The organism is Flavobacterium frigoris (assembly GCF_900111075.1).
Taxonomy (GTDB): domain Bacteria; phylum Bacteroidota; class Bacteroidia; order Flavobacteriales; family Flavobacteriaceae; genus Flavobacterium; species Flavobacterium frigoris.
The window spans coordinates 461,372-576,714 of sequence record NZ_FOFZ01000001.1 but is presented as its reverse complement, the minus strand read 5'-3'; the positions used below and the strand labels follow the sequence as shown (position 1 = coordinate 576,714).

General features: G+C 35.1%; 101 protein-coding genes, 2 tRNA genes and 1 pseudogene (1 of these 104 cut by a window edge). 57 read left to right on the top strand and 47 right to left on the bottom strand.

The annotated features are described in order from the left end of the window. The first annotated feature begins 245 nt into the window (after nt 1-245). From BMW63_RS02440 to BMW63_RS02405, 8 genes are all read left to right on the top strand, one after another. Nucleotides 246-1,775, top strand: a complete 1,530-nt coding sequence (locus BMW63_RS02440) for an MFS transporter (protein WP_074720857.1) — start codon at nt 246-248, stop codon at nt 1,773-1,775. After that, complete coding sequence (pgmB, locus tag BMW63_RS02435) at nt 1,768-2,424, top strand: beta-phosphoglucomutase (protein ID WP_074720855.1); 657 nt, start codon at nt 1,768-1,770, stop codon at nt 2,422-2,424. Before BMW63_RS02440 ends, pgmB begins: the two co-directional genes overlap by 8 nt. Nucleotides 2,425-2,504: 80 nt before the next feature. Next, complete coding sequence (locus BMW63_RS02430; RefSeq protein WP_074720853.1) at nt 2,505-4,820, top strand: glycoside hydrolase family 65 protein; 2,316 nt, start codon at nt 2,505-2,507, stop codon at nt 4,818-4,820. 214 nt (nt 4,821-5,034) lie between these two features. After that, entirely contained in the window at nt 5,035-6,912 is a 1,878-nt protein-coding gene (locus BMW63_RS02425; RefSeq protein ID WP_074720851.1) for a glycoside hydrolase family 13 protein, read from the top strand. 53 nt (nt 6,913-6,965) lie between these two features. Then, on the top strand, nt 6,966-8,630 hold the full coding sequence (locus tag BMW63_RS02420; protein WP_074720849.1) for an alpha-amylase family glycosyl hydrolase: 1,665 nt from the start codon (nt 6,966-6,968) through the stop codon (nt 8,628-8,630). A gap of 82 nt (nt 8,631-8,712) precedes the next feature. Further along, entirely contained in the window at nt 8,713-9,390 is a 678-nt protein-coding gene (locus tag BMW63_RS02415; RefSeq protein ID WP_074720847.1) for a glycerophosphodiester phosphodiesterase, read from the top strand. After that, nucleotides 9,387-10,595, top strand: a complete 1,209-nt coding sequence (locus tag BMW63_RS02410) for a BaiN/RdsA family NAD(P)/FAD-dependent oxidoreductase (protein ID WP_074720845.1) — start codon at nt 9,387-9,389, stop codon at nt 10,593-10,595. The genes BMW63_RS02415 and BMW63_RS02410 overlap by 4 nt, the downstream gene beginning before the upstream one ends. Nucleotides 10,596-10,783: 188 nt before the next feature. Continuing rightward, a complete protein-coding gene (locus tag BMW63_RS02405) occupies nt 10,784-11,527 on the top strand; it encodes a peptidase associated/transthyretin-like domain-containing protein (protein ID WP_074720843.1) in 744 nt (247 codons plus the stop codon). Nucleotides 11,528-11,564: 37 nt separating this feature from the next. Here BMW63_RS02405 and BMW63_RS02400 read toward each other — a convergent pair whose 3' ends face one another. Beyond that, nucleotides 11,565-12,041: a TspO/MBR family protein gene (locus BMW63_RS02400; RefSeq protein ID WP_074720841.1), complete on the bottom strand. Its 477-nt coding sequence runs from the start codon at nt 12,039-12,041 to the stop codon at nt 11,565-11,567. 110 nt (nt 12,042-12,151) lie between these two features. On the opposite strand from BMW63_RS02400, the gene BMW63_RS02395 reads away from it, so the two are divergent. The 13 genes from BMW63_RS02395 (at nt 12,152) to BMW63_RS02335 (ending at nt 27,213) form a co-directional block, all read left to right on the top strand. Continuing rightward, complete coding sequence (locus tag BMW63_RS02395) at nt 12,152-13,255, top strand: diphosphomevalonate decarboxylase (protein WP_074720839.1); 1,104 nt, start codon at nt 12,152-12,154, stop codon at nt 13,253-13,255. A 42-nt stretch (nt 13,256-13,297) separates the two neighbouring features. Continuing rightward, nucleotides 13,298-13,492, top strand: a complete 195-nt coding sequence (locus BMW63_RS02390) for a hypothetical protein (protein WP_074720837.1) — start codon at nt 13,298-13,300, stop codon at nt 13,490-13,492. Nucleotides 13,493-13,543: 51 nt separating this feature from the next. Continuing rightward, nucleotides 13,544-14,482, top strand: coding sequence for a mevalonate kinase family protein (locus tag BMW63_RS02385; protein ID WP_074720835.1), 939 nt, complete (start codon nt 13,544-13,546; stop codon nt 14,480-14,482). Nucleotides 14,483-14,554: 72 nt separating this feature from the next. After that, complete coding sequence (locus BMW63_RS02380; protein ID WP_074720833.1) at nt 14,555-15,511, top strand: geranylgeranylglycerol-phosphate geranylgeranyltransferase; 957 nt, start codon at nt 14,555-14,557, stop codon at nt 15,509-15,511. Between the two features lie 249 nt (nt 15,512-15,760). Beyond that, nucleotides 15,761-16,669 carry a pseudouridine synthase gene (locus BMW63_RS02375; protein WP_074720831.1) on the top strand — a complete coding sequence of 303 codons (909 nt, stop codon included), beginning with the start codon at nt 15,761-15,763 and terminating at the stop codon, nt 16,667-16,669. Between the two features lie 80 nt (nt 16,670-16,749). Beyond that, the gene (locus BMW63_RS02370; protein ID WP_074720829.1) at nt 16,750-17,112 is read left to right on the top strand and encodes a nuclear transport factor 2 family protein; all 363 of its coding nucleotides are present in this window, start codon (nt 16,750-16,752) and stop codon (nt 17,110-17,112) included. Between the two features lie 319 nt (nt 17,113-17,431). Beyond that, entirely contained in the window at nt 17,432-19,699 is a 2,268-nt protein-coding gene (locus tag BMW63_RS02365; protein ID WP_074720827.1) for a glycoside hydrolase family 3 N-terminal domain-containing protein, read from the top strand. 158 nt (nt 19,700-19,857) lie between these two features. Further along, nucleotides 19,858-20,721, top strand: coding sequence for a c-type cytochrome (locus BMW63_RS02360; RefSeq protein ID WP_245744841.1), 864 nt, complete (start codon nt 19,858-19,860; stop codon nt 20,719-20,721). A gap of 360 nt (nt 20,722-21,081) precedes the next feature. Further along, nucleotides 21,082-21,246: a fibronectin type III-like domain-contianing protein gene (locus tag BMW63_RS18315; RefSeq protein ID WP_245744839.1), complete on the top strand. Its 165-nt coding sequence runs from the start codon at nt 21,082-21,084 to the stop codon at nt 21,244-21,246. Between the two features lie 330 nt (nt 21,247-21,576). Continuing rightward, the gene (locus BMW63_RS02350) at nt 21,577-24,336 is read left to right on the top strand and encodes a TonB-dependent receptor (protein WP_074720825.1); all 2,760 of its coding nucleotides are present in this window, start codon (nt 21,577-21,579) and stop codon (nt 24,334-24,336) included. Between the two features lie 208 nt (nt 24,337-24,544). Next, a complete protein-coding gene (locus BMW63_RS02345; RefSeq protein ID WP_074720823.1) occupies nt 24,545-25,666 on the top strand; it encodes a hypothetical protein in 1,122 nt (373 codons plus the stop codon). A gap of 103 nt (nt 25,667-25,769) precedes the next feature. Beyond that, complete coding sequence (locus BMW63_RS02340; protein WP_074720821.1) at nt 25,770-26,108, top strand: T9SS type A sorting domain-containing protein; 339 nt, start codon at nt 25,770-25,772, stop codon at nt 26,106-26,108. Between the two features lie 124 nt (nt 26,109-26,232). After that, a complete protein-coding gene (locus BMW63_RS02335) occupies nt 26,233-27,213 on the top strand; it encodes a LuxE/PaaK family acyltransferase (RefSeq protein WP_074720819.1) in 981 nt (326 codons plus the stop codon). A 44-nt stretch (nt 27,214-27,257) separates the two neighbouring features. On the opposite strand, the gene tyrS is transcribed toward BMW63_RS02335, so the two are convergent. Continuing rightward, a complete protein-coding gene (gene tyrS, locus BMW63_RS02330) occupies nt 27,258-28,556 on the bottom strand; it encodes a tyrosine--tRNA ligase (RefSeq protein WP_074720817.1) in 1,299 nt (432 codons plus the stop codon). Nucleotides 28,557-28,649: 93 nt separating this feature from the next. Here tyrS and BMW63_RS02325 point away from each other — a divergent pair, with 93 nt between their 5' ends. Continuing rightward, nucleotides 28,650-29,651: an NAD-dependent epimerase/dehydratase family protein gene (locus BMW63_RS02325; protein ID WP_074720815.1), complete on the top strand. Its 1,002-nt coding sequence runs from the start codon at nt 28,650-28,652 to the stop codon at nt 29,649-29,651. A 10-nt stretch (nt 29,652-29,661) separates the two neighbouring features. Here the strand turns inward: BMW63_RS02325 and BMW63_RS02320 are convergent, their stop codons facing one another. The 3 genes from BMW63_RS02320 to BMW63_RS02310 are packed head-to-tail and all read right to left on the bottom strand — an operon-like array spanning nt 29,662 to nt 32,234. After that, nucleotides 29,662-30,144, bottom strand: coding sequence for a DUF4296 domain-containing protein (locus tag BMW63_RS02320; protein ID WP_074720813.1), 483 nt, complete (start codon nt 30,142-30,144; stop codon nt 29,662-29,664). Nucleotides 30,145-30,156: 12 nt separating this feature from the next. Then, entirely contained in the window at nt 30,157-31,497 is a 1,341-nt protein-coding gene (locus BMW63_RS02315; RefSeq protein WP_074720811.1) for a dihydroorotase, read from the bottom strand. 11 nt (nt 31,498-31,508) lie between these two features. Then, nucleotides 31,509-32,234, bottom strand: a complete 726-nt coding sequence (locus BMW63_RS02310) for a polyprenol monophosphomannose synthase (protein WP_074720809.1) — start codon at nt 32,232-32,234, stop codon at nt 31,509-31,511. A 104-nt stretch (nt 32,235-32,338) separates the two neighbouring features. On the opposite strand from BMW63_RS02310, the gene BMW63_RS02305 reads away from it, so the two are divergent. The 3 genes from BMW63_RS02305 (at nt 32,339) to BMW63_RS02295 (ending at nt 34,611) form a co-directional block, all read left to right on the top strand. Continuing rightward, nucleotides 32,339-33,010 carry a DUF4271 domain-containing protein gene (locus BMW63_RS02305; RefSeq protein ID WP_074720807.1) on the top strand — a complete coding sequence of 224 codons (672 nt, stop codon included), beginning with the start codon at nt 32,339-32,341 and terminating at the stop codon, nt 33,008-33,010. Between the two features lie 13 nt (nt 33,011-33,023). Next, on the top strand, nt 33,024-33,773 hold the full coding sequence (locus BMW63_RS02300; RefSeq protein ID WP_074720805.1) for a uroporphyrinogen-III synthase: 750 nt from the start codon (nt 33,024-33,026) through the stop codon (nt 33,771-33,773). 367 nt (nt 33,774-34,140) lie between these two features. Next, nucleotides 34,141-34,611: an Lrp/AsnC family transcriptional regulator gene (locus tag BMW63_RS02295; protein WP_074720803.1), complete on the top strand. Its 471-nt coding sequence runs from the start codon at nt 34,141-34,143 to the stop codon at nt 34,609-34,611. 72 nt (nt 34,612-34,683) lie between these two features. On the opposite strand, the gene BMW63_RS02290 is transcribed toward BMW63_RS02295, so the two are convergent. Next, nucleotides 34,684-35,376 carry a zinc metallopeptidase gene (locus BMW63_RS02290; RefSeq protein ID WP_139174182.1) on the bottom strand — a complete coding sequence of 231 codons (693 nt, stop codon included), beginning with the start codon at nt 35,374-35,376 and terminating at the stop codon, nt 34,684-34,686. A 364-nt stretch (nt 35,377-35,740) separates the two neighbouring features. After that, entirely contained in the window at nt 35,741-38,809 is a 3,069-nt protein-coding gene (locus tag BMW63_RS02285) for a leucine--tRNA ligase (protein WP_074720801.1), read from the bottom strand. 162 nt (nt 38,810-38,971) lie between these two features. Here BMW63_RS02285 and BMW63_RS02280 point away from each other — a divergent pair, with 162 nt between their 5' ends. From BMW63_RS02280 to BMW63_RS02260, 5 genes are read left to right on the top strand one after another with little or no spacing between them, the layout of a single operon-like run. After that, nucleotides 38,972-39,847, top strand: coding sequence for a cell division protein FtsX (locus BMW63_RS02280; RefSeq protein ID WP_074720799.1), 876 nt, complete (start codon nt 38,972-38,974; stop codon nt 39,845-39,847). A 44-nt stretch (nt 39,848-39,891) separates the two neighbouring features. After that, nucleotides 39,892-40,134 (top strand): DUF3098 domain-containing protein, encoded by a 243-nt coding sequence (locus tag BMW63_RS02275; protein WP_074720797.1) that lies wholly within the window; start codon nt 39,892-39,894, stop codon nt 40,132-40,134. Next, nucleotides 40,135-40,920: an undecaprenyl-diphosphate phosphatase gene (locus tag BMW63_RS02270; RefSeq protein ID WP_074720795.1), complete on the top strand. Its 786-nt coding sequence runs from the start codon at nt 40,135-40,137 to the stop codon at nt 40,918-40,920. Further along, a complete protein-coding gene (gene truB / locus BMW63_RS02265; RefSeq protein WP_074720793.1) occupies nt 40,920-41,615 on the top strand; it encodes a tRNA pseudouridine(55) synthase TruB in 696 nt (231 codons plus the stop codon). The genes BMW63_RS02270 and truB overlap by 1 nt, the downstream gene beginning before the upstream one ends. A 7-nt stretch (nt 41,616-41,622) precedes the next feature. Beyond that, complete coding sequence (locus tag BMW63_RS02260) at nt 41,623-42,153, top strand: hypothetical protein (RefSeq protein WP_074720791.1); 531 nt, start codon at nt 41,623-41,625, stop codon at nt 42,151-42,153. A 6-nt stretch (nt 42,154-42,159) separates the two neighbouring features. Here BMW63_RS02260 and BMW63_RS02255 read toward each other — a convergent pair whose 3' ends face one another. Further along, the gene (locus BMW63_RS02255; RefSeq protein ID WP_074720789.1) at nt 42,160-42,777 is read right to left on the bottom strand and encodes a thioredoxin family protein; all 618 of its coding nucleotides are present in this window, start codon (nt 42,775-42,777) and stop codon (nt 42,160-42,162) included. Between the two features lie 108 nt (nt 42,778-42,885). On the opposite strand from BMW63_RS02255, the gene BMW63_RS02250 reads away from it, so the two are divergent. From BMW63_RS02250 to BMW63_RS02235, 4 genes are all read left to right on the top strand, one after another. Then, nucleotides 42,886-43,665, top strand: a complete 780-nt coding sequence (locus BMW63_RS02250) for a patatin-like phospholipase family protein (RefSeq protein ID WP_074720787.1) — start codon at nt 42,886-42,888, stop codon at nt 43,663-43,665. 68 nt (nt 43,666-43,733) lie between these two features. Beyond that, complete coding sequence (gene pyrH, locus BMW63_RS02245) at nt 43,734-44,441, top strand: UMP kinase (RefSeq protein WP_074720784.1); 708 nt, start codon at nt 43,734-43,736, stop codon at nt 44,439-44,441. Between the two features lie 39 nt (nt 44,442-44,480). Continuing rightward, nucleotides 44,481-45,044, top strand: a complete 564-nt coding sequence (gene frr / locus BMW63_RS02240) for a ribosome recycling factor (protein WP_074720782.1) — start codon at nt 44,481-44,483, stop codon at nt 45,042-45,044. A 119-nt stretch (nt 45,045-45,163) separates the two neighbouring features. Beyond that, on the top strand, nt 45,164-47,662 hold the full coding sequence (locus BMW63_RS02235; protein WP_074720780.1) for a DUF5686 family protein: 2,499 nt from the start codon (nt 45,164-45,166) through the stop codon (nt 47,660-47,662). On the opposite strand, the gene BMW63_RS02230 is transcribed toward BMW63_RS02235, so the two are convergent. Both BMW63_RS02230 and BMW63_RS02225 read right to left on the bottom strand, forming a co-directional pair. Beyond that, complete coding sequence (locus tag BMW63_RS02230) at nt 47,659-47,988, bottom strand: DMT family transporter (RefSeq protein ID WP_074720778.1); 330 nt, start codon at nt 47,986-47,988, stop codon at nt 47,659-47,661. The genes BMW63_RS02235 and BMW63_RS02230 overlap by 4 nt on opposite strands. A 2-nt stretch (nt 47,989-47,990) precedes the next feature. After that, nucleotides 47,991-50,267, bottom strand: coding sequence for a cation:proton antiporter domain-containing protein (locus BMW63_RS02225; RefSeq protein WP_074720776.1), 2,277 nt, complete (start codon nt 50,265-50,267; stop codon nt 47,991-47,993). Between the two features lie 205 nt (nt 50,268-50,472). Between BMW63_RS02225 and BMW63_RS02220 the strand changes: the two genes are divergently transcribed. Both BMW63_RS02220 and BMW63_RS02215 read left to right on the top strand, forming a co-directional pair. Then, complete coding sequence (locus tag BMW63_RS02220) at nt 50,473-52,881, top strand: efflux RND transporter permease subunit (protein ID WP_074720774.1); 2,409 nt, start codon at nt 50,473-50,475, stop codon at nt 52,879-52,881. A gap of 207 nt (nt 52,882-53,088) precedes the next feature. Continuing rightward, nucleotides 53,089-53,604 carry a mechanosensitive ion channel family protein gene (locus BMW63_RS02215; protein ID WP_245744837.1) on the top strand — a complete coding sequence of 172 codons (516 nt, stop codon included), beginning with the start codon at nt 53,089-53,091 and terminating at the stop codon, nt 53,602-53,604. Between the two features lie 92 nt (nt 53,605-53,696). On the opposite strand, the gene BMW63_RS02210 is transcribed toward BMW63_RS02215, so the two are convergent. Further along, the gene (locus BMW63_RS02210; protein ID WP_074720772.1) at nt 53,697-54,473 is read right to left on the bottom strand and encodes a TlpA family protein disulfide reductase; all 777 of its coding nucleotides are present in this window, start codon (nt 54,471-54,473) and stop codon (nt 53,697-53,699) included. A gap of 362 nt (nt 54,474-54,835) precedes the next feature. On the opposite strand from BMW63_RS02210, the gene asnS reads away from it, so the two are divergent. The 3 genes and pseudogenes from asnS (at nt 54,836) to rpoN (ending at nt 58,373) form a co-directional block, all read left to right on the top strand. Then, nucleotides 54,836-56,272, top strand: coding sequence for an asparagine--tRNA ligase (asnS, locus tag BMW63_RS02205; RefSeq protein WP_074720770.1), 1,437 nt, complete (start codon nt 54,836-54,838; stop codon nt 56,270-56,272). Nucleotides 56,273-56,500: 228 nt separating this feature from the next. Continuing rightward, nucleotides 56,501-56,797 (top strand): annotated as a pseudogene (locus tag BMW63_RS02200) (GxxExxY protein); the annotation flags it as partial. 109 nt (nt 56,798-56,906) lie between these two features. Then, nucleotides 56,907-58,373, top strand: a complete 1,467-nt coding sequence (rpoN, locus tag BMW63_RS02195) for an RNA polymerase factor sigma-54 (RefSeq protein WP_074720768.1) — start codon at nt 56,907-56,909, stop codon at nt 58,371-58,373. Nucleotides 58,374-58,618: 245 nt separating this feature from the next. Here the strand turns inward: rpoN and BMW63_RS02190 are convergent, their stop codons facing one another. Next, nucleotides 58,619-59,242, bottom strand: coding sequence for a thymidine kinase (locus BMW63_RS02190; protein WP_074720766.1), 624 nt, complete (start codon nt 59,240-59,242; stop codon nt 58,619-58,621). A gap of 238 nt (nt 59,243-59,480) precedes the next feature. On the opposite strand from BMW63_RS02190, the gene BMW63_RS02185 reads away from it, so the two are divergent. From BMW63_RS02185 to BMW63_RS02160, 6 genes are read left to right on the top strand one after another with little or no spacing between them, the layout of a single operon-like run. Further along, nucleotides 59,481-60,512, top strand: a complete 1,032-nt coding sequence (locus BMW63_RS02185) for a hypothetical protein (RefSeq protein ID WP_074720764.1) — start codon at nt 59,481-59,483, stop codon at nt 60,510-60,512. 41 nt (nt 60,513-60,553) lie between these two features. Beyond that, on the top strand, nt 60,554-61,270 hold the full coding sequence (gene rsmI, locus BMW63_RS02180) for a 16S rRNA (cytidine(1402)-2'-O)-methyltransferase (RefSeq protein WP_074720763.1): 717 nt from the start codon (nt 60,554-60,556) through the stop codon (nt 61,268-61,270). An 11-nt stretch (nt 61,271-61,281) separates the two neighbouring features. Then, entirely contained in the window at nt 61,282-61,626 is a 345-nt protein-coding gene (locus BMW63_RS02175) for a HopJ type III effector protein (RefSeq protein WP_074720762.1), read from the top strand. 46 nt (nt 61,627-61,672) lie between these two features. Beyond that, nucleotides 61,673-63,361 (top strand): single-stranded-DNA-specific exonuclease RecJ, encoded by a 1,689-nt coding sequence (gene recJ / locus BMW63_RS02170; RefSeq protein WP_074720760.1) that lies wholly within the window; start codon nt 61,673-61,675, stop codon nt 63,359-63,361. Then, nucleotides 63,361-64,641 carry an MFS transporter gene (locus BMW63_RS02165; RefSeq protein WP_074720758.1) on the top strand — a complete coding sequence of 427 codons (1,281 nt, stop codon included), beginning with the start codon at nt 63,361-63,363 and terminating at the stop codon, nt 64,639-64,641. Before recJ ends, BMW63_RS02165 begins: the two co-directional genes overlap by 1 nt. 58 nt (nt 64,642-64,699) lie before the next feature. Further along, entirely contained in the window at nt 64,700-65,056 is a 357-nt protein-coding gene (locus tag BMW63_RS02160; RefSeq protein ID WP_074721152.1) for a hypothetical protein, read from the top strand. Here BMW63_RS02160 and BMW63_RS02155 read toward each other — a convergent pair. Genes BMW63_RS02155 through BMW63_RS02145 form a run of 4 tightly spaced genes read right to left on the bottom strand, consistent with a single transcriptional unit; the run spans nt 65,053 to nt 67,264 of the window. Further along, the gene (locus BMW63_RS02155) at nt 65,053-65,805 is read right to left on the bottom strand and encodes a UDP-2,3-diacylglucosamine diphosphatase (RefSeq protein WP_074720756.1); all 753 of its coding nucleotides are present in this window, start codon (nt 65,803-65,805) and stop codon (nt 65,053-65,055) included. The two genes, BMW63_RS02160 and BMW63_RS02155, sit on opposite strands and share 4 nt — an antisense overlap. A 23-nt stretch (nt 65,806-65,828) precedes the next feature. Next, entirely contained in the window at nt 65,829-66,281 is a 453-nt protein-coding gene (locus tag BMW63_RS02150) for a 6-pyruvoyl trahydropterin synthase family protein (RefSeq protein WP_074720754.1), read from the bottom strand. A gap of 35 nt (nt 66,282-66,316) precedes the next feature. After that, the gene (locus BMW63_RS18075) at nt 66,317-66,490 is read right to left on the bottom strand and encodes a hypothetical protein (protein WP_175460250.1); all 174 of its coding nucleotides are present in this window, start codon (nt 66,488-66,490) and stop codon (nt 66,317-66,319) included. Between the two features lie 6 nt (nt 66,491-66,496). Next, nucleotides 66,497-67,264 carry an enoyl-CoA hydratase/isomerase family protein gene (locus BMW63_RS02145; protein WP_074720752.1) on the bottom strand — a complete coding sequence of 256 codons (768 nt, stop codon included), beginning with the start codon at nt 67,262-67,264 and terminating at the stop codon, nt 66,497-66,499. A 119-nt stretch (nt 67,265-67,383) separates the two neighbouring features. Between BMW63_RS02145 and BMW63_RS02140 the strand changes: the two genes are divergently transcribed. Both BMW63_RS02140 and BMW63_RS18650 read left to right on the top strand, forming a co-directional pair. Then, nucleotides 67,384-67,457, top strand: a tRNA-Ala gene (locus BMW63_RS02140). Between the two features lie 49 nt (nt 67,458-67,506). Then, nucleotides 67,507-67,638, top strand: coding sequence for a GIY-YIG nuclease family protein (locus tag BMW63_RS18650; protein WP_083380331.1), 132 nt, complete (start codon nt 67,507-67,509; stop codon nt 67,636-67,638). A gap of 221 nt (nt 67,639-67,859) precedes the next feature. Here BMW63_RS18650 and BMW63_RS02130 read toward each other — a convergent pair whose 3' ends face one another. The 5 genes from BMW63_RS02130 to BMW63_RS02110 form a co-directional block, all read right to left on the bottom strand. Then, nucleotides 67,860-69,362, bottom strand: a complete 1,503-nt coding sequence (locus tag BMW63_RS02130; protein ID WP_074720750.1) for an aldehyde dehydrogenase family protein — start codon at nt 69,360-69,362, stop codon at nt 67,860-67,862. A 211-nt stretch (nt 69,363-69,573) separates the two neighbouring features. Next, nucleotides 69,574-70,413, bottom strand: coding sequence for a helix-turn-helix domain-containing protein (locus BMW63_RS02125; RefSeq protein WP_074720748.1), 840 nt, complete (start codon nt 70,411-70,413; stop codon nt 69,574-69,576). A gap of 93 nt (nt 70,414-70,506) precedes the next feature. After that, nucleotides 70,507-71,430, bottom strand: coding sequence for a lipid A deacylase LpxR family protein (locus tag BMW63_RS02120; RefSeq protein ID WP_083380330.1), 924 nt, complete (start codon nt 71,428-71,430; stop codon nt 70,507-70,509). 24 nt (nt 71,431-71,454) lie between these two features. Further along, a complete protein-coding gene (gene mtgA / locus BMW63_RS02115; RefSeq protein ID WP_074720743.1) occupies nt 71,455-72,198 on the bottom strand; it encodes a monofunctional biosynthetic peptidoglycan transglycosylase in 744 nt (247 codons plus the stop codon). Further along, nucleotides 72,198-73,310: an NAD(P)/FAD-dependent oxidoreductase gene (locus tag BMW63_RS02110; RefSeq protein WP_074721150.1), complete on the bottom strand. Its 1,113-nt coding sequence runs from the start codon at nt 73,308-73,310 to the stop codon at nt 72,198-72,200. The genes mtgA and BMW63_RS02110 overlap by 1 nt, the downstream gene beginning before the upstream one ends. Nucleotides 73,311-73,466: 156 nt before the next feature. Between BMW63_RS02110 and BMW63_RS02105 the strand changes: the two genes are divergently transcribed. From BMW63_RS02105 to BMW63_RS02095, 3 genes are all read left to right on the top strand, one after another. Further along, nucleotides 73,467-75,368, top strand: coding sequence for a S9 family peptidase (locus tag BMW63_RS02105; RefSeq protein WP_074720741.1), 1,902 nt, complete (start codon nt 73,467-73,469; stop codon nt 75,366-75,368). An 84-nt stretch (nt 75,369-75,452) separates the two neighbouring features. Then, nucleotides 75,453-76,649 carry a C1 family peptidase gene (locus tag BMW63_RS02100; RefSeq protein WP_074720739.1) on the top strand — a complete coding sequence of 399 codons (1,197 nt, stop codon included), beginning with the start codon at nt 75,453-75,455 and terminating at the stop codon, nt 76,647-76,649. 180 nt (nt 76,650-76,829) lie between these two features. After that, nucleotides 76,830-79,262 (top strand): ATP-binding response regulator, encoded by a 2,433-nt coding sequence (locus BMW63_RS02095; protein ID WP_074720737.1) that lies wholly within the window; start codon nt 76,830-76,832, stop codon nt 79,260-79,262. On the opposite strand, the gene BMW63_RS02090 is transcribed toward BMW63_RS02095, so the two are convergent. From BMW63_RS02090 to pdxA, 11 genes are all read right to left on the bottom strand, one after another. Continuing rightward, a complete protein-coding gene (locus BMW63_RS02090; protein ID WP_074720735.1) occupies nt 79,255-80,586 on the bottom strand; it encodes a sigma-54-dependent transcriptional regulator in 1,332 nt (443 codons plus the stop codon). The two genes, BMW63_RS02095 and BMW63_RS02090, sit on opposite strands and share 8 nt — an antisense overlap. A 279-nt stretch (nt 80,587-80,865) precedes the next feature. After that, entirely contained in the window at nt 80,866-81,165 is a 300-nt protein-coding gene (locus BMW63_RS02085) for a hypothetical protein (RefSeq protein ID WP_074720733.1), read from the bottom strand. A 45-nt stretch (nt 81,166-81,210) separates the two neighbouring features. Further along, nucleotides 81,211-81,507, bottom strand: coding sequence for a hypothetical protein (locus tag BMW63_RS02080; protein WP_074720731.1), 297 nt, complete (start codon nt 81,505-81,507; stop codon nt 81,211-81,213). A gap of 40 nt (nt 81,508-81,547) precedes the next feature. Then, entirely contained in the window at nt 81,548-81,844 is a 297-nt protein-coding gene (locus tag BMW63_RS02075) for a hypothetical protein (protein WP_074720729.1), read from the bottom strand. A gap of 55 nt (nt 81,845-81,899) precedes the next feature. Then, nucleotides 81,900-82,196 (bottom strand): hypothetical protein, encoded by a 297-nt coding sequence (locus BMW63_RS02070; RefSeq protein ID WP_074720727.1) that lies wholly within the window; start codon nt 82,194-82,196, stop codon nt 81,900-81,902. 259 nt (nt 82,197-82,455) lie between these two features. Beyond that, entirely contained in the window at nt 82,456-83,802 is a 1,347-nt protein-coding gene (gene accC, locus BMW63_RS02065; protein WP_074720725.1) for an acetyl-CoA carboxylase biotin carboxylase subunit, read from the bottom strand. A 90-nt stretch (nt 83,803-83,892) separates the two neighbouring features. After that, nucleotides 83,893-84,372, bottom strand: a complete 480-nt coding sequence (gene accB / locus BMW63_RS02060; RefSeq protein WP_074720723.1) for an acetyl-CoA carboxylase biotin carboxyl carrier protein — start codon at nt 84,370-84,372, stop codon at nt 83,893-83,895. Nucleotides 84,373-84,395: 23 nt separating this feature from the next. After that, on the bottom strand, nt 84,396-85,394 hold the full coding sequence (locus BMW63_RS02055; RefSeq protein ID WP_074720721.1) for a beta-ketoacyl-ACP synthase III: 999 nt from the start codon (nt 85,392-85,394) through the stop codon (nt 84,396-84,398). 176 nt (nt 85,395-85,570) lie between these two features. Continuing rightward, nucleotides 85,571-85,765, bottom strand: a complete 195-nt coding sequence (gene rpmF / locus BMW63_RS02050) for a 50S ribosomal protein L32 (protein WP_007137315.1) — start codon at nt 85,763-85,765, stop codon at nt 85,571-85,573. Nucleotides 85,766-85,774: 9 nt separating this feature from the next. Next, nucleotides 85,775-86,344: a YceD family protein gene (locus BMW63_RS02045; RefSeq protein ID WP_074721148.1), complete on the bottom strand. Its 570-nt coding sequence runs from the start codon at nt 86,342-86,344 to the stop codon at nt 85,775-85,777. 84 nt (nt 86,345-86,428) lie between these two features. Continuing rightward, the gene (gene pdxA / locus BMW63_RS02040; RefSeq protein WP_074720719.1) at nt 86,429-87,478 is read right to left on the bottom strand and encodes a 4-hydroxythreonine-4-phosphate dehydrogenase PdxA; all 1,050 of its coding nucleotides are present in this window, start codon (nt 87,476-87,478) and stop codon (nt 86,429-86,431) included. A 58-nt stretch (nt 87,479-87,536) separates the two neighbouring features. On the opposite strand from pdxA, the gene BMW63_RS02035 reads away from it, so the two are divergent. Then, nucleotides 87,537-88,127 (top strand): riboflavin synthase, encoded by a 591-nt coding sequence (locus BMW63_RS02035; RefSeq protein WP_074720716.1) that lies wholly within the window; start codon nt 87,537-87,539, stop codon nt 88,125-88,127. 457 nt (nt 88,128-88,584) lie between these two features. Here the strand turns inward: BMW63_RS02035 and BMW63_RS02025 are convergent. Together BMW63_RS02025 and mce are read right to left on the bottom strand one after the other, a co-directional pair. Next, nucleotides 88,585-88,658, bottom strand: a tRNA-Ile gene (locus BMW63_RS02025). A 140-nt stretch (nt 88,659-88,798) separates the two neighbouring features. Then, complete coding sequence (mce, locus tag BMW63_RS02020; RefSeq protein WP_074720712.1) at nt 88,799-89,200, bottom strand: methylmalonyl-CoA epimerase; 402 nt, start codon at nt 89,198-89,200, stop codon at nt 88,799-88,801. A gap of 274 nt (nt 89,201-89,474) precedes the next feature. On the opposite strand from mce, the gene BMW63_RS02015 reads away from it, so the two are divergent. Next, nucleotides 89,475-91,139, top strand: coding sequence for an Ig-like domain-containing domain (locus tag BMW63_RS02015; RefSeq protein WP_074720710.1), 1,665 nt, complete (start codon nt 89,475-89,477; stop codon nt 91,137-91,139). On the opposite strand, the gene BMW63_RS02010 is transcribed toward BMW63_RS02015, so the two are convergent. The 5 genes from BMW63_RS02010 to BMW63_RS01990 form a co-directional block, all read right to left on the bottom strand. Continuing rightward, on the bottom strand, nt 91,129-91,899 hold the full coding sequence (locus tag BMW63_RS02010; protein ID WP_074720708.1) for an amidohydrolase: 771 nt from the start codon (nt 91,897-91,899) through the stop codon (nt 91,129-91,131). The genes BMW63_RS02015 and BMW63_RS02010 overlap by 11 nt on opposite strands. Before the next feature lie 253 nt (nt 91,900-92,152). Beyond that, nucleotides 92,153-92,899, bottom strand: coding sequence for a succinate dehydrogenase/fumarate reductase iron-sulfur subunit (locus tag BMW63_RS02005; protein ID WP_074720706.1), 747 nt, complete (start codon nt 92,897-92,899; stop codon nt 92,153-92,155). Nucleotides 92,900-92,982: 83 nt separating this feature from the next. Beyond that, complete coding sequence (locus BMW63_RS02000) at nt 92,983-94,983, bottom strand: fumarate reductase/succinate dehydrogenase flavoprotein subunit (protein WP_074720704.1); 2,001 nt, start codon at nt 94,981-94,983, stop codon at nt 92,983-92,985. Nucleotides 94,984-94,995: 12 nt separating this feature from the next. Then, a complete protein-coding gene (locus BMW63_RS01995) occupies nt 94,996-95,661 on the bottom strand; it encodes a succinate dehydrogenase cytochrome b subunit (RefSeq protein ID WP_074720702.1) in 666 nt (221 codons plus the stop codon). A gap of 333 nt (nt 95,662-95,994) precedes the next feature. After that, complete coding sequence (locus BMW63_RS01990; protein WP_074720700.1) at nt 95,995-97,476, bottom strand: helix-turn-helix domain-containing protein; 1,482 nt, start codon at nt 97,474-97,476, stop codon at nt 95,995-95,997. 482 nt (nt 97,477-97,958) lie between these two features. On the opposite strand from BMW63_RS01990, the gene BMW63_RS01985 reads away from it, so the two are divergent. The 3 genes from BMW63_RS01985 (at nt 97,959) to BMW63_RS01975 (ending at nt 101,519) form a co-directional block, all read left to right on the top strand. Beyond that, on the top strand, nt 97,959-99,251 hold the full coding sequence (locus BMW63_RS01985; protein ID WP_074720698.1) for an aminopeptidase P family protein: 1,293 nt from the start codon (nt 97,959-97,961) through the stop codon (nt 99,249-99,251). Nucleotides 99,252-99,770: 519 nt separating this feature from the next. Beyond that, nucleotides 99,771-100,571 (top strand): TIGR00266 family protein, encoded by an 801-nt coding sequence (locus tag BMW63_RS01980; protein ID WP_074721146.1) that lies wholly within the window; start codon nt 99,771-99,773, stop codon nt 100,569-100,571. A gap of 165 nt (nt 100,572-100,736) precedes the next feature. Continuing rightward, the gene (locus tag BMW63_RS01975) at nt 100,737-101,519 is read left to right on the top strand and encodes an alpha/beta fold hydrolase (protein ID WP_074720696.1); all 783 of its coding nucleotides are present in this window, start codon (nt 100,737-100,739) and stop codon (nt 101,517-101,519) included. On the opposite strand, the gene BMW63_RS01970 is transcribed toward BMW63_RS01975, so the two are convergent. From BMW63_RS01970 to BMW63_RS01945, 6 genes are all read right to left on the bottom strand, one after another. Next, complete coding sequence (locus tag BMW63_RS01970; RefSeq protein ID WP_074720694.1) at nt 101,493-102,185, bottom strand: ATP-binding cassette domain-containing protein; 693 nt, start codon at nt 102,183-102,185, stop codon at nt 101,493-101,495. The genes BMW63_RS01975 and BMW63_RS01970 overlap by 27 nt on opposite strands. Next, nucleotides 102,182-102,481, bottom strand: a complete 300-nt coding sequence (locus BMW63_RS01965) for a hypothetical protein (RefSeq protein ID WP_074720692.1) — start codon at nt 102,479-102,481, stop codon at nt 102,182-102,184. Before BMW63_RS01965 ends, BMW63_RS01970 begins: the two co-directional genes overlap by 4 nt. 13 nt (nt 102,482-102,494) lie before the next feature. Then, nucleotides 102,495-105,257, bottom strand: coding sequence for a PD-(D/E)XK nuclease family protein (locus BMW63_RS01960; RefSeq protein WP_074720690.1), 2,763 nt, complete (start codon nt 105,255-105,257; stop codon nt 102,495-102,497). Between the two features lie 64 nt (nt 105,258-105,321). Next, nucleotides 105,322-106,755, bottom strand: a complete 1,434-nt coding sequence (locus tag BMW63_RS01955; protein WP_074720688.1) for an OmpA family protein — start codon at nt 106,753-106,755, stop codon at nt 105,322-105,324. A gap of 133 nt (nt 106,756-106,888) precedes the next feature. Next, nucleotides 106,889-108,082, bottom strand: a complete 1,194-nt coding sequence (kbl, locus tag BMW63_RS01950) for a glycine C-acetyltransferase (RefSeq protein ID WP_074720686.1) — start codon at nt 108,080-108,082, stop codon at nt 106,889-106,891. A gap of 50 nt (nt 108,083-108,132) precedes the next feature. Then, on the bottom strand, nt 108,133-111,843 hold the full coding sequence (locus BMW63_RS01945) for a UvrD-helicase domain-containing protein (protein ID WP_074721144.1): 3,711 nt from the start codon (nt 111,841-111,843) through the stop codon (nt 108,133-108,135). A 667-nt stretch (nt 111,844-112,510) separates the two neighbouring features. On the opposite strand from BMW63_RS01945, the gene rbfA reads away from it, so the two are divergent. After that, nucleotides 112,511-112,903 carry a 30S ribosome-binding factor RbfA gene (gene rbfA, locus BMW63_RS01940; RefSeq protein WP_074720684.1) on the top strand — a complete coding sequence of 131 codons (393 nt, stop codon included), beginning with the start codon at nt 112,511-112,513 and terminating at the stop codon, nt 112,901-112,903. 1 nt (nt 112,904) lies between these two features. Then, nucleotides 112,905-114,104: an ABC transporter permease gene (locus tag BMW63_RS01935; protein ID WP_074720681.1), complete on the top strand. Its 1,200-nt coding sequence runs from the start codon at nt 112,905-112,907 to the stop codon at nt 114,102-114,104. Nucleotides 114,105-114,117: 13 nt separating this feature from the next. Here the strand turns inward: BMW63_RS01935 and BMW63_RS01930 are convergent, their stop codons facing one another. Continuing rightward, nucleotides 114,118-114,693 (bottom strand): hypothetical protein, encoded by a 576-nt coding sequence (locus tag BMW63_RS01930; RefSeq protein WP_074720679.1) that lies wholly within the window; start codon nt 114,691-114,693, stop codon nt 114,118-114,120. Nucleotides 114,694-114,746: 53 nt separating this feature from the next. Next, nucleotides 114,747-115,343 carry the 3' portion of a tRNA dihydrouridine synthase DusB gene (gene dusB / locus BMW63_RS01925; protein WP_074720677.1) on the bottom strand. Its footprint extends 396 nt past the window's final position, so only the last 597 of its 993 coding nucleotides appear in the window; its start codon lies beyond the right edge, outside the window; its stop codon occupies nt 114,747-114,749.

Genomic DNA, 115,343 nt, shown 5'->3' with positions numbered 1-115,343 from the left:
TACTGATTACATTTCTTTCTTTTTATCTCGAAGGCATCACTTCTACTCTCCTTATTCTGACCTTTTTTCTTATATAATTCAGTACTACAACCTTGTAGTTAAAAAACTTGCTTTTTATTTGCATCCAAAAAACTGAAAACTGAAATAAATTTTTATATTTACCCATCAAATCTTTTACTTTTACTTCGAAAACAAGTTGAGTTTTGATAAGCATAGCGCTTATCGTTAATATATAAATTACGATAATGGAAAAGCGTAAGTTAAGTTTCTGGCAAATTTGGAACATGAGTTTCGGGTTTCTGGGAATTCAAATGGGTTTTGCCTTGCAAAATTCGAATGTCAGTAGGATATTTCAGACTTTAGGTGCTAATATTGATGACATCCCTATTTTATGGGTCGCCGCTCCTATGACTGGATTAATTATCCAACCTATAATTGGTTATTTTTCAGATAGGACTTGGACAAAATTAGGACGTAGAAAACCTTACTTTTTAGCCGGTGCTATTTTAGCTTCAGGAGCATTATTTATAATGCCCAATTCTCCTGTTCTATGGTTTGCGGCTGGAATGCTTTGGATTATGGACGCCTCCATCAATGTTTCAATGGAACCCTTTCGTGCCTTTGTTGGAGACAACCTTCCGGAAAAGCAACGTACCATGGGATTTGCCATGCAAAGTTTTTTTATCGGAATTGGCGCTTATTTCGCATCAAAACTACCTTTAATTTTCACTCATTTAGGCGTTCAAAATACCGCTCCGCTGGGTATCATTCCAGATTCTGTTAAATACTCCTTCTATTTCGGTGGAGTTGTCTTTATCGCAACGGTGCTGTGGACTGTTATCACTTCTAAAGAATATTCTCCTGAAGAACTGGAGGCTTTTGAAAAACACAAAGAAACCACATTCATAAAAGAAGAACATTCTGCCGAGTGGTTCATTACTAATGGAAAATCCCATTTGTCTAAGGGAATTTTATTTCTGATTGTAAGCGCATTATTTTCAGTATTGATTTTTCATTATCACTTAAAGAAAGATTTATATGTTTTATCACTCGGACTTATTGGTTTGGGAGGATTAGCGATGTTAGTGTCTGGTATCATGCAAAAAAACAACAATACCGAAAATGGCTTTGTAACCATCATGAATGATTTCCAGTTCATGCCAAAAATAATGAAACAATTGGCATGGGTTCAATTTTTTTCTTGGTTTGCGCTTTTCTCCATGTGGATATACACGACACTAGCGGTTACACAGCATATTTACGGCACAACAGATACTACATCTGAGGCCTATAATACAGGTGCGAATCAAGTAGGTGAAATGTTTGCCAATTATAATTTAATTGCTGCAATTGCCGCTTTTTTACTACCGCTATTAGCGAAATATACCAGTACAAAATTCACCCATTTTATTGCATTAGTATGCGGTGGCCTAGGTCTTATATCGATTTATTTTATCCAGGAACCTACGGCGTTTACAATGGAATGGCTTCCAATGATTGGTGTTGGAATTGCTTGGGCCAGTATCCTGTCTATACCTTACGCCATGTTATCTGGATCATTACCTTCTAACAAAATGGGCTATTACATGGGAGTTTTTAACTTTTTTATCGTAATCCCTCAATTAGTAGCTGCATCCATTTTAGGGTTTTTAGTTTCTAAATTTTTTGACAGCGAACCTATTTATGCACTTTTAATTGGCGGAGCTTCCATGATTCTTGCCGGAATTATTTCTCTAACTATTAATGACGAATCAAAAATTATAATAAATGACTAAGAAAGCATTCATCTTCGACCTTGACGGAGTAATTGTCGACACCGCGAGATATCATTTCTTAGCGTGGCAAAAAATTGCAAATGAATTACACATTGATTTCACATTAGAACACAACGAGCTATTGAAAGGCGTAAGCCGCGTACGCTCTCTTGACATCATTTTAGAACTAGGCAAAGTAAAAGCTTCGCAAGAAGACAAAAACAGATGGCTAATTCAGAAAAACGAAGAATACCTCACGTACTTAGTCGATATGGATCAAAGCGAATTATTACCTGGTGTTTTAACAATGCTACATTACTTGAAAGAAAAAAACCAACCGATTGCTCTTGGATCAGCGAGCAAAAATGCAAGGCCTATTCTAGAAAAAACAGGAATCAGACATTATTTTGATGCTATAGTAGATGGGAATGATGTGACCAATGCAAAACCAGATCCAGAAGTTTTCTTGATTGCAGCTAAACTAGTAGACGTAAGTCCCGAGAATGCAATTGTTTTTGAAGATTCTGTAGCAGGAGTTCAGGCTGCCAATATTGGAAAAATGACTAGCATCGGAATAGGAGAAGAATCCATTTTATATGAAGCAAAATACATATTTAAGGATTTTACCCACATAGAAAAAGGCTTTATAGAAAATTTAATTAGTAAATAAAAAAACAAGAATCAAAAATTATTTAGGTCAAGCATAAATACCGCACTCTTTAAATTTTTGAACCTTTAAAATATAAAATAATGAACCAAGATTACATAAAACCAGACAATTGGTCCATCATTGAAGAAGGATTTGATGTAGAAAGCATAAAGTCATCGGAAAGTCTTTTTAGCATTGGTAATGGTGCTATGGGGCAACGCGCCAATTTTGAAGAAAATTATACCGGTGAAACCTTTCAGGGAAGTTACATCGCAGGAATATATTATCCGGATAAAACCAAAGTGGGATGGTGGAAAAATGGCTATCCAGAATATTTTGCCAAAGTTTTAAATGCGCCAAACTGGATTGGAATCGATATTGAAATAAATGGTGAAAACTTAGATTTAAATACCTGTACAGCCGTTACAAACTTTCGTCGCGAACTGAATATGAAAGAAGGTTGGTACAACCGTTCTTTTGAAGCAACTCTTAAAAATGGCACCCAAATCGCGGTCAATATTCGTCGTTTCCTTTCAATCGTTTTAGACGAAGTAGGAATCATAAACTATGAAATTACTCCTTTAAATAAGGATACAAAAATAATTTACAAACCCTATATTGATGCAGGAGTAACCAATGAAGACGCTAACTGGGATGAAAAATTCTGGGAACCTCTTGAAGTGAAAAAATCAGGAAATGAAGGTTTTGTAACCGCTCAGACTTTCAAAACGCATTTTGAGGTCACTACTTTCATGCAAAACAGCATTTTAGAAAATGGGGTAAACGTTCATATTTCGCCATCATCAATCGATACCACTTCAGATAAAATTCAGTTTGAATATGATGTCATTGTAGGAAAAGGTCAAAAATCATCTATCCAAAAAATTGGAGGACACACTGTTTCTTTAAATCATAAAAACACACTTTCTGCTGCTGAAAAAGCAATACAATCTGCTTTAGCTTTAGGCTATGCACAATTATTAGAAGACCAAAAAGAAGCTTGGTCAAAAATCTGGGAGATGTCTGATATTACCATTGATGGTGACGTAAAAGCACAACAAGGAATTCGTTTTAATATTTTTCAACTAAACCAAACCTATTTAGGAAAAGACAGCCGATTGAACATTGGACCAAAAGGATTTACTGGTGAAAAGTACGGAGGATCTACTTACTGGGACACTGAGGCTTATTGCATTCCGTTTTATATGGCTACAAAAGACCAACAAGTAGCACGTAATTTATTGACCTACCGTTACAATCACCTTGAAAAGGCAATTGAAAATGCTCAAAATAATCTTGGTTTTAAAAACGGAGCTGCGCTATATCCAATGGTTACCATGAATGGGGAAGAATGCCATAATGAATGGGAAATCACACATGAAGAAATTCACAGAAACGGTGCAATCGCTTTTGCTATTTTTAACTATTATCGCTTTACTGGAGATTACTCTTATATTCCCGAAAAAGGATTGGAAGTATTAATTGGAATTGCACGCTTCTGGCATCAAAGAGCTAATTTTTCGAAAGACAAAAACCAATATGTAATCTTAGGAGTTACAGGACCCAATGAATATGAAAATAACGTAAACAATAATTTCTACACTAATTATATTGCAAAATGGTGTATTGACTATACCTACGAACAAATTCAGAAGGTTTCATTGGAATTCCCTTCTGATCACAAAAGAATTATCGAAAAAACAAAACTCGCCGACTCAGAACTACAGCAATGGAAAGCAGTGGCTGATAACATGTACTTTCCAGTTTCTGAAGCCTTAGACATATACTTACAACAAGACGGTTTTTTAGATAAAGATTTAGTTCCAGTAAAAGATATGGATCCCGCACAACGTCCAATTAACCAAAAATGGTCTTGGGACCGAGTACTGCGTTCCCCATATATCAAACAAGCTGATGTTTTGCAGTGCTTTTATTTCTTTGAAGAGGATTTCACTAAAGAAGAATTGAAACGCAACTTCGAATTTTACGAATCCTTTACCGTTCATGAAAGTTCACTTTCTCCCTGTGTACATTCTATACAAGCCGCCTCATTAGACAAGATGGACATGGCTTATACATTCTACTTAAGAACCTCCCGTTTAGATTTAGATGACTATAACAAAGAAGTGGAAGAAGGCTGCCACATCACGTCAATGGCTGGAACCTGGATGAGTATTGTTGAAGGTTTTGGCGGAATGCGCGTGAAAAATGACACCCTTTCTTTTTCTCCAAAAATTCCAAAACAATGGGAAGGCTATTCCTTTAAAATCAATTTTAGAAATCAAATTATAAAAGTAGCAATCACGCATATCGAAACTACTTTTTCAGTAGACGGAACTACAGACTTGGCTATTGTAGTAAATGGAAAAAATATTACCGTATCGCCAAACAGCCCGATTGCCGTAACTCAAAACTAATTGTAAAGAACTGCTAGAACACTCTTTCGATTAATTATAAACCAACTATGGTTAACACGCAATCCCAATATTCATTGGGATTGTTTAATTGATTTAAGTTGTACTTCAAGACCTGATACCAATAAAAAGAGAATAACGCAAGCACTTCAAGTAGTGACATCCACAACTTTAATTGTCTGAAAAAAATCTAATCGTAATCATTATGTGCTTAAATATGAATAAATTTACCTCGATTTCACTGGGAAACATATCTTTTTTAAAAATCATTCCCATAATCCTTTTTTTTATGTCTCTAACCATAAATGCACAAATCGATAGGGTCGAACCTCCCTTCTGGTATGCCGGAATGTATAATCCAGAAGTACAGATTATGTTTTATGGTAAAAATATAGCGCAATATGAAGTCACCGCTTCTAATTCAATTGCCATAACCGAACTGAAAAAAACGGAAAACCCGAATTACTTATTTGTTACCATTAACACTAAAAATGTTGCTGCTACCGAAATCATCTTTTCGTTCAGAAATAAAAATCAAATTGCTTTTACACACAAATACAGCTTAAAGAAAAGAAGAGAAAAATCAGCAGAGCGTAAAAGTTTTGACGCATCAGATATGATGTACCTTATCATGCCCGATCGTTTTGCTAATGGCAACCCAAAAAATGACAGCAATAGTAAAACAGTAGAAAAATACAATCGTGATCTACCCGGAGGAAGACACGGTGGAGACATTCAAGGGATAATAAAAAACTTAGATTACATTTCTTCGCTTGGAGCGACGGCCATCTGGAGCACACCTCTTTGCGAGGATAACGACAAAGCGTTTTCGTATCATACCTATGCGCAATCTGATGTCTATAAAATTGACCCTCGTTATGGCACTAATGAAGACTACGTGCGTTTGGCCTCTGAGATGCATAAAAAAGACATGAAACTAGTAATGGACTATGTTACTAATCATTGGGGAATTGAACATTGGATGATGAAAGATTTACCCACACACGACTGGATTCATCAATTTGAAAACTATACCCAAACAAATCATAAACGTTCTACGATAAGCGACATAAATGCTTCAAAAACAGACACAGAAATCTGTCTTGACGGTTGGTTTGTCACTACTATGCCTGATTTAAACCAATCAAATCCGTTGGTATTAAACTACCTCAAGCAAAATGCTATTTGGTGGATCGAATATGCAGATCTGGACGGTTTTAGAGTTGATACGTATAACTATTCTGACCCCGCTGGAATTGCTTCTTGGACAAAAGCCATAACAGATGAATACCCTAATTTCAATATTGTGGGTGAAATATGGATGCACAATCAAGCTCAAATGGCCTATTGGCAAAAAGACAGTAAAATTGGCGCGATACAAAACTACAATTCAAACCTACCCAGTGTGATGGACTTTACGCTCCACGATGCGATTAGTACTGTTTTCAATGAAGATGACGGAACTTGGGACAAAGGAATGGTAAAAGTATATGACAATTTCGCTAATGATTTTTTATATCCAAACATCAACAGTATCATGGTTTTTGCCGAAAATCATGATACAAACCGCATCAATCACGTCTATCAAAATGATTTTAGAAAATACCAAATGACCATGGCTTTAATAGCGACTGTTCGCGGCATTCCGCAACTGTACTATGGTAGCGAAATTGGTATGAGCGGCAACAAAGATAATGGGGATGCTGACATACGTCAAGATTTCCCTGGAGGCTGGTTAGGAGATGAAAACAATGCTTTTACGAAAGAAGGCCGTACTTTTGGCCAAAGTCAATATTTTGACTTTACTTCTAAACTATTCCAATGGAGAAAAACCAACGAAGCGTTACATTTTGGTAAAATGACACATTACATTCCTGAAAACAATGTCTATGTCTATTTTAGATATACGGATAACAAAACGGTTATGGTTATGATGAACAATAGCAATGACAATCAAACGATAAATACCGCCCGTTTTAAGGAAAACATAAAAGAATATACAACAGGGAAAGATATTTTAAGTGACCTGACTTTCAACATCTCCAAAGAAATTATCTTGGAACCAAAGTCGGTAGTGATTTTAGAATTAAAATAAAGCATACCAATAACCGATGTGCTAAATACATCAAAAAATTCAGTTTACCAATAATGAAAAAATATACACGCCTACTTCTACTGTTAACCCTATCCTTTTTTACGAGCTGCACGACAACGCAATCAGTATCAGTAAAAAATTCAAAGAAAAAAGTGCCCTTTGTTTGGGAAGCGGCTTCTGTGTATTTCTTAATGACGGATCGTTTCAATAATGGAGATAAATCAAATGATGTCAATTTTGACAGAACCAAAACCGCCGGAAAACTGCGTGGTTTTGAAGGAGGCGATATTAAGGGAATCACAAAAAAAATTGACGAAGGCTATTTCGATAAATTGGGAATTAATGCCATTTGGTTTACACCAATAGTGGAACAAATTCATGACGCTGTAGATGAAGGAACCGGTTTAAGCTATGCTTTTCACGGTTATTGGGCAAGAGATTGGACTGCTTTAGATCCCAACTATGGAACAAAAGCAGACTTGGCAAACTTAGTCAAAAAAGCACATGCTCACGGAATCAGGATTGTGCTGGACGGCGTAATCAATCATACCGGACCCGTTACAGAAGTTGATGTTGCATGGCCAAATTACTGGGTGCGTACCAGTCCGGTTTGTGATTATAAAAACTATCAAAACACTACGGAATGTACCTTGGTAGCTAATCTTCCAGACATTAGAACCGAGAGCACACAAAATGTTGACCTTCCTCCTTTTTTAATCGAAAAATGGAAAAAAGAAGGACGTTACGAACAGGAAACAACAGAATTAGACGCTTTCTTCAAACGAACTGGCTATCCAAAAACGCCTCGTTATTATATTATCAAATGGCTAACGGATTATATTACTGAATATGGAATTGACGGATACCGCGCCGATACAGTAAAACATACCGAAGAAAGTGTTTGGGCAGATTTCAAAACCCAAAGCGACTATGCGTTTGCCCTTTGGAAGAAAAACAATCCTACAAAAGTGCTAGACAACAATCCTTTTTACACCATCGCCGAAGTATACAATTATAATATCAGTGCCGGTAAGAATTTCGATTTTGGAGACAAAAAAGTGAACTATTTCGAAAATGGTTTTAACAACATGATCAATTTTGAGTTTAAACAGGATGCCCAAAAAGACTATGAATTTATATTCTCAAAATATTCCACAATTCTAAATGGCGAATTGAAAGGATATAGTGTTTTGAACTATTTATCATCTCATGATGACGGTAGCCCATTTGACGCTAAAAGAACTAAAAGCATCGAAGCAGCTACAAAACTCTTGCTTTCGCCAGGTGTTGCTCAAGTATATTACGGTGATGAAAGCGCCCGTTCTTTAGTAATTGAAGGAACTCAAGGTGACGCGACCTTACGATCGTTTATGAACTGGGATGCCATTAAAGTCAATTCTGAGACTAAAAAGACACTCGCTCATTGGAGAAAATTGGGGAAATTTCGTAAAAATCATCCCGCTATAGGTGCTGGTGTACACAAGGAAATCACTGCGCAACCCTATTCTTTTTCAAGAACGTATGCAAAAGGAGACTATAAAGACCAGGTCTTTGTTGGATTAGATTTGCCCATCGGTAGAAAAATACTAGAAGTATCCGCTGTATTCGCAGATGGAACCCGAGTTAGAGATGCCTATTCCAATCAAGTTGTTGAAGTCAAAAAAGGCAGAATTAAAATCAAAACTGATTATGATATTGTATTATTAGAAAAAAGATAAATCACTATAGTTAGGTAAAAAGCACGAATCGATTCTGGTTCGTGCTTTTTTATTTATGTTACCTTTGTAAAAAATCGATCAAATGCTAAAAATAGGTCATCGTGGCGCTAGAGGTTATGAACCGGAGAATACCCTTATTGGTTTCCAAAAAGCAATTGACCTACATGTGGATCGAATTGAACTGGATGTACATTTAAGTTCGGATGGTGAATTAATGGTCATTCATGACGAAACCATTGATCGAACTACCAATGGAAAAGGGGCCGTAAACCAATTCTCACTTCCAGAACTGAAACGATTCCAGATTGAAAACAACCAATGCATTCCGACTTTATCCGAAGTATTAAACCTCATCGATCAACGCTGTGATGTTAATATTGAATTGAAAAGCTATGATGCTGCAGATAAAGTAGTTGATTTAATCGCTAAATTTATTGCAGAAAAACATTGGAACTATAGCCAATTCGTGGTTTCCAGTTTTGATTGGACGGCCTTGCAACAAGTTGCTCTCTTGAATTGGGAGATACGCATTGGTGTGTTAACTGAAACGGATTTAGATCTGGCTGTGGCTTTCGCCAAATTTATTCAGGCAAAATCAATTCATCCTTATCATCATTTGTTGACCGCAGAAAATACGGCACAATTGCAGGAAAAAGGATTCGAAGTATTCCCTTGGACGGTCAACGAGCCAGAAGACATAAAAAAAATGAAATCATTTAACGTAAACGGAATCATCAGCGATTTTCCAGATAGAATATGAACCAAAATTTTGATATAATAATAGTAGGTGGTGGAGCTGCAGGTTTTTTTACGGCAATCAATATTGTAGAGAAAAACCCAAAATTAAAAGTAGCTATCCTAGAACGTGGTGCCGAAGTACTTCAAAAAGTCCGTATTTCTGGCGGAGGACGTTGTAATGTGACCCATGCCTGTTTTGAGCCCAACGAATTGGTCAAATATTACCCGCGTGGAGAGAAAGAACTTCGTGGTCCTTTCCATCAATTTTGTTCGGGAGATACCATAGAATGGTTTGAGAAACATGGCGTGGAACTTAAAATTGAAGACGACGGACGTATGTTTCCCGTTTCCAATTCGTCCCAAACTATTATCGAATGTTTTCTTACAGCAACACAAAAACTGGGAATCGAAGTTTTGACGGGACAAAGCGTACAATCTATTTTCAAGAAGGATAATCTTTGGAAAATAGAAACCCAAAACGAGAACTATATTGCCGAAAAATTAATCTTAGCAACAGGAAGCAACCCGAAAATATGGGAAATGCTACAAACTTATGGTCACGCGATTGTAAGCCCAGTCCCTTCCCTATTTACCTTCAACATTAAAGATTCACGTATAAAAGAATTACCGGGTGTAGCGGCACAAGTTACCGTGAAAGTAAAAGACACTAAACTGACTTCTACAGGCCCTCTATTGATTACACATTGGGGAATGAGCGGTCCTGCAGTTTTGAAATTATCAGCTTGGGGAGCAAGAATTTTGCATGACAAAAATTATCAGTTTACTATTTTTGTCAATTGGCTGAACGATGTTGAAACCAGCGAAGCCGAAAAAATACTGAAAGACTTAAAACAGGAACACGCTAAAAAAGCAGTTTCCAAAAAATCTCATTTTGATTTCCCAAACCGTTTGTGGGAAAGTCTAGTACTTGCCTCCGGAATTGAAGCCGAAACCAAATGGGCCGATTTATCCAAAGCGCAATTGCAAAACTTATCCAATCAGTTGACAAACGGAACTTTTCAAGTGAATGGAAAAAGCACCTTTAAAGAGGAGTTTGTAACTGCTGGCGGAATCGATTTAAAAGAAGTCAATTTTAAAACCATGGAAAGCAAATTACATGAAAATCTTTATTTTGCTGGAGAAATTGTCAATATTGATGCGATTACTGGTGGTTTTAACTTCCAAAATGCTTGGACAAGTGGGTTTATTTTGGCGAATGGGATTTAGTAATCAGCTTTCAATATTCAGTCTCATGTTATGGAAATAATAGTTACCAATCAGTTTAGTAGCTACAATCTTTTCTGTACTCTCATAATTCCAATAAAACAATCAATTAACAAGAATTTACATATTTACTAAGTTTTCTTTAAGACGAATCTAATAATTTTACTATCAAGTTATTAGATTCGAAACCTATGAAAGTAAAACTACTCAGTACACTAATTTTATTCACTTCTCAATTTAGCTTCTCACAAACAATTAAAGGTAAAGTTGTATTTAATAAATATGCAATTCCTAATGTGGAAGTCATCAATGCAAACACAAAAGCACTTACAGTTACTGATGCAAATGGGGAGTTTTCAATTATTGCAAAAACGAATGACGCGCTTGTGTTTGTATCTAAAGAACATCAGGTAAAAAAACTGATACTAAATCCTAAGCTATTCACTAATGGCGAATTAGATGTTGAGCTAATTCTAAAAGCAGAAGAATTAAACGAAGTTCTTATTACCAATATGCCATCGATAAAAATAAGTAAAGATGAAAAATGGGAACAAGACAAACTCGATCAATATACTTTAGAAAAAAATGCATCAACACCCAAAATTGTAGGTTTTAAAGATGGTACGATCGAAAACGGAATGGATTTTATGCGAATAGGCGGTATGATTTTAAGCCTCTTCAAAAAAGATAAAGGCGAAGTCAAAAAAACTGTTCCTGAAATTGAATTTTCAACAATAGCAAAAAATAGCTACGCCCAAAAATTCTATCTTGAAACCTTAAAACTACAAGCTAGTGAAATAGCGCTGTTCCTTCAGTTTTGTGAAGCAGACCCAAAATCAAAAATAGTTGCAGCAAACAACAATACGTTGAGTACGATGGATTTTTTGTTCGCTAAAAATACGGAGTTTAAAAAGTTAGCGACCTCAAAAAAATAATTTTATTATTTTGAAGTCTAAAAATAAACACCGCTTACTATCTATTCAGCCACCAAATACTTCCATTTAAAACAGCCGCAAAACTTACCCAAGCCAAATACGGTATGAATAAATAACCGGCGATTTTATTAATTTTAGAAAACTGAAGGTAGGTTTCATAAATCATCAACCATAAAATAATAATTTCCAGTCCTGCTAACATAGGGTTGTGCAAGCCAAAGAATAAATACGACCACAAAGCATTTAGCGCCAATTGTATTGCAAAAACAATAAGGGCTTTTTTTACTATTTCTTTCTCAAAATCAATACGATCCCAAACCAGTCCGGCAGCAATTCCCATCATAATAAACAGCATGCTCCATACCGGCGCAAAAATCCAATTCGGAGGGTTGAAACTTGGTTTTACCAATGTAGGATACCAGTCTAAAATGGCCGAACGAGTCGAATTTCCAGAAAAATAGCCAATCGCAAGGCAGGTAACAACAACAGTAAGTATTTTGGTAAGCTTATTCATTTTAGTTTTCTATTTGTGTCAAAAATAGTTAAACTTCGGCATATTTAAAATTAAAATCTAAACACATAGTATCATAGCAAAAAAGTATCTTTGCGTAAATTTTATATTTCATGTTGACAACAAACGATTTTATCCCTCAAGCTTATTCTCATAATATAGAAAGTGGCGAGTTCCAGTGGAGCGCTCCTAGCAATATCGCGTTGGTGAAATATTGGGGAAAAAAGGACAATCAAATTCCGGCAAATCCATCAGTAAGTTTTACCTTGAATAACTGTAAAACTATTACTACGCTGGCTTTCGCCAAAAAAGACAGTTCGACTCCGCTCACTATAACAAATGGAAAATTCTCGTTTGATTTATTTTTTGAAGGCAAACCAAAAGAAGATTTCAAGCCGAAAATCCAAAAGTTCTTAGAGCGAATCGAAATCTACTTGCCTTTCTTGAAAGAATATCATTTTACGATTGACACACAAAATACGTTCCCACATAGTTCAGGGATTGCATCTTCGGCATCTGGAATGGCGGCTTTAGCGATGAACTTAATGAGCATCGAAAAAGCGTTGAATCCTGAAATGACTGACGCTTACTTTTACCAAAAAGCATCCTTACTCGCCCGTTTGGGTTCTGGAAGTGCGTGTCGCAGCGTAAAAGGACAAGTGGTGGTTTGGGGAAATCAAGCTAATATTGAAGGAAGCTCTGATTTATACGGAGTCGAATTTCCAAATGCCATTCACGACAATTTCAAGAATTTCCAAGATACTATTCTCTTAGTCGATAAAGGCGAGAAACAAGTTTCAAGCACGGTAGGTCATGATTTGATGCACAATCATCCCTATGCCGAAAGACGATTTGCTCAAGCGCACGAAAACCTAGACAAACTGATTGCTATTTTTGAAAGCGGGAATTTGGAAGAATTCATTAAAGTGGTCGAAAGTGAAGCATTAACTTTACATGCGATGATGATGACTTCGATGCCGTATTTTATTTTAATGAAACCAAATACCTTGCAAATCATTAATGCGATTTGGAAATTCAGAAATGACACTAATATTCCGGTATGTTTTACACTTGATGCTGGAGCAAATGTCCATGTTTTGTATCCCGAAAACGTTAGCAAAAAAGTTTTGCAATTTATTAAGGACGAATTAGTTGGCTTTTGCCAAAATGGGCAGTACATTTGTGACCACATTGGAAATGGAGCGCTATCCAATTAATTCCATTTTTTTGTTTACCTTTATATCCAAAGCATTGAATATATGGATATTCCGACAGAAAAATTAGAAATAATCAAATTATTGATAGAGACTAATGACATTACTATCATTGATGCGATAAAAAATATTTTCGAATTGCATAAAAAAACGGTTTGGAATGGATTGTCTCCTGAACAAAAAGAAGAAATTGAGTTCAAGATTCTAGAAGAGAATCGAGGAGATCAAGTAGAATTATAAAAAATAATACCCAATATAATTACCAACCCCAAATTGATAATTTACCAAAATATGAAAGGACCTCTATTTTACTCAAAAATATTACTCTTTGGAGAATACGGAATTATTCGTGACTCGAAAGGGCTTTCTATCCCTTATAACTTTTATAATGGCGCATTAAAAAGAGATGAAGACCCATCCTCTGAAGCGATTGCCTCGAATGCAAGTTTGAAACGTTTTGCTGATTATCTTGAAACATTGCAGAATGAGCAATCAGAGTTGGTTACTTTTGATTTAGCTGAGCTAAAAAGTGATATTGAAACTGGAATGTATTTTGACTCTAGCATTCCGCAAGGGTACGGTGTGGGAAGTAGTGGCGCTCTCGTAGCAGCTATCTATGACAAATATGCACAGAACAAAATTACTGTTCTTGAGAATTTGACTCGCGAGAAGTTATTGCAATTAAAAAATATATTCTCTCAAATGGAAAGCTTTTTTCACGGAAAAAGCTCAGGATTAGATCCTTTAAACAGCTATTTGAGCATACCTATTTTAATCAATTCTAAGGACAACATTGAAGCGACTGGCATTCCAAATCAAATTTTGGATGGAAAAGGCGCTGTCTTTTTGTTAGATTCTGGAATTGTTGGAGAAACTGCCCCTATGGTTAGTATCTTCATGGAAAACCTGAAAGACAAAGGCTTCCGTACGATGTTAAAAAATCAGTTTGTAAAATATACTGATGCTTGTGTAGAAAACTTCCTTGGCGGAGACATGAAAGCATTGTTTATGAATACTAAAAAATTATCAAGCGTTGTTTTGAATAATTTCAAACCGATGATTCCGGAACAATTTCATGCTATATGGCAAAAAGGCATTGACACTAATGATTACTATTTAAAATTATGTGGTTCTGGCGGAGGTGGCTATATCTTAGGTTTTACCGAAGATTTAGAACGCGCTAAACTTTCCTTGAAAGACTATAAATTAGAAGTGGTGTACCAATTCTAATCAGCAATATAAAATAAATTTAAAGCTTAAAATCCCTTGTGTTTTTAAGCTTTAATCTTTTAAAAAAGTACCATGTTAAGCAGAAAGCAGAAGCTTTTAATAATGAAGATCATCAGTTTATTCTCTGTCGTAAGAGGATATAACATTCCTGTTATTATTTTGGCACAATATCTTTCGGCCATTTTTATTCTAGCTCCTGAAAAAAGAGCGCTAGCTGTCCTACTCGACTTCAACTTGTTCATTCTTGTTTTTGCCTCCTCGTTAACCATTGCTTCAGGCTATATCATCAATAATTTTTACGACAGTCGAAAAGATCTGATCAATCGTCCTAACAAGTCCATGCTGGATCGACTCGTCAGCCAAAAAACAAAACTAAACGTGTACTTTTCGCTAAATTTCATTGTAGCCATAATGGCGCTTTTTATATCATGGCGCGCTTTCTTATTCTTTTCAGCGTATATTTTCTTGATTTGGTTTTACTCCCATAAAATAAAGAGATATCCAGTAATAGGAAATCTAACTGCTGCTTTACTGGCTGTTATCCCCTTTTTTGCAATATTATTGCATTACTACAACAACCTTTCTTTTGAAGAAATCGAAAACTACAAAGGCCATTTTGCTGTTATTTTTGCACATGCCAGCTTTCTTACCCTTTTGATTCTCATACGAGAAATGATCAAAGATTTAGAGAATATAAAAGGTGACTTGGCTAATGATTATAAAACGATTCCGATTGTCTATGGCGAAATGCTTTCTAAAAAAATCATTACGGCTTTAAGTGCGCTGACCATCTTTCCAGTGTATGTGCTGATTGAAATTTATAATGTTGGGTATATGGATATTTATTTCTATGCCTGTTTGATTATCTTAATTTTCTTTGTCCTTTATTTATGGAAGTCCACTAAAAAGGAACAGTATCTGTTACTTCACAACGTACTTAAATTCTTAATTGTCTCCGGTGTCTTTTGCATTGTTCTGATTAATCCATCCGTATTATGGAGTGGAAAAAAACTCCTATTGAATATTTAGGCGAATTTCATTCTGGTAAAACCTGATTTTTCTGTTTTGCTAGCCTAGATTGAAACGGCGTCCTTTTATCTCGCTGTAAAAACGAGATAAAAGATACAGTGGAAAGCGGGACATCGAAGATTCAGCGTAGCTAAACAGCTCCAAGAAAACAAAATAAAAACTTATAAATTAGATAGTTACCGTTTTATAATTGCCATATATCGATTAGCAATAATATAAATACTATCTTTGCACAAATTATGGAATATTATGAATAATAAGGAAGGCAATAATAAAAAAAGCGGTGCTAGACCAACGAGTTCTAGACCTAGCTCTAATAAGCCAAAACCTGCGATGCAAAAAAGGGCACAAGGGCCAAAAAAAGTAAAAATAAACACTAAAGTTGCAGAAGTAGTTTCTGACAAGGTTGAAAAAAAACCGAATCAGGCACCTAAGAGACCTAAAGTTAAAGACGAAATTCGTTTGAATAAATATATCGCCAATTCTGGTGCTTGCTCCCGTCGTGATGCGGATATTTACATTCAATCTGGAAACGTAAAAGTAAATGGAATTCCTGTTATTGAAATGGGATACATGGTAAAACCAGGAGATATCGTAAATTTTGACGGAGTGCTTTTGACTCCAGAGAAAAAAGTTTACATTTTATTAAACAAACCTAAAAATTTCACGACAGCTTTTGACGAAGGTCAAGAATTTCGTAATGTTTTAGAATTAGTAAAAGGGTCTACAACTGCCAAAATTGGAGCTGTAGGAAGAATGGATAAGAACACAACTGGTCTTTTATTGTTTACAAACGATACAGACATGTTGCGTAAATTTACTTTGCCAAGCCAAAAATCATCTAAAATATATCACGTATCTTTAGACAAAAACCTAAAATTTGAAGATTTAGAAAAAATCAACAAAGGGTTAACTCTTGACGGACACCGCGTTTTTGTAGAAGACATTAGCTATATTGATGGAGAAGCTAAAAGCGAAATAGGATTGAAACTAAGATCATCAAATGTAAAAGTAGTTCGTTCTATTTTTGAACATTTTAGTTATGATGTTTTAAGAATTGATAGAGTTTCGTTTGCAGGTTTGACTAAGAAAAACTTACCAAGAGGAAACTGGAGATTGCTTACTGATCAAGAAATCATCAACTTGAAGAACGTATAATATTTCATTGACATTATTACATTAAAATCCCTTTCGTGACAAACGAAATGGGATTTTTTTTACTTTAAACCTACACAGCTATGACGCCAGAAAAATTACAATCAATCGCTTTTAAATGGTTTGAAACCTTTAATAATAAAGAATTAGAAAAGTTGTTGTCTCTTTACGATGACGATGCCGAACATTTTAGTCCAAAATTAAAAATCCACAAGCCCGAAACAAATGGTCTAGTAAAAGGGAAGGAAGCTTTACGCGAATGGTGGCAGGATGCATTTGAGCGATTCCCTAGCTTAAACTATAAAGTGACGTCGCTTACCGCAAATGGAGATCGCGTTTTTATGGAATACATAAGAACAGTAGACGGAGAAGACGAAATGCTTGTTGCTGAAGTATTAGACATAAGAGAAGACAAAATTGTTGCTTCAAGAGTATATCACGGCTAAAATTACAGCGTATTTCTTTCCCATATTTAATAGAATTGAGAGAGGCACATTACCAAAGTCCCATTCGGTTTGAACCGAATGGGACTTTTTTTTGTTTGCAAACTACTCATTACTCATACTTATGACCGAAAATGAAGTTAAATTTCTGAACACTTTAGCGGAACGAAAACGTTACACCTATATAAAATCAATGAAATCAGGGTACTAAAAATTGCTCTGTTTAAAAATAATTATACATTTAAAATCGATTGTTTAAAAATCTAATGCTTGACAACCTTTTTTTAAATGATAATGAAGCAACCAAAACACCGATCCAAAAATGAAAAAAAACATTGTATTATTATTTACTATTCTCTTGTCATCTAATTTTTTATGGAGTCAAGAAAGCAACGTTCAAGAAATAGAGATTAACCTAAAAGTATCGGAATTACTGTCTAAAATGACGCTTGAAGAGAAAGTTGGTCAAATGACACAAATGACGGTAACAAATTTTGAAGAGAAAGGAAAGCCAGGTGTTTTTGACATGGCCAAATTAAAAGAGGCTATTCAAAACTATCATATTGGGTCCATGTTAAACGTCCCTAATCCTGGCGCACCAACAATTCAGAGATGGAAAGAAGTAATCACAATAATAAATAACGAAACCAATAAAACGCGATTAAAAATCCCTGTACTTTATGGAATTGATGCGATTCATGGATCAAGCTACACAGCAGGCGCAACATTATTCCCGCAGCAAATAGGAATTGCAGCCACTTTTAATACTGCAATAGCAAAAAGAGGATCAGAAATTTCAGCTTACGAAACAAGAGCCTCCTCTATTCCATGGGTTTTTTCCCCAGACTTAGATCTGCCCAGAAATCCGGCTTGGTCGAGAATGTGGGAGTCTTTTGGTGAAGATGCTTATTTATCTTCACAAATGGGAGCTGCAATGGTCGAAGGTTTTGAAGGAAATGACGTTGGTTCAAAATATCATGTAGCATCTTGCATGAAACATTTTATAGGTTATGGAAGCACTACAACGGGAAAAGACAGAACACCAAGTATTATTCCAGAACGCGTTTTAAGACAGTTTGATTTAACGATTTACGAAACAGCAATCCAAGCAGGGGCAAAAAGTATAATGATTAGTTCTGGAGAAATAAACGGGACTCCAGTTCATGCCAGCAAACATTTAATAACAGATATTCTAAAAACCGAACTCGGATTTCAAGGCGTTGTTGTGACTGATTGGAAAGATATTATATATCTATATACAAGACATAAAGTTGCCGAAAACAATAGGGATGCTGTAAGAATATCAGTAATGGCAGGCATTGATATGAGTATGGTTCCTGAAGATTATTCTTTTTATACCGATTTACTAGATTTGGTTACTAAAGGCGAAGTACCAATGTCTCGAATTGACGATGCCGTTTCAAGAATCTTAAAAATGAAATTTGAAGTGAATTTATTTCAAAACAACATCGCTGATTTGAAAGACTATCCAAAATTTGGCTCACAGGAATTCATCGATGTTGCCTATAATGCAGCTGCAGAATCCATTACATTACTAAAAAATTCAAATGCTATTTTGCCTTTAGACAAAAGTGAAAAAATACTAGTAACGGGGCCAACAGCTAATAGCATGAAATACCTAAATGGAGGATGGTCATACAATTGGCAAGGAGAAAATTCAGATAGCTATGCAGCGGATAAATTTACTATTCTAGAAGCAATTCAAAACAAAGTAGGTAAAGCAAATGCTCTTTACACAGAAGGTGCTAATCTTGAAAAAGAAGATGACGCTGCCATTCAAAAAGCAGTAGAACTAGCTAAAGACGCCTCAAAAATAATCTTATGTTTGGGAGAAAAAAACTATACCGAAACGCCAGGAGACATCAGTAATTTATACCTGAGTTCATCACAAATAAAACTAGCTTTAGCTTTATCAAAATTAAACAAACCGATCATTTTAGTTTTAAATGAAGGAAGACCAAGACTAATAAGTGATTTTGAAGACAAAATGAGTGCTGTAATTCAATGTTATTTGCCCGGTAATGAGGGAGCAAGAGCATTAGCTGATATTCTTTACGGCGACGTGAATCCAAGCGGAAGACTGCCTTACAACTACCCTAGATACCCCAATTCATTAGAAAAATACAATCGAAAATACACGGAGAGTTTAGGAGATGAAGAGCAGAATAATGATGCTCAATATCAAAGAAGTTATTCTCCTCAGTTTGAATTTGGAACAGGTTTATCTTACACTACTTTTGAGTATTCAAATCTAACTATTGACAAATCTAAAATTAACAATACTGAATCCGTGACGATTACTGTTGAAGTAAAAAACACTGGAAAATTAACTGGAAAAGAATCCGTATTACTTTATTTATCAGACAAAGTGGCAAGTATTACACCCGAAGTAAAAACATTAAAAAGATTTGAAAAAATAAGTTTAAAACCAGGAGACAGTAAAATAGTTACATTTATACTAAATCAAAAAGACCTGCAGTTTGTAAACAATGACTTGAAATGGATTTCTGAAAAAGGAACATTTAAAATCCAAATTTCAGACCTTACCAAAGAATTTTTGTTACAGTAATTTTTCATTAAATATAACTAACGATAAAAACAAGCTTCCCAACCGGGAAGTTTGTTTTGTTGTAAACAGAAAACACATCTAAATCATCAAAAGTTAACAGAACCACTTTTTTTAAAACATTCCTTTTATTTAAGTACATTAGCAATAGCCAATTAACAATGATAAAAATAATGGGACAATTTCGATACAAAATAGTGGTCTTTGCATTATTTCTCACTCTGAGTTGCCACAAAAAGACTCAAAACACAACAGATGTTAAGACTACTACAAAAAGCGAGAATACAACATTTGCTAATGACTCATTGAGCATTGACTTAGTGGCGCTGCAAAAGCAGGGCAACCTAAAAAATACAACTTTGATAACAGTGTACGATGACCCCGTATACCACAGTACTAAAAGGTACGAAGCACTTTCTTTATCAAAATTACTGGAAACCCATACTGCGATCAAAAATCTAGAAGCTAACAAATACCAAATTATCTTTGAATGCGAAGACGGTTACAAACCGATGATGTCTTTAGAAAAATTTATTGCCGTAAAATCCTTTCTTGCGGTCAGGGACGCGGATGCACCAAAAGGCGAATTATGGTCAAAAATCATTAAAGACGGGCACGAAATGAAAGCGGCTCCATTTTACTTAGTTTATCAAGGCGTTTCCACAAAAGATACTGATCTTAAATGGCCGTATAACCTCATAAAAATACACCTCATTCCTAACAGTCAAAACATAGTATTACTATTCCCAAAAGACGATACAAAAGCTCAAGTTGGCTTTGAATTATTTAACAAAAACTGCGTCACTTGTCATGCCATAAATAAAATTGGCGGAAATATGGGGCCAGAATTAAATTACCCTAAAAGCATAACCGAGTATTGGGATACAAACCAACTAAAGGCCTTTATAAAGAATCCAGCTTCCTTTAGGGACAGAGTGAAAATGCCCACACCAGCAAACCTAAATAATAAAGAGATAGATGAAATTGTCTATTATTTAGAATATATGGCAAACCACAAGCTATAAAAAGAGCTAAAATAAATAGCACTATTGAAACATGGAAAAAACTACTCGATTAAAAAACCTTACCTATTTTAGCTGATATTCTTCATGGTTCCGTAAATCCAAGTAAAAAGACTGCCTTACAACTACCCTAGATATACAAACTCAGTAGAAAATATATTGAGAGATCAGCAGACTAAGAACAAAATAATGCTGTTCAATTTGAATTTGAAACAGGTTTATCATATACTACTTTTGGGTATTCCAATCTAACTATTGACATATTTGAAATTAGTAATACTGACTCCGTGACGATAAATGTTGCTATAAAACATAGGAAAAGTAACTGGAAAAGAATCCGTATTACTTTATTTATCAGACAAAGTGGCAAGTATTACACCAGAAGTAAAAGCATTAAAAAGATTTGAAAAAATAAGTTTAAACTCAGGAGAAAGTAAAAGAGTCACTTTTATACTAAATCAAAAAGACCTGCAGTTTGTAGGAAGTGATCTAAAATGGGTAGCCGAAGAAGGAACTTTTAAAATCTAAATTGGAAATCTTACTAAAGAATTTCTTTTAAAGTAAGATTTGACAAAACATACCTAACTATTAAAAACAAGCTTCCCAATTGGGAAGCTTGTTTTGTTTTAACATACTAATAAAAATCATCAACTGCTCAGAACATTGTAAGCTCCTCTTTGACGAGCTTAAATTTAACCTTACACCTATAAACATAGCAATAAACAAATTTATAAAAACCGCTATTAACGGTAATTAAATCTCGTAACTATTTGGTAATACTAACGAAACAAAATATTAATACCCCGGTAACACAAACTTTACAAAGACACCTTTACTTTGCAAAAAATTAAACAAACTATGAAACTTAAATTATTCATTTTAACGTTTTTAATCAGTACTCTAGCTTTCGCTCAAAATAAAGGTGCTATTTCTGGAGTACTAACTGATAAGGATTCAAACAATGAAACATTACCTTTTGCTAACGTTTTATTAAAAGGCACACCAATAAACGCAACTACAGATATTGACGGAAAATACTCCCTTAATGTTCCGGCAGGAAATTATGTAATACAGTTTAGTTTCATCGGATATGAATCAATAGAGGTTCCTGTTACAGTAAAAAGTGGAGAAACAATAACAGTAAGCAAAGCATTAGGGTCATCAAGTTACAAACTAGATGATGTAGTTATCACTACAACCGTAAACAAACAAAAAGAAACTGCCTTATTATTAGATCAAAAAAATGCTGTTGAAATAAAGCAAAGCATCGGTTCGCAAGAACTATCTAGAAAAGGAGTTAGTGATGTGGCTTCTGCCGTGACAAAAGTGAGCGGTGTATCTACACAAGAAGGCTCAGGAAGTGTTTTTGTACGAGGTTTAGGAGATCGTTATAATGTGACTACTTTAAATGGCCTGCCTTTACCATCTAACAATCCTAAAAACAAAAATATTCTTTTAGATATTTTTTCAACAGATATTGTTGAATCAGTAGGAATTAGCAAAACATTTGAGTCTCAAAATTATGCAGATTTTGGAGGAGCAAACGTGGATATTGTATCAAAGAAAATGACGGGTTCTCCATTCATTCAGATTGGTGTAGGTGTAGGCACGAACACAAACGTAGCTAAACTTGATAATTTCTACTTGCAAGATGGGCCTTCTTATTTTGGTTTCAATAAAATAAATGCGCCAAGTAATCCTTTGCTACCATACAACTATAGTAATAGCTGGGATAGACAAGAAAGAAAAAATACGTTAAATAATAATATTTCTCTATCCGCAGGAAAAAAATTCAATGTAGGTGACAACAGTACTATTAGCGCTTTTATAACTGCTGGATTTGATGCCGAAAACAAATACAACGAAGGGATTTACAGAACAACCATTACTGCACAAGGTGCTGCCAATACAGATCTATTTAGAAAATCGTATCAATTCAATACCAATTCTACTGTAATGGGTACAGCAGATTACAAAATCAATAGAAACAACTCTATTTTGTTTACTACTTTATTTTTAAACTCTACTTCACAAGATTACAGTGAGTATGAAGGGTTCAATATTGAGTTTTCAGGATTAGACCAAATTGGTTTTATAAAACGCGGAACTTTCGATAAGACACAGTTAATTGTAAACCAATTTTTAGGTAAGCACAAATATAATGAAAGAATTACAGCGAACTGGAGTCTTGGATACAGCATATTAGATAATACTATTCCAGATCGTATGCAAAATACGTTTGTTCCGTCAAGTGATGGATCTACAGACTATACTTTTTTCAAAAACTCAAGTATAAACAATCACCGTTACTATCAAGGTTTGACTGAAAAAGAATGGTCAGCAAATGTTTCAGGCTCGTATAACTTTGCTAAAGTAGATGAAGACATCTTCAAAGGTAAAGCTACTCTTGGTTACTCCGGTAAAATGAAAATTGTTGATTTCAATTCACAACAATATTCATTTTTTCCAGAAACAAACAAAACACTTTTTTCAAAAGATGAATTTAATAATACTGATGAATACTTAAACAGCAATAACTTTGATCTTACTAATGGCGACAGTTCTGGTAAACTTTCTCAGCTATATAATGGACATTTAAATATCCATGCCATCTACGGAAATGCACAATATAATTTTACCGATAGATTATCCGTGATTTTAGGAGGTAGATTTGAACAAATAGAGCAATATGTTTATTACATGAGTTTAGATGCACCAGACGGAACTGGCAATACTTACGCACCTGTGAAGTTTTTACCTAGCATAATCGCTAAATACAAATTAAATGATAAGCAAAACTTAAAATTTGCAGCTAGTAATACTTATACCTTACCACAATTTAAAGAAAAAGTAAGAATCCTTTTTCAAGAAGTAGGACAAAGTTATGAAGGTAACGATAAACTTTACGCTTCAACAAACTATAATGCTGATTTAAGTTGGGAATTATATCCTAGCAACGACGAAATACTTTCGGTAACTGCTTTCGGAAAATTAATCCAAAACCCAATCAATGAAATGTTTACCAATTCCTCTTCTGGAAACATTACTTGGGCAAACACAGGTGATAACGCAGTAGTCGCTGGAATTGAGTTAGAATTTAGAAAAAATATTTTTGAACTCAGTGATGAGAATAATTTAAAAGAGAAACTAACTTTCGGGTTTAACGGATCATACATGTATCAGGACATGGATTTAAGTAACGCCAAAGTTTTGAATGAAAATGGGTTCGGTGCTAATTTTACTTATAAAAACTCAAAATTATCAGGAGCTGCTGACTTTTTAGCAAATGCAGACATGTCTTTTACAAAAGAATTTAAAAATGACAAAGACATTACTGCAACAGTAACCTACGCCTATGTTTCTGATAAACTAGCTGTAATAGGAACTTCAGAAAGAGGAAATTTGATTGACAAATCAATTAGTAGATTAGACTTTATTCTAAAATCTAGTTTAACTAAAAAACTAAATATAGGGTTATCCTATAAAAACATATTAAACCCAGTTTATGAAAGATACACTGATCAAAGCAAAGCACCATTAATTAAAACTACTGATGTACTAGCGAGCTCATACAAAATAGGATCTAACTTAAGTTTGTCTTTAAATTATAAGTTCTAGTACCTAATTTATATAACATTAAAAAGAGGTAGTTGATTATCATCAGCTACCTCTTTTTGTTAGTAAATAACGGGTGTAAACTTAATGTTAATGAAATCGAAATCCACATAGAAATTCTTAACAGCAAAGTAATAATGGCTTAACCTGAAAAAAACATTAAAACTGTTTCTTTGTACTGTTAAAAAAACATAAACAAAATTAAAGAAAAATGAAAAAATCAATTTTAGCAATTTTAACCGTCGTGACTATTGCATTTACAAGCTGTACAAGTGATAACCCAGAAACAACAACTCCTTCTAACACTTTTGATTTAAAAGTAGATGATTTAAAAGGTGAAATAACAAACAATGAGACTGTAACTTTAGATGCTACAAAAACGTACACATTAACAGGAGGTTTGATTGTACGATCAGGCGCTTCTTTGATTATTCCTGCAGGAACAACAATAAAATCTGACCCTACAGCTGATACAGAAAAAGCTAAAACAATATTTATAGCTATCGAGAGAGGCGCAAAAATCTTCGTAAATGGTACTGCTACTAAACCTGTAGTGATGACTTCTGGTAAAACTGCTCCTACTGAAGGTAACTGGGGAGGATTAATTATCTGTGGTGATGCTAAAGTAAATACTGGTGATAATGGTACATCTGAAGTAGGTGGATTATTATACGGAGGTAACAACAATGCGGATTCATCTGGAAAAATCACTTACTTAAAAATATCCTACACTGGATCAAAATTTAGTGATAGTAAAGAATACAATGGAGTTTCATTCTTTGGAGTAGGTAGTGGTACTGAAGTATCAAATATATATACTTTTGAAAGTGGTGATGATGCTGTAGAATTTTTTGGAGGCGCAGTAAATGCAAGTAAATTAGTACTTGTAAACTCTTATGATGATTCATTAGATTACGCAGATGGATACATCGGAACAATCACAGACGTTTACATCAACGGTGTTTCATTTGGTGGTGTTGAAGGATCAAACAACGGACAAAACGATATCGCTTTACCAATGACAGATGCGAAGATTTTAAACATGTCTATTGTAAAAGGAACAGCTACTAAATTTACAGCTTCTGAGAAAGCAATCAACTTCAAAGAAGGTGGTGGAAAACAAACGTACACAAACCTATTTGTTGATGGTATTGCAATTTTTGCAAAATTAGATTCAAATACTGGAGCTACTGCAAGAATCGCTGCTGGAGATTTCAAAGTAAATGGCGCAAATTTTGTAACTGCAAATAATACTACTGCAGTTTATGTAACAAATCAAACTGGTGCTGGTGCTGGTGCATCTCTACCTTCTTGGGCTGATTGGACTAAATAATTTCATTACAAATAAAATAGTAAAACACCTTTCTTTTGAAGGGTGTTTTTATTTTGGTATAGTATTTGATTTTTTTTGTATATTTACTAAACAAAATAAAGCTATGGCAAAAAATTACTTTTATATTGCAACCTTATTGGTTTTTTTCTTTTCTGTGAGCCTTAGTGCTCAAGATGCAAAGCAACAAACAAAACTACAGGAATCCTCCTTAATTGAAGGCTTGAATCTCTATCCGAACCCTGTGACTAATGGAAAGGTGTATGTTTCTACAAAAAATGATTCCAATAAAGAAATAATCATTTTTGATCTTTTAGGCAAAAAAGTACTTCAAACATTAATAAATTCAAAAGAACTAAATGTCTCCAGTCTTACCCCTGGTGTTTATATTATAAAGATTAATGAAGAAAACGCAACGGCTACCAGAAAACTTATTATCAGGTAAAAATTACGTTCGAAAAATAACTTAAATAGCTCCAACTTCAATTGGGGCTTTTTTTAATTCAAATCGGAATGTCTTTTAATAGCTAAAAGAGCTATTAAAATTTATACCTTTGTAAAAAAAATTCTTGATTACAGCTACTGATATATTTGCCATTTCGAGTCAAAAGCAATTTGAAAAAATTGCCTTAAAAGTATTTCGTTACCAACACGAAAACAACTTGGTCTACCGAGAATTTTGTGATCTCATGAAAGTAGAGCCTCAGAAAGTGAAGGCATTGCAACAAATTCCATTTTTACCCATTCAGTTTTTCAAAAGTCATGCGGTGGTTTCGAATACTAACCCAGTGCAAAACACATTTACCAGCAGCGGAACGACCGGAACGATAACGAGCAAACATCTGGTAACAGACACTTCTATTTATGAAGAAAGCTACCGCTTAGGATTTTCTCAGTTTTACGGAAACATCGAAGACTATGTGGTTTTAGCCTTACTACCTTCTTATCTGGAAAGAGAAGGATCCTCCTTGATTTATATGGTCGAAGATCTAATCGCGCTATCCAATCATGACGAAAGTGGTTTTTATTTGCACAATCATGATGAACTAATAAAGAAATTAACTGCATTAGACCAGTCTGGCCAAAATGTTATTCTTATCGGAGTCACTTTTGCTTTATTGGATCTAATTGAAAAACATCAATTTCAATTGCAAAACACCATCATAATGGAAACAGGCGGTATGAAAGGCAGACGAAAAGAAATGATTAGGGAAGAACTGCATCAGCAGCTTTGTCGAGGCTTTGGCGTGACAGCGATTCATTCTGAATATGGAATGACAGAATTACTTTCTCAAGCCTATTCCTTAGGAGAAGGTGTGTTTGAGTGCCCTGCTTGGATACAAATCCTCATTCGTGATACTGAAGATGCGCTGACCTATATTCCGCAAGGAAAAACAGGTGGAATCAACGTAATTGACTTAGCTAACATTAATTCCTGTTCTTTTATCGCCACGCAGGACTTGGGCAAAAAAAATCCCAACAACTCTTTCGAGGTATTGGGACGTTTTGATAATTCTGATATCCGAGGCTGCAACCTTATGGTGCTTTAAAAAATAAATTCGGTTATTTATTAAACAGTTAACCAGATTTATAATTAAACTATTCTTACCACAAAATAATTCTTCTTCCCACTTTGCAATAATACAAATTGATCGTTGATTAAATCTTTAGAAGAAAGAACAAAATCTTCACTTACCTTTTCTTTATTAATCGAAATAGAATTTGCTGTAAGCGCACGTCTGGCTTCTCCATTTGACTTAAAAAATCCTGTTTTTTCATTCAAAAGGACAATAACCTCAATTCCAGATTCCATTTCTGCTCTAGGAATTTCCGCTTGAGGAACACCATCAAATACTTCTAAGAAAGTCGCTTCATCTAGTTCTTTCAAATCATCGGCTGTAGCATTTCCAAAAAGGATGTTAGAAGCCTTGATCGCTTTTTCTAATTCTTCTTTCGAATGAACAAAAACTGTTAACTCTTCTGCTAATTTGCGTTGCAACACTCTTAAATGTGGTGCTGTTTTATGTTCTTCGATTAAAGCTTCAATTGTATCTTTATCTAAAAAAGTAAAAATCTTGATGTACTTTTCCGCATCAACATCGGTCGTATTTAACCAAAACTGGTAAAACTTGTACACAGATGTTTTATCAGCAGTTAACCAAACATTCCCACCTTCGGATTTACCAAATTTAGAACCATCCGCTTTTGTAATCAAGGGACAAGTCATTGCGTACGCTTTTGCCTCTTCCCCTATATTCATACGACGCACTAATTCAGTTCCAGTAGTGATATTTCCCCATTGGTCTGAACCACCCATTTGCAACAAACAGTTGTATTCTTTATGTAAATGATAAAAATCGTATCCTTGAATTAATTGGTATGTAAACTCTGTAAACGACATTCCTTCTCCTTCACCTGCTAATCTTTTCTTTACAGAATCCTTAGCCATCATATAATTTACGGTGATACGTTTACCCACATCACGAGCAAAGTTGACGAAAGACAACTCTTTCATCCAGTCGTAATTATTCACTAAAACTGGTGCATTTACAGCATCTGAATTAAAATCTAAGAAACGAGACAATACCCCTTTTATTCCTTCTACATTATGATTTAAAGTCGCTTCATCGAGAAGGTTTCTTTCATCTGACTTTCCAGAGGGGTCACCAATCATTCCTGTCGCACCACCTACCAAAGCAATGGGTCTATGCCCAAAGTTTTTTAAGTGTACCAAAAGGACGATAGGAACTAAACTCCCAATATGCAAAGAATCAGAGGTAGGATCAAACCCTATATAAGTAGTGGTCATTTCTTTTAAAAGTTGTTCTTCGGTTCCTGGCATAATGTCGTGAACCAATCCGCGCCACTGTAATTCGGAAATAATATTTTTCATTTTCTAAAAATCAATTTCCACAAAGATAGTTTTAATTGGATAATTTGAAAATCAATCGGTCTAAAAATCCAACAATCTAATTATCTTTACAAAATGATTTTAGTAACAGGAGGAACTGGTTTAGTGGGAGCGCATTTATTGCTGTATTTAATAGAATCCGAAAATATCGGAGCTGCAAAAATACGGGCTATTTATCGGAATTCGGAGACGATCAAAAAAACGAAATCCCTATTCCAACTTTATAACAAATCAGGTTTATTTAACGCCATAGAATGGGTAGAGGGAGACATTATTGACATCACAACATTAGAGCATGCCTTTATAGGAATTGATTATGTCTACCATTGTGCTGCCTTAATTTCATTTGATCCAAAAGACGAAGACGTACTACGCAAAACCAATATTGAAGGGACGGCAAACATTGTAAATTTTTGCCTTGCCAAAGGAATTAAAAAATTATGTTACATCAGCTCGACGGCGGCATTAGGTGACCTAGCAAGCACCGCAACGATTATTACGGAAGAAACAGAATGGAATCCAGAAAAACCACACAGCGATTACGCTATTTCTAAATATGGCGCTGAAATGGAAATCTGGCGAGGCCAGCAAGAAGGCTTAGATGTTATAATTGTAAATCCTGGAATTATTATTGGCCCCGGTTTTCAAGAACAAGGAAGTGGCCTACTTTTTAAGGCAGTTGCAAAGGGATTACGTTATTATACGCTTGGAGTAACCGGATTTGTGGCGGTAAGTGATGTGGTAAGAATGACTGCTCAATTGATGAAAAGCGAAATCAGGAACGAACGTTTTATCCTGATTGCAGAAAACATATCCTTTCAAGATATAATAAACACTATTGCTGACGCATTGAAGGTAAAAAGACCTTCCCGTCAAATGAAACCGTATTTAATAGAAATGGGCTGGAGACTAGATTGGATTTTAGCAAATGTTTTCAATAAAAAAAGAAAATTAACTCAAACTACCGCTAAAGCATCCTATTCTATACATGAATACTCCAATGAAAAGATTAAAATGACATTAAAAACTAATTTCACAGACGTCCACCAGTATATTAAGGAAATTTCAAACTTATAAATTCATTACTTTATTTACTTTGCAAAGCATTTCTTCTCATTTTTCTGACAATACCTCCCTTTTTTAGTACTATAGAATCTTTTTTTATCGAGCTAGGCTTGATTCGTTTTATGGAATCAGCTTTTGCCTTTGCTTCTTTTTTCTCTTGCCTTTTTACTACTGAATCCATGACTACTTTCTTAGATTCAATACGTTTGATAACCTCATCATACATTTCTTTGTAATCAATATAATTAGAAGCGTAATAAATATTGCTTTGCGCAAATTGTATACTATCAATTTTAAACTTTTTATAAATGTACTTAGAAGGACTAATTTCATAAGTCACTGCTGATGTTGGTATTTGATATTTTACAGCATCCAAAATCGACAAATCATATATTACATCTATCATCTTATCTTTTGGTATAAGATTGTCGGGCTTATTTACCGCATCTTCTTTACAGCTAATAAAACCAAGTAAAATGGTCAAAAGTAACAGTTTCTTTATCATCTATTTTATCTATTAGCGATCAAACAAGAGTCTTTTTCCTGCACGAATATTTTTTACTTTAAAAGCATTATAGACTAATTGGCCATTTACAAAAGTGTGTGTAATTCTCGATTTGAACGTGAATCCTTCAAATGGCGACCATCCGCATTTAGCAAATATATTCTCTTTCTTTACGCTCCAAGGTAAACCTGGATTTACGATAACTAAATCGGCATAATAGCCTTCTTTTATGAAACCACGATTTTCTATTTTGAATAATTTAGCAGGATTGTGACACATTTTCTCCACAATTTTCTCAATGCTAATTTTCCCTTGATGATGAGCCTCAAACATTGCCACGACCGCATGTTGCACTAACGGACCTCCTGAAGGAGCTTTTAGATACGGTTGTTGTTTTTCTTCTAATGTATGTGGTGCATGGTCTGTTGCGATCACATCGATTCTGTCATCCAATAAAGCCTCCCAAAGTACTTTACGATCATTGGCTGTCTTAACTGCAGGGTTCCATTTAATCAGATTTCCTTTTGTCGCGTAATCCTCATTAGTAAACCATAAATGATGAATACAAACTTCGGCTGTAATTTTCTTTTCTTCCAATGGAATTTTGTTCGTAAACAAATCCATTTCTTTGGCAGTAGAAAGATGAAAAACATGCAAACGAGCTCCTGTTTTTTTAGCCAAGGCAACCGCTTTAGAAGAAGAGATATAACAAGCCTCTTCACTACGAATCAGGTGATGCATAGTAACAGGTACATCCTCGCCATATTCTGCTTTATATTTCTCTGTATTATTTCTTATTGTCTCTTCATCTTCACAATGAACGGCAATAAGCATCGGTGTACTGGAAAATATTTTTTCCAGAGTATCTTCATTATCAACTAACATATTACCCGTTGAAGACCCTAAAAATATTTTTATACCAGCAACATTTCTTGGGTTTGTTTTCAAGACTTCTTCCAAGTTGTCATTTGTCGCTCCCATCATAAACGAATAGTTCGCATACGATTTTTCGGCAGCAAGCTCGTATTTTTGTTCTAATATTTCTTGAGTAACCGCGTTAGGAATTGTGTTGGGTTGCTCAATATAAGTTGTAATCCCACCTGCAACGGCAGCTCTAGACTCTGATTCTATATCCCCTTTATAGGTTAAGCCCGGCTCCCTAAAATGCACTTGATCATCAATTGCTCCCGGAATAAGGTAATTGCCTTCAGCATCAATAATTTGACAGTCTGATGATTTAGCACTAATGCTTTCTGCAATTTCAACAATAATATCATTCTCAATCAAAACATCACCCTCAAAAATCACTCCCTCATTTACTATCTTGGCATTCTTAATTAAAATACATTTCATTGTATATTTGCTTATAAACTATTAACTAATTTTTTTAATCGTAGAGAAATTACTCCAAAAACAGCTTCAACAATTATTGAATTACTCATTTTTGACACCCCTTTTGTTCTGTCCGTAAAAATGATTGGCACTTCGACAATATTGAATTTTTTACAAAAAGTCCTGTATTTCATTTCAATCTGAAACGCATAACCAACAAATTTTATTCTATTGAGGTCGATTCCTTCAAGAACCTCTCTTTTATAACAGACGTAGCCTGCTGTAGCATCATGGATCTTCATCCCAGTAATAATTTGAACATATACCGATGCAAAATAAGACATCAATACCCTGTTTAATGGCCAATTGACTACATTTACTCCTGTAACATATCGTGAACCAATTGCTAAATCAGCATTCCCAAAATGACAGGCGTTGTATAATTTTTCTAAGTCATTCGGATTATGAGAAAAATCAGCATCCATTTCAAAAATAAAACTGTATTTTTTTTCTAATGCCCATCTAAACCCGTGTACATATGCTGTTCCTAGTCCCGCTTTCGTTCTTCTATTCTCTAAGAATAGACGATCCGCAAATTCTGTTTGAAGCAATCTGACTTTATCTGCGGTCTTATCCGGAGAATTATCGTCAACAATAAGAATGTCAAAAGGTTTGTGTTGAGAAAGCACCGACCTGATTATGCTTTCAATATTTTCAATTTCGTTATAGGTAGGAATTATAACAATACAGTCGTTCATATTTCTAGTAATTTCAACGCAAAAGTAACGTTTTTATGGCATTTGATTCATAATAAAATTATAATAAAAAGATTGATATAAAAAATTAGTAATTTTGCAGCGCTATGATTGAACACCTACTTCATCCAAGAATAACAGAAAGCAAAGATTGGGCGACCATTTTATTTGTCTTGGCATTTGCTATTATCGCAATTACTAAATCAGTTTATGAAAATAGATTTAGCGATTTTATGAATTTGATCTTTTCAGATAAATATTCTAATGTATATCGCGATGGAAGCCATCTAAAAGGCAGTTTTACCATTTCGCTTTTTCTTGTGCAAGTAATTTCCTTTGCCTTTTTCATCCAGCTTTCCCTAAGCTTTTTTGGATATGGCTCAAAGACAGACTGGATCCTTTACATTCAAATTATTACGTTTTTGATATTTTTCATTTTATCTAAATTTCTGGTCGAAAAAATTATCGCTACTGCATTTAATATTGAAGAGTTTGTTGACCAATTTAATCTTCAAAAGGTTACTTACAGAACGTATATTGGTCTATTTATCTTACCTATCAACACGATATTGTTTTATTACGATACAATATCAAGAAATATTTTATTAATAATTATATCTATAGTATTGATAATCAATGTTTTTGCATATTTGCTTTCAATAAAAAAATATCAAAATTTAATATTCAGTAAGATGTTTTATTTTATTTTATATCTTTGCGCTCTCGAAATAGCCCCTTATTTTTTCATGCTATTTATGTTTAAAAAAGGAGGCGCTTAGAAAATGTTAAAATATGAAAGTGAAAACAATTTTGGTGTCACAGCCCGAGCCTAAAGTAGAGAATTCTCCTTACTTTGAACTCCAACAGAAGCATAAAGTTAAAATTGATTTCAGACCTTTTATCCATATAGAAGGAGTTAATGCCAAAGAGATTAGACTGCAAAAGATCGATCTTAATAATTATACAGCAATTATTTTAACTAGTCGAAACGCAGTAGATCATTTCTTTAGAGTAGCTGATGAAATGCGTTTCAAAGTACCCGAAGGATTGAAATACTTCTGCCAATCTGAAGCAGTAGCCTTTTATTTGCAAAAATATGTTGTTTATAGAAAACGTAAAATTTACGTTGGCCCTAAGGATTTTGCAGATTTATCTCCATTGATAAAAAAATACAAAGACGAGAAATTTCTTTTACCAGCCTCAGATCAATTAAATGCTGATGCAACAATCACGCTTAATGGATTAAAAGTAGACTGGACTCCAGGTATTTTTTACAAAACAGTGATGAGCGATCTTTCGGATCTAGCAGATGTATACTATGATGTATTGGCGTTTTTTAGTCCAACTGGAATTAAATCTTTATTTAAAAACTTTCCGGACTTTAAACAAAATGATACTAGAATAGCTGTTTTTGGAAGTACTACTCAAAAAGAAGCGTTAGACAATGGTTTAAGAGTTGATATTTTGGCTCCATCACCAAATACGCCTTCGATGACAATGGCCTTAGAAAAATATATCACTGAAGCGAATAAGGGAAAATAATGCCCGACCTCGATCTTAAATAAAAACTAAAAAAACCATCTGGATAACAGATGGTTTTTTTTATGCTCAATTCCCACCTAAAACGAACTCTTCTTCTTCGACACAAGCTTACTCTTGATCTCCAATTTACACCAAAAACAAGTACAACATAGTCCAAACTAATTTTTGTCACATCGAGCGAAGTCGAGATGCAATAATGGTTCTCGACTCCGCTCGAACTGACAATTGGACTGTTTTACAACTAGTACTGGTATTAATTAAAAACACCTCTAAATAAAGCTCAAACACGCTTTAATTAGTTGTTTTTGTTTAATTTTGGTTTTCAATTACAACTAAGTACCCTAGTTTTAGTTCTAAAATAAAAGCTATGAAAATAAACTCCATGATAGTAGAAATAGATGGAATCGATAAAGAAATTTTAAGATTCCTGATGGAAGACGCCCGAAAACCAATCCTTCAAATCGCAAACAAAATTGGAATTTCAGGAGCTGCGATTCATCAGCGGTTGAGAAAGCTAGAGCAATCTGGTGTAATCTCAGGATCAAAATTTGTAGTAAACCATAAAGTTCTTGGTTACAATACCATGGCTTTTGTTGGAGTATATCTAGACAAAGCAGCGCGAAACCTTGAAGCTGTTAAAGAACTAAAGAAAATCCCAGAAGTACTAGAGTGCCATTACACCACCGGAAACTGGTCTATCTTAATTAAAATTATCTGTAGAGACAACCAACATTTAATGAATTTACTAAATACCAAAATTCAAACAATAGAAGGCGTTTCTAGAACAGAAACGTTCATTTCTTTGGACCAACAAATTGATAGACAAATTCAACTGTAAAAAGCTAAAGAAAGGAAATTCCAAATTCCAATCGTAATGCATTGAAATTTGGAATTTAGAATATTCATTTTTTTAGTCTCTTCGACTACCACCTCCCATATAAATGGAAACGTAATATAATAAAGTAGCAATAGATCCCAACGCGGCCACTACATAAGTTCTGGCAGCCCATTTCAAAGCATCTTTGGCTCCATCATGCTCTTGTTGCGTAAGCATTCTTTTATTCTCTAACCAAGCCAACGCACGATGACTAGCATCATACTCCACCGGTAAAGTTACTATTGAAAAAATAGTGGTTGCCGCAAAAAGCACAATTCCAAAAAGCAATAACTGCGGAAAACTATTCATCAATAAAATTCCACCTATCAAAATCCATTGCATGTACGACGATGCCACATTTACAAAAGGAACTAACTTAGAACGCATGGTTAACCATTGATAGCCCACGGCATGTTGCACCGCATGACCACACTCGTGCGCTGCTACAGCTGCCGCAGCCGCATTGCGCTGATTGTACACTGCCTCGCTTAGATTCACCGTTTTATTAACTGGATTGTAATGATCTGTCAATTGCCCAGCTACCGAAATCACTCGCACATCGCGAATCCCATTATCAGCCAGCATCTTCTCAGCAATTTCAGCACCGCTCATTCCGTTTTGCAGCTGCATTTTAGAATAATGTTCAAATTTGCTTTTCAGTCTTGCACTTACTGCCCAGCTTGCCAGCATAATTGCACCTGCAAGAATTAAATAACTCATTCCCATATATTTTGTTTTTTGTTTGCTTCTTGTTTAAAGTTACAACTTACAATGCAAATTCTACACCAAATTTTAAGAATGTCAATTTGGCATCATAGAAATCAAATCCCAAATAGAAAAATTCCAAATTCCAACACAAACAACATTTAGGAAAAAAAAACTGAAACATATAGAATTATAGGATTCAACATTCTTTACCTTCTTCTATAAAGCTCGCTTTTTAACGTGCCTCTATAATTTTCTATGAAGAATAAAATGACTTCTTGCAATCTACTTCCCTATGAATCTTTGTGTTTAAAAATTAAAAAAAATCCCAATCATAATGAATTACAATTGGGATTTAGAATTTTAAAAAATGGTGCTAATACGCTTAGCCAACCAAATTAATGATCTTACCAGGTACAATAATCACTTTATTTGGTGTTCTACCTTCTAGTTGTTTTATCGTTCTTTCGTCTTTCATAATGATTTCCTCGATTTGATCTTTGGTTAAATCCAAAGGCAATTCGATCGTGAAACGCATTTTTCCGTTAAAAGAAACCGGATATTCTTTACTACTTTCTACCAAGTGTTTTGGTTCGAAAACAGGAAAAGGCACCGTTGCAATAGACCCTGATTTCCCTAATAACGACCACAACTCTTCGGCGATGTGCGGAGCATAAGGTGAAATCACGATTGCCAATGGTTGCAGAATAGCACGAGAATGACAACCCTGAGTAGATAATTCATTTACACAAATCATAAATTGTGAAACCGAAGTATTGAAAGAGAAATTCTCAATATCATCAGCCACTTTTTTAATGGTTTTGTGTAATGTTTTTAAGTTGTCTTTTGTTGGCACTTCATCAGTAACAATCAAATTGTGTTCGTCAAAATACAAACGACATAGTTTTTTTAAGAAACCGAAAACTCCCGAAATCCCCGCAGTGTTCCAAGGTTTCGCTTGTTCTAATGGCCCTAAGAACATTTCGTATAAACGTAAAGTATCTGCTCCGTATTCATTACAAATATCATCTGGAGTGACTACGTTGTAATACGACTTTGACATTTTTTCTACTTCACGACCAACTATAAATTTACCATCTTTTTCTGTAATAAACTCTGCCGTTTTATATTCCTCTCGCCATTTTTTAAAAACTTCAAGATCCAATTCATCAGAAGAATTTACAAAGCCTACATATGTGCGAGGTTTGACTTTTGAACATCTGTAGTCATAGCACTCACTTAATAAATTTTCATCAGAATTAATAAATTTTAATTTTGGAAACTTTTCACTTATCAAGTCACGTAAAATACTGTTATCAATTAATCCTTCTTGGTCAGATCTAAATTGCTCTGAATCAAATACATTTTTCGAAACACCTATGAAGAAAGGACGCGGCTTATCAAATGCAATCGATTCTTCATGTCCAAACATTACTTCGACAGAATCACGATAGCTAATTTCAGCCCAAACACCTTGAACAAAAGCACTAGTCCCCAAGATCATTCCTTGATTGATCAATTTCTTGAAAGGTTCTTCTGTGGGTGCAAAACCTTTGTCTTTTAAGAATTTATTCCAAAAACGCGAGTACAACAAGTGACCGGTCGCATGTTCGTTACCACCAATGTACAAATCGACACTTTCCCAATAGGCCAAAGCTTCCTTGCTTGCAAATTCGTTTTCATTCTTTGGATCCATATAACGCATCCAATAAAAGGAACTTCCTGCCCAACCTGGCATCGTATTCAATTCTAAAGGAAATACAGTCAAATGATCTACCAAATCAGTATTAACCACTTCATTTTTAGTCGTGTCCCAAGCCCAAACTTCAGCATTTCCTAAAGGTGGCAAACCATCTTCTGTAGGTAAATACTTTTCTACTTCTGGTAGTACAATTGGTAAATATTTCGAATCGATCATTTGCGGCAAGCCATTTACATAATAAACAGGAAACGGTTCTCCCCAATATCTTTGGCGAGAGAAAACAGCATCACGCAAACGGTAATTTGTTTTTCCTTTTCCTTGATTTATTTTTTCTAAGGCTTCAATTGCTTTGTAAGTTCCTTCTTTATATCCCAGTTCGTTTAAGAAATCAGAATCTACTAATTTGAAACCTTCTTTAGATCCAAAAGCAGCTTCTGAAATGTCTTTATCAAAAATATTTTTGATTGCTGGCATTCCGCTTTGTCCTTTGAAGAAATTAGCAAAAGCATAATCTCTTTCATCTCCGCAAGGAACGGCCATAACAGCTCCAGTTCCATAACCTGCCAAAACATAATCTCCTATCCAAACTGGAATAGGTTCTTTTGTAAAAGGATGCTCTGCGTACGCTCCTGTAAATACTCCTGAAATGGTTTTTACATCAGCCATACGCTCTCTTTCAGAACGCTTTGCCGTTTTTTCTATATAATTGCTAATCGCTTCTTTTTGTTCTGGAGTCGTAATTTGGGCAACTAATTCATGTTCTGGTGCCAAGGTCATAAACGTAACTCCAAAAATAGTATCAGGACGTGTAGTGAAAACTGCAATTTTCGCATCTGAATTCTGAATATTAAATTCGACTGTAGCGCCAACTGATTTCCCAATCCAATTTCTCTGACTTTCTTTGATGCTTTCGCTCCAGTCAATATCATTTAGTCCTTGCAACAAACGTTCCGCATAAGCGGAGATACGCATGCTCCATTGTGTCATTTTTTTACGGACCACGGTGAATCCACCACGTTCCGAAACACCATTTACGATTTCGTCGTTTGCCAAAACCGTCCCTAATCCAGGACACCAGTTGACTTCAGTCTCTGCCAAATACGTTAATCGGTATTGCAAAAGGATTTTTTCCTGTTGTTCTTTGTCGAAAGCATTCCATTCGCTTGACGAAAAAGATTCGATACTATCATCACAAACCGCATTAACTGTAGCATTTCCTTCTTTTTCAAAAATAGCCGCCAAAGTTGAAATATCTTCCGCCTTATCGTTGTCTTTGTTGTACCAAGAATTAAATAATTGGATGAAAATCCATTGGGTATGTTTGTAATAATCTGGATTAGAGGTACGCACTTCCCTACTCCAATCGAATGAAAACCCAATTTTGTCGAGTTGTTTTCTATATCCAGCAATTTTATTTCCTTCTTTATCATAACCACCATCAATATTTACTGAAGTGGTATCTTCCGGACGTTGCCCTGTTTGAATCGCATATTGTTCAGCCGGCAACCCAAAACTGTCATAACCCATTGGGTGTAAAACATTAAAACCTTGATGTCTTTTATACCTCGCATACACATCTGAAGCTATATATCCCAGAGGATGTCCTACGTGCAGCCCTGCTCCTGATGGATAAGGAAACATGTCTAACACATAATGCTTTGGTTTCTCAGAGTTGTTTACAGCAGCAAAAGTTTGATTTTCTGCCCAATATTTTTGCCATTTGGCTTCTATCTCGTTCGGATTGTATTTCATTTTAGGTGACAAAGTTACAAAGTGACAAAGTTTCTTAGACTTTCACTCCTGAATTATAAAGTTGCAAATTTACGTTTATTGTACGAAAATTGAAACTTTGGACGTTATTAACTTCATATAAAGAAATTCTTTATTATTTTTACCCCATAATTAAAGTAAACTATGAGTTCTTCATTTGATAGGTTTCAAAAACGCAGGTTAATTTCCTCTTATTTCTCGGTTGTTCTAAGTGTATTCTTAGTACTATTCCTATTGGGAATATTAGGCCTTTTTATTATAAATTCTAAAAAACTAGCTGACGACTTTAAAGAAAAAATTGCCATGACGGTATTTTTCAAAAATGAAGCTAATGACAGTATTTTAAAAGCCTTTTCGAAGGAGTTAAAAGTTGCTCCGTACGCAAAATCTACAGTTTATGTGACTAAAGAACAGGCTGCAAAACAACATACCGATATAATAGGTGAAGATTTTATGACATTTTTGGGCGAAAACCCATTGCAAAACTCATTCGACATTCACCTAAAAGCAGATTACGTTGAAAAGGATTCCATTGCTAAAGTCGAGAAAAAATTGCGACTAAATCCTATGATCTCCGATATTGTTTATGATAAACAATTAGTGAATTTAGTGAACGATAATATCAAGAAAGTGAGTATGTGGATTTTAATAATCAGCGGATTCCTTACTTTTATTGCTGTTTTATTAATTAACAGTTCGTTGCGACTATCGATTCACTCGAACCGATTTATCATTAAAACCATGCAAATGGTGGGAGCAACAAAATCATTTATCAGAAAACCGTTTGTCATACGTAGTATCAAACTAGGAATGCTAGGCGCTACTTTAGCCATTATTGCTTTGATTGGCGTATTAATTTATGTCGAAACTAGCTTCCCTGATTTAGGAATTCTTGACAACAAAGTTCTTATCGCGGGTGTATTATTGTCCGTATTAGGGATTGGTGTTTTGATTACTTGGTTAAGTACTCATTTTGCGACGCAGAAATTCTTGAATTTGAGAACAGACGATCTATATTAATCTAAGATTTAGGATTTCAGAATTTAAAAAGTAAAAAAGCATAAATGAAAGATAAAGACACAAAACAAGATTTTCTTTTTGGAAAAATAAACTATACCATTTTACTAATTGGTATAGCAGTAATTGCTCTCGGATTCATTCTAATGTCTGGCGGAGGAAGTGATGACCCTAATGTATATAGCGATGCTATTTTTAATTTTAGAAGAATTCGTCTCGCTCCAACAACCGTTTTAATCGGTTTTGGAATTACAGTGTACGCCATATTGAAAAATCCAAAGAAAGCATAAATGAATACATTACAAGCGATTATCCTTGCTATTATCGAAGGGATTACTGAGTTTTTACCCGTTTCTTCTACTGGACATATGATTATCGCTTCTTCCTTTTTTGGGATTGCAAGTGATGATTTTACAAAACTTTTTACCATTGTAATTCAATTGGGAGCTATTCTCTCCGTTGTTGTTTTGTATTTTAAACGCTTTTTTCAAACTTGGGACTTCTATTTTAAATTGTTTGTTGCTTTTATTCCTGCTGTAGTTCTAGGATTATTATTCAGCGACATGATCGATGAATTATTAGAAAGCCCTGTCACGGTTGCCGTTTCTCTTTTACTTGGTGGTATTGTTTTACTAAAAGTAGATGATTGGTTTAATCATTCAGAGGGCACGAAAGTCACCTACCTAAAAGCATTTAAAATTGGGTTATACCAATGTTTAGCAATGGTTCCCGGAGTTTCTAGAAGTGGTGCAAGCATTGTGGGTGGAATGTCCCAAAAACTAGCCCGCACATCGGCCGCTGAGTTTTCATTCTTTCTTGCTGTTCCTACTATGTTTGGTGCGACAGCAAAAAAATGTTATGACTATTACAAAGATGGTTTTGTCTTAACTCATGATCAAATCAATTTATTGATTATTGGCAATATCATCGCTTTTATCGTGGCGCTTTTAGCTATTAAAAGTTTTATCGAATTTTTAAGTAAAAAAGGTTTTAAAGTTTTTGGATATTACCGAATTGCTGCTGGAATCATTTTACTGATTATTCATTTTTTCATTCATCCCCTGACTATCATTTAATGACAGACGAAGACTACTTAAACGGACAAATTTTATTGATTGACAAGCCTTTGAATTGGACTTCCTTTCAGGCGGTAAATAAATTAAAATATGCGCTGATTAATAAACTGGGACTTCCTAAAAAATTTAAAATTGGTCATGCAGGAACTTTAGATCCGCTAGCTACAGGTTTGCTTTTAGTTTGCACCGGAAAATTCACTAAACGAATTACAGAACTTCAAGGTCAAGCCAAAGAATATACTGGTACTTTTTTTATTGGAGCCACAACTCCGTCCTACGATTTAGAAACTGAAATAGACAAAACATTCCCTACTTCACATATAAACGAGGCTTTAATTCATGAAACGGTAAAGCAGTTTTTAGGAGAAATAGACCAAATTCCCCCTATTTATTCCGCGATAAAAAAAGAAGGCGTTAGACTATATGAGCATGCTCGTGCAGGCAACGCAGTAGAAATTGCATCTCGAAAAACTACGATTCACGAATTTGAAATCACCAGAATTGCACTTCCTGAAATTGATTTCAGAGTGGTTTGCAGCAAAGGGACTTACATCCGTTCTTTAGCTTTTGATTTTGGAAAGGCAATGAATTCAGGATCCCATTTGACCGCCTTACGCCGTACAAAAATTGGAGATTATGATGTAAAAGATGCTGTGGATGTCGTTGTATTCGAAGATAATTTAGAATCAAAATAACCCTTTTTTGAAACGTCTAAAAACGATATTATTCGCACTATTTTTTTGCGGAAGTCTTTTTGCTCAAGACAAGAAAATCACTTATACTCAATTTGACGTCACATTAGCCTTAACCGGAAACCCTAAAAGAGGAGAAGTTGATCCTTATACCAATACAAAAGAATCTTGGTTCCTTCCCGACGGTATTGGAACAAAATTAGGCTATGGTCTACGCTATAAAAAATGGGTTGGATTAGGAATTCATAGCGGATTAATCTGGGATTGGTCAAACAAATTAGTGGTTACGCCTGTTTTTGCTAATTTAAGATTTAGTCCAAGTATAAGTGACGAAATCAGAATTACACTCCAGCTAGGCCTTGGAAAAGCAATTGCATTAGGTCGCGGCAACTTAAGTGGCGATTACAAAAAAATCAGTATCGGGATACAAAATGATGATGATATTTTAATTTTTATCGAACTCAATCATTATACTATTCCAATCAACAATCAAAGAGACTCAGGAAATATAAGTTTAGGGATTTCCTTAATCAGCTTCTAAATAGAGTTATTCTTCTTCCTTGTCTAAATCAAGCATCATCCAAATAATTTCTTCTTGAGTAGACAATCCTTTATCGTGGAAGTACCACAATTGTAAATCTGCTTTTGCCGTTTCATCAATAACACCGTGTTCTTTTTTATAGTTCGCAATTAAATCAGTGGCTCCTTTAGGTCGAGGTCCCCAATGAGCCAATCCACCACCTGTTTCTCTATTAATCACGATAAGTTTCGGGATCGCTTTGCCTTTATTCGTTAAAAACAAATTCATCAACTCCTCATTTTCATCACGCAAAACAATTTTCATCTCTATTTTTCCATCAGAGGCAGCGACCATTTTATCAAATACAGGAAGTAGTTGCGCTGCATCACCGCACCAGCCTTCAGAAATAACCAACCAAATGTAATCGTTTTTTAAGGATTCCAATTTCTCCACATTCGCTTGCGGTATCTTTAAGGTTTTATCTAAACGATTCATACGCGTCTCATTTAAATGACTGTAATTAGTTAAAGCAGCTGACTGTTCATTGCCAGTAGATTTATCATCCTTTAGTAAATCTGAAACTAATTTTCTATATTCGGAATAGGAATGACTGTTGAATAATGCTTTAGCAATCGATTTTCTCATGTTTTCTCTTTATTTATGTAAAGTTAAAACAATTTAATAATTTTTAACATGACAAAAGTCACTTAAAAAGAAGCAAAACAGTAATTTTAGAACAAATAAAAAAAGGAAATGGATTTCAATTCAAAATCAATTGGGCTTGTTCTTTCAGGTGGAGGTTCTAAAGGTATTGCTCATGCGGGTGCGATTAAATTTTTAGAAGAGCAAAACATCCGTCCCACCAGGATCGCCGGCACAAGCGCAGGTGCAATTGTAGGTGCACTATATGCTTGGGGAAAGACTCCTGATGAGATTTTAGATTTTTTTAAATCGGTTTATCTATTTCAATGGAGGCATTTCACTTTTAAAAAAGCGGGCTTGATAGATTCTGAATCCTTTAAAGAATATTTTCACGCCATCTTCGACAATGCAGTCCTGGGCGAACTAAAAATTCCTACACAAATAACAGCAACCGATATGGTTAGAGGAAGGTTGAAAATATTTGAGTCGGAAACAAAAATTAGTGACGCCCTTTTAGCATCTTCTGCTTTTCCTGGAATTATATCGCCTTTTGAAATTAACGGAGATTTGTATAGTGATGGTGGGATTTTAAATCATTTCCCAACAGATATATTACAAGGTCAATGTGAAAATATAATAGGTGTATATGTCAGTCCGATACAAAAAATAGAAGCGAAAGATTTAAATTCTATCAGAGCAGTGACCACCAGAGCTTTTGATATTCTTTCTGCTAATACAAATACACAAAAATTTAATATCTGTGAATGGGTGATTGAACCTAAAGAACTCAGTATTTACAGCACTTTTGAGATGAATAAAGCAAAAATGGACGCTATTTTTAAAATTGGTTATGAAGCCGCCAAGATTTCCTTTGATAAACTAAATTTATAAAAACTAAGCGACACTATTTCAAAAAAAAAGAATATCACTATATTTGCACCAAACAACTCAACATACACATGAAATATAAAAGAATTCTTCTGAAATTAAGTGGTGAAGCTTTAATGGGCGACAGACAATACGGTATTGACCCAGTAAGATTAGCTGAATATGCCGAAGAAATCAAAAAAATTCACGATAAAGGGACAGAAATCGCCATTGTAATAGGTGGTGGAAATATTTTTAGAGGAGTTGCAGGAGCCAGTAATGGAATGGATCGCGTACAAGGCGACTACATGGGAATGCTAGCCACGGTTATTAACGGAATGGCTTTGCAAGGTGCATTAGAAGACAAAGGAATGCTTACCCGTTTACAAACTGCATTAAAAATTGAAGCAATTGCAGAACCATATATTAAAAGAAGAGCGGTGCGTCACCTTGAGAAAGGAAGAATCGTAATCTTTGGAGCGGGAACTGGGAATCCCTATTTCACAACAGATACCGCAGCTGTTTTACGCGGTGTAGAAATACATGCTGATGTAATTCTAAAAGGGACACGTGTTGACGGAGTTTATGATTCAGATCCTGAAAAAAATCCAGACGCTGTCAAATTTGATTTTATTTCTTTTGACGACGTAATTAGCAAAGGATTGAATGTAATGGATTCCACTGCATTTACATTAAGTCAGGAAAATAAATTGCCGATTGTAATTTTCGATATGAACAAACAAGGTAATTTATTAAAAATTTGTGAAGGAGAAAACATAGGAACAGTAGTAAATATATAATCCCCTAAATCCCCGAAGGGGACTTAAAAATTGGAAATAATGACTGAAGAAATTGAATTTATATTAGATAGTACTAAAGAATCGATGATCGGTTCTATTGCCCACTTAGAAAAAGAGTTTCTAAACATTCGCGCAGGAAAAGCATCTCCAGCAATGCTAGGAAGTGTTTTTGTGGATTATTACGGCTCAGCTACACCGCTTTCACAAGTGGCAAAACTAAGCGTTCCTGATGCAAGAACCATCACGCTTCAGCCTTTTGAAAGAAACATGCTTCACGCTATTGAAAAAGCAATCATGGTAGCAAACATTGGGTTCAACCCAATGAATAATGGTGACCTGATCATTATCAGTGTTCCGCCGTTAACCGAAGAAAGAAGACGCGATCTTGCTAAACAAGCAAAAGTAGAAGCAGAAGACGCAAAAATAGGGGTTCGTAACGCTCGTAAAGATGCCAATTCTGATATCAAAAAATTAGAAAAAGACGGAACATCAGAAGACATTTGTAAAAGTGCCGAAGAAGAAGTTCAAATCTTAACCAATAATTATATCAAAAAAGTAGATGAACTTCTTGTTCATAAAGAAGCTGAAATCATGAAAGTATAACTTTCAACAAATCAATAGCATAATCCGTCCCGTTTACAAAGCGAGACGGATTTTTCTTATTCTTATTTCATACATAATACCATAATGTGATTGTGGCCGTTTTGTACTAAACCTTTTTTATGAAGCATTTTTGTCTACTGTTTTTCTTTTTTACTTTTTCAGTCCAAGCTCAATTTCAGCTAAACGGAATTGTAAAAGAATCCATAACAAACAAACCGCTTGCTTTTGCCACCATCACTTCTGCTGCCGGTTTCACAACCATCTCTGACGTGGACGGAAAATTTAGTATTTTTTCAAAAAATAGTATTCCCTCTTTTGACGTTTCCTACATAGGCCATTTTCGAATTACAGTCGCTGTTTTAAAAGAAAAAAATTATTACGCCGTTTTTCTAACGCCTAAAAGAGATGACTTAAAGGAAGTTTTTATTTCGAATACAAATCCTGCATTAGCCATTATAAAAAAGGTCATTGAAAATAAAAACAAAAATAATCCCCAATCAAGACTAAAAACTTTCGAATTCAAATCCTATAATAAACTGATTGTTTCCGCTAATCCTGACTCGTTAAAAGGAACTATTGACTCGGTATTTATTGAAAACTCAATTAGCAAAACCTTCTCTAAAATCGACTCCTCTGCTTATAAATTTAAAGAGATTGTAAGAAAGCAACATCTATTTCAAACGGAGAAAGTATCGCAATATCAATTTGGAAATCAAAAATTAAAAGAAACGATTTTAGGAACAAAAATGGCCGGTTTTAAACAACCTGTTTATGAGATTTTAGGATTCAATTTACAATCCTTTTCGGTCTACGATTCCCGCTACGAGCTTTTTGAAACAAACTACAACAGTCCTATTGCTAGAGACGCTTTAAACGATTACAATTATAAATTACTAGACACCATAGCCATAGACGGCAGAACGTCTTACATGATCTATTTTAAAAATAAAAAGAAAAGTAAGGCTTCAGGACTAGAAGGAGTGCTATATATTGACCAAACTAATTTTGCCATTTCCAAGGCCATTATGCGAATAAAAGGGGTGCTGGACATCAGTGGAATCCATGAGTTCCAATACATACCTCAAGAAAACATTTGGTTCCCCATTCGCAAAACGTTTAAAATTATAAAGGGAAAAAATGACGATGATATAAAAATCCTTGGTGGAACGATTCAATTTGACGGTGACGTTGAAAAAGACTTCCAAACCAGAAAAAAGACCCCTTCTGATTTTACGTATCTGCTGTCTAAAACCGATAACTTCGACATCCAGTATAATATTCCGCTGAAAATAAAACAAAGCTATATTTCTGTTGAAATAAAAGAAGATGCTATTAACAAACCAGAGCCTTTTTGGGACTCCTACCGAAAGGATAGTTTAGACATTCGAAGCCAAAAAACCTATTTGGCATTAGATAGTATCGCCATTAAAAGAAGAATTACAAGCCGCATTCGTTTTGGCAGAAAAGTCATCAACGGATTTTTACCTTTAGGATTTTTCGATATGGACTTGCGAAAAATTATCAGCTATAATAACTACGAAGGTTTTCGCTTGGGTTTTGGAGGCATAACAAATGACCAGTTTTTAAAAAATTTCAGAATTGAAGGCTATTCGGCATACGGCACAAAAGACGGGAATTTCAAATATAATGTAGGGTTGTCCGCTCGTGTGGGTCAATTTTCTGATTCCTGGATTGGTCTATCATACACTGACGACGTTAGGGAGATTGCCAATACTTTATATACTATCGAAAAAAGTCCTTTTAAACTCTACGATCCTCGACCTATAAACATTAGTACCTTTTACAACTATGTGAGTTGGAAAGCTTCTTTCAAGACTCAAATTATTCCAAAAACAGAAAGTCTTTGGACGCTCAATCGCTCAGAAATCGAACCCAAATTCAACTATGTCTATAATTTAAATAATAAACTATATACGAATTACATCATGACAACGGCTATGGTTTCGCTGCAATGGAGTCCTTTCAGTAACTATATGCAAACGCCAACGGGCAGAGTTGAAGTTGAAAAACGTTTTCCGAAATTTACTTTTCAGTTCACACAGTCCTTACCAAAAGTATTAGACAATGATTTTGAATTTAGCAAAATAGATTTTAAAACCGAATACGAGAAGAAATATTTGAATGGCCAAAAAACAAATTTACTATTCGAAGCAGGTTACGCTACAGGCGATATTCCGTTGACCCATTTGTACAATACTTCTCCAAATAATATTACAAAAGAAACCATCATTCAAAGAATCACCTTTGCAGGAAAAAACAGTTTTGAAACAATGTATTTCAATGAATTTTTCTCGAATGAGTTTGTTTATTTCCAATTTAAGCACGGCTTTAACAGAGTGACTATTTTCAAAAAAGTCAAACCTTCCTTAGTTCTAGTATCCAGAATGGGGTGGGGAAATTTACAAAAACCAGAGCAACATGCAGGATTAAATTACAAAACCCTTAATGAAGGTTATTTTGAATCTGGAATAGAACTCAATCAAATTTTTAAAGGACTAGGACTTACCGCATTTTACCGTTATGGCCCCAATCAATTGCTTCGATTTGAAGATAATATTGCCATAAAGCTGAGCTATGTTCTTAACTTGGGACTCTAGTGACTGGAAACAAACTTTAATCCAATAATTGAAGCAATTAAAGTCGTCAAAAAGAAGATTCTCCAAAAAGTAGCCGGCTCTTTGAATACAAGAATCCCTACCAAAACAGTTCCTACGGCTCCTATACCCGTCCACACAGCATAAGCAGTACCAATAGGTAATTCTTGGGTTGCCCGGTACAGCAATAGCATGCTTATACTTAGGCAAACTAAAAACCCCAACATCCAATACGTAGATTCGACACCTTTTGTTTCATTGGCTTTGCCTAAACAAGAGGCAAAACCTACTTCGAAGAATCCTCCAATGATTAATAAAATCCAATTCATAATTACGGTTTAATAATTAAAACAGACGGAACGCCAATCAACCAATCGCTATCTGAGTCCAGTACTGATTTCCAGCTTTCGAGGCTAATGAGCATTAAGTCCTGCTTTTCCAGAAAGGGCAAACTTACTAACTTATCTATAACTATTGATAAATTATCGGGATGTATTTGTTCTAATGAAGTCACGGCACTTTGAATAACAAAATTATTTTTTACATGTCCGTTTACATCTAAAACAGTAATTTTAGAATTATTATTGTAAATTAATTTTTGGGCGTAATCAATTAAAAAAGAATCATCTGATTTAAAAATTGGAATAAACACATGATCTATATCTTGAAATTCTTTATCAATCAAAATTCCTAATGGCATTTTGGTTTTGGCAACAATTTGGCGGGTTCGTTCGTCAAAAGGAGAGTTTTCAAACAAGCCTTCCTTACCCGTAAATTTGTCAATCAATCGATCCGGGTTTATGATCCTGGTAGTAAACCCAATTACTTTCCCGAGAATAGTCCCTTCAAAAATAGATTTCCCTAACCCAACAAGCAGTAAGTCATAATCCCCTTGATTTGCTACATCTGCAATCTCCGACTCGATATCGATGGTTGCTTTAAAAATGGTCTCAATTTCTATATTCAACAATTCTGATTCTTCAAAAATAGGTAAGAAACTGTCTTTTTCTTTCTCTTCCAAGTTGAATGTATGCAGTTCATCACTTAGAGATAAATGCATTGCAGTAACAATGGAGCTGCTTTTTTGCTTTTTGGTTAGGCTATTCGCTAATCGCAGTAGTGATTTCCCTTTCTCGTTATTTCCAAATGAAAATAGTATTCTGTATTTACTATAGTTAATTATTTCTTCGGCATCAGGCACACTCTTATCTTTAAACAAATAATTAATCAAATCTAAAGCAGGCCCGGTCATAAAAGTGGTCACCAGCGCCATAATAACCATCATCGTAAAAACTTCAGGAGTTAAAACCTTAAGCTCTAATCCTATATTTAATACTATCAGTTCCATTAGCCCTCTGGTGTTCATCAAAGCGCCAATCGTTAAGCTGTCTTTCCAGTTTTGCCCGACAAACTTTGCTGCCAAAGCGCTTCCCAAGAACTTACCCACAACAGCAACCATAATAATTGCTGCGGTAACTTTCCATAAATACGGATCATTTATAAGTCCGATTTCAGTTTTCAAACCTGTGAACACAAAAAACAAAGGCAACAAAAGTATCACCGAAACATCTTCTACTTTTTCGATAAATATCATTCGGAATTTAGAAACATCCGGCATAATTGATCCCATCATAAAAGCGCCAAAAAGGGCATGAATCCCAATTACCTCTGTAGCGTAAGAAGAAAGAATTAGAAAAAGAAAGAAAATTGCCATAACGGGTTTCCCAATACTGTCTTTAGAACCGTACAAATCACCAATTCTTTTCAAAAACGGTTTTACGATAAAAATCATTGCCATAACGTATACGACAGCCAACGAAATGACATAAAGTGAACCCACAAAATCTCCTGCCTTAACAATCGCAATTACTACTGCTAATAAACACCAAGCCGTTATATCATCTGCAGCCGCACAGGTAATAACAATTGCACCTAATTTAGTCTTATGAATCCCTCTTTCTTGTACAATTCTGGCCAAAACAGGAAAAGCGGTGATACTCATGGCGATTCCCATAAACAAACTAAAAGAAAGAAACTCTACCCCCGCCGGAGCAAATTTATTATAAACAAAATAAGACAATCCTATTCCCAATGCAAATGGAATCACAATACTCGCATGACTGATTACTACTGCTTCGCTTGCTTTGTTTTTAAGTACTTTAATATCGAGCTCCATCCCTATAACGAACATAAAAAGAATTAATCCTATCTGACTAAGAAACTTTAAATTACCAAGGGATTCAACAGGAAACAAAGCAGCAGAAAAACCAGGAAAATACATTCCTACCAAAGAAGGACCGAGCACGATACCAGCTATAATTTCACCAATAACAGTGGGCTGTCCAATCTTCTTGAAAATCCAGCCAAAAAGCCGAGCCATCAGGATAATCATTACAATTTGAGCCAAAAGTATAGCCAAAGGATCTTCAAAATTATGTTTCATAGACATAATAAAATCGTTCCAAGAACTATGAGTAGAGTCTGAAACAACCAATGCTTCTTTTCCTTCTAGTTCCTTTCCTTTATTAATTATCCAATAGATCAAAGCGGTGAAACCACCGGTCACCGTCAAATAAAACAGCGTGTTTTTATATTTTCTTAAATCCATTTTACACTCGTGTATTAACTTTACAAAATCACACAAAGATGTAAAATTCTATAATACGTTTTACAAGGCAAAATTTAATTTTTTAGCGAAATTAAAAAAGGAATCAAACAGTGGAAAGCGAACCATAAACCAGATAAAAAGATTTTCATAAATTATGGCTTTTGCGGTGGTATTCACTACCTTTGCACCCATTTTTAGTACACTTATGAAAAAGAAATTAAAAGTAGGGTTTTGGGAATTTATTGCCCGTATCGTACTTAAAAACCGAATCGTTATCCTTGGTGTTATTGTTTTTATAACGCTTTTTTTAGCACTGCAATGGAAAAACATACAGTTTTCGTTTACGGAAGCTAATCTACTGCCAGACAACCACATCATCAATAAAGAATACAACGCCTTTTTAGACAAATTTGGCGAAGAGGGAAATTTGATTGTTGTCGGTGTTAAAGACGATGCTTTTTTTACACCCAAAGCATTTGCTGCTTGGAATAAATTAACGACAGAAATAAAAGCACAAAAAGAAGTGGATCTGATTATTTCAATCAGTGACTTGAAGAAATTGCAAAAAAATGATTCCCTTCAAACTTTTGAATTAGTGCCGTTTGTTGACCAAGCAAAAACAGTTAATCAGGCGTACCTAAACACTATCAAAAAAGATTTATTCGAAAACATGCCCTTTTACGAGGGTCTCCTCTTCAATAAAAGAAACGGAACGATCCGCTCAGCAATCTATTTAGATAAAAAAATCGTCAATACAGCGCACCGTAAAGATTATATCGTAAATGATTTTATCCCAAAAATAGAAGCTTTCGAAAAAGAAACGGGCATTGATTTACGTGTTTCTGGGATGCCTTACATCAGGACATTGAATGCGATGAGCATCATGAGTGAAATTAGTTTATTCATTGGCGTTTCTTTATTGCTGACTTCGTTGATATTCTTTTTCTTTTTCCGTTCCTACAGAGCTACCCTAATTGCAATTATAATTGTAATCATAGGGGTTATGTGGACGTTTGGACTGCTTGGATTATTCCATTATCAAATCACCGTACTTACCGCGCTAGTCCCTACTTTGGTGATCGTAATCGGGATTCCCAATTGTATTTTCTTGACTAATAAATACCAACAGGAATATATTGCTCATGGAAATAAAGCCCGTGCATTGCAACGCGTAATTACAAAAGTAGGAACCGCTACCTTGATGACCAACTTAACTACAGCTGCCGGTTTTGCCACTTTTATCATTACTAATAGTGAGTTGTTGAAAGAGTTTGGTATCATTTCCTCATTAAGTATTGTTGCACTGTTTTTTTTATGCCTTATCATCATACCAATTTACTACAGCTATCAACCTGTTCCAAAAGAAAAACACCTGAGACATTTGAGCCGCAATTACACGAAAGTGTTCATGGCCTGGATTGAAAAAACGGTAAGATACAACAGACGACATGTCTATCTTGTGGCTATATTTTTATTTTTAATAAGCAGCATAGGTGCTTTCAAAATTAAAACATCAGGAAGTTTAATTGAAGACATGCCAAAAAATACAGGCTTCTTTAAAGATATTCTTTTTTTCGAAAAAGAATTTGACGGTATCATGCCACTTGAAATTACGATTGACACCAAAAGAAAAAAAGGAGTTATGAAACTCTCTACCTTAAGAAAGATGGATGAGCTTCAAGAGACGATAGAAGAAATTCCGGAGCTTTCAAAACCAATCTCTATTCTAAATTTGGTTAAATATTCTAAGCAGGCATACTACAATGGTAATCCTGAATATTACGAATTACCTACTTCTCAAGAGCAAAGTTTTATTTTGGGTTATGCAAAAAACGCATCTAAAAACACCCAAAATAACATCATGAAAAGTTATGTGGACAGCACGGGACAAGTAGCCCGAATTACCACCTTCATGAGAGACATTGGTACGGGAAACATGGCTAAAATAGAACAAAAACTACTTGATAAAACCAATAAAATATTCCCCTCTGATCGCTATAAAGTGGTAATGACTGGGAAAGCATTAGTTTTTGAAAAAGGAACAAAATACCTACTTGACAACTTAGTCAGCTCGCTTCTTTTTGCTGTATTTTTAATTTCATTGTTGATGATTTTCATGTTCCGCTCGTTTAAAATGGTGGTCATTTCGTTAATCCCTAATCTATTGCCGCTAATGATTACTGCAGGATTGATGGGCTATTTCGGCATTCCGCTAAAACCATCGACAATATTAGTTTTTAGTATTGCTTTCGGACTTTCAGTAGATGACACCATCCATTTCTTGGCCCAATACCGTCAAGAGTTAACTCGAAATAACTGGAAAATAAAAAAATCTGTTTTTGCGACACTAAAAGAAGCTGGAATCAGTATGTTTTACACCTCAGTGGTATTGTTTGCAGGATTCTCTGTGTTTTTGCTTTCTGATTTTGGAGGAACAGTAGCCCTAGGTGGATTAATTGCCATAACGCTAGCGTTCGGGATGTTGTCTAACTTGATGTTATTGCCTTGTTTGGTATTAACTTTAAACAAATCGTTAGCGAACAAACAGGAATTTATCGAGCCTAAAATTGATATTTTGAGTAACAGAGAAGAAGACGAAAATCTAGATAAATAATCGGCACACTTCTTTTAAAATCATGCCTTATAAAACTCACTAAAGCTTCCCCTCTTTCTAGACGGGAAGCTTTTTTTATAAAGGCAACTTCTGATTATTATAACTTCCTTTTTAAAATGGGTGTATTTGGAAATCATGAAATTTCACTTGCAGAAGATATAATCTCATAGATTATAATAGACCTTTTTGTCTACGCTATAAATACATTTGGTACTTTCGCTGCAGAATTTCGCAGGTGGAGTCGTTATTTTAATTCTAAAACCCTTTCACGTAGGAGATTTCATTGAAGCCCAAGGCTATACCGGAACCGTAAAGGAGATTAGCATTTTCTCTACTATGTTGAATACCGCAGACAAGAAATTAGTCATAATTCCTAATGGGCCCCTTTCGACTGGTGCGCTTATCAATTTTTCTGCCGAGCCACTACGACGAGCAGATTGGACAATGGGAATAGCGTACGGTGATGATGTCGGAAATTTCAAAAAGGCGATTAATGATTTCATTGCTGAGGACAGCCGAATTTTAAAAGACCCCGCTCCTTCTATGGGCTTATCTGAACTTGCTGATAGTTCAGTAAATTTTACCGTTAGAGTCTGGGTTGACGGCGCAGACTATTGGGGTGTATTTTTCGATAGGAATGAGAAAGTGTATACTCGTTTTGGAGATTACAAACTCAATATTCCTTTTCCTCAAATGGATGTTCACGTTCATAATAATAAATAAGTAAAACGATTAGCGCAGTAATAAGTCTGTATTATTGTTTTTTTATTGGAGTAAACACTGATTCTGTTAGACTTGAACTCCTATGCTTTTAATTAATTTCTTTCACTCACTTTCGCCAAAGCAACTTCTAGACTTTTACTGTCTGAAAGCACTTTAGCTATAAACCCTTCTTTATTAATAATAAAATGGGTAGGAAACGCATTAAGTTGAAGCGTTAAATTCATATACGTTTTCAAATTAGGAACAACGGAATAGGAAAGCGGTTTTCTTGCTAAAAAAGCCTTTAATTGCTCTGGTGAATCTTCGGCGAGACTTATAAAAACGATGTCTTTTCTGTTTTTGTAGTTGCTTACTAATTGATTGACTTCTGGAAATTCTTTAATGCAAGCTGCACAATGAATGTACCAGCATTTTACAACTACAATCTTTCCTTTTAGATTTTCATTTGTTATCAAATTACCGTTTAAATCATTAAATGAAAATTCAGGAAATGGTTCGCCCTCTTTTTTATAGTTTTGAATTTCATTGTATGCTGTCTCGGCAATGGACGCTTTTATACTTGAATCGGATTTAGGTTCAATCTTAAAAAGCTGATACTGAAAAACACTTTTCTCTGATTCTAATCGGATGGGGATGTTGTTCCCTTCACTGAGTTTCTGTAGAAATTCCGCTTTAGTAATTTCTTTCGAATTTGAATCTAATGCTACAAAATCTTGAGAAAGCATGACATTCTCTTTTTGATAGTTGCGCCAATCCAAATAGGTTTTTTGAACGGAAATAGGATTCACCTCTGGTTTCCCTAATTTAACTTGACCATTACAGAATGCGAAAATTAAAACTAAAGAAAGAGTATAAAACAGTTTTTTCATGGTTAGTAAGTAAACCACAAATTTAGTTGACTTATTTTATAAACACTAAAAAATAAACACGATCTTATTTTTCATCTTCTAAATAGCAACTTGTGTTCATTGAGATAATTTGAAAATTGATTGACAAAACGGAAATTCCACAATTGCCTAGCCCCGATAGCAATGGAAATCCTTCTTGTTTTATCTTTAAAAACAAGAAGATTGTAATGGATAGCGGGAGATTGCTTCTAAAAAACACTATTCTCCTTCCGGATTGCTTGCTTACTATAATGACAATTAAAACAAATCAATTATATTTGCATTTACTATTCTTCGATACCCTTTGATATCATCAATGGTATAGTTAAAAATCTAAAATTAAAATGAGACATACAAGAGTTAAAGACTTACTAAACAGTACAACGGCGCTTCATGAAGTAAATGCGAAAGGATGGGTGCGAACTTTTAGAAACAATCAATTTATCGCTTTAAATGATGGATCGACCATCAATAATATACAATGTGTTGTCGATTTTGAGAACACTCCTGATGAAACTTTAAAAAGAATTACTACTGGTGCTGCTATTTCTGTAACTGGGACTTTAGTCGAAAGTAAAGGTGCTGGACAAAAATTTGAAATTCAAGTTGCAAAACTGGAAATCCTCGGAGATTCAGACGCTGAGAAATTCCCGATACAACCAAAGAACAAACCAAGTTTAGATTACTTGCGTGAAAATGCACATTTACGTGTTCGTACGAATATGTTTGGTGCGATTATGCGTGTGCGTTCGGTTTTGTCATTTGCAGTTCATAGTTATTTCCAAGAAAAAGGTTTTGTATATGTAAATACGCCTATCGTAACTGGATCTGACGCTGAGGGTGCAGGTGAAATGTTTAAAGTAACCGCTTTGCCATTTGACGGTACTCCAAGAACCGAAGACGGAAAAGTAAACTATAAAGAAGACTTCTTTGGAAAAGAAACCAACTTGACGGTTTCTGGACAGCTGGAAGCAGAAACGTATGCTATGGCTTTGGGTCAGGTATATACTTTTGGGCCTACATTTAGAGCAGAGAACTCGAATACTTCTCGTCACCTTGCTGAGTTTTGGATGATTGAACCTGAAGTGGCTTTCAATGATTTGAATGACAATATGGACTTGGCCGAAGATTTTATTCAGTACGTTATCAAGTACACAATGGAGAAATGTCCAGAGGATTTGAAATTTTTAGAAACTCGTTTATTAGACGAAGAAAAATCAAAACCACAGGCAGAAAGAAGCGAAATGGCTTTACTTGACAAATTGAATTTTGTTTTGGAAAACAATTTCAAACGCGTATCTTATACTGAAGCAATTGATATTTTGAGAGAATGTACTCCTAATAAAAAGAAAAAATTCAATTACATCATTAACGAATGGGGAGCTGATTTACAATCAGAACACGAGCGTTACTTGGTTGAGAAACACTTTAAATGTCCGGTAATCTTGTTTGATTATCCTGCAAATATTAAAGCGTTTTACATGCGTTTGAACGAAGACGGAAAAACGGTTCGTGCGATGGATATCCTTTTCCCTGGAATTGGAGAAATCGTGGGAGGATCACAAAGAGAAGAGCGTTTTGATGTTTTGGTCGAAAAAATGAAAGCCTTAGGAATTGACGAAGAAGAATTATGGTGGTATTTAGATACTAGAAGATTTGGTTCTGCAGTTCACTCTGGTTTCGGACTTGGATTCGAAAGATTGGTGCTTTTTGTAACTGGAATGACAAACATACGTGATGTAATTCCTTTTCCAAGAACACCATTGAACGCGGAATTTTAATTTTTACCGCAAAGTATTTTTTAAAATGTTTCGCCACGAAGACGCTAGGGCACTAAGAAAAATTAAAGATATTTTACAATAAAAGTAATTTATAACTTGGCGCCTTTACGTCTTAACGGCAATTTAAACATGATTACTGAGAGAACCGAAGAGATTGCTAGAATAATTGTTAATTTGGCTTTCAAAGTTCATAAAGAACTTGGTCCGTGTTGATTTGAAAGAGTTTATGAAGTTTGCTTAGCACACGAAATAAGTAAAGTGGGTCTTGATGTAAAAAGACAAATAGACATTCCTATCGTTTATGATGGTATTGAATTTAATGAAGGTTTACGACTGGATCTATTAGTTGAAGATAGTATTATCATTGAAGTAAAAGCAGTAGAGTTAGTAAACCCTGTTTGGGAGGCTCAAATCATAAGCCATCTGAAATTACTAAATAAAGATTTGGGGTTTTTGATTAATTTTAAGATCCCACTAATAAAAAGTGGCATCAGAAGATTTATAAACACCAAAAAGAATTATTAAAAAAACACTTTGAGCCTTAGTGACAAAAAACACGGTTTTCAAAGAAAATAAATAACACAAAACTTTGCGCCTTTGCGTCTTAGTGGCTGAAATAAATTAGTGCCTTATTATGCTAAAGCAATTTTTAAATTTAAAGTTATCCCAGAAATTATCTCCTCAGCAAATCCAGTTGATGAAGTTAATTCAATTGCCTACGCAAGCATTTGAACAACGTTTGATGGAAGAGATGAATGAAAACCCCGCTTTGGAAGCAGGGAAAGAAGAAGATGAGTACGAAAAAGACGAGTTTGAAAACGAAGACTATGACGACTATGATGATTCTGAATCCGATCGTGTTGACGCAGAAGACATCAATATCGACGAATATCTAAGTAGTGACGATACCCCAGATTATAAAACCCAAACGAACAATTATAGTGATGATGATGAAGATCGTGAATCTCCATTAGCAGCGCCTGTTAGTTTTCATCAGGATCTAATCAATCAGTTGAATACGTTTATATTGAATGATGACGAACGAGATATTGCTGAATTTTTAGTAGGTAGCATCGACGACATGGGCTATATCCGTCGCAGTGTCCCGGATATTGTCGACGACATGGCATTCACTCAAGCGCTTTATACTGATGAAGCTACCGTGGAAAGAATGTTGCATGTAATCCATGAATTAGAACCTTCAGGAGTGGGCGCCCGCGACTTACAGGAATGTTTACTGTTACAATTGAAACACAAAACACCAACGGAATCAGTAGAATTAGCGACTGATATTATCGAAAATCAATTTGATGCCTTTACAAAAAAGCATTACGATAAATTAATACAAAAATATAATATTTCGAATGAGCAGCTTAAAAAAGCAATTCACGAAATAGAAAAACTCAACCCAAAACCGGGTGGTGCTTTTACGGGAAACAACAAAATTACGGAAAATGTGGTTCCCGATTTTGCCATTAGAATCATAGATGGTGAATTGGAATTGACATTAAACGGAAGAAATGCCCCTAGTCTGCATGTCTCTAAAGATTACCAGGAAATGATGCAGACCTATAAAGAATCTACTGATAAATCAGGCCCTCAAAAAGATGCGGTTCAGTTTATCAAACAAAAACTTGATTCGGCTAAGTGGTTTATCGATGCAATCAGACAACGTCAGGAAACACTTTTTGTTACGATGAATGCGATTATGCATTATCAGGAGGAATACTTTCTTGAAGGAGATGAAACGAAGTTAAAACCAATGATTTTGAAAGACATTGCTGATTTAGTAGGTCTTGACATTTCGACTATTTCCCGTGTAGCAAACAGCAAGTATGTTGAAACTCCTTACGGAACTAAACTGATCAAAGAGTTTTTCTCGGAAGCTATGAAAAATGATCAGGGAGAAGATGTTTCGACTTTGGAAATCAAAAAAATTCTTCAAAACATTCTTGAGGAAGAAGACAAGAAAAAACCATATCCAGACGATCAACTAGCTGAATTACTTAAAGAAAAAGGATATCCTATTGCTAGAAGAACCATAGCTAAATACAGAGAACAACTGGATATTCCTGTGGCGCGAATGAGGAAGAAGATTTAAGATCAGTTAGTATCTTTATAGAACCATTAAGAATTTAAGAAAAATTAAGGTAGTACTTAACCAACTTGAATTCTTGATGGTTTTTTTAAATTAAGTAAGCTTTAGATTATTAACCTTCATAACACCCCACTAAATGAGCAAGAAGATCATAAATCGCAAATAGTTTAAAAATATTTCTAGCTAAAAAACAAAAAACCCTTTCTGAGCATCAGAAAGGGTTTTGAATTATATGGGTTGCACTCAAGTTATACCTCCCTCTCCTTTGGAGAGGGCTGGGGAGAGGACTCCTGATCTTTTCTCATCGCATGGTAATAAGCAGCACGACTCAAAGGTTCATATTCTTCTGTTTCTCCCAGCATGACCAATTTGTCATTGTCGGTTTTTCGAAAACTGTAATTCGCTAAATTTCCGGTGCGCGTACAAACCGCATGAACTTTGGTTACATATTCGGCAGTCGCCATTAGTGCTGGCATGGGGCCAAAAGGATTTCCTTTAAAGTCCATATCTAATCCAGCTACAATCACACGAATTCCTTGGTTAGCCAAATCATTGCATACTCGCACGATTTCATCGTCAAAAAATTGTGCTTCATCAATCCCTACAACATCACAGCCTTGCGCTAAAATCGCAATGTTTGCAGCTGCAGGCACCGGCGTAGAACGAATTTCATTAGCATTATGAGACACCACCATTTCATCATGATAGCGAGTATCAATGGCGGGTTTAAATATTTCTACTTTCTGTTTGGCAAATTGCGCTCTTTTCAGACGTCTAATAAGTTCCTCGGTTTTACCCGAAAACATCGAACCGCAGATAACTTCGATCCAACCAAATTGTTCTTTATGATTTACTGTATTTTCGAGAAACATTTTGTATTTTTCTAACTTAAAAAATGAATAGTTTTTATTACTTTGTAATGTAATAAACCGACTTAAGATTTTATACTTTTACGTAGTCTCAAAAGTAGAAAATTTTTATCAATTCAATGATTTGTGAACGCTTAATTAAAAATTAAATGTTCCCTATAAAAGGATCTTATTCCTTTAATAGAATAAAAATCATCGGAAATTACAAACACATACGCCATAAATACCAAATTCAAACGTCATGAAAAAAAAATTGGAAGCCGATTTAGTCAGCATTGCTCACAGAATATTACAACTTAAGAATAAGTCTGACATCAATCAATTGTTTTTGGAAACCCAAAAACTATATGAAAAATTGTCGGTTTTACGATTTGTTAATGAGCATTATGGTACAATCAAGCCTACAATAGGCCATGCTGAAATTGAAAAAGAAATCGAAGCTTTTTATGATAAAAGTGACGAACTGCCTGTCGAGACCATGATCGAAATGACTGAATTCGTTCCCATAGAAGAGTTTCCTACGAGAGAAGTTCCAACAGAAGAGGTGATTTTCGAATATGCTCCTGTAGAAGAAATTCCTGCCGAAGAAGTATATATACAGGAGCCTATCGCAGCAGAAGAACCTAAAAAAGAGAAAAGTAGTACTACCGAAGAGGAAAAAGAACTTACTGCAGAAGAGATAAATGATTTAGGTGATTTTGCAGCAGATATAACAGAGCAGCCGTTAAAAGACATCGAAGCTATCGAAGAGGAAACCTCAAACAATGAAATTGAAACCAACGAAACAGCGGAAGAAGAACAACTAACAGAAGAGACCGAAGTTGAAGCCTCAAAGAAAGCGGAAACCATGCAGATTTCTTTTGAAGATTTACTTGGAGGCCATTATAGCGAACCCGATTTTGTAAAGGTCGAAGAAGTACAAGCATTACCGCCGGAAACTGTATTTGAAGCTATAGAAAAAACAGAAGAGAAGGAAACACCTCCAACTAAACCAGTCGAAAAAACTGGGGAATCAAAACCGGTTTCACTGAATGACACGTTTTCAAAAGGAATTGACATCGATCTCAATGACCGAATCGCATTTGTAAAACACCTTTTTGGAAACAGTAATGAAGATTACAATAGAGTACTGAACCAATTGATCACTTTTAACAATTTCTACGAAACACGAAACTTTATAGAAGAAATGGTAAAACCCGACTATAACAATTGGGAAGGAAAAGATGATTATGCAGAACGTTTTATGGATATCATTGAGAAAAAATTCCTTTAAATATATTTCGAAGTACTAATAAAACTCCCGCATAACAGCGTATGTCAAAATTATATATTGTTCCCACACCAATCGGTAATCTTGAAGACATGACCTTTAGAGCCATCAGGATTCTAAAAGAAGTCGATTTGATTCTTGCCGAAGATACCCGCACCAGCGGAAAACTCCTGAAGCATTTTGAGATTGGCACCCACATGCACAGTCATCACATGCACAATGAGCATAAAACCATCGAGAATTTAATCTCACGATTAAAAGCGGGTGAAACTATTGCACTAATATCTGATGCTGGAACGCCTGCCATCTCAGACCCAGGGTTTTTATTGACCCGCGCTTGCGTAGAAAATGGAATAACAGTAGAATGCCTTCCCGGCGCTACAGCCTTTGTCCCCGCATTAGTTAATAGCGGATTGCCAAATGACAAATTTATTTTTGAAGGATTTTTACCTGAAAAAAAGGGACGACAAACCCGATATTTAGAGCTTGCCGAAGAAACGAGAACAATGATTCTCTATGTTTCTCCACATAAATTGGTAAAAACACTAGCAGAATTTGTCATCTATTTTGGCGAAGACCGACAAATTTGTGTTTCCCGTGAACTTTCAAAATTGCATGAAGAAAACGTCAGAGGAACAACCCGAGAAGTGTTAACGCATTTTGAAAAAACGGCGCCACGAGGCGAAATTGTTGTGGTAATAGGCGGAAAACCAATCATTAAAGAAGTGAAAAAAAGTAAATTCCAAAAAGACGAAGAATAAACGATACAAACATGACTCTAGATTTATTTCTTACCAAATTAACAAATACTCCAAAAGAGATTTCATTTTCAGAAACGATTGCGGTTATTGAGGAAAATTATAATTTCTCTCCCACGGCATTCGAAAATGGATTACAACACAATGCAGCAGGAGAGAACTCAGGTTCTTGTAAGTTGTTTGCTTTCGCCGAGATGCAAAAGTTCTCTGAACCAGCAACATTATCTTGCTTTGGCGCTTATTATTATGAAGAAGTTTTAGGAGATCCTGAAGGAACAAATCACCAGAACATTAGAAACTTCATGAAAACTGGCTGGGACGGAATTGCCTTTTACGGTGAGGCTTTGATTGTAAAATAATTTCGTTTTATACGCAACTTTAGACCTGAAACTTTAAACAAAAAACATGCGTTGGACTATTAAACCAAAACCTTCGGAAGATAAAATCAAGCATTTAGCACAAGCCTTAAATGTGGAAAATTTTGTCGCTACCTTATTAGTACAGCGCGGGATTGAAACTTTTGAAGACGCCAAGAACTTCTTTCGCCCGTCATTAGAACATTTGCATGATCCCTACTTAATGAAGGATATGGAGAAAGCGGTGGCCCGAATCGAATTAGCTATCGAAAATCAGGAAAACATTCTTGTTTTTGGTGATTATGATGTTGATGGAACAACTGCTGTTTCACTGGTCTCCTCCTATTTAAAAACCTATTATCCAAATGTTGCCACCTATATTCCGGATCGGTACGATGAGGGTTATGGGATTTCATTTAAAGGAATTGACTTTGCTGATGACAATGACATGACGCTAATCATCGCCTTAGATTGCGGTATAAAATCCATTGATCATGTGGGGTACGCCAAAGCAAGAAATATCGACTTCATCATCTGTGATCACCACAGACCCGGTAAAACCTTGCCCGATGCCGTTGCCATTTTGGACCCCAAAAGAGACGACTGCAGCTATCCTTATGATGAGCTATGTGGGTGCGGAATTGGATTCAAATTAATTCAGGCTTTAGGATCAAATCAAGGTAAGACAGTAGAAGATCTAACGTCTTATCTCGATTTAGTTGCCGCTGCCATCGCCGCTGATATCGTTCCGATGACTGGTGAAAACCGTGTACTAGCTTACTTTGGCCTGCAAGTGATTAATAGCGATCCAAGACCGGGAATCAAAGCTTTAGTTCATCAGGTGAAAAAACAAACCTTGGATATCACCGATGTTGTTTTTATCATCGCTCCAAGAATCAATGCCGCGGGACGCATCAAACACGGAAATCATGCCGTAGAACTATTAACAGAATTTGATTTTGAACAAGCACAGCAATTTGCTTCAGAAATAGAACAATACAATTCAGACCGTAAAGATTTAGACAAGCAAATCACCAAAGAGGCACTTTCGCAAATTATAGAAAACCAAGAAACAGAACGATCTACCTCTGTCGTCTATCAAGAAGACTGGCACAAAGGCGTAATTGGTATTGTGGCCTCCCGATTGATTGAAACCTATTACAGACCAACTTTGGTTTTTACCAAAAGCGGTGATAAATATGCCGCCTCGGCACGTTCCGTAAAAGGTTTTGACGTTTATAATGCTCTGGAAGCCTGCTCTGAACATTTGGAGCAATTTGGCGGACATATGTATGCAGCCGGAATGACATTGAAAGAAGAGAATTATTCCCTGTTTAAAGAAGCTTTTGAAAAGCAGGTGCAAAAGACGATTCATCCGGATTTGCTAATTCCAGAAATTGAGATTGATGCCGAAATAGATTTTGCAGATATTACCCCAAAACTAACCCGAATATTAAAACAGTTTGAACCTTTTGGTCCGCTGAACATGACCCCCGTGTTTCTCACAAAAAACATAAAAGATACCGGCTACGCTAAAAAACTAGGCGAAGACGATGCCCATTTAAAACTGTTTGTAAAACAAAATGGCTCCGAAGGCATACCAGCCATTGGTTTCGGATTAGGAAGCAAAATGGAATTAACTACAAATCAGAAGCCCTTCGAAGCGGTGTATTGCATTGATGAAAATGAATGGAATGGAAAGATTTCGATCCAATTGAGATTAAAAAACATTAAGTAATGAATACTCCCAAAATAAAGAAAGATCCTTACGCAGCACTTCGTTATAAAGAATTTAATACTTTTTTGTTATTACGTTTCGCGATGGTCTTTGCTTGGTCCATGCAATTTATCGTGATTGAATGGCAAGTTTACAGCATCACTAAAGATCCACTTTCATTAGGTATTATTGGATTGATGGAAGTTATACCCGCTATTTCCATGGCTTTATTTGCCGGACACATAGTAGATCAGAAAGAAAAAAAAGGGCTGCTAGTGAAATGTATTTTAGCTTTTTCGGCAATCAGTTTCGGTCTGTTTTTATTGACATGGCCTGCGGTAATAAGTGATTTTAGTACAAAGAGCATTTTATATTCTATTTATTTTCTCGTATTTTTAGGAGGATTAGTGAGAGCTTTTTTAGGCCCGACCATCTTTTCATTACTATCGTTATTGGTACCTAAAAAAGTATACCCCAATGCAGCAACTTGGAGTAGTTCCGTTTGGCAAATTGCCTCTGTTGTAGGACCGGCAGTTGCTGGATTCTCTATCACTTTGATTGGTGTACATTGGTCCATGTGTTCTGTTTTCGCCTGTTCTGTTTTTGCATTGTTGGCTTTATCGCAAATAGATAAAAAACCAATTTTAAATCCAAAAATTGGGGAACCTGTCATGCAGAGTCTGACCGAAGGAATAAAATTTGTATTCAATAATAAAACTATTTTAGGAGCGATTACTCTTGACATGGTTTCTGTTCTTTTTGGTGGAGCCATAGCGCTGTTGCCCATCTTTGCACAAGACATCTTAAAAGTAGGGCCGGAAGGCTTTGGTTTTTTGAGAGCAGCTCCAGCAGTAGGTGCCTTTTTGACCATGATTATCACCGCCTATGTTCCTTTGAGTAAAAATGCAGGAATTAAACTTTTGTCTGCCATCTTTGCTTTTGGAATCTGTATTATTGTATTTGGACTTTCCACGATTTTTTGGGTCTCGCTTCTGGCTTTATTCTTTAGTGGCGTATTCGATGGTATCTCAGTTGTAATTCGTCAAACGATTTTACAACTTAAAACTCCAGACCACATGCGCGGTAGGGTTTCGGCAGTAAATTCGATGTTTGTGGGTTCTTCAAACGAACTGGGCGCTTTTGAAAGTGGCGTTACCGCAAAATTAATGGGAACAGTTACCGCAGTAGTATTTGGCGGAAGCATGACTCTTTTAGTTGTTTTAACCACAGCTATTGTCTCTCCATCCTTCCGTAAACTGGATCTTACTAAAGATTTAGAGGAACACGAAAATCAAGAATAATTTTAATTATTTAGAATTGTTATAAATAATGCCTATATTTGTTTCAAACATTTTCTATATGCAAAAGATAAAACAAATATATTATAATGATTCAGGCACTTCTTTCTACTGGAGAAAAGAGAATGAAATATTAATCGACAAAGTACAATTGATCTTTAGAGAAACCGGCTTTTATTTTACCAAACAAGAACTACAACTATTTAAAAGTTGTATTGAAGAAAGTTACTCCTTAAATAGCTGTTGCGACGATTGTGAATTAAAAAATCAATGCCACAAGTTTTTACTTACAACACCTTGTTCTCAAATCGATTTAGCGGTTACCATGCAAGAATTAAATGCCGTAAAAGACTTGGTTGAAGGCACTTTGTTTAAAATTAATTTAGATGATTATTTGTATGGCGTGGGGATGAATTAATATTTTTTTATTTCGAATGTATCGCCATCGAAAACTCCATAAGTAAAATAGCTAATCCAGTCTCCCAGATTTACATATTCTGAATTTTCTCCTACGCTCACTTTCATTGGTAAATGACGGTGTCCAAAAATAAGATAGTTGTAATGTTTGCTTTCCAATTTTCTTTTCGAATAAAGAATCAGCCATTCGTTGTCTTCACCTAGAAAAGTAACATCTTCATCACCCGAAATTAATTTATTTTTTACCGATAAATATTGTGCTAAACGAACACCAATATCTGGATGAAGCCATCTGAAGAGCCATTTGGAGAAAGGATTGGTAAACACTTTTTTCATTCGTTTGTACCCCATATCGCCAGGACCTTTTCCATCACCATGACCAATAAGGAATGTTTTATCTCCAAAAGTAAATTCTTGATTATCGTGATAAACAGGAATATTTAATTCTTTTTGGAAGTAATCTTCCATCCATAAATCGTGGTTACCAACGAAGAAATAGATTGGAATTCCGCTGTCTCTAATTTCGGCTAATTTTCCTAAAACCCGAACAAATCCCTTTGGAACAACCGTTTTATATTCAAACCAAAAATCAAACAAATCTCCTAACAGAAAAATCACTTCGGCATCTTCCTTTACTTCATCAAGCCAAGCCACAAATCGCTTTTCTCTTGGTAAACTAAGTTCTGCTGTTGGCGCACCAAAATGCTGATCGGAGGCAAAGTATATTTTTTTTTTGTTGGCTAAATGCATGAAGCTAAAGTATGAATTTTGAATTACAAATTATCGCTGGCGTACCATTCGGCAAAAGACGAATCTGTTTCTTGTAATTTTAAAGAAAAAAGTTTGATGTCTACGGGTAATCTACCAATTATTCTTTGGGCAAAATCAATTACCATATTTTCACTTGTAGGCTGGTAATCTACCAAAATAACATGATGTCCGCGGTTTTTTAATTCGTGCGCCAATTCCACATGAGGCGTGGTTTCATTAAAAACGGTGGCATGATCAAACTGATCCACGATTTCTTCTTTTACAATTTTTTTCAAGTCGGTAAAGTCAATCACCATTCCAAACTTTACGTCATTACGGTTCTCGATAGGACTCCCAATAACGGTTACAGACAATTTATAACTATGTCCGTGAACATTTTTACATTTGCCATCATACCCATATAGCGCATGACCGGTTTCGAAACTAAATTTTTTCGTAATTCTGATATTGCTCATTTCCGTTTAATTTTGGTTGCAAATTTAGTGAAAAATTAACCGTTTTTGTCTCTTTTTTTTGCAGAAGCATACATCCAATAAGCCAGACCTATCAAAACAACAAATGGAATGAAGGAACCAATAATCACTCCTATTTGGTAACTGCTGTCAGTTGCATTTTTTAATTTTTCGGCAATATTTACTTGTTGTACAAGAGCTGTAATTCTCATTTCCTATTATTTTTTAAATTGATTCAGAGCGTTTTTGGTAAAATCAGACAATACTAATTCTCCTGAAATCGCAGCTCTCTCCAGCAATAATGCATCCCAGCCTTCTGTTCCTTCCCAAATTATTTTTTTCATTTGAACTAAGGCTTCCGGATTGTACGAAGCTAACTTTGCAGTAAAATGAGCGAGATCAATATCTAATTCCGCCTGATTTTCTACTACTTTGGCGTAAAGCCCTTTGTCTTGAGCCCAATCTGTATTTTTCCATTCGGTAGCCGCAAGCGTCATCTCGGTCATTGCCGTTTTCCCTATTTTGCGGCTTACCGCAGGTTCAATCACAAATGGACCAATCCCTATAGCGAGTTCTGAAAGTTTTATTGCGCTGTCAATGGTCGCAAAAGCATAATCGCAGGCCGCAGCAATTCCTACGCCACCTCCAACTGCTTTCCCGTGAATACGTCCCACTATTATTTTAGAACACTTACGCATCCCATTTATTAAATTAGCGAATCCAGAGAAAAATTGCGTCCCTTCTTCCTGATTCGATACTGCCAAAAGCTCTTCAAAAGAAGCTCCGGCACAAAAAGCACCACTTCCTTCACTTCGCAAAACGATTACAGAAACAGCGGCATTAGTACTCAGTTGATTCAGCTCTGCGGTCAATGCATTTAACAATTGTCTTGGAAAAGAATTACTTGCCGGATGACCAAATTGCACCGTTGCAATTTTATTTTTAATTGTTGTAGTGAGTGAACCGGAATTATTTGATGCAGTCATTTTTATTTTTTACTGTAAAGTTAAAATTTTTATGAAGAAAGCAGCCTTTTTATCAGAACAGAAAGTTGTTTTTTATTTGTCAATTGAAAGCAAAATAATGTTATATTTGCGAAAGAATTGGGGGATTAGCTCATTTGGCTAGAGTGCTTGCCTGGCAGGCAAGAGGTGACGAGTTCGAATCTCGTATTCTCCACAAAACACAAACTCAAGTCAAACGACTTGAGTTTTTTTATTTTAGAGCTATGTTTTACACTTATATTATTTTCTCTAAAACTTTAAATAAGTACTACACTGGTTCTTGTGAAAACATTGAAACTAGGCTTAATGACCGTTTAAATAGCAGAAGTAAATTTACCAAAACCGCCAAAGGTTGAATACTTGTTTACTTTGAAACTTTTGACTCCTGGTCGTTAGCTGTAAAAAGAGAAATGGAAATTAAAAAAAAAGAAAAGCAGAAAATATATTGAATTTATACTATCACAGAACTAAATTGACTAGAGTATCCCGACGGATGTTTTCGTAAAATAAATTAAAAAAGGCTGTCTCAAAAAAATTGAGACAGCCTTTTTATTTAATAATTAACAATGTATTATAATTAAAAGAATCCAACTGGTTCTTTGTCGTAAGAGATTAACATATTTTTCACAACACGGTAATGATCTAATGCCATTTTATGGTTTTCACGACCAAATCCTGATTCTTTAACACCACCAAAAGGAGCGTGAGCAGGATAAGTATTGTATTGGTTTACCCAAACTCTACCGGCTTGAATAGCACGTGGAACTTGGAATAATTCGTGAGCATCACGAGACCAAACACCCGCACCTAAGCCATAAGGCGTATCGTTTGCGATAGCAATAGCTTCTTCAGTAGAACTAAATGTTGTTAAAGCTACAACCGGTCCAAAAATTTCTTCTTGGAAGACACGCATATTGTTTGTTCCTTTTAATACCGTTGGTTGAACATAGTATCCTCCAGAAAGGTCTCCTTCATAGTTACCCGCTTCTCCACCGGCTAATACAACTGCACCTTCTTCTTTACCGATATTGATATAGTTAAGTATTTTTTCGCATTGTGCTTTTGAAACTTGAGAACCAATCATTGTTTCTGGATCAAGTGGATTTCCTTTTTTAATTAGTTTTAAGCGCTCTTGCATTCTTTCGATAAAAAGATCAGCAATATCTTCATGAACTAGAATACGTGATGGAGTCGTACAAATTTCCCCTTGATTAAGTGCAAACATTAACGCACCTTCTATAGCTTTACTGAAGAATTTGTCGTCTTGAGCCGCTACAGATGGGAAGAAAATGTTTGGAGATTTTCCACCTAATTCCATAGTTACAGGAATAATGTTTTCTGCTGCATTGTGGTACACTTTACGACCTGTTTCAGTAGAACCAGTGAATGAAAGTTTAGCGATACGTTTTGAAGTTGCTAAAGCTTGTCCAGCTTCTGCACCAAAACCAGTTACGATGTTTAATACTCCTGCAGGTAAAATATCACCTATTAATTCCATCAACATGATTACACTTGTTGGTGTTTGTTCAGCTGGTTTTACAACTGCGGTACAACCTGCTGCTAAAGCTGGAGCAATTTTCCAAGCTAGCATTAACATTGGAAAATTCCAAGGAATAATTTCACCTACAACACCAATAGGCTCGTGTAAAACGATGCTTAAAGTATTTTTGTCATGCTCTGAAACACTTCCTTCGTCTGCACGGATAACACCTGCAAAATAACGAAAGTGATCAATACAATAAGGAATATCTGCTGCTCTTGATTCACGGATTGGTTTACCGTTATCAATAGTTTCTAAAGTTGCCAAGTACTCTAAGTTGTCTTCCATTACTTGCGCAATTTTTAACAACATATTACTACGTTCTGTTACTGAAGTTGTACTCCAAGAAGGGAACGCTTTGTGTGCTGCATCCAAAGCAAGGTCGATATCTTCTTGAGTCGAGCGAGCAGCTTGAGTAAAAACTTTACCGTCTACTGGTGAAACGTTGTCAAAATATTGTCCATTAATTGGAGCAACAAATTTACCATCAATAAAATTATCGTATCTTTCTTTAAAAACAGGTTTAGTTACATTTGCCATTATTTTATATTTTTTAAATTATATAGGTGTAATTATTTTCAAAAACACTTTGTTTTAATTACACTACAAATGTATGGCGCGAGTTAGCCAATCAAGTTATTGATATGGTTCAAAAACTTATGAAAAAAGTTCAAAGTTGTTGTTGCTGAAAAAAAAACACTTCAATACATGTTTAAACAGCTAAAAAACAGTGTTTTAAATATGTTTAATCTCAACTTGAGACGTCTGTTGGACTAATTCCAAACTTGTTTTTAAAAGCTATACTAAAGTTAGACAGGTTGTTATAGCCAATATCTAAATAAATATCTGAAGCTTTTAACTCACCAGCTTGTAACAATTCTTTAGCTTTTTGTAGGCGCTTGTCTTGCAACCATTTGCCAGGAGCTTCATTATACTCTGAAGTAAAATGACGTTTAAAGGTCGATAGGCTCATATTACATAAAAACGCAATTTCTTCCAATTTTAAATTAGAATGGACATTACTTTCTACTATTTTTTTAAAGGGCGAAACCTCATTTGAAATTAAGGAGTGTAAATAATATTCAAATTCATCACCATATTTATTTAGCAAATACAGCATAATTTCTTCAAATTTCAAAACTAATAAAGCATCACTATAATTGTGATTTAAGAAGGTATTAGACGATAGTGAGTTTATAAAGGAAGCTATATAATCATCGTTTTCAATCACAAAATACGGAACTTCCTCCTTATAAGGCTTCACGTCATTAGTATATTTGCTTAAAAACTCGGTTAGTTTTTTCTCTGAAAAAAAGAAAAGCTTACAAAAATAAATCGCTTCTGTGTCGAGTAATTCTGTCCATAACCAATTTCCTTTTTTTAACAGTAAAGATTGCTTACTGTTTACCGCCATAGAGGTGTTTGCAAAATGCACTTGCTTCTTGCCTACCTGTAAAAAGCTAAACATATTCATTCTTAAATTGACTTTGCTTTTTACTACATCGCTCGTCATTTTAAAATCATATACAAATATATCTCTTGATGTATCCTTGTTTTGGAAATAAATCTCCGGTATGTTCTCTATTGGCATTTGACGCTTCTTAAAAGGGTTATTGTTCGAAATTAACTTGACTTATATCTTATTAAACTAACCAAAATTGATCCTGATTATACCATCACGATGTTAATTAAACAAATAAGAACCTCCGATCGACCCATAAAAATATCCCGTATTTATATTATTATACAACTCTTTGCTTCTGTACACAAAGGCGTAGGATAAATTAAGATTATTTTTTCGATATTTGAAACCGGCCTCTCCATTAAAACGAACGGGGATTAAATCAAAAGTCACCGAGCTATTATTATTAAAAAGACTTCCTTGTATTGTTGCATCGTACAGCTGGTACTTAATGCTAGGAGCAATATAAAAATAAAACTCTTCCACTACTCGCCCAGATGTACTCGAAACTGAGGCTCCGTATAAATTAGAATCATAAATAGGTGCTAATTTTTTGAATCCAATTCGAGTTAAAAAACCAGCAGATACGCTTGTGAAAATAGTTCCTAAATCTGCTTCTGATTGAAAATGAAAATCGACTTTATCCTTATTTAGTTTAGGAAGTAATTTATTGGAAAATAAAAAATGACTTTGTATAGCTAGCGTATTTGTAACTTGGGTCTCCCAACCGTAAACTTGTTTATAACTGAAAAACTTATGAAATCTTTTTTGTGTTTCTTCGGCAAATGATTTACTCCCCACGAAACCTAGCTCAATTCGACCTTTAAACACTGACTCATTTTTAAAAAAGAATCCTTTGTCTACTGCTCCAAAAAGATAGCCAGCAAAAGGGCGGTCAATTACTGCTACAGCTCCCTTATTTATGAATTGCGGATTATAGATATATTGACCAATTATAAATTCGATAATTTTTTTACTTACTTTCTTGTCGTCATTCTTTGCTAAAAAGCGGTAAAAAAATTCCAGACCATTCGTATAATATTTATCATTCTTAGAAGAGGTATATAAATCGTTTTCAGTTACCATACCTACTTCATTTGTGCTAGTCTGTCCTGAAAGAAAAGTAGTCGCCATAAACAATAGCATAATGCAGGTCTTTTTTAGCACGTTTTAGTATTTTATTTTCCCTACCGTACGCATCACCCGCATAATTTTTGTTTTCCTATTATTGATATAGGACGACGAACTAGTTGCTGTAAATTTTCTGGGATTAGGCAAAATCGCTGCTATTCCTGCAGCTTGAATGGGCGTCAAATCTTTGGCATCTTTTCTATACCAATGTTCAGCCGCTGCTTGTGCGCCATAAACTCCATTTCCCATTTCGATACTGTTTAAATATACTTCCATGATACGCTCTTTACCCCAGATAAATTCTATAAGAACCGTGAAGTAGGCTTCTAATCCTTTCCTTAAGTAACTACGCCCCTGCCATAGAAATACATTTTTGGCAGTTTGTTGCGATATGGTACTTCCTCCTTTAATTTTTCGACCCCGTTCATTCCCCTTGTATGCTTTTTGCATCGCTTTGAAATCAAATCCATTATGAACAAGAAAACTTCCGTCTTCGCTGGCAATAACTGCTTTCTGTAAGTTGATAGAAATATTCTCGATAGGCTCCCAATCATGGCTGAATGAGTTTTCTTTTTTATCAGCGCTATTCTCAATAGTACGTATCACCATCAAAGGAGTAAACGGAACGGGAACAAATTTATAAAGCACCACAAAAAACAAAGAGATTCCAAAGAACCACAATGCCACTTTAAACAAAAGCCGACTTACTATATTCATAAAACTACGGGTTTCTTTTTTTACCGGTTTTTTTGTCGGTTTCTTTCGAGTTATTTTTGTTGCCATTACACTAAATCTGCTAATTCTGTTCCTACTAAACTTCCAATCGCTACTCCCATTCCGCCAAGTCTCACGCCACAATAGACATTTTCAGACAATTGCGAAACGATAGGATTCTTGCTGTTGCCAATACCCATGATACCGCTCCAACGATGGGCGATTTCATACTTTTGATTGGGTAAAATTACTTCTTTTAATAATTGCTCCAACTTATTTCGCACAATTTCTGTTTGAGCAAATTCCGTTGTGTTTTCAGCATCAAAATCTAAATTCCGACCGCCACCTAATAATATTCGGTCACCAATGTTTCTAAAATAATAGTAGCCACGATCCAAATGAAAAGTCCCCTTGATATCGAGGTTTTCAATTGGTTCTGTAATTAAAACCTGTGCTCTGGCTGGTCTTACAGCGCCATTCGTTAATTCATTTGAGAAACCATTTGTAGCAAAGAGTACTTTTTTTGACCTGAAACTAAAATCACTCAGTACAACTTCAACATCAGTTCCTTTATCTAAAAACGAAGTAACTGTCTGCTGATTTAAAATCAAGATATTATTGGATACAGCCTGTTTTAGTAACTCTTGCATCATACTCCCAGTATCAATCTGCGCTTCAAAAGGATTGAAAATTAAATGCTCTCGAATACCATTAAAACCAAAACGATCTAATTCTTTGGCAAACACATCCGATCTAAAAAGAGGTTTTAGAATCTCATTTATAAACGGTAATTTATTCACACACTCTTCATAGCAACTTTCATCTTCCTTTAAAAACAATTCATAGCCTCCATAAGGTTTGAAATCTATGGCTTCATCGCCAAGACGCTTGCGTAACAATCGCAGTCCTTCCCAGCGTTTTGTAACCAATTGAAAAACTTCCTCCGCCGAATGAGATTTTAAGTCGTCAATAATTTCAGAAATACTTCCGAAGCAAGCAAAGCCAGCATTTTTAGTACTCGCACCATGAGGTAACATCCCTTTTTCCAGCACCAGTATTTTACTATCTGGGTATTTTTCGCGCAAACGTAAAGCAGCATGTAGCCCAACAATTCCGCTACCAACCACCGTATAATCAACCTTTGTAAACCAATTTTTTAACTCCCAATAACTTAACTGCATCTGAAAAATTTTTATAAAAATAATATTTTTAGTCAAGTAAACCGGCATGAAAACTCATTTTTTACAATAATGATTGTCGAAAAGAGTTAACATAATCCACTGCGTATTTTTAGAATATTTTCGTAATTTAGAACTTTAAATTATACTATTCATTTTATGAAAAAAATACTTCTTACAACACTAACCATGATGAGTTTAAGTGCAATGGCCCAAAACGTAATGTCACCTGAAACCCTATGGAAACTGGGGCGAGTGAGCTCCTTAGGTATTTCTAAAGACACTAAAAATGTAGTTTACAAAGTAACTACTCCTTCTATTGAAGAAAACAAGTCTAATTCAAAATTTTACATCATTCCTATAAATGGTGGAATTCCAACTGAAGTTAAGGAAACAAAAGATTTAGTAAAAGATAAAAATATTTCGCCAGACGGGAAGTACCTTGTCTATAATGAAGAGGTGAAAATCAGCAATGTTCTTGGGAAAGATTTCTATCCTGACCTAGAAAAATCTGAAGCACAAATCTACGATGGTTTAGACTACCGCCACTGGGATACTTGGAACGAAGGAAAATTTAACCATGTTCTTTACAAAGAAAACACAGACGGAGCAGTGGGAACTGACATCATGGGCAAAGAAAATTTTGACAGTCCACAAAAGCCTTTCGGCGGAGATGAAGATTACATCTGGTCACCAGATAGTAAAAAAATTATTTATGTAAGCAAGAAAAAGGCGGGAACTCAGTATGCCATTTCGACCAACACCAATATTTATGAATACAGCTTAGAGACTGGATTGACTACTAATAAAACGGAAGACAATCTAGGATATGATGTCGCTCCTCAATTTTCTCCTTCTGGAAACCTGACTTGGTTACAAATGAAACGCGAAGGCTATGAAGCTGATAAAAATGACATCATTGTTGATTTTAAAGGCATAAAAATGAATCTTACCTCTAATTGGGATGGTACAGTTGATAGTTTTATTTGGAGCAAAGATGGTAGCAAAGTCTATTTTACCGCTGCAATTGATGGAACAAAACAACTATTTGAAGTGAATTTTCCTGGAATGACTAGAATTGCAATAACTGTGCAACAGATTACAAAAGGAGATTTTGATGTAAACGACTTGATTGGATTTTCGGGTAACAGCATTCTTGTTACAAGAGCAGATATGAACCATGCTTCGGAGATTTTTTCTTTCGATCTAAAGAAAAACACTTGGAAAAAAATCACCAATGTAAATTCAGCAATTTACGATTCATTGGCGTTAAGCAAAACAGAAAGAAGATATGTAACCACAACTGATGGTAAGAAAATGTTAGTGTGGGTAATTCTGCCGCCCAATTTTGATGCTACAAAAAAATATCCAACACTTTTATATTGTCAAGGAGGTCCACAAAGTGCATTGACACAATTCTATTCTTTCCGTTGGAATTTTCAATTAATGGCAGCCAATGGCTATATTGTTGTAGCACCCAATCGTCGTGGAATGCCAGGACATGGAGTAGAATGGAATGAACAAATTAGCAAAGACTGGGGCGGACAGGTAATGGACGATTACCTTTCGACTATTGATGATGTAGCTAAAGAAAGTTATGTTGACAAAACTCGTTTAGGTTGCGTTGGCGCAAGTTATGGTGGCTATTCGGCATTTTACTTGGCCGGAATACACAATAATCGGTTTAAAACATTCATAGCTCATGATGGGGTTTTCAATACGCAAAGCATGTTTGGCACAACTGAAGAAGTTTTCTTCAGCAACTGGGATTTTGGCGGCCCGTATTGGGAAAAAGATAACGCTATAGCTCAAAAAACCTATACCACCTTCAACCCTATTAATTTAGTAGAAAAATGGAATACTCCAATCCTCATTATCCAAGGAGGAAAAGATTTCCGTGTGCCGATAGGACAAGGCCAAGAAGCTTTTCAAGCTGCACAATTGCGTGGAATAAAAAGCAGATTTTTATATTTTCCAGAAGAAAATCATTGGGTCTTAAAACCACAGAATGCCCAAGTTTGGCAAAAAGAATTTTTCAAATGGCTTAAAGAAACTTTGTAACGCAATCACAGGTGTTAAAGTCAACTGGATTATGTAACAATTTTAACTTTTGCCAAACAAATAATAAAATCTAAATAACAATAAATGTATAAATTTCAAAGCAAAAGCTTGTTCATTGCCTTAGCATTCTTGTTGGGCATGACCACGATCTCAGCCCAAGATGGACTGGTGAATTCATTAAAAGTAAATGCCAGCGCAAAAAGCGTCGAAAGTTTCAAATTTACAGACGTAATCAATCTTGCTAATACTTCCATAAAGAACCAAGGTTCATCAGGAACGTGCTGGAGCTATTCTACCAATTCTTATTTAGAGTCAGAAATGATTCGATTAGGAAAACAACCCGTTGAACTTTCCCAAGTTTTTTCGGCGCGAAATGCCTACGTAGAAAAAGGTAAAAACTATGTACGCATGCATGGAGCTGTGACTCTTGGAGACGGTGGAGAATTGCATGATGTAACTAATATGTTCAGAAAATATGGAGCTGTTCCCCAATCAGTTTATAGCGGATTGAATTACGGCACCACAAAAAACAAATTTGCCGAAATGGCAAGTTTAACTGAAGCGTTATTGAAAGCAGTTGTAAAAAATCCTAATGGAGAACTTACTCCAAACTGGGAAAAAGCATATGCAGCAGTTATCGATTCATATCTTGGAGAGGTTCCGCAAAACTTTGACTATAAAGGAAAGAATTACACGCCTCAAACTTTTGCAAAAGAAGTTGTAGGGATTAACCCTGATGAATATATTGAATTTGCTTCCTATTCAACTGAGCCTTATTATGCAAAAACAATGATGATGGTTCCAGACAACTGGTCATTTGATTTAGTGTATAATGTAAAAATGAATGATATGACAACTATCATCGACAATGCATTAAAAAATGGATACACGGTCGCTTGGGCAACTGATGTCAGCGAGAAAAGCTTTAGTTGGAAAAATGGCGTTGCTTATATTCCCACAAAAAAGTTTGAGGATATGACAACAGAGGAAAAAGAGAATATGTTTAATGGTCCTAAACAAGAACTAGAAGTAACTGAAGAGATGCGTCAAAAAGCTTTTGACAACTACCAGACTACTGATGATCATGCTATGCATATTGTAGGACTTGCGAAAGATCAAACTGGAAAAGAATACTATATAGTTAAAAATTCTTGGGGAGCTACAAATGACTACAAAGGGTATTTATATGTAAGCAAGAATTTTGTTAAATATAAAACAACCTCTTTCATGGTAAACAAATCTGGAATTCCTGCTGATATTTCCAAAAAAATAGGTGTTTAATTTACAATACAAACTGCACATAAAATACAAACAATTTTAACCCGATACATTTAACGAATAACCAAAACTCTCTTATCTTAATCATTACAAGACAAAGAGAGTATAAGGTTAGCGCATTCTTTAAATAGTTAAAGGAAATAAAATAATACTATCTAAACCTACCCACCCTAATTCTAAAAAATGGGAAATAAGAACAGTAATATTCCTGTAAAAGTTTTAATTAGTTACCTTGCCCTGGCGGCGTTAGTGGTTAGTGTGGGGTGGATTTTATATTCTGAAAATGTTGCTTACACCAATATTGAAAAAAAGATTGCCTTTGAAAAAAGTAAGATTTTAAAGGTTACTAAACTCTTTACTAACGTCTACAAAACAGAAAGTTTAGCTCGAAAGACAATCCAAACAAATGCTGAAGTTGACTTTAAGAATTACATTGTTGCAAGCAATTCGCTACTTCTTAGAATTGATTCGCTGAAAACATTAGTTTCAACAGATTATCAGATTAAACTATTAGATAGTGTAAACATATTACTATCTGAAAAAAACAATAACATAAGGCAACTAAAAGCCATTAAAAATAAAGCAACCGAAGAAGCTTCAGTCAACAATGCTATTGAAGAGCTAAGTAAGTTAGAATTTTCTTTAAGAAAACTGGAACTAGGCGATTTTACTAAAAACCCTAGACAATTAGGTACTTATCAACGTAATGTTTTACAGAAATATGTAGATTATCTCAATCAGAATATTCCTGATGATAGTACAAACACCCTTACTAAAAAAGCAACTGACTCTATTTTATCGGCTTCAAAAAGGCTACTTAGCAATGTAAAAAAAGAGACCGAGAAGAAGAAAGAATCCGTCAATCTTCAAGAGAATAAACTACTTACCAACGAAATCTTAATCTCAGAACAACTCCGTAAAGTACTTCGAATTATTGAACGAGAAATTATCATTTACTCCGTTCAGAATAATACTGAAAAGGAGCAATCGCTTAAAAAAATCAATCAAATTGTAACTGGAGCTGCCGTTACAGGACTGCTGCTTACTATCTTCTTTTCTATTCTAATTACTAGCGATTTTTCTAAAACACAATCGTATAAGAAACAATTAGAGGTTGCTAATTTTAAAACCAAGAATTTATTAAAAAGTAGAGAACAATTAATCTCAACAGTTAGCCACGATTTAAAAACGCCGTTGAGCACTATACTTGGTTATACAGAACTTCTATCCACTTCTAGTTTAACAAAAAAACAAGCTTACTTTACTCAAAATATTAAAAATTCATCCGAATATATTTCGCGATTAGTACAAGATTTACTTGATTTCTCACAAATTGAAGCTGGGAAAATTGCTATCGAGAAAACAAGCTTTATCCTTCCTGAAACTGTTGATGAAATTTCAAAAAACATACAATCTGTTTTTTCTAATAAAGACATTTTACTTATTCTTACATTTGATCCTGACTTAAACAAGCCCATAATTGGCGACCCCTTTCGATTAAAACAAGTCCTTACAAACTTGATAGGTAATGCCTATAAATTTACAGAAAGCGGATATATAAAAATCAATACCGGCATACTAAAAAACAAAGAACAGCTAGTTATAACAGTTGAAGATTCTGGAATAGGCATAGCGCAAGATAGCCAAGAATTAGTTTTTGAGGAATTTGCTCAGGCCAATGAAAACATAGAAAAAAAATACGGTGGAACTGGTCTAGGATTATCTATATCTAAAAAGATAATTATTTTATTAGATGGTGAACTTCGCTTAAAAGAAAGTTCAAATCAAGGGAGTATCTTTGAAATAACACTTCCGTTGAATTACGATAATCTCATTCCTAAGACGGAAGACGAAACGCGTATTGTAACCAACAGAATCACTAATAAAACCATTATAGTAGTTGATGACGACAAAGATTTGCTAACACTGAGTACTGAAGTTTTAAAACAAAATAGCTATACTGTTCTAGCATTTACCAATGTCCAAGAAGCATTAAAAACGGTTAAAAATAATGCCTTTGACCTTATTATAACTGACATTCAAATGCCTATTATGGACGGTTTTACTTTTGCGAAAGCAGTGCAAGAAACCCAAAATTATATCAACCAACCTATTGTTGCTGTAACTGGTCGAAGCGACTTAGGATTAGTGATGTATGAAAAAGCCGGATTTGCAACTGTTATAAAAAAACCTTTTTCAACAAAAACACTTTTGGTGACAATAGAAGCGATATTTAGCAAACAGGAAATCCCTTTTCAAGAAGAAGCGAAAACTATCAAGAATCCAAACGAATTATTTACATTAGAATCACTACAATCCTTCTTAGGAAACGATGAAGTAGCTGTAAAAAGTGTATTGTTTTCGTTTATAGAATCAACAAAAAGCAATCTTTTAATTCTAGAAGAAGCTATAAATAATAGTGATTTTGAAACGGTAAAAGCTACTGCACATCAAATGGCTCCCATGTTCAAACAAATAGAAGCTACAAAAATAGCCCGCATTTTAAATAATATAGAGTCGACTGATTATGACAAAAAAAAATTACAAACACTCTTTGAAAAAATAAGTCAAGATGTCGATTTACTAATCATGGCAATCGAAAAAACAATTAATTAATATCATATAATTTCAATTTATTATACAAAGTTTTACGAGTTATTTTAAGGAGTTTAGCAGCCTCAGATTTGTTGTTTTGTGTTCTAGCTAATGCATTTACAATTGCATCTTTTTCATTTACAGACAATGAGAAATCACCACTGTTACTTTCCGTTTTTTGAAAAAATTCAATAGGTAAAACAGCCTCTTTAATAAAGTCTGTCTGCGTTAAGAGCGTAGCTCTTTTAACACAGTTTTGTAGTTCTCGTAAATTACCAGGCCATGGATATTTTTGAAAAATAGCTACAACTTCAGGCGAAAAACCTATTACTTCTTTGTTTAATTGTTCGTTTGCTTTTTGAAGAAAAAACTCAGCAAACAACATCAAATCTTCTTCCCGTTCTGACAGCGCTGGCGAATGAATAGAAAATTCATTGATTCGATGGTACAAATCTTCTCTAAAGTCTCCATTCTTAACTGCTTCCCTTAAGTCTTCATTGGTAGCCGTCAGGATTCGGATATCTACTTTTATTTCTTTATTGCTCCCTACAGGTTTTATCTTGCGCTCTTGTAAAGCTCTTAATAATTGAATTTGGTTTTCATAAGACAAATTACCTATTTCGTCTAAAAATACTGTACCGCCATTTGCAGCTTCAAAATAGCCTATTTTATCAGATATAGCGCCTGTGAAAGAGCCCTTTAGATGACCAAAGAATTCACTTGCAGCAAGTTCTTTCGGAATTGCTCCACAATCAACAGCTATAAAATTATTGTTATTACGAAGACTTTGCTGATGGATACTTTTTGCAATAATTTCTTTCCCAGTACCACTTTCGCCAATTATTAACACTGACATATCGGTTGGACTCACCAGATTTATATATTCAGCTAGTTTAATAGACGCTTTAGAAATTCCTTTGACAAATTCTTCTTTAGAATCTGTTTTAGATTTAACCGTTTTCTTTGGTATTGGATCCAAAACATCTTCAGATTCCAATGCATTTTTAATAACAAGTAATACTTCCTCAGGATTAAATGGTTTCGAAATATAATCTGTAGCGCCATTTTTTATAGCTTTTACAGCAGTATTAACATCTGCGTATCCAGTCATTAAAATCACCGGAACATCAGGAAACGCCGATTTAATTTCGGTCATAAGTCTAATGCCATCATCATCTGGCAAACGCAAATCAGTTAGAACCAAGTCAAAAGTTTCCTTTTTTACTGCATTTCTAGCTTCAGTAGCAGAAAATGAAGTAGTAACGGCATAACTGTTTTTGATTAGAAACTTTTCTAATAGTTTGCAAAATGAAATATCATCTTCAATTAATAAAATTTTCGGCATTATTGGGCTACATTTTATGCTAAAATAAGGCTAATAAAATTGTCTTTTCATAAAAATATTACAAAAAAAAGAGAAGCCACATGAAGTAACTTCTCTTTTTCAAATCTCTCTTATCTAGTATTATTATTTATAACCAATTACCATTGACCCCTGCCGAAACAGTAGCCTTCTGGTCTTGTACTATAATTATCGAAATTGATTCTTAAAAGCTTCCTCAAAAACTTAGAATTAAAATTCTTAAACTATTATTACAAGTAAGATTTTTATTTATTAGAATTCCTATTTTTTAAGAATTGTACCGTTTGCATCTGTGAAGATGGTCGCGGTTGACTCAGTTGTTTTTACTTCAAGCTTAAATTCTTTGCTTTCATTTGTATACGCTTTTTCTATCACTGCTCCTGGAAGTGCGCTTTCAACAGCTGCTTTTACTGCATCAGGTACCGCATCTAGTCCAATTTCAGCATACTCGTCTTGTAACATCACTTCACTAACAGAAACTACTGTTGGTGCTATTGTGTTATTTGCGAATGTTGATAAACTTCCTAAAAGAATTGCTGCTGATAATATTAACTTTTTCATAATATGTGTGTTTATTTGTTTGTGAAATATTTATTTTAATAATGCTTATTTTTGAATCCAATTTCCGTTTTCGTCAGCAAATAAAGATCCTTCTTTATCTCCCATCTTAACATCTAATTTATATTCTTTGGTTTCACTAACATAAGCTTTACTGATTACTGCGTCAGGATATGCTGCTTTAAGTGCATCTGTAACTGCTGCTGGCAATTCTTCAATTTTTATTTCTGTATACTCATCTGCAATAGTGATTACTTTTTCAACTGAATTTTGAACTGGTGCGATAGCAGCGAATGTTGATAAACTTCCTAAAAGAACCGCTGCTGATAAAATTAACTTTTTCATAATATGTGTGTTTTATTTGTTATCGTATGTTGTTGTTATGTTATTGTTGAATCCATTTTCCGTTTGCATCTGCAAATAAAGATCCTTCTTGATCACCTGTTTTAATATCAATACGATACTCTTTTTTTTCGTTCACAAAAGCCTTGCTAATTACGGCGTCAGGGTAAGCTGTTTTAAGCGCGTCTGTTACCGTTACTGGCAATTCTTCTATTTTTATTTCTGTGTACTCATCTGCAATAGTGATTACTTTTTCTACTGAATTTTGAACTGGTGCGATAGCAGCGAATGTTGATAAACTTCCTAAAAGAACTGCTGCTGATAATATTAACTTTTTCATAATATGCGTGTTTTATAAATTATTGTAAGTTGCTTTAATTCTACTTGTTTTATTATTATTTCTGAATCCACTTTCCGTTTTCGTCAGCAAATACTGAACCTTGCTTATCACCCATAGTGACATCTAATTTGTACTCTTTGTTTTCATTAACATAAGCTTTATTAATCACCGCTTCTGGATAAGCCGTTTTTAATGCTGTTGTAACCGCTGATGGTAATTCTTCAATTTTAATTTCAGTGAATTCGTCTGCAGTAGTGATTACCTTCTCAACTGAATTTTGAATTGGTTCGATAGCTGCAAAAGTTGATAAACTTCCTAAAAGAACCGCTGCTGATAATACTAACTTTTTCATGATATTTGTGTTTATTAATTATTGTATCGTTGTTTTACACATCAGATAAAGAAATTATTGTGCCGTGAAAATAAAAAAATAAAGTTTTCCACACAACAACTGATAACCAGCTGCTTATGTATTCACACCGATTTGAAAATCCGATACTAAGTTGTGTACTTTACGAGTAAAGTGTATACTTTTTACCCATTTCAATAAAAAATAAACATAAAAAAAGCCATACATTGCTGTATGGCTTTTTAAAAAATATTGAAATAAACTATTCTGGAGAAATCATTTTAAACGTATCCATAAAAGCAGTAGTGTAATCTCCTGCTATATAACGAGGATCATCCATTAATTGTCTGTGAAAAGGTATTGTAGTTTTTATTCCTTCAATTACAAATTCATCCAGTGCTCTTCTCATTTTGCTAATTGCTTCCTCGCGAGATTGGGCAGTAGTAATCAGTTTTGCAATCATGGAATCGTAATTTGGCGGAATAGTATACCCTGAATACACATGAGTATCTAATCGAACTCCGTGTCCTCCTGGCATATGAAGTGTCGTTATTTTTCCTGGAGACGGTCTAAAGTCATTATAAGGATCTTCAGCATTAATACGACATTCGATAGCATGCAACTGAGGTAAATAATTCTTACCTGAAATAGGCACTCCTGCTGCTACTAAAATTTGTTCGCGAATCAAATCATAATCAATAACCTGCTCTGTGATTGGGTGCTCTACCTGAATACGGGTATTCATTTCCATGAAGTAGAAATTACGATGTTTGTCCACCAAAAATTCTACCGTTCCCGCACCTTCGTATTTGATATATTCAGCTGCTTTCACTGCTGCTTCACCCATTTTCAAACGCAATTCGTCTGTCATAAATGGAGAAGGAGTTTCTTCAGTCAATTTTTGATGACGTCTTTGTACAGAACAGTCTCTTTCAGAAAGATGACATGCTTTTCCGTATGAATCACCAATAACTTGAATCTCGATATGACGTGGCTCTTCGATTAGTTTTTCAAGATACATTCCGTCATTACCAAAAGCAGCGGCAGATTCCTGACGGGCACCATCCCATGCTTTAAGTAAATCTTCTTCTTTCCAAACTGCACGCATTCCTTTACCCCCACCGCCGGCAGTAGCCTTAAGCATTACTGGGTAACCAAAAGACTGTGCTAATTCTTGAGCTTGTTCGAATGACTCTAAAATACCTACTGAACCAGGAACAACAGGAACACCTGCTTCGATCATCGTGGCTTTTGCAGATGCTTTATCACCCATTCTGTCAATCATCTCCGGAGAAGCTCCTATGAATTTAATCCCGTGCTCCTGACATATTTTTGAAAATTTTGAATTTTCTGAAAGAAAGCCATATCCTGGATGTATCGCATCTGCATTTGTGATTTCTGCAGCGGCAATAATATTTGACATTTTCAAATAGGACAAATTGCTTGGAGGCGGTCCTATGCAAACAGCTTCATCAGCAAACCTTACGTGTAAACTTTCTACATCGGCAGTAGAATAAACAGCCACGGTTTTAATGCCCATTTCTTTACACGTTCTAATTATACGAAGTGCAATCTCTCCCCTATTTGCAATTAATATTTTTTTAAACATCTCTTTTAAATTTAAAATTTAAATAACAAACTCGAAATTCCAAATCTCCTGAATTAAAATCCGGAATTTAAAATATTGAAATTTAAACTGTTATGATGGATCTACTAAGAATAAAGGTTGGTCAAATTCTACCGGTGACATATCGTCAACCAATATTTTTACAATTTTACCAGAAACTTCAGATTCAATTTCGTTAAATAATTTCATCGCTTCAATTACACAAAGAACATCTCCTTTTCCAATAGTAGTTCCTACTTCCACAAACATAGCTTTGTCTGGAGATGGTTTTCTATAAAAAGTCCCAATAATTGGCGACTTTATAGTAATGTATTTGTTTTCTTCTACAACAGGAGCCTCTACAACAGCTGGAACTGGCGCAGCATTTTGAATAGGCATTGCTTGCTGAAGTTGATTGTGAGCCGGCATTTGTTGCACATACGTAGTCTCTGTTGTGCTGCCTTCTAACGTTGTTCTAATGGTGATTTTAACATCATCCATTTCCAATTTAACTTCTGCAACTCCTGAATTTGCTACAAATTTGATTAGGTTCTGAATTTCTTTTAAATCCATAATTATTTGTTTTTAGTTTAAATTTATTTTTTGTCGTATGCCCATTTTAAATAAACAGATCCCCAAGTGAAACCTCCTCCAAAAGCAGCCAAAATAATTGTATCCCCTTTTTTAAAGAGGTGTTCAAAATCATAAAGCACTAATGGCAATGTTGCAGAGGTAGTATTCCCATACTTTTCTATATTCATTAAAACCTTAGATTCATCTAAATTCATTCTGCTGGCTGTAGCATCGATTATACGCTTATTTGCCTGATGCGGAACTAACCAATCAACATCTGCATTGGTAAGGTCATTCCTTTTCATAATAAGCTCACTAGCGTCAGCCATATTTGTCACTGCATATTTAAAAACAGTTTTCCCGTCTTGTACAATATTGTGTCTGTTCTCTTCTATCGTTTTAAAAGAAGTGGGATTTAGAGATCCTCCAGCATCAATCTTTAAAAAATCACGACCTATCCCGTCACTTCTTAAATACTCGTCCCGTAATCCTAGGCCTTCATAATTGGGTTCAAACAATACGGCGCCCGCACCATCTCCGAAAATTATACAGGTAGATCGATCCGTATAATCTACAATAGAAGACATTTTATCAGCACCTATTAGCAGTACTTTTTTATATTTTCCGGATTGAATGTAGGCCGAGGCAACAGACATTCCGTATAGAAAACTAGAACAAGCAGCCTGTAAATCAAACGCAAAAGCATTTGTAGCTCCTATTTCTGTAGCAACATAAACTCCCGTCGCAGCGACCGGCATATCTGGTGTTGCAGTTGCCATTACTATCAAATCAATATCTAAAGGATTAACATTTGATTTAGCTAATAAGTCTTGTGCGGCTTTTATGGCTAAATATGATGTTCCTTTGTCTGCGTCTTTTAGAATTCTTCTTTCTTTAATTCCTGTTCGAGAGGTGATCCACTCGTCATTTGTATCGACCATTGTTTCTAGAACTTTGTTTGAAAGTACAAAGTCAGGAACATAGGCTCCAACAGCGGTTATTGCGGCTGTAATTGTATTCATGGTATTTGAATATTTTTTTTCAAATTATAACATTTGAAAAAACGATTAAAGAGTTGAAAATTACAAAAAAAATATCTAAACCTTTTGTTATAGAACTTTTAATTTAATGAAAATTACAAACAACAAAAAAACTCTCACGATGTGAGAGTTCCAATATCATTTACAAAAAAAATGCATTAAGCAACAGCTACAGACTTATCTATAACAACTTGCCCTCTGTAATACATTTTCCCTTCATGCCAATAGGCTCTGTGGTATAAATGCGCTTCACCCGTAATTGGGCAAGTAGCGATTTGTGCTACAGTAGCTTTGTAATGTGTTCTTCTCTTATCTCTTCTTGTTTTGGAGATTTTTCTCTTAGGATGTGCCATTTTACTATATTATTTATCCGTTAATAGTTGCTTTAATTTGTCCCAACGTGGGTCAATATTTTCTTCTTTATCTTGTATTATCTCTTCTTCAACCTGTTCATTTTCTTCTTTATGCTCTTCCAGAACCAATTCTTTTAGTCTTTCAAGCGCTTCCGTTTTTAAACTTCCGTCTTGCACCCCTGGATGAACCCGTCTTAAAGGTACAGAAAGCGCAATCATTTCATATACATACTGAGCAATATCTATCTCGAATTCTCCAAACGGAAGAATCAGTAATTCCTCATTATCATTATTATAAACATCTCCAAAACGAACTATCAATTTCATCTCCCCTTCTATTGGCAGATCAAAATCTTCACTCGTTAGATCACAAGGAACATTCACAGTCCCTTCGTGCTTGAAAATCAATTCTAGCATCGTACTTTTCTTCTCTAAAACTACATTTACTTTGATATTCGAATTTTTAAATTCATCATAATCAAAGATTTCAAAGAACGCATTACTTATTTGATATTCAAAATGATGTTTTCCTAGCTTTAATCCCACAAATGGAATTAAATATTGTTTAGTTTTATTCATTTCAACAAAATTTTGCCCCAAACTTCGGGAGTGCAAAGATATAAAATTATTACATATCTAATAATGTTATTTATCTTTTTTTATTTAGTGTTGTTTTTCCCTAATCTTTAATGGTTTTTGACTGATTTCTTCATACTGAATTCTAGAACGATAAATATCTAAAGCAAGATAAACCGCTTCTTTGAAAGAGTTATGATCAGCAATTCCTTTTCCAGCAATATCATAAGCCGTCCCATGATCCGGAGATGTTCTTATTTTATTCAAACCCGCGGTATAATTAACCCCTTTGCCAAAAGACAATGTTTTAAAAGGGATTAGCCCTTGATCATGATAGGCAGCGATTACCGCATCATATTTCTCATACTGCCCACTTCCAAAAAAACCATCTGCCGCAAAAGGACCGAATACCAAGGTTCCTTTGTCGAATATTTTTTTCAATGTTGGTTTCAACACCGCATCATCTTCTTTACCTATCACACCACCGTCACCACAATGAGGGTTTAATCCTAAAACAGCAATCTTTGGCTTATTGATACTAAAATCCTGAATCAATGATTTTCTAACAGTTTCAATTTTTTCTTTAATCAGTTCTTCCGTAAGCCTTGATGCCACTTCGCTAACCGGAATATGATCCGTTAACAAACCTACTCTTAAACTACCCTGAACCATCAACATCAATGCATTTCCTTCCAACTCTTGGTTTAAATAATCCGTATGACCCGGAAACTTAAACTCCTCTGATTGAATATTGTATTTGTTTATTGGGGCAGTCACTAAAACATCTACCAATCCTTCTTTTAAAGCACTTGTAGCTGCAATAAATGATTTTACCGCATATTCCCCAACTTTATCATCATTAACCCCAAGATTCAAATCTACCCCTTCTCTCCAAAGATTCAAAACATTAATCTTCCCGGGAACAATTTGGTCTAATTTATCAATTCCATGCAGCGGAACCGTTGATTCTAAATTCTTTTTTATGAATGACATTATTTTCACATTGGCAAAAATAACAGGAGTACAAAGCTCTAACATTCGAGAATCCTCGAAAGTTTTAAGAACAACCTCGCTTCCAATACCGTTTAAATCTCCTATTGAAATTCCAACTATTATATTTTCTGCTTTTTTCATCATTACCTCTAGTTATTTATTACTAATTTTGAAGTGCAAATTTAGTAAAATAAAACAAGAAATGTTTACAGGAATCATAGAAACCCTTGGTACCATCCAAGAAATAAAAAAAGAGAAAGACAATATTCACATTACAGTGGACTCGTCAATTACAGCGGAACTCAAAATAGACCAAAGTGTTGCTCACAATGGAATTTGCCTAACCGTGGTTGCGTTGAAAGACACCTCATACACCGTCACCGCTATTGACGAAACAATCAAAAAAACAAACCTTGGAAATTGGGAAGTTGGCGACAGCGTGAACCTGGAAAGAGCCATGAAGCTAGGAGACAGACTTGACGGCCATATTGTGCAAGGTCATGTTGACCAAACCGGAACATGTATTGAAGCTGCCGAAACTAATGGTAGCTGGCTTTATACGTTTGAATATAATAAAGAACTAAACAACCTTACGATCGAAAAAGGTTCAATTACCGTAAACGGAGTGAGTCTGACAGTCATAAACTCAAAGAAAAATCAATTTAGCGTTGCGATAATTCCATACACCTATGAACACACTAATTTCAATAGTTTTAAGATAGGCACAAAAATAAACCTGGAATTTGACGTTATAGGAAAGTACGTCTCCAAACTTTATAGCAACAAACTATAATAACACCTCTGCAAAAGGAAAAGAGCTCAATCTACATTGAGCTCTTTTCCTTTATGTTATACTTAAAAATAACGTAAAACCCAAACAGCAGCGCAGCCAACACCAATAAGAACAGGCTTTGATCTATTGGCACCACTGGAGCTGGCTCTCCTGGAGGAATTGGTGGTGGTGGCGTCCCAGCAAATATTGCCTCACAGAACAATACTAGCACCACCGTTAGTAAACATTTATTTAAGACAATTTTCATAGTTTCCAAAAATAGCAAATCCATTGGTCAAAAAAAGCAATCTAAGCTTTTTATTATTAATATTTAACGAAAATTAATAACAAGTCCGTAAAAACCTACTTCCCCAGAAACACTCATTCTTAAATCAAAATTCCTTTTTTTACATCAAATTTCATTTATTTATCCAAAAACAAAACCCCTCAAAACAAATAGTTTTGAGGGGTTTCTCTGTGGTCCCACCTGGGCTCGAACCAGGGACCACCTGATTATGAGTCAGGTGCTCTAACCAGCTGAGCTATAGGACCGGTTTAGAGTTTGCAATATTACTACTATTTTTCGTTTGCTCCAAATATTTTTAACCTAGTTTCACAATAAATATTGTAAATAAAAAAATAAAAACAGAAAACTCCTGATTATTAGATTTATAAAAAAAATTAAACTTAAATTATTTTATCTCTTGACACAATTCTATCAGAACACCATTAGTACTTTTAGGATGCAAGAAGGCAACCAACTTATTATCTGCTCCTTTTTTAGGAATTTCGTTCAAGACAACAAAACCTTCTTTTTTAAGTCGGGCGATCTCTTCCTCTATATTTTCTACATCAAAGGCAATGTGATGAATCCCTTCTCCTTTTTTTTCTAAGAATTTCGCGATTGGACTTTCTGGATTTGTGGCCGCCAAAAGCTCTATCTTATTGGGTCCGTTTTGAAAAAAAGAAGTTGTTACACCTTCGCTTTCGACTTCCTCAAATTTATAAGCTGGCGTCCCAAAAAGTTTTTCAAACAATAAATTAGAAACTTCTAAATCATTAACCGCTATTCCTATGTGCTCTATTTTTCTCATTGCCTAAATATTTTATGTCTTGTTAAACTAATTATAATTCTATTTTAGCCTAAATTATTCCGTTGTCATGCCGTTTGTTGTAAAATCGAAAGTTCAAGCTATTAATTATTTACAGTTGCACACTTTAGACACCCGTAAAATTAAACATTAAAAACTAAAAATTATCGGACGAGCCACAAAAGTAAGCCAAATTGAACACCCATAATAATTTTATAAAAAACTTCAATCTCAGCAATTATAATTGTTATTTTGTAAATTCTAATCCTAATATGATATGTTGAAAAACAATTTAAAATATATTTCCCTTCTTTTACTAATTGTAATTGCAAGCTGTGCAAAAAGAGGAACGATTACAGGTGGCTTAAAAGACACGATTGCACCAGTATTAAAAATGAGTTTCCCAGAAAATTTTAGCACTAACTTTAAAGGAAATGAGATTAAATTAGTCTTTGATGAAAATATCAAGCTCAAAAACCTAAACAAGCAATTGGTTATTTCACCACCCATGAAATACGAACCAATAATTTCGCCTACATCTGCAACTAAAACGCTGTCGATAAAAATAAAAGACACCTTACAACCTAACACAACCTATAGCATCAACTTTGGCCAAAGTATCGCTGACAACAACGAAAACAATCCGTACAATCAATTTAAATACGTATTCTCTACAGGAGACTTTATTGACTCTCTTGCTATTGGCGGGAGAATAAAAGATGCTTACCAGAAAGAAGCAGACGCATTTGTATCAGTTATGCTTTATGATGTGAACGAAAAATACAATGATTCAGTGGTTTTTAACAACTCCCCAAGATATATCACTAACACTTTAGACAGTTTAAAAACATTTAGATTAGAGAATTTAAAGGCTGGAAAGTATTTATTAGTTGCTATAAAAGACAAAAATAGCAACAACAAATTCAATCCTAAAGAGGACAAAATAGGTTTTAGAAAAGAATTTATTACGATTCCAAATGATACGGTTTACGAATTGGAATTATTCAAAGAGGCCCTCCCATTTAAAGCTTTTAAACCAACTCAAGCGTCCGGGAATCGCTTGCTTATTGGTTACGAAGGAGACGTAAAATCAGTCGATTTAAGGCCGAAAATAGTCTTAAAAAACAACGATGATATTGTACCAACAATCGTAACTCATTTTCCTAAAAAAGACTCCCTTCAAATATGGTACAAACCTATCAAAATAGACTCTTTGGCAATGACCGTAAACAAAGACAACTACCAAGGGAAGTTTACATTCAAAATTAAAGAGCAGAAAAAAGACACTCTAAATATTACCGCACTTCAAAACGGTAATCTAAATTTCAGAGAACGTTTTACTTTAGAAACAACTACTCCACTGGTTCATATTGACACTTCAAAAATAAAGTTGACCAACAAAGATTCTGTCGCAGTAGCATTCACGACCGAATACGACGATTTCAATCAGAAGCTGTTTTTTGATTTCAAAAAAGAGCCATCAGAAAAGTATACTTTTACCATTTTACCAAACGCACTCACCGATTTTTTTGAGGTAGCAAATGACACTTTATCCTTTAAATTAAATACGAAAGGCACCTCCGAGTACGGAAATCTTCGAATACAACTTCAAAATGTAAAACGCTTCCCAGTTATTGTCGAATTGACCAACGCAAAAGGAGATATTATGGCTTCAGAATATAGCGAAAATGATACTACCGTTGATTTTAATTTATTGGAACCCGCATTATTTACACTGCGCCTTATTTATGACGAAAACAAAAATAAAACTTACGACAGTGGTAATTACTTAGAAAAACGATATTCAGAAGAAGTGGTTTATTTTTCTAAAGAAATAGACATTCGTGCGAATTGGGATGTGGAACAGGTTTTTGACGTGAGCTTACCCTATACTCCTGAGCCAAAGAAGAAAGTAGATGCTAAGAAAAAATCTAGTTTCTAATTTCAAAAGAATCTTTATCATTTAAAAAATTAAGTTTTTTTCGGGTTTCTATTAGCGTTGACTGGTTTAAAGTGGTTATAAAAACCCCTTCAGATTCTTGTGGAGCAATTAAATGTTCACCTAAGCAATCTAATACTTGTGAGTGCCCAATGTATTCATAACCGTTAGCGTCAGTGCCTATTCTATTTACCCCTACCACACAACTCATATTTTCTATAGCGCGGGCTGCAAGCAAGGTATCCCAAGCTTTAATTCGGGTCTTGGGCCAACTGGCAACGTAAATTAATAAATCGTAATTCTCGACGTTACGAGAGAAAACTGGGAATCGTAAATCATAACACACAAAAGGACAGATTCTCCACCCGAGGTATTCTACAATTAATTTTTGAGTGCCTCTTGAATACACTTTGTCTTCGCCAGCTAACGTAAACAAATGTCTTTTGTCATAATGCTGTATCTCACCTGAAGGAAATACAAATAGCATTCGGTTATAGAAAGTAGCATTCTCTTCTTCTATCACTACGCTTCCTGTTATTGCTGCGTTTTTGGCTTTCGCCAAAGCCTGCATCCACATTACTGTTTCTCCTTGCATAGTCTCCGCGACTTTTGCGGGACCCATTGTAAATCCCGTTGTAAACATTTCAGGCAGTACAACAAGATTTACATCTTCAGCAATTGCATTTATTTTTTCTTCAAAATACGCTCTGTTTGCTTCTGGGTTTTCCCAAATTAGTGCAGATTGAATTAAAGCTACTTTCATTGTTGTTCGTTTTTATAAAGGTAAAAAAGTAATTTGTTTTGAAGTATGTATATTTCGAATTTTGAAAAACAAAATGTAATTAAACCACGAATTTCTTTGGGTGAGGGATAGTAGTGGAAATCCTTTTATGGAATGCAATGGAATAAAAGATTGTAACGAATAGCCCGACCGTAGGGCACCCCAAAACAAAAAACGCATCCAAATAAATGAATGCGTTTTTAGATTCTTCCTTACGTCAGAATGACAAATAGTATTATCCTTTCATACTTGCTGACATATACTCTCTGTTCATACGTGCGATGTTCTCTAAAGAAATTCCTTTAGGACATTCCACCTCACAAGCTCCGGTGTTAGTACAGTTACCAAAACCTTCAGCATCCATCTGGTGCACCATGTTTAATACACGATCAGTTGCTTCAATACGTCCTTGAGGCAACAAAGCATATTGAGATACTTTTGCAGCTACGAACAACATAGCCGATGAGTTTTTACAAGTGGCAACACAAGCACCACAACCTATACAAGTAGCTGCATCGAACGCATCATCTGCATCTTGCTTATTAACTGGAATTGTATTTGCATCGATAGTATTTCCTGAAGTGTTAACAGATATAAATCCACCTGCATGTTGGATTCTATCAAAAGCACTTCTGTCAACAACTAAATCTTTTACTACTGGGAAAGCCCCTGCACGAAATGGCTCAATAGTGATAGTATCGCCATCATTGAACATACGCATGTGCAATTGACAAGTGGTTACTTTTCTATCTGGACCGTGCGCTTCACCATTGATATACAAAGAACACATTCCGCAAATTCCTTCGCGACAATCGTGGTCAAACGCTACTGGTTCTCCCCCTTTGCCCATCAAGTCTTGATTAAAGACGTCAAGCATTTCGAGGAAAGACATATCTGGCTCAATTCCGTCGATTTGATAATCAACCATTGCTCCTTTATCTTGGGCGTTTTTCTGACGCCATATTTTTAATGTAAGTTTCATCTTTTTAAATTTGAAAGTCTTTAAGTCGAAGGTCAAAAGTCCAATTTTATTGTGACTCTTAACTTTTAACTTTCGACAAATTACTATTTATAACTACGAGTTACCAATTTAACATTATCGAAAATTAAGTCTTCTTTATGTAAAACGGCATCACTTGGTTTCCCTTTGTATTCCCATGCGGCTACATATGCAAAATTCTCGTCATCACGCTGTGCTTCACCATCAGCAGATTGATATTCCTCACGGAAGTGACCTCCACAAGATTCATTACGATGTAAAGCATCTTTAGCGAACAATTCTCCTAATTCTAAGAAATCAGCAACACGAGTCGCCTTTTCTAATTCTTGGTTGAATCCTTTGTCAGTTCCTGGAACTCTAACATCCTTGTAAAACTCTTCACGTAAAGCAGCGATTTCTGTGATAGCTTCGTTAAGACCTTTAGCATTTCTAGCCATTCCAACTTTGTCCCACATTATTTTACCCAATCTTCTATGGAAGTGGTCAACAGATTGTGTTCCGTTATTGTTCATGAATTTTTCGATCTGCTCTTTCACTCCTTTTTCGGCAGCAGCAAATTCTGGCGAGTCAGTAGAGATTGGTCCCATTTTAATATCTGGTGATAAATAATCTCCGATAGTATAAGGCAATACAAAATATCCATCAGCTAATCCTTGCATTAAAGCAGAGGCACCTAAACGATTTGCACCGTGATCAGAAAAGTTTGATTCCCCAATAGAGAAACATCCTGGAATAGTAGTTTGTAAGTTATAATCAACCCAAGTTCCACCCATTGTATAATGGACTGCAGGATAAATCATCATAGGAGTCGCATATGGATTTTCATCTACAATCTTCTCGTACATCTGAAATAAGTTACCGTATTTATTGGCAACTACATCAGTACCTAATTTGACAATTACTTCAGCATCATTTCCATCTAAGCCTTTTATGTGTGCTTGTTCTTTTCCGTAACGTTGAATTGCCGCAGCAAAATCTAAGTAAACAGCTTCACCTGTTTTATTCACTCCAAAACCAGCATCGCATCTTTCTTTGGAAGCACGAGAAGCTACATCACGAGGAACAAGATTCCCAAATGCAGGATATCTTCTTTCTAGATAATAATCTCTATCAGCTTCAACAATTTGAGTTGGTTTTAATTTCCCTTCACGAATCGCTTTAGCATCTTCTAGTTTTGCTGGTACCCATATACGACCATCATTTCTTAAAGACTCAGACATCAACGTTAATTTTGCCTGATGATCTCCAGAAACTGGAATACATGTTGGGTGAATTTGTGTATAACAAGGGTTCGCAAAAAAGGCTCCTTTTTTATGTATTTTCCAAGCTGCAGTAGCATTAGATCCCATTGCATTGGTAGACAAAAAGAAAACGTTTCCGTATCCTCCAGAAGCAATAACTACCGCGTGAGCTGAATGTCTTTCAATTTCACCAGTAACTAAATTACGAGCGATAATTCCTCTTGCTTTTCCATCCACGATTACTAGATCTAGCATTTCGTGACGGCTGTGCATTGTTATTTTACCACGTCCTATTTGGCGATTCATTGCTGAATAAGCACCTAGCAACAATTGTTGTCCTGTTTGTCCTTTAGCATAAAACGTACGCGACACTAACGTTCCTCCAAAAGAACGGTTGTCTAGTAAGCCTCCATATTCACGTGCAAAAGGCACACCCTGAGCTACGCACTGGTCAATAATATTAGTAGAAACTTCAGCCAAACGATGAACGTTTGCTTCGCGAGAGCGATAATCCCCTCCTTTTACTGTGTCATAAAATAATCTGAAAACAGAATCCCCATCTCCTTGATAATTTTTTGCCGCATTGATTCCTCCTTGTGCTGCAATAGAGTGCGCACGACGAGGTGAATCTTGAAAACAAAAAGCTTTTACGTTATATCCTAATTCTGCTAATGTTGCAGCAGCAGAACCTCCAGCTAATCCTGTTCCAACAATGATAACATCTAAGTTACGTTTGTTAGCCGGATTTACTAAATTAATATGATCTTTATAATCTGTCCATTTATCCGAAATTGGACCATTTGGAATTTTTGAGTCTAATGCCATTATAATTTAATATTAATGATTGAAATGATGAAATAATGCAATAAAAATAAAACCGAAAGGAATTACAAAAGCGAACGCTAATCCGAAATTTTTTAACCCTTTAGAATATTTATTATTGAAACCAACCGATTGGAAAGAAGAACTGAATCCGTGATTCAAGTGCAGTGCTAACAATACAAATGAAATACAATACAATGCTGTACGCACTGGACTTTCAAACTTCTCTACTAATTCATGAAAATATCTTGTTTCATCCAATGGATTAAAAGCTACATATTTATAAACCATTTCTGGTACCCAGAAATCATAAAAGTGCAAACCTAAAAAAGCCAAAATAACTGAACCTGTAATAATCATGTTTCTAGATGCCCAAGAAGAGTTTGCAGCACCATTGTTTTTTGCATAAGCAATTGGTCTTGCGCTTCTATTTTTGAAATCTAAAACAAACCCCATAATAAAGTGAAAGATCACTCCTACTATTAAAATTGGCTGAATTACAAATTGTACTAAAGGATTATTTCCCATAAAATGAGAAATCGAATTGAATGTGTCCGGACTAAACACCGAAGTCATATTAATGAAAAAGTGCTGTGCTAGAAACAACATCAGAAAGAGTCCTGAAAGCGCCATAGCCACTTTTTTAGCTATTGACGACTTCAATAATGCAGATTGTGCCATAAGATTTAATAATTTGTTTTAAGAATAACACAAAAATAGAGCAAATTGGCCTCAACTACAACCTTTTCGCTCTTATTTATAATGATTTTAAAGTGTGTTTTTTTTATAGATTTTACCCGTCTAAAAAACCATTACACACTGTTTTTCAATATATTAAATTATAAATTTTTTCGTTTATAGTCCCTTTTAGACCTTAGAATATAACAAAAATAGTGTTATTCAATTTATTCCTGAATTTCATTTAGTTCGATCCCCAAAAAATCTAAGACTATTTCATTAACTACTATGGATAAATAGTACCCTGAAACCGGCTTTAGACCTTCTTTAAGGCAATCAACTAAATTTAGCCATGTATTTTTGAACAATTAAATCTGTATTTTCATTTCGGGTTTTGAGTTCCAATTGAATTGGAGCTGATGCCCTTACTTCACAGTTTTTTACAGCGCAAGTTTCACAAGTCACTCCGACGATTTGTTTTTGGATAGACTTATTATCGATGAATTTGAATTTCTTCTTCATGCTTGCAGTAATCAAAATACCTACTGATATACTTCTCAAACAATCTTTTTTGAACGGATCTTCTGTCGCCGATGAGAAAACCAAAAACTCGTTGCCGCTATTTTCATAGCGTGAAATTTGAGCATCAAAATAGTGACTATTATTCTGCTCCATGGATTGCACGATTGTTTTGACAGAAATCCATCTGCGGCAATAATGTTCATTCATCTCATTGGCATGTGGCTCCTGCTGATTAGTGATATGTAGTTCCTTTTTAATCTGATAGGTATCTGCTCCTCTTTTATGAGACAAGCGAAGGAAGAATATATTTTTTAACTGAAAATCTTTCGGTAAAATATTCGTTAAACGTTGGTAGAACGATTCTGGAGAAACATTAAATTTACCCATCAACTCTATCATTTCCTGAGGCTTCGGATCTGTTTTAGCCAAGAACAAATTCAATTCGGTTACCAGCTGTTTTCTAGGTATTAACAGCGCACCGGCAAAATACGAAGCATAAAAATTATTCAAAACCTGATCAAAATTATCAAATTTAATCCAACTGAACGTGAACAACCGCTCTGTTATTTCCAAATAGTTGTAAGCGATCTCTTTAGCCAGAATAAACGCCTTTTGCTGTTCATCAATATCTAATGAAAGCAACAAGGTTTTGCTTTTTGGAACATATATAGACCGCAAATCTCCCAACTCCTCTTGCTCTGAAAAAACAATTTCCTGAATTTTATAGCCATATTCTTCCGTCAATACAGCCGTCAAATCTTCAATCGAAATTTTAGTATCAATATTTATTTGAAATGCTTTTGAGAAATCCAATACTTTCTGTTCTAAATCCTCAAAATAATTATTATGCGCTTCTTGGTAAGAACGTAAGGCCGCTAGGAAAAAACTCTCCCTAGTTAAATTATAGTGTTGTGCAATCTCGATAATTGTACTAATAAAGGCATTTACTTTTGCCGGAGCATTAGCAATGATATCAATGAGGTCGTTTTCCTGAATTCCGAAAATATCCAATGGAATTTCTTTTAGAATCCCTGATTTTAAGATTTCGCCGATGGGAGCCAGATTATTATCTAATTTCAACGAGACCATATTGTCGTATGAAACATCCAACTTTTCTGCTAAAAGAATTATCTTATCTGTCTTCGGATATTTCTTGCCTTTTTCAATTTCGTTTAAATACGATTTTGAAAGATCGGTGATTTTGGCTAAGCCAAATAACGATAAATTCTTATTTGTGCGCGCTTGTTTGAGTTTAAGCCCAAAAATCAATTTTATATATTCTTTTTCTACAATCATATTAAGATTCTATTTATTCTTTCAAAGGAGCATTTAATTCCAAAAAAAACATCGAAAATAACATTGCTTTTCCCTCACGTTTCTTTCATTTTTTCAAAGATACGCTAAAAAACAAAAAAGACATAAAAAAAGCTTTTCATCCCTTTCTCGAACGTTCACTTGTTTTCCAAACCTGTTTTTTTTTAACATATTCATTTAAAACTATTTAACTCTAAAAATTTTATCGAAATATCTTATTTTAATACAGCCCAAAACACCACTACTCCCGGAACATCAAATCCAACTACAATCAAAGATTCTACAGAAACAAAGTAGTTCTAAGTAAAACGATTCTTTACTAACTTGATAACACATCGATCTAAAAACCTACTCATTAAGCCAACGCGTATTAGTTGTTTTTTACATAAAATTATTGAATTCGTAACCAGAAACAATTTAATCTTAGTATTTTTGAGTAATTATAAAGATTAAATAGAAAGAACATGAAATACCATCAAATTGACCGTGACTTATTTATAAAAAACCGTTCCAAATTTATGGCTCAAATGAAGCCTAAAAGCGTTGCCGTTTTTAACTCTAATGATATTTATCCGATAAGTGCTGACAGTACGATGCCATTTGCACAACACCGTGACATCTTTTATTTAAGCGGCGTGGATCAGGAAGAAAGCATCTTACTTCTATTTCCAGACGCTCCTTATGAGCATCAAAGAGAAATGTTATTCCTAAAAGAAACCAATGATCATATTGCGGTTTGGGAAGGCGAAAAACTGACTAAAGAACGTGCTCTAGCCGTTTCTGGAATTAAAACGGTGTATTGGCTACAAGAATTCGAAAAAGTATTGTTTGAATTAATGACACATTCTGATACGATTTACATCAATACCAATGAACATTACAGAGCAACTGTAGAAACAGAAACCCGTGAAGCCCGTTTTGTAAAATGGTGGAAAGAGAAATATCCAGCGCACACCGTTGCAAAAAGCAACCCCATTTTGCAACGCATTCGTTCCGTAAAAGAAAGTGAAGAAATTGACTTGATTCAACAAGCTTGTAACATCACCGAAAAAGGATTCCGTAGAGTGCTATCTTTCGTGAAACCAAATATGATGGAATACGAAATCGAAGCTGAGTTTATTCATGAATTCGTTCGTAATCGTTCCAAAGGTTTTGCTTACACGCCAATTATTGGTTCAGGAAACAATGCTAATGTATTGCATTATATCGAAAACAACCAGCAATGTAAAGCCGGTGATTTGATTTTGATTGATGCTGGTGCAGAGTACGCAAATTATTCCAGCGATATGACCCGTACTATTCCAGTTTCAGGAAAATACAACGACCGACAAAAAGCGGTTTACAATGCCGTTTTACGAGTTAAAAACGAAGCGACCAAAATGCTACTTCCAGGAACACTCTGGAAACAATACCATATTGAGGTGGGTAAATTAATGACTTCAGAACTACTTGGTTTAGGGCTAATTGACAAAGCCGATGTACAAAATGAAAATCCAGACTGGCCTGCTTACAAAAAATATTTCATGCACGGAACGTCTCACCATATGGGATTAGACACACACGATTACGGAATTTTGACAGAACCTATGCAAGCTAATATGGTTTTCACCGTAGAACCTGGCATTTATATTCCTGCGGAAGGTTTCGGTATTCGTCTTGAGGATGATGTCGTAATTCAAGAAAGTGGGGAGCCATTCAACTTGATGCGCAACATTCCTATTGAAGTGGATGAAATTGAAAGTTTGATGAATTCTTAAGTAAGAAAACAGAGCAAATAAAAAAGAATAAATACGGTTTACAGCAATGTGAACCGTTTTTTTATGGAACAAACTCAATCTTCAATTAAAAGATGACACAACCTAATTAAACATTTTTCCAATCTTTTGGGCGCATCCCTGCTTCCGTAAACTCCAGCTTGGTCGGGCTATTCGCTACAAGTCCTCGCCTCGTCCTAAAAGACGAGACTGTGGGCTTTTCGCTGCTATCCCTTGCGCACACAATGACAACACATAAAAATTCCATAACAAATCCTAAAACAATCTTAAAAACGTAACTTTATTATACTGTTGACGTCCTATTAAAATAAATGACGTTAATCAGTCATTGAAAAAAACTAAAACACAACGAAACATAGACAAAAGAGTATTTTAATCTAACACTATTAAGAAGCCCATAATTATGTTTTTCTTTAAAAAGTAAAACGCTTTTAAAACACTTCAAAAATCTATGTCTCTATGTGTTTAAAAAAAACAAATCATCTTCTAAAAATCAAAATTATGACAGCACACGAAATCGATTACCAGATATTTGGCGAAGAAATGCAATATGTAGAAATCGAACTAGATCCGCAAGAAATCGTCATTGCCGAAGCAGGAAGTTTTATGATGATGGACAACAACATCCATATGGAAACAATTTTTGGAGATGGTTCAGAACAAAAATCAGGAATCTTCGGCCAACTATTAAACGCCGGTAAAAGAGTTCTTACGGGCGAAAGCTTATTTATGACCGCCTTCATCAATCAAGCTAATTCAAAAGGAAAAGTATCATTTGCTTCTCCTTACCCCGGAAAAATCCTTCCTATCGATTTAACTGAATTTCAAGGAAAATTCATCTGTCAAAAAAGCTCGTTTCTTTGCGCTGCCAAAGGCGTATCTGTTGGAATTGAATTCTCTAAAAAACTAGGTCGCGGATTCTTTGGCGGTGAAGGATTCATCATGCAAAAAATAGAAGGCGACGGAATGGCATTTGTACATTCTGGAGGAACCATGGCCAAAAAAGAACTAAGAGCAGGCGAAATCCTAAAAGTGGATACGGGCTGCATCATAGGATTCACTAAAGAGGTAGATTATGACATCGAATTCATTGGCGGAATCAAGAACTCGATTTTTGGAGGAGAAGGTTTATTCTACGCTACCCTTCGTGGCCCTGGAACGGTGTATGTACAATCCCTACCTTTCAGCAGACTCGCAGATAGAATCATCGCTTCAGCACCAAAAGCAGGTGGAAACAGTCGTGACGAAGGAAGCCTATTGGGCGGATTAGGGAATTTATTGGATGGAAATAATCGATTTTAAATTGTTCTTTTTGTTACCTTGACGAATGAAGGATCTCAACAACATAATAAACGGCTTTCAGAAATGGAAGCCGTTTTATTTACAAAATCCAGATAACTTAATTTTCTTAAACCCTTAATAGTTCAAAACAATTAAATTTCTAATTTTGCAAAAAAACTAAACCCGTTGAAACAAATTCAGTTCAAAAATACCAGCATCTCTTATTCTGATACCGGAAAAGGCACCGCTATAGTCCTGCTTCATGGTTTCCTGGAAAATCAAAGCATGTGGGATAATTACATTGCTACTTTCTCTAAGAGAAACCGGGTTGTTACCATTGATTTATTGGGTCACGGAGAAACAGAATGTTTGGGCTATGTTCATTCCATGGAAGACAACGCTGATGCTGTTCATGCTGTTTTGACAGAATTGCGCATCCGAAAAGCAATTCTCGTTGGCCATTCGATGGGCGGTTATGTAGCTTTGGCTTTCGCAGAATTGTATCCTGAAAATGTAAAAGGCTTAGTTTTACTAAATTCAACGGCAAGAGCAGATAGCGAAGAACGAAAAGTGAATCGCGATCGCGCGATTAGAGCCGTAAAACAATCTTTTGTGAATTTTATATCGCTCTCTATTGCCAATTTATTTAGCGAAGGAAACCGAGAAAGACTAGTCAACGAAATTGAAAGTGTAAAAAACAAAGCCCTAAAAACACCACTGCAAGGTATCGTAGCTTCGCTTGAGGGAATGAAAATCAGAAATGATCGTGAAGTATTATTACACCTTTCCACTTTTCCAAAACTATTGATTCTTGGAGAAAAAGATCCCGTTTTACCACATGAAGAAACAAAACAGCAAATTCAAAACACCGAGGTGCAGTTAGTTACTTTTCCAGACGGACATATGAGTCATATTGAAAATAAAGAAGAATTGACAGAAGTTCTATTGAAATTTTTTAAGAGTATTTAAAAAATTAGCGTTTAAATATCCTTTATCAACTAGCTCCTCTTTACTTTTAATATGATGTAGCTTGCCGTCTTTCATTAGCATCAATTTTGTCGAAATCGAAATTACATTTTCATAATTATGATCTGTAATGAGAACCCCTTTTCGTGTAGCGTTTTCTTTTATCAGTTTATTTACTTTTTCAATCATAAGCGGCGACAAACCATTATAAGGTTCGTCTAAAAGAACAAATTTAGAAGGATTACAAAGCACTAACTTAATTTCTAAATAGCGTAATTCCCCACCTAACAACTGCGGAATTTTTCTATTGTTAATCGACTGGATCATTTCATCATTATAAAAACACTCCGCATGTTCGCTATTTATGGAGAGCGAAATGGCTTTCTTGACTGATAATTGATTCGGAATAAAATTGTCTTGAGAGAGATAACTAATTTCATTAAAAAGATCACTGATTTTCGTTTTGACCACACCATCAATTCGCACGAACTTAAAATCAGCATTCTCAATTCCGAAGATGATTTTTAACAAGGTCGATTTTCCAGAACCATTTCGACCTAATAAACCTATAATGTCATTAGTTTCGCATTTCAAATATACATCTGAAAGAATGGATTGAGCATCATATCTTTTCTGTTCGCTATCAACTTCTAAAATATGCTTTTTCAAAATAGTGTAGCGATAAAATTAAAGGTAAAACTTAATATAACAAGAAAAACAAAAGCACAACCCCAGGCAGACAGCCAAAGCTCCTTTTTTGAAATGGCATTATTGTAGTAAAACAAATATTCGTTTTTAGAATTTAATTCCTTGACCGCTAAACTAACCACAAAACCAAAAGTCAAAAAAGTGTATTTAAACGCAAATAACCCTCCAAAGAGAATTGGCAACACACAAACAGCCAAGTTAATTACTAAGGTACTTTTAAAGAATTCAAATATGTTATTTGCTTTTTGTAAAGTCATACTTTTTATCCTTTTACACTTTCTCTTCAAATGGAATACTGACATCTAAAATTTCATTCAACAACAGCACAATCTGTTCGAGATAATTAGTCATCACTTCTTCATTAATTATCACATTTCCTTCTTTTTCTTCTTTGAAATTAAACGGTAAAAACCCCGATTTTAAATTCTTAAAAGAGATAATTCCCGCTTCAATGGGTTTGCAATTGGCTTCCGTCTCATACATGTACGCATAAGCTAAAACCTGAATAATTTTATCGTTTTTAATCTCCTCGGTCAATCCTTTCCATGTCTTCAGCATTACACTGGACTTTTCAACTTTTCCGGTTTTATAGTCAATAATCCGAATAACTCCGTTTCGTTCTTCGATTCGATCGACATTCCCTTTTATCAATACCGCAAACGGCAAAGCGGGATGATTTAAGGTTCTTTGAAAAGTTTCTTCTAAGGCTAAAATCTTTATTGCATCACCTGCTTTTATACTTTCTAATTCGACTTTCAGGAAATTGGAAACATTTCGTTTCGCCACTTCAAAAGCAAGTAGATTACGACCTTTCTTAATTTCGCCTTCTTTATACACTACTTTGAATTGTTTCAGCACCTCATCATCAATTTGTTTGAAACAGTTTTGAATGTCTGACTCTGAAATAAATCTCCCCACAAATGGATCGTATAGCGATTTCAAAGTCTCGTGAATAATAGTTCCCAAAGTGTTCAACGCGATATTTTCTTCCACTTCTTCGACTTCTCTGATTCGCAATATCTTTTGAAAATAAAACTGAATCGGGTTCCTGATATAACTTGTCAATGCCGATGGTGAAAAACCAACAGCAGCAATTTCCTTTAAACGTAACATCACCGATTCTGATTTCTCAATAACCATTGGTGTATACGCTGTTTCCGGCAATACGGCATTGTAAATTTCGTGTGTCAAATTATGTTTTGGCTGTTTCTCGACTTCTAATTGAGTGATAAACCTACTTTTTTCGCCTGCATCTAATCCTTCACTTTCGGTGTTATAAAGCAAATAGATGTTTTTAGCACGTTGTAATAAATGATAAAAATGATAGGTATAAATAGCGTCTTTCTCTTTGAATGTAGGCAAACCCAATTCTCGTTTCACATCATACGGAATAAACGAATTCTGCGATTTTCCGGCAGGAAACTTCCCTTCATTCATAGAAGTTACTATCACAGTATCAAAATCAAGCACACGACTTTCTAAAACACCCATGATTTGCAAACCGTTTAGCGGCTCTCCTTCAAAAGAAACTTCGGCAAGATCAATCACTTGTTTATATATGGCGTAAAGCGTTTCTATCTTATCAATGTGCTCGTGTTGTGAATAATAGTTAATCAGTTTATTGATCACTTTAAAAATAGAGAATACAAAGGCTTTTGTAATTTTTTCTTCTTCATTGTCATTGCTTAAATTCTCTTTAATGGTAAGCAACAACTTGGAAACAGTTTGTAAAACCGCAATCGAACCATTTTCCCATTTTTGGAATAACAGCAGAAATAAATCAGTAGGATTCCCATTCAATTCCATCAATTTGTGATGGGTTATAAAAGTGTAATTATTTTTATTAATAAGGTTAACTAAAGAGCTTGTTTGCGCATAAGGCTCCACTAAAGGATGCGTTAGAATATCCAACACATCTTTATAATACAATACATAATTTTTCGCATTTCTGGCCAGCGCATTCGTATGCATCTTGAACAACTTGGCAATCAAAATCTGAGCAGGATTATTTTTACTAGGATATCCCATGGTAATATTCAGAGCTCCCACAGTGGAGGGCAACGAATATAAAAGTGGTACTAGAAGATTTTCTTCACCAAGTACAATAGCAACTTTATCTAGCGTAGTATTGGGATTCTTATTAATTATATTTTCAATAATGCCTCCAGCAATTTTCGCCTGACCAATTGTTTTTGGCGTACCAATAACTTGAATGTTTTTTGTTTGTGAAAAATCATCCACAATCCATTCAAAAGGATTTGACTTGTATTCTTTCCAGCCTTTTTTGAATCGCCTAACAAACAAGCCCGCATCATGATAAGGGTCATTTAGGAAGGTTTGGTCGGCATCCCAGTATATTTTGGCCTGATTAGAGGCTATAAGGTGTTGAATGATTTTTTCTTCGGAAGCATTTAAGGCATTAAATCCCGCGAAAACAAAGTTCTTATTAGTAATTGATTTCGAAAACTGATTCAGATTCCCCACCGCTTCCCGATAGATTAATCCTTGGTAACCAATCCCTTTTTTGAGTAGGTGAGCATATAGCGTTTGGTAGTAATTAGGCAATAATTTCCAAAAGTCTATATAATTTTCGAGTAGTTGAGTTTTATTCTCCACTTCGATTCCCCATTTCTTAATATCTTCAATGTCTTTTAAGTAAGACAAAACATAAGATGACTCTAACAGATAGCGATCGATTTCATTAAAATCCTGTAAGAGTGTTTTGGCCCAATTAGCAAACAATTCAAATGATTGTTGGTTTGCTTTTTCAGTAACTGATAAATACACATCATAGAATTCAAATAACAATTCGATGGGATCTACAGTACGAATTCCTGCGATATCTTGGATAAAGTCCTCGATGCTACTAATTTCAGGAGAAAGAATATTACCGTCAACTTGCTTTTTCAGGGCTTCAATCAGGAAAATTTTAGCTCTCTTATTTGGCAAGACTACTATCGTATTGGATAGTTTGCCTGAGTAATTTTCTATTAAAACTTGTGCAATTTTATCTAAAAAAGAAGTATTTATCATTTCATAAAAATAAAAAAAACGCCCCGATAAATCGAGGCGTTTTCAATAAATATTTTAGGAAAATTTATTCTTTTATTAAAGAAATTTCAACTCTTCTGTTGTGTGCTTTTCCTGCAGCAGTTTTATTAGTATCCATTGGTTTAGTTTCACCAAAACCAGTAGAATTTAATCTATCCGCTTTAATACCATTTTCAATTAAGTAATTTTTAACCGCAGCAGCTCTGTTTTCAGATAAAGTTTGGTTCATTTCATTACTTCCATCGCTATCAGTATGACCTTCAACTAAGAATCTTGAATAAGGATATTCTTTTAAGATTTCAGTGATTGAAACTAAAGTTGGGTAAGTTTGTTTTTTGAAAGATGCTTTTCCAGAATCAAACAAGATAGTTCTACTATACTCATTTAATTTCGCCATAACAGCTTCTGATACTTCAGGACAACCTTTATTAGCAACAGTACCTTTTACTTCTGGACATTTGTCATCTTTGTCTAAAACTCCGTCACCGTCAGTATCAGGCCAAGGACAACCAGCATTTTCTTTTGGTCCTGCAACAGTAGGACATTTATCATCTTTATCAGCTACTCCATCTTTATCAGCATCTGGACAACCTTTCAATGAAGCTAAACCAGCAACTTCTGGACAAGCATCATCTTTATCGGCGATTCCATCTCCATCTGTATCAGGACAACCATTAAGTTCTTTAAGACCAGCAACTTCTGGACAAGAATCAGCACTATCTTGAATTCCGTCTCCATCAGTATCAGGACAACCGTTGAATTCTTTTAAACCTGCAACTTCTGGACATGCATCATCTTTATCGTAGATTCCGTCACCATCAGTATCTTTTCCTCCAAATTTGAAGATAAGACCAGCAGTATGTTGGAAATGAGATGGAGCATCAGGAGTTCCAACAGCATCTTCTCTATCTCCAAAAGATTTTTTGTAAGCAGTAGCAAGAGAAAGACCAACGTTTTCAGTAAACCAAAAAGTTAAACCAGCACCAGGATTCAATGTACCATAACTACTATCACCAAAGAAAGTATAACCTCCTCCAACAGATAGCGATGGATCAATCACTTTAGAATTAATAAGACTCATGAAGCTATATCTAACTGTAGCATCAATACCGTAATACATTAAGTCTCCAGGATTAGAAACAACCATTCCTCTTGCATCATGTCCTACAGCTGTTGGAGCAAATTTCACATATCTGTCAATCTTGTTAACAGAACCTTGCAAACCAAAAGAGAAATTATCCCCTAAGTATTTAGATACACTGATGTAAGATACAGATGGAAGAACATTCCAATTGTCTTTTATAGCGAAAGGTTGAGAAAAATGTTGGTCTGCCCAACCATTTCCGCCACCTGCACTAGTTCTGGTGTCTACGGCATTCACTCCAAAAGAGATAGCCCATGGATTATTACTGTCTTGTGCGTGAGAGCTCAAGCTCATCACCATCATTACAGCAACTAAAATTTTGCTAAGATGTTTCATACTTATTTTTTTTAATTACAATTTAGTTAATTACAAACAAAAGTAACACGTAATTCTTTAATTACAAAACGAAATGTTAAAAAAAACCTATTAAAATAAGAAAAAATGGCAATTATATAACTTTAGATTATAATTATACAACATTCAGAAACCGCCCAACTTCAATAAATGCCGAAATTGCTTTATCCAAATGCTCTTTAGTATGTGCTGCAGACAGTTGGACTCTAATCCTTGCTTTATCCTTAGGTACCACGGGGAAAAAGAATCCAATGACATAAATCCCTTTCTTCAACAATTCATCTGCCATAGTTTGGGACAATTTGGCATCGTACAACATAACTGGTACAATCGCAGAATCTCCTTCGACGATATCAAAACCGGCTTCTTTCATCCCTGCTTTGAAATAATTGGTACTCCACTCTAATTTATCTCTTAACGTAGTATCTTTTTCTAATAATTCGAAAACTTTAATCGAGGCTCCAACGATCGCAGGTGCTAAAGAATTAGAAAACAAATACGGTCTTGAACGTTGACGTAACAATTCAATAATTTCTTTTTTAGCGGTCGTATATCCGCCCATTGCTCCTCCCAAGGCTTTTCCAAGAGTTCCAGTGATGATATCGACTCTTCCCATTACTCCTTTAGCCTCCAGTGTTCCTTTTCCTGTCGCTCCAATAAAACCCGCAGCATGACATTCATCTACCATAACCATTGCGTCATATTTATCCGCTAGGTCACAAATTTTGTCTAACGACGCTACAATACCGTCCATAGAAAAAACACCGTCAGTAACGATTATTTTAAAACGACTACCCGCTTCGTTTGCTTTGATTAATTGTTGTTCTAAATCGGCCATGTCGTTATTTGCATAACGGTAACGTCCTGCTTTACACAAACGAACTCCGTCAATAATAGAAGCATGATTCAAACTATCTGAAATTATAGCATCGCCTTCTCCAAATAATGGTTCAAAAACTCCTCCGTTTGCATCAAAAGCTGCTGCGTACAGAATTGTGTCTTCTGTTCCGTAAAACTCAGAAATCTTTCTTTCTAATGTTTTATGAATATCTTGTGTTCCACAAATAAAACGCACCGATGACATTCCGAAACCATGCGTATCCATTGCGTCTTTTGCCGCTTGGATCACCTCTGGGTGTGATGATAGTCCCAAATAATTATTAGCGCAAAAATTCAAAACCGTTTCTCCTGTTGAAACCGTAATTTCAGCATCTTGCGGTGATGTAATGATTCTTTCTTTCTTAAAAATCCCGTTATCTTCTATTGTTTGCAATTCGTTTTGAAGATGTTCTTTTATTTTTCCGTACATTTTTTTATCTTTTTTAAAAGTTTGATTTTTGCGAATAATTCATTTTTACGCTACAAATTTACTACATCGATTTCTTTTCCGATATAAATCAGTGCTTTTTTTACGACTTTATAACCCATTAATTCAATTGCCGATTGGTAATTTTCTAATTGCTTTTGATATTTTGCATCGTGAGCTCCCGTTTTATAATCCAATAAAAAAACCTCTTTGCCTTTGGTCACCACCATTCTATCTGGCTTTATCGTTTTTCCTTCCTTTTGAATTATGGTTTGCTCATTTAACACTTCATGCTCTTCAGAAAAAAAAGATTGTAACTCTTGATGATTTACAATATCTTGAATTGTCTTGTGTACCAATTCCTTTTGATTCAAAGTAATCAATCCGCTTTCAATAGATTTAGTAACCGCAAGTTCAACATCCTTTTTAGTTTTTACAAAAGATAATATTTCATGAACTACATTCCCGTATTCTATAGACTCTTGCTGATATGTCCCCCACATCAATGCCTCTCGCTGGGCTATTTTAATATTTTTTGGATTTAAAATTTCAGCGACAACACGAATTGCTTTTGAAGTATCAATATGCTTTGCCTTATTTGATAATTTTGTAGCACTTCCAAATTCGTAATCCAATTTGTTTTCGTCAAAAACTCCTTTGCTCATTAAATAATTAATAAAAAAAGTAGCCATATTATTTTTAGGAACTTCTCCTTTACTAGACAAATTCATATTTGAAATCACATACAGCTGCTCCTCTGCCCTAGTTAAAGCCACATACAAAACATTGACATTATCCAATAATTCTTCTTGTTTCTTTTGATCATAGATCGCTTTTGCTTCGACACCAAAACCTTCTACAGCACTACTATTATCTACCAACACCTTTGGCAGACCGAAATCCATTTCTTCACCGTCAAGCCATAACTTGTCTTTTGGCTTTCGACTGTAATCTTCTTCGGCGAAAGGCATGATTACCACAGGAAATTCCAATCCTTTGGATTTGTGTATCGTCATAATACGAACCGCATTATTTCCTTCAGGTGACGGGATACTGAATTTCTCCGCATTTTTATCCCAAAAATTAAGAAAGTCTGCTATTCCTGCCTGGTTTCTAACATCGCGTTCGAGAACAATGTCGAGGAAATATTGAACGTAGGCATTCCCCACCCCAGCCCTCCCCGAAGGGGAGGGAGACTGAGTGTTTACAAGGTCTTTTGATTTATTAGCCGAATTAAATAATTTGTCATTATTCAATTCTAAAGTTTGTTGCTGCTCTTCCAGTACGTTTCTAATAGTATCTAAAACTTTTGAAATTGAACTTACTACTTCTTCATTAAGGAAGCGGATTACTTTATATCCTAAACTATTTAAAACAGTTGTTCTTTCTTGATCTAATACTATTTGTTCCTCCGTGAAATGATATTCTCCATCAACCTCAACGATTAGTTTTTTTGACAAACAAACAAAATCAACTATATAATTATCTATCAAATGTTGCTGCCTGAATTTACTACCCAAAGACTGCTCTTTAAGTTCATCCCAAAGTATTTTCTCAGCAACCGTAGGTTCTTTTCTATGTGCAATTGCTTTTTCTATCAAAAGATGCGAATAATTCCCACCAGTCATAAATCCTTTTTTACCCGAAATAGTATTATGATTTATTACTACTTCATTAGTATTTCCACCCAGTATTTCCACACTGTCTCCCCCTCCTTCGGAGGGGGCCGGGGGGAGGATAAACTTCGCTACTATAACCTCAACCGCTTCGTACAATGATTTTTTTCGAATGTTTTGAAAGGATAGTGAAATATCATAACTCATTAGCCATTTCTCAAAATCAGCTTCTAGTTTTTGTTCCATTCCTTTGGCAATGAAATCATGAACAGACAACTGATCTTGAATGTTTTTGGCGATATAATGTAGAAAGTGAGCTTTTGCCTCTAAATCGGCATTGTTTTTCAGGTATTTTAAAAGATGAATAATCAACCTGACTTCGGTTGCGTTCTGAATCATCAACGTTTCTGAAGACAACAGCGGAATATTCTGTTCTGTCAAGTAATTAGCAATCGCAATTCCCTGACTTCTTTTACGAGTCAAAATCACAATGTCTTTGTATTCAAATCCTTCTTGAAGTACTTTTTGAATCGTATTCAAAGTGGCTAAGACAAACAGCTCTGTTTTATCCAAGCCTTCTTCGTCCTCTTCTATAGTTTCCACTTTTGGAATAAAAGAAATATTCACATAGCCACCGCTTTTATCATTGGTTTTCTGATGGCTGTGATTTTCATATAAATCTTTGTAATCAGGCTGTTCAAACTCTGATGACAACAACTTGAAAAATTCATTGTTAAACTCAATTACCTGCGAATAAGAACGGTAATTTTTATCTAAGTGCTCTAACTTCTTGTCTGGATTAGCGAAAGGATTGTTGTCTTTGCTTAGTTCTATAAACTGCTCCGCTTTTCCACCACGCCAGCGGTAAATGGATTGTTTGGGATCACCCACAATCATCAAAGTTCCTTTCTCCCCATAATCGTCCTGGCCAGCAAGCGCATTATCAATTAACGGAATTAAATTTTGCCATTGCATCTCTGAGGTATCCTGAAATTCGTCAATAAAAAAATGACGGTAGCGTTCCCCTAATCTCTCATAAATAAACGGCGCAGGTTGATTTTGAATCTCCCGATGTATAATTGCATTAAATTCGGAAATCGAAAGCACATTTTGCTCTTCTTGAATCTTGGCTAATTCATTGCTCACCGTATTCAGTAATGATAACGGCGTTATATTTCTAAGAAAGGCTTTGTAGAAATCTCTTTTTTCGAAATTCTTATAAATCGTTCCCAGAATCTGAATCAACTCTGGAATTATATTTTCAATTAATGCGCGATCTTTAGCCGTTTTATTGATGGCAATGTCATCAAACTCGTGAAAAGTTTTATTTTTAGGATTGTATTTTCCGTCTCGAATGCTAATTAAGTGATTTGGAAAGGTTCCTCTAGAGAATGATTTCAAGTCTATTCCGTTATTTTCTATTAACGTTAAAGCTGCTTGAGCAAATTCGGCATTGTCTTTTTCCAAGACTTTGCAAGACTCAATTAATTTCTTTTTTATCTCAACAAAATCGGCAATGGATTTATCCTGAAAATGAGTGATTTCAGATCGGTGGTTTTCATTGAGAACTAAGCGACCTGTGTCCAGAATCTCACGCGAAATATCCCAGGACTTATCATCATCCGTTTTCTCCATGGTGAAATCGATAAGCAACTTGGTTAAAGTTTCGTCTTCTCCTGCTTGTGCGATGATAGCATCAACCGCCTCGATTAATAAATTCTCGGTGTCCAAAGTTACCTCAAAAGTCATGGGCAACTTTAAATCATGGGCGAAGGCACGAATGACTTTGTGCGTAAATTTATCAATGGTCGAAATATCAAAAGCAGCGTAGTTATGAATAATATGCTTGATGATTTGCTGCGATTTGGTTTTAATTTGAATAATCGATAACGCTGTATCCTTTGCCAAATCTTGCATCAAATCCTCTGCTTTTTTCGAAGGTTCGTCTTTTGCAAATTCGGACAAACTTCCCACGATACGACTTTTCATTTCGTGTACCGCTTTATTGGTAAACGTAATGGCGAGAATGTTGCGATACGCATCATTTTTAGGAGCCACTAAAATGATCTTCAGATATTCTTTTACAAGCGCATACGTTTTACCGGAACCTGCGGATGCATCATATATGGCGAAGGATGGTCTCCCCACCCCGGCCCTCCCCGAAGGGGAGGGAGTCGAAACTGGATCTACTTTATGTTCCAAATTACTGTTATTTTATTATTATTTTTTAAAGGAACATCATTTTTATTTTCAATAAAAACGATATTCTGATTGTTTTTAAACTTTTTGAATTTCTAGTCTTACATTATCTTCCAACCTACTGCTTTTTTCATTACTATTTTGTGCAGGAACTTCATTTATATTTTCAATAAAAACGAGATTCTGATTGTTTTTAAACTTTTTGAATTTCTAGTCTTACATTATCTTCCAACCTACTGCTTTTTTTCATTACTATTTTGTGCAGGAACTTCATTTTTATTTTCAACAAAAACGATATTCTGATTGTTTTAGATTTTCTGGATTTCTAGTCTAACATTATCTTCCAACTTACTGCTTTTTTTCATTATTATTTGTGCACGAACATCATTTTTATTTTCAATAAAAACGATATTCTAATTGTTTTTAAACTTTCTGAATTCATCACTAATCCTACACCCTAGCCCTGATGGAAACGGCGTCCTTTCCTGTCTCGTCTTTTTAGACGAGACAGGAAAGATAGAGTGTACAGCAGGAAAAAGCTTCTAAAAAACAGTTTAAATAATAGGTTGCTTTTAAAAATTGTTTGTTTAATGTTTAAAAGTAGTATTTTTGCACTATGGAAACAAATAGACAGAAAAAAATAGGTGGGGTGATCCAAAAAGATTTGGTTGATATCCTACAAGGTGAAGTGAGAAAAAACGGAGTAAGTAATTTAATTATTTCGGTATCCAAGGTTGTTGTTACTTCAGATTTATCTGTGGCGACGGTTCATTTAAGTGTTTTTCCTCAGGATAAAGCAAAAGAAATTTTAGAGGCTGTTAAGTCGAATTCTAAAACAATAAAACATGATTTATCACAAAGAGTACGTTTGCAATTGAGAAAAGTGCCTAATTTGGTTTTCTTTATTGATGACTCTTTAGACTACATTGAAAAAATTGACAACGCTTTAGCAAGTAAAGATAATCCTATTGAAAATAGAGATCTTCTAGAGAAACGCAAGCTAATATAATTTGAATTTCCCCCTTTACATAGCCAAACGTTACATTCGAAGTAACAGTAAAAACAATGCCATAAATATCATCAATCGCATTGCGAGTATGGGAATCATTGTTGGCGCCATGGCTTTGTTTGTGGTATTATCTGTTTTTAGCGGGCTGAAAGTATTTAGTCTTTCGTTTACGAACGACATTGATCCCGATATAAAAATAAGCAGCACTCTGGGGAAATCATTTTTTATTTCGCCGGAACAAGAAGCTGAAATCAAGAAAATAGAAGGCGTGGTTTCCTATAGTAAAATTATAGAAGAACGCGTTTTGTTTGTTTTTGATGACAAGCAGGTCGTTACCTATTTGAAAGGGGTTGACACCAATTTCAGCAAAGTAAACGACATTAAGAAAACATTGTATAACGGACAGTGGATTGAGCCTGATACTTATCAGGTTGTTGTAGGTTATGGAATTGCTCAGAAATTCTCCATGGGTTTACTTGATTTTAATAAACAACTAGAAGTATTAGTTCCTAAACCCGGAAAAGGAGCCATTACAAATCCTGCACAAGCTTTTAATAAAACCGATGTTTTTCCTGTAGGCATTTATGCCATAAGTGAAGATCTTGATTCTAAATACGTTTTTGCGGATTTGGGTCTGGCCCAAGAATTATTGGAATACAAAACCAATCAGATTTCAGGAATTGAGATCAAAGAAAAAAAGGACGCTGATGAAGATGCAATTATCGAGAAACTGCAGACTATTTTCAATAATAAAATCACGGTAAAAAACAGAGCTCAGCTTAACGAAGCCTTGTATAAAATGTTGAATACAGAAAATATTGCTGTGTATTTAATTTTTACTTTGGTTATCGTGGTAGCGCTGTTTAATCTTATTGGCGCACTGATCATGATGATTCTGGACAAAAAAGGAAATCTAAAAACGCTTTTTAATCTGGGAACAGAAATCAAAGATTTACGTAAAATATTTTTACTACAAGGAACTTTACTGAGTCTTTTTGGTGGAATTATCGGGCTTCTTTTAGGAATTGCAATTGTATTATTACAACAGCATTTTCAGCTCGTGATGATTACACCAACACTAGCTTACCCAGTGGTTTTTACACTCGAAAATGTACTGATTGTTATGGGAACGATTGTGACCCTTGGTTTTATCGCTTCGCTGATTGCGAGTAGTCGAGTGAGTAAAAATTTGTTGGAATAGTTTGTTTATTTTTTTAGAAAATATACCCTACTTTGAATTGAAAATCAAAAAATATCTCATTTTCATCTACAGTATAAAAATATTCTTTTTTTAAAAAATTATGCCTGTATCCAATACCCGCAGAATACTCTGTAAAAAAATGTTTACCAATAGCTCTTCTTAAACCATATTCTGGAATTATAGAAAGAGTTGGAGCTGTTTCAAAGTCCTTAGTATTTACTAAAGCCGTTCCTGATGAAGCAAAAGATGTTAACAATGAAAAATAATTAGCACAATTATTTTTAGTATCTTTTCCCAAACGGCTTCGTCTGTCTAAATTATAATACCAACGTGGCTCAACATTTATAAAAGGAACTATCACATACGATTTTTCTTTTTGACCATCAGCACTTTCTTTTATAGAATATCCGCTAATTAGCCCTATTTCGCTTCTAAGTGTCATTGTTCGTTCCAATTTAACTTCATTCTGATAACTCAGACTCAGTAAGCCTAATTGAACACTATTCAAACTCTCCTCTACCGATACCTGATGTTGCGCTTTCGAAAAAAAACTTATGCTAACAAAACCCAGAATAACATACTTTCTCATTTTACAAATTTTTGCGAATGTAGTATTTATTCTACTAAATAAAAAAAATAGTTTTAAATTACCTCGTAAGCAGCATACGCTTGCTCTATAGTATTTAGAATAGCGAATAACTCGGCAGGATTATCCTGTGTAACTAACTGTTGTTTGAATGGCTTGAATGAATGGATTCCTTTAAAATAATTCGTATAGTGAGGTCTTGTTTCTACAATACCGAGTCTTTCACCTTTCCATTCCATTGCCCATGTAAGGTGATTGCGCACTGCTTCAACTCTATCTACAACTGTTGGTTTTGCTAAATGCTCCCCAGTATTGAAATAATGTTTGATTTCGTTAAAAATCCAAGGGTAACCAATTGCGGCACGACCAATCATGATTCCGTCAATACCGTATTCATTTTTATATTGTAATGCTTTTTCAGGGCTGTCAATATCTCCGTTACCAAAAATAGGCATCGTAATTCTTGGGTTATTTTTTACTCGGGCAATGTGCGACCAGTCAGAATGACCTTTGTACATTTGAGCTCTTGTACGCGCATGAATACTTAATGCCGCAACTCCAATATCTTGCAAACGCTCTGCAACCTCATCGATATTAATAGAATTATCATCCCAACCCAAACGGGTTTTTACCGTTACTGGTAAATGCGTACT

What these genes read in the sequence shown, in the direction of transcription:
- BMW63_RS02440 (WP_074720857.1), top strand. Translation starts at nt 246, where the DNA reads ATGGAAAAGCGTAAGTTAAGTTTCTGGCAAATTTGGAACATGAGTTTC.
- pgmB (WP_074720855.1), top strand. Translation starts at nt 1,768, where the DNA reads ATGACTAAGAAAGCATTCATCTTCGACCTTGACGGAGTAATTGTCGAC.
- BMW63_RS02430 (WP_074720853.1), top strand. Translation starts at nt 2,505, where the DNA reads ATGAACCAAGATTACATAAAACCAGACAATTGGTCCATCATTGAAGAA.
- BMW63_RS02425 (WP_074720851.1), top strand. Translation starts at nt 5,035, where the DNA reads ATGAATAAATTTACCTCGATTTCACTGGGAAACATATCTTTTTTAAAA.
- BMW63_RS02420 (WP_074720849.1), top strand. Translation starts at nt 6,966, where the DNA reads ATGAAAAAATATACACGCCTACTTCTACTGTTAACCCTATCCTTTTTT.
- BMW63_RS02415 (WP_074720847.1), top strand. Translation starts at nt 8,713, where the DNA reads ATGCTAAAAATAGGTCATCGTGGCGCTAGAGGTTATGAACCGGAGAAT.
- BMW63_RS02410 (WP_074720845.1), top strand. Translation starts at nt 9,387, where the DNA reads ATGAACCAAAATTTTGATATAATAATAGTAGGTGGTGGAGCTGCAGGT.
- BMW63_RS02405 (WP_074720843.1), top strand. Translation starts at nt 10,784, where the DNA reads ATGAAAGTAAAACTACTCAGTACACTAATTTTATTCACTTCTCAATTT.
- BMW63_RS02400 (WP_074720841.1), bottom strand. Translation starts at nt 12,041, where the DNA reads ATGAATAAGCTTACCAAAATACTTACTGTTGTTGTTACCTGCCTTGCG.
- BMW63_RS02395 (WP_074720839.1), top strand. Translation starts at nt 12,152, where the DNA reads ATGTTGACAACAAACGATTTTATCCCTCAAGCTTATTCTCATAATATA.
- BMW63_RS02390 (WP_074720837.1), top strand. Translation starts at nt 13,298, where the DNA reads ATGGATATTCCGACAGAAAAATTAGAAATAATCAAATTATTGATAGAG.
- BMW63_RS02385 (WP_074720835.1), top strand. Translation starts at nt 13,544, where the DNA reads ATGAAAGGACCTCTATTTTACTCAAAAATATTACTCTTTGGAGAATAC.
- BMW63_RS02380 (WP_074720833.1), top strand. Translation starts at nt 14,555, where the DNA reads ATGTTAAGCAGAAAGCAGAAGCTTTTAATAATGAAGATCATCAGTTTA.
- BMW63_RS02375 (WP_074720831.1), top strand. Translation starts at nt 15,761, where the DNA reads ATGAATAATAAGGAAGGCAATAATAAAAAAAGCGGTGCTAGACCAACG.
- BMW63_RS02370 (WP_074720829.1), top strand. Translation starts at nt 16,750, where the DNA reads ATGACGCCAGAAAAATTACAATCAATCGCTTTTAAATGGTTTGAAACC.
- BMW63_RS02365 (WP_074720827.1), top strand. Translation starts at nt 17,432, where the DNA reads ATGAAAAAAAACATTGTATTATTATTTACTATTCTCTTGTCATCTAAT.
- BMW63_RS02360 (WP_245744841.1), top strand. Translation starts at nt 19,858, where the DNA reads ATGATAAAAATAATGGGACAATTTCGATACAAAATAGTGGTCTTTGCA.
- BMW63_RS02350 (WP_074720825.1), top strand. Translation starts at nt 21,577, where the DNA reads ATGAAACTTAAATTATTCATTTTAACGTTTTTAATCAGTACTCTAGCT.
- BMW63_RS02345 (WP_074720823.1), top strand. Translation starts at nt 24,545, where the DNA reads ATGAAAAAATCAATTTTAGCAATTTTAACCGTCGTGACTATTGCATTT.
- BMW63_RS02340 (WP_074720821.1), top strand. Translation starts at nt 25,770, where the DNA reads ATGGCAAAAAATTACTTTTATATTGCAACCTTATTGGTTTTTTTCTTT.
- tyrS (WP_074720817.1), bottom strand. Translation starts at nt 28,556, where the DNA reads ATGAAAAATATTATTTCCGAATTACAGTGGCGCGGATTGGTTCACGAC.
- BMW63_RS02325 (WP_074720815.1), top strand. Translation starts at nt 28,650, where the DNA reads ATGATTTTAGTAACAGGAGGAACTGGTTTAGTGGGAGCGCATTTATTG.
- BMW63_RS02320 (WP_074720813.1), bottom strand. Translation starts at nt 30,144, where the DNA reads ATGATAAAGAAACTGTTACTTTTGACCATTTTACTTGGTTTTATTAGC.
- BMW63_RS02315 (WP_074720811.1), bottom strand. Translation starts at nt 31,497, where the DNA reads ATGAAATGTATTTTAATTAAGAATGCCAAGATAGTAAATGAGGGAGTG.
- BMW63_RS02310 (WP_074720809.1), bottom strand. Translation starts at nt 32,234, where the DNA reads ATGAACGACTGTATTGTTATAATTCCTACCTATAACGAAATTGAAAAT.
- BMW63_RS02305 (WP_074720807.1), top strand. Translation starts at nt 32,339, where the DNA reads ATGATTGAACACCTACTTCATCCAAGAATAACAGAAAGCAAAGATTGG.
- BMW63_RS02300 (WP_074720805.1), top strand. Translation starts at nt 33,024, where the DNA reads ATGAAAGTGAAAACAATTTTGGTGTCACAGCCCGAGCCTAAAGTAGAG.
- BMW63_RS02295 (WP_074720803.1), top strand. Translation starts at nt 34,141, where the DNA reads ATGAAAATAAACTCCATGATAGTAGAAATAGATGGAATCGATAAAGAA.
- BMW63_RS02290 (WP_139174182.1), bottom strand. Translation starts at nt 35,376, where the DNA reads ATGGGAATGAGTTATTTAATTCTTGCAGGTGCAATTATGCTGGCAAGC.
- BMW63_RS02285 (WP_074720801.1), bottom strand. Translation starts at nt 38,809, where the DNA reads ATGAAATACAATCCGAACGAGATAGAAGCCAAATGGCAAAAATATTGG.
- BMW63_RS02280 (WP_074720799.1), top strand. Translation starts at nt 38,972, where the DNA reads ATGAGTTCTTCATTTGATAGGTTTCAAAAACGCAGGTTAATTTCCTCT.
- BMW63_RS02275 (WP_074720797.1), top strand. Translation starts at nt 39,892, where the DNA reads ATGAAAGATAAAGACACAAAACAAGATTTTCTTTTTGGAAAAATAAAC.
- BMW63_RS02270 (WP_074720795.1), top strand. Translation starts at nt 40,135, where the DNA reads ATGAATACATTACAAGCGATTATCCTTGCTATTATCGAAGGGATTACT.
- truB (WP_074720793.1), top strand. Translation starts at nt 40,920, where the DNA reads ATGACAGACGAAGACTACTTAAACGGACAAATTTTATTGATTGACAAG.
- BMW63_RS02255 (WP_074720789.1), bottom strand. Translation starts at nt 42,777, where the DNA reads ATGAGAAAATCGATTGCTAAAGCATTATTCAACAGTCATTCCTATTCC.
- BMW63_RS02250 (WP_074720787.1), top strand. Translation starts at nt 42,886, where the DNA reads ATGGATTTCAATTCAAAATCAATTGGGCTTGTTCTTTCAGGTGGAGGT.
- pyrH (WP_074720784.1), top strand. Translation starts at nt 43,734, where the DNA reads ATGAAATATAAAAGAATTCTTCTGAAATTAAGTGGTGAAGCTTTAATG.
- frr (WP_074720782.1), top strand. Translation starts at nt 44,481, where the DNA reads ATGACTGAAGAAATTGAATTTATATTAGATAGTACTAAAGAATCGATG.
- BMW63_RS02235 (WP_074720780.1), top strand. Translation starts at nt 45,164, where the DNA reads ATGAAGCATTTTTGTCTACTGTTTTTCTTTTTTACTTTTTCAGTCCAA.
- BMW63_RS02230 (WP_074720778.1), bottom strand. Translation starts at nt 47,988, where the DNA reads ATGAATTGGATTTTATTAATCATTGGAGGATTCTTCGAAGTAGGTTTT.
- BMW63_RS02225 (WP_074720776.1), bottom strand. Translation starts at nt 50,267, where the DNA reads ATGGATTTAAGAAAATATAAAAACACGCTGTTTTATTTGACGGTGACC.
- BMW63_RS02220 (WP_074720774.1), top strand. Translation starts at nt 50,473, where the DNA reads ATGAAAAAGAAATTAAAAGTAGGGTTTTGGGAATTTATTGCCCGTATC.
- BMW63_RS02210 (WP_074720772.1), bottom strand. Translation starts at nt 54,473, where the DNA reads ATGAAAAAACTGTTTTATACTCTTTCTTTAGTTTTAATTTTCGCATTC.
- asnS (WP_074720770.1), top strand. Translation starts at nt 54,836, where the DNA reads ATGAGACATACAAGAGTTAAAGACTTACTAAACAGTACAACGGCGCTT.
- rpoN (WP_074720768.1), top strand. Translation starts at nt 56,907, where the DNA reads ATGCTAAAGCAATTTTTAAATTTAAAGTTATCCCAGAAATTATCTCCT.
- BMW63_RS02190 (WP_074720766.1), bottom strand. Translation starts at nt 59,242, where the DNA reads ATGTTTCTCGAAAATACAGTAAATCATAAAGAACAATTTGGTTGGATC.
- BMW63_RS02185 (WP_074720764.1), top strand. Translation starts at nt 59,481, where the DNA reads ATGAAAAAAAAATTGGAAGCCGATTTAGTCAGCATTGCTCACAGAATA.
- rsmI (WP_074720763.1), top strand. Translation starts at nt 60,554, where the DNA reads ATGTCAAAATTATATATTGTTCCCACACCAATCGGTAATCTTGAAGAC.
- BMW63_RS02175 (WP_074720762.1), top strand. Translation starts at nt 61,282, where the DNA reads ATGACTCTAGATTTATTTCTTACCAAATTAACAAATACTCCAAAAGAG.
- recJ (WP_074720760.1), top strand. Translation starts at nt 61,673, where the DNA reads ATGCGTTGGACTATTAAACCAAAACCTTCGGAAGATAAAATCAAGCAT.
- BMW63_RS02165 (WP_074720758.1), top strand. Translation starts at nt 63,361, where the DNA reads ATGAATACTCCCAAAATAAAGAAAGATCCTTACGCAGCACTTCGTTAT.
- BMW63_RS02160 (WP_074721152.1), top strand. Translation starts at nt 64,700, where the DNA reads ATGCAAAAGATAAAACAAATATATTATAATGATTCAGGCACTTCTTTC.
- BMW63_RS02155 (WP_074720756.1), bottom strand. Translation starts at nt 65,805, where the DNA reads ATGCATTTAGCCAACAAAAAAAAAATATACTTTGCCTCCGATCAGCAT.
- BMW63_RS02150 (WP_074720754.1), bottom strand. Translation starts at nt 66,281, where the DNA reads ATGAGCAATATCAGAATTACGAAAAAATTTAGTTTCGAAACCGGTCAT.
- BMW63_RS18075 (WP_175460250.1), bottom strand. Translation starts at nt 66,490, where the DNA reads ATGAGAATTACAGCTCTTGTACAACAAGTAAATATTGCCGAAAAATTA.
- BMW63_RS02145 (WP_074720752.1), bottom strand. Translation starts at nt 67,264, where the DNA reads ATGACTGCATCAAATAATTCCGGTTCACTCACTACAACAATTAAAAAT.
- BMW63_RS18650 (WP_083380331.1), top strand. Translation starts at nt 67,507, where the DNA reads ATGTTTTACACTTATATTATTTTCTCTAAAACTTTAAATAAGTACTAC.
- BMW63_RS02130 (WP_074720750.1), bottom strand. Translation starts at nt 69,362, where the DNA reads ATGGCAAATGTAACTAAACCTGTTTTTAAAGAAAGATACGATAATTTT.
- BMW63_RS02125 (WP_074720748.1), bottom strand. Translation starts at nt 70,413, where the DNA reads ATGCCAATAGAGAACATACCGGAGATTTATTTCCAAAACAAGGATACA.
- BMW63_RS02120 (WP_083380330.1), bottom strand. Translation starts at nt 71,430, where the DNA reads ATGCTATTGTTTATGGCGACTACTTTTCTTTCAGGACAGACTAGCACA.
- mtgA (WP_074720743.1), bottom strand. Translation starts at nt 72,198, where the DNA reads ATGGCAACAAAAATAACTCGAAAGAAACCGACAAAAAAACCGGTAAAA.
- BMW63_RS02110 (WP_074721150.1), bottom strand. Translation starts at nt 73,310, where the DNA reads ATGCAGTTAAGTTATTGGGAGTTAAAAAATTGGTTTACAAAGGTTGAT.
- BMW63_RS02105 (WP_074720741.1), top strand. Translation starts at nt 73,467, where the DNA reads ATGAAAAAAATACTTCTTACAACACTAACCATGATGAGTTTAAGTGCA.
- BMW63_RS02100 (WP_074720739.1), top strand. Translation starts at nt 75,453, where the DNA reads ATGTATAAATTTCAAAGCAAAAGCTTGTTCATTGCCTTAGCATTCTTG.
- BMW63_RS02095 (WP_074720737.1), top strand. Translation starts at nt 76,830, where the DNA reads ATGGGAAATAAGAACAGTAATATTCCTGTAAAAGTTTTAATTAGTTAC.
- BMW63_RS02090 (WP_074720735.1), bottom strand. Translation starts at nt 80,586, where the DNA reads ATGCCGAAAATTTTATTAATTGAAGATGATATTTCATTTTGCAAACTA.
- BMW63_RS02085 (WP_074720733.1), bottom strand. Translation starts at nt 81,165, where the DNA reads ATGAAAAAGTTAATATTATCAGCAGCAATTCTTTTAGGAAGTTTATCA.
- BMW63_RS02080 (WP_074720731.1), bottom strand. Translation starts at nt 81,507, where the DNA reads ATGAAAAAGTTAATTTTATCAGCAGCGGTTCTTTTAGGAAGTTTATCA.
- BMW63_RS02075 (WP_074720729.1), bottom strand. Translation starts at nt 81,844, where the DNA reads ATGAAAAAGTTAATATTATCAGCAGCAGTTCTTTTAGGAAGTTTATCA.
- BMW63_RS02070 (WP_074720727.1), bottom strand. Translation starts at nt 82,196, where the DNA reads ATGAAAAAGTTAGTATTATCAGCAGCGGTTCTTTTAGGAAGTTTATCA.
- accC (WP_074720725.1), bottom strand. Translation starts at nt 83,802, where the DNA reads ATGTTTAAAAAAATATTAATTGCAAATAGGGGAGAGATTGCACTTCGT.
- accB (WP_074720723.1), bottom strand. Translation starts at nt 84,372, where the DNA reads ATGGATTTAAAAGAAATTCAGAACCTAATCAAATTTGTAGCAAATTCA.
- BMW63_RS02055 (WP_074720721.1), bottom strand. Translation starts at nt 85,394, where the DNA reads ATGAATACAATTACAGCCGCAATAACCGCTGTTGGAGCCTATGTTCCT.
- rpmF (WP_007137315.1), bottom strand. Translation starts at nt 85,765, where the DNA reads ATGGCACATCCTAAGAGAAAAATCTCCAAAACAAGAAGAGATAAGAGA.
- BMW63_RS02045 (WP_074721148.1), bottom strand. Translation starts at nt 86,344, where the DNA reads ATGAATAAAACTAAACAATATTTAATTCCATTTGTGGGATTAAAGCTA.
- pdxA (WP_074720719.1), bottom strand. Translation starts at nt 87,478, where the DNA reads ATGATGAAAAAAGCAGAAAATATAATAGTTGGAATTTCAATAGGAGAT.
- BMW63_RS02035 (WP_074720716.1), top strand. Translation starts at nt 87,537, where the DNA reads ATGTTTACAGGAATCATAGAAACCCTTGGTACCATCCAAGAAATAAAA.
- mce (WP_074720712.1), bottom strand. Translation starts at nt 89,200, where the DNA reads ATGAGAAAAATAGAGCACATAGGAATAGCGGTTAATGATTTAGAAGTT.
- BMW63_RS02015 (WP_074720710.1), top strand. Translation starts at nt 89,475, where the DNA reads ATGTTGAAAAACAATTTAAAATATATTTCCCTTCTTTTACTAATTGTA.
- BMW63_RS02010 (WP_074720708.1), bottom strand. Translation starts at nt 91,899, where the DNA reads ATGAAAGTAGCTTTAATTCAATCTGCACTAATTTGGGAAAACCCAGAA.
- BMW63_RS02005 (WP_074720706.1), bottom strand. Translation starts at nt 92,899, where the DNA reads ATGAAACTTACATTAAAAATATGGCGTCAGAAAAACGCCCAAGATAAA.
- BMW63_RS02000 (WP_074720704.1), bottom strand. Translation starts at nt 94,983, where the DNA reads ATGGCATTAGACTCAAAAATTCCAAATGGTCCAATTTCGGATAAATGG.
- BMW63_RS01995 (WP_074720702.1), bottom strand. Translation starts at nt 95,661, where the DNA reads ATGGCACAATCTGCATTATTGAAGTCGTCAATAGCTAAAAAAGTGGCT.
- BMW63_RS01990 (WP_074720700.1), bottom strand. Translation starts at nt 97,476, where the DNA reads ATGATTGTAGAAAAAGAATATATAAAATTGATTTTTGGGCTTAAACTC.
- BMW63_RS01985 (WP_074720698.1), top strand. Translation starts at nt 97,959, where the DNA reads ATGAAATACCATCAAATTGACCGTGACTTATTTATAAAAAACCGTTCC.
- BMW63_RS01980 (WP_074721146.1), top strand. Translation starts at nt 99,771, where the DNA reads ATGACAGCACACGAAATCGATTACCAGATATTTGGCGAAGAAATGCAA.
- BMW63_RS01965 (WP_074720692.1), bottom strand. Translation starts at nt 102,481, where the DNA reads ATGACTTTACAAAAAGCAAATAACATATTTGAATTCTTTAAAAGTACC.
- BMW63_RS01960 (WP_074720690.1), bottom strand. Translation starts at nt 105,257, where the DNA reads ATGATAAATACTTCTTTTTTAGATAAAATTGCACAAGTTTTAATAGAA.
- BMW63_RS01955 (WP_074720688.1), bottom strand. Translation starts at nt 106,755, where the DNA reads ATGAAACATCTTAGCAAAATTTTAGTTGCTGTAATGATGGTGATGAGC.
- kbl (WP_074720686.1), bottom strand. Translation starts at nt 108,082, where the DNA reads ATGTACGGAAAAATAAAAGAACATCTTCAAAACGAATTGCAAACAATA.
- rbfA (WP_074720684.1), top strand. Translation starts at nt 112,511, where the DNA reads ATGGAAACAAATAGACAGAAAAAAATAGGTGGGGTGATCCAAAAAGAT.
- BMW63_RS01930 (WP_074720679.1), bottom strand. Translation starts at nt 114,693, where the DNA reads ATGAGAAAGTATGTTATTCTGGGTTTTGTTAGCATAAGTTTTTTTTCG.